Below are 115343 nucleotides of genomic sequence, written 5' to 3' on the forward strand. Positions count from 1 at the left end.
AACTGATCGACCGCTCCAGCTTCCGCCGCGTGCTGATACCTGGCTTCCTGGTGGCGTCCGTGGCGATCGTGCTGATCGGCCGTCCGGAAGCGTCGCTGGCCTTCCTGTTCCTGGCGATCCTGGTGGCGGGCTTCTGCATCGTCGGCGGCCAGCCGGCCGTGAACGCGCTGGCGGCCAACTACTATCCGACCACGCTGCGCTCGACCGGCATCGGCTGGAGCCTGGGCGTGGGCCGCGTCGGCTCCATCATCGGCCCGGTGCTGGGCGGTGAACTGATACGCATGAACTGGCCGAACAGCACCATCTTCGTCATCGCCGCCGTGCCGGCGCTGCTGTCGGCGGTCATGCTGTGGATGATGGACCGTCCGCAGCCGGCCCAAATTTTTGAACGAGAACTTGCATGAAGCTTTATACCTACTTCCGCAGCACCGCCGCCTACCGCGTGCGCATTGCGCTGAACCTGAAAGGCCTGGCCTACGAGGCCTTGCCGGTGCACCTGCTGCGCAACGGCGGCGAACAGCTGGCCGACGCCTACCGCGCCGTCAATCCATCGGCGCTGCTGCCGACGCTGGACGATGACGGCAGCGTGATCGGCCAGTCGCTGGCCATCATCGAATACCTGGAAGAGACGCGCCCGCAAGTGCCGCTGCTGCCAAGCGCCGCCGCCGACCGCGCCCGCGTGCGCGCGCTGGCGCTGACGGTGGCCGCCGACACGCACCCGCTGGGCAACCTGCGCGTGTTGAAGTATCTGAAGGGGGAGTTGAACGTCAGCGAAGAGGTCAAGCTGCAATGGCAGCGGCATTGGCTGGGCGCCGGCATGGCGACGCTGGAGCGCTTGCTGGCGGACGACCCGCGCACGGGCCGCTACTGCCATGGCGATACACCGACGCTGGCCGATTGCTGCCTGGTGCCGCAGGTGTTCGGCGCCCAGCGCTTCGGCGTGGACCTGGCGCCGTATCCGACAGTGATGCGCATCTTCGACGCCTGCGCCGAGCTGCCTGCCTTCCAGCAGGCGCACCCGTCGCAGCAGCCGGACGCCGAATAGGCGCCTGCAGGATCAGAACCGGCTGGTCAGCGTCACGCTTGCATTGCGCGACGCGCCCGGCTGGATCTGCACGTTGTTGATGGCCGATTCGTAGAAGCGCGCGTTGCCGACGTTGTTCAACTTGAAGCGCACCTCATACTGCTTGCCGCGATAGCCTATCGCCGCATCCACGCGGCCGTAGCCGGGCAGCTGCACGGCGTTGTCCGACAGCGCGAACTGGCTGCCGCTGAGCAGCACGCCCAGGCCCGCGCTCCACGCGCCGCCCAACTCCTGGTCCACCCACAGCGATGCGCGTTGGCGCGGCGTCATCTCCGCCCGATTGCCGCTCGGGATATCGTTGGATGCGACGATGCGCGCATCGTTGTAGGTGTAGGATGCGTTCAGGCGACCGCCTTGCCACAGCGTGCCTTGCAGCTCCAGCTCAACGCCCTGGTTGCGCTGTTTGCCGACCTGTAGCTGGCGCAGGCCTGCCGGATCGGACGGGTCCAGCGTCAGCTGATTGCGCTGCTCGATGCGGAACAGCGCGGCGGTGGTGGAGAAGCGGCCGCCCAGCCATTCCTGCTTGTAGCCCACTTCCTGCAAATCCGTCTGCAACGGCTTGACCTGCGACAGCGGCGTGCTGCCGGTGTACAGCAGGTCGCCGCCGCCTGGCTGCGACGAGCGGCTCAGGTTCAGATACCACGACTGTCCGTCCAGCGGCTGGTACACCAGGCCCGCGCGCGGCGAGACAACGTTATCAGTGCGTTCGCTGAACACCTTGGCCAGGCGATTGTCCTGCTCCTGCTGGAAGCGGTCGAAGCGCACGCCAGCCAGTGCCTTCCACTGCGGCGCGATGCTGATCTGGTCCTGCAGGTACAGCGCCCGGGTCTTGGCCGTGAACGCGTTGTTCAGCGATACCGGCAGGGTGCTCAGGGCAGGCGCAGGCAGCACATGCTGCGGCGCGTACAGGTTCACGGGAAAGGCGATGCCGGTCTGCGCGGTGACGACATCGCGCTTCTGGTCCGACAGCTCCAAGCCGACCAGCAGCGCATGCTGGTCCAGCGTGTACGCCAACTCGGTTTGGTTGATCAGGTTGCGCTGCGTCTGCGGGAAGTAGGTGATCTGGCGCGACACGGTCTTGTCGGCGTTGACGCGGCGGTTGCGTGTGTTCACGCCTTCAAGTTCCGTGCGGCTGTACTGGAAGGTGTTTTCCAGCTTCAGCCGGTCGTTGAAGCGGTGTTCCAGCTTGGCCTTCGCCATGTCGCTGTCGGTGCGGGTGTAGTCGTAGCTTTCGCCGTAGTAGGTCGAAGGCGGTACATCGACCGGCCGGCCCGCCAGCGACGGCACGCCGCGATCCGGCGTGCGGTCTTCGCGTTGTACCTCGGCTTGCAGCAGCAGCGAGGTTGCCGGCGACAGTGCAAACTTCAGCGAAGGCGCCAGCAGCTTGCGCGTGTGTTCGACCACATCGCGATAGCTGTCGCCGCTATCGTACACGGCGATCAGGCGGCCATCGATGCCGCCGCCCAGGGCGCCGCCGGCATCGACGCTCGCGCGCCGTTCGTTATCCGACGCCACCGTGGCGGAGACTTCGGTTTCCTGCCTGGCGCGCGGCTGCTTGCTGACGCGGTTGATCAGGCCACCGGCCGAACCGCGCCCATACAGCGCCGCAGCGGCGCCCTTGATCACTTCGATCTTCTCCACCGTCGCCAGGTCGCGCGAGTACAGCGTGTCGTCGCGCACGCCATCGAGGCTGGCGTCGCGCAGCGAGTAAAAGCCGCGGATGTAGAACTCATCGCGCCGGCCTTCGCCTTGGCCGGCCACCACGCTGCTGACATAGTCCAGCGCGTCCTTGCTGGTCAACGCGGCGCGGTTGCGCAGATTTTCCTGGCTCACGATGCTGACCGATTGCGGCGCGTCGAGCAGGCTGCCCTGGGTCTTGGCGCCGGCGGCGGCGCCGGCCAGGCCATCGCTGGCGCCGGTCACGACGACCTGCTGCATGGTCTGGATGTCTTCCGCATGGGCGTTGAAAAAGAGGCCTGCCAGCAGCAGGGGGACTGGTTTGAGAACGGTTTTCATTGAGCGGGGAAGTGGTTGTGTAAAAAGCGGCACAACCTTATCTTGCAAAAACGCAAATGTCAATGCAAATGATAATGATTCGCGTTAAGTTGTTGTGGCGATGCCGTCAGGCGCGGCCGCCGCGTCAGGCGCTGACCACCCGGTCGCGCCCTTCGTGCTTGGCCTGGTACAGCGCCTTGTCGGCCCGCGATATCAGCGAGGAGGCGCTGTCCGGCGGCCCCTCCGGCAGCGATGCCGCCACGCCGATGCTGACGGTGAGCGCGATCTGCTCGCCGTTGTCGCCCTCGATGCGCAGCGCCGCCACATCGCAGCGCAGCCGTTCGGCGGCGCCGCTGGCGACATCGACATCGGTCTCCGGCATCAGCAACACGAACTCCTCGCCGCCGAAGCGCGACGCCATGTCGATATTGCGCATGCCGCCCGCCAGCGCCCGCGCGACCGCCACGATGGCGCGGTCGCCCGCCTCGTGGCCGTAGATGTCGTTGACGTTCTTGAAGTGGTCGATGTCGACCATCAGCAGCGACAGCGGATGCTTGAAGCGGCGGCTGCGTTCCAGCTCCTTGTTGATCTGCTCCGTCATGCGGCGGCGGTTGCCGATGCCGGTCAGCGGGTCGGTGGTGGCCAGCTGTTCGAGCTTGGTGTTGGCCACCATCAGTTCCAAAGTGCGCTGAAGTACGCGTGCTTCCAGCTGGTTGCGTTCATCGTGCAGCGCGCACAGCGTCTGGCGGCGGCTGCGCAGCGCCACGATCAGCGCCGAGATCAATATCCCCTCCAGCACGATCAGCGTGGCGCCGGCCAGGATCTGCCACAGGTATTGTTCGAACACGCTCTGCGGCCGGTTGACCCACTGCGCCGTCGGCGGAATATTTTGCAGGTGGAAGCGCTGCACCGCGCCGTAGTCGAACAGGTAGCCGGGGATGCCGGCGATGTCGGGCGGCTGCTGCATCAGGATCTTGGCGATGGCGCGGCCGATGCGCTCGGCGCTGACCACATAGCCGCCGACCACGCCGGGCACCACGATGGCTTCCCAGTTGGTGAAGATCGGCACCTGCGTGGTGGCCGCCAGCTGGCGCGCGATGTCCACCGGCCGGCGCCGCGCGCCGGTGCTGTCGTGATAGGTCGGCAGCAGGAAGATGGCGCTGCCCGGCCGCAGCAGCGCCGCCTGGCGGAAGATCTCGGCGTAGCTCAGCTGGTCCCAGTATTCAAAGCTCATCTGTCTGGCGTAGTTGCCGGCCACCTGGCGCACGCCGTTCACCGATTCCTGGATGCGCTCCGTGCTGTCGCCGATCACCACCACGTGCCGCACATCCGGCGCCACCTGCGGGATGATGCCGATGGTGCGGCCGAAGTCTGCCTGCACCTGGTAGGCGATGCCGTCGGGCGGCTGCCAGTTCAGGCGTCCATGGTTCAGGTAGTGGCGCGGCACGCCGCGGAACAGGCCGGGGCGCTCGCTGAGGAAGCGGGCCGCCACATAGTTTTCGGTGATGATGGCGTCGAACTGGATGTGCGCGTACTTGGTGCGCAGGTACTGCTCCATGCCGGCCTGCGCCTGCTCGTCGCCGACGCGCACGGCGTCGAAGCGCTCCTCGAAGATGCCCAGCGCCGACGTCAGGTTCTTGTCGGCCAGTTCTGCGGACAGGCCCTTGTGGATCAGGCGCTGCCAGGCCGACGCCGAATCGGCGCCCAGCGAATACAGCACCAGCACCTTGCGCTCCCTGGCCGCCCAGGACGGCGCCGGCAGCGCCAGGATCAGCAGCGCGCAGCACAGCAGCAGCCGGTGCCAGAGTTGGCGCGGCATCGCGGCTAACGGGGCAGGTGGGCGGTCCGGGGGCGGCATGATCGGCGGTGTATCCGAAGGCAAAAAAGCATGGGCAGCGAAATTTGCATTCAAGCAAGTCTAACATGCTTTCTTTTCACTACTGTTGCTTGGCCGGTACATATCGCCCCGCCTTTTTTTCATGCGGCCCGCAGTGCGTCGACGATTTTCATGCGGGCCGCGCGCAGCGCCGGCAGGAAGCCGCCGACCACGCCCATCGCCAGCGAAAACATGAGCGTTTTGACCACGATGGCGGGCGTCAGCCGGAAGCCGAAGGCCAGCTCGGAGAAGGACTGGAAATTGGTGGTCGAGAAGGACAGGAACTGCATCAGCGAGGCGCAGGCCAGGCCCAGCGCGCCGCCCACCACCGCCAGCAGCATGGACTCGGCCAGGAAGGCGGCCAGGATGCTGCGGCGCTGGAAGCCCAATGCGCGCAAGGTGCCGATCTCGCCGACGCGGTTGGCGACCGAGGCGTACATGGTGATGGTGGCGCCTATCATCGCGCCGATCGAGAAGATCACCGACAGGATCAGCCCCAGCACGCTGATGAAGGTGGACAGCGCCTTCGACTGGTCCGAGTAGAAGGTCTGTTCGCGCTTGGCGTCCAGCGTCAGGCGCTGATCGCTTTCGATGTCCTTCTTGAAACCGTCGAACAGCGAAGTGTCGGCCAGCCGCAGCACCATGGCCGAATAGGCGTTGCGGCGGAAGGCCGGCATCAACTGGTCGGCGTCGCCCCAGATCTCGGAATCGAAGCCGCTGTTGCCGGCGTCGAACAGGCCGACCACGGTCCATTCGCGCTGGCCGAAGCGCAGCTTCTCGCCGATGCCTGCGCCCTCGAAGCGGCGCGCGATGCTGGCGCCGGCGATGATCTCGGAAGCGCCGGTACGGAACATGCGGCCTGCCGTCAGCCTGACCTGCGGCCGCAACATCATGCCGCGCTGCGAGATGCCGCGGATGATGACGTTGGACGGCTTGGCCGAGCCGCGCTTGTTGAGCGAGATGAGCACCACGGTTTCTTTCGACAGCATCGGCTGGCCGTCGGCGCCGCGCGCGATGGCCGGATGGCTGGAGGCCACGCTGGCCTGGGTGCGGTCGATGCCGCTCTGTACTTCGGTGTCGGCCGAGCGGCGTATCAGGATCACGTTGTCGTATTCGCCGGTCGTCACCATGGTGTTGCGCAGGCCTTCGTCCAGCATCAGCACCGTGGCGAACACGAACACCACCAGCGCCAGGCCGGCGCCGGTCAGCGCGGTGGTCAGGCGGCGGGCCCACAGGTTGCGCGCCACGTAGGAAATAGGAATCTTCAACCTATGCTCCTCAAGCCGTCGACGATGTTGATGCGCACCGCGCGCACGGTCGGCGCGATGGCGGCCACGGCGCCGATGGCCAGCGCCGCCAGCACCTGCTGGATAACCGTCAGCTGCGACACTTCGAACACCGGGAACATGGTGCCCATCACCTTGCCGAGGAAGGCGGCGAACGGGAACAGGATGACGATGCCGATGGCCGCGCCGAAGGCCGACAGCAGCAGCGATTCGCCGAAGATCATCAGCGCCAGGAAGCCGGGGCCGAAGCCCAGCGCCTTCAGCGTGGCGTACTCGCCGAGCCGCTCGCGCGCGCTCATGGCCATGGTGTTGGCCATCACCGCTGCGATAATGATGATGACCACGAACGACACCACGCGGATCGCCACCACGATGGCCTCCGACATCGACACAAAGCCCAGCTGGAAGGCTTTCTCGGTTTCGGTCAGCGTCTCGGCCAGCGAGTTGGCGAACTCCTTGTCCACTGCGGCCGAGATGGCGGCGGCGTTTTCCGGCTGGTCGATCTGCACCACGTACACGCCGATCTGGTTGGCGCGGCGCGGCGCCACCTTCTTCATCGTCTCGTTGACGTAGTCCCAGTGGAAGAACAGGGTGGCGGTGTTGGTGGTGCTCTGCTTGCCGTCGTAGATGCCGCGCACCACCAGCTCCCAGTTGCCGGGATAGATGGTGCCCTTGAGCGGAATGATGTCGCCCACCTTGAAGCCGTATTGGTCGGCCAGCTTGCGGCCGACGATGCAGCCCTTGCGGTCGCGCAGGAAGGCGGCGCGGTCGTCGGGAGGCAGCAGGTAGTCGGGGTAGATGTTCAGGTAGGTGTCGCCGGAGATGGCGAACTGCGCGAAGAAGTTCTTCGGATCCTTGTACGTGCCCTGGAACCAGTTGGCGAAGCCGACGCCGGATACGCCGGGCACCGCGCGGATGCGCGCCTGGTAGGACAGCGGCAGCGGGAACACCAGCGAGGTCTTGTTGCGCGTGACGAGCGTGGTGTTGGACGCGCCCTCGGCGCCGGCGTACCACGCGTCCACCACCGTTTGCAGCAGGCCGAAGGAAAAGATCGCCACCACCAGGCCGAGGATGGTCAGCGAGGTGCGCAGCTTGTGGCGCATGGTGTTCTTGAAGATCAGCCGCAGCGTGTACATGGCGTTACGCGTGCACGGCCGGCAGGCCGTCGAGCAGTTCGCCCTTTTCGAGATGGATCATGGTGCGCGCCTGCGCCGCCGCGTGGGCGTCGTGCGTCACCATGATGATGGTCTTGCCCAGCTGCTGGTTCAGCTGCTGCAGCAGGGCCAGGATCTCGGTGGCCGAGTTCCGATCCAGGTCGCCGGTCGGTTCGTCTGCCACGATGATCGCCGGGTCGGTGACGATGGCGCGGGCGATGGCCACGCGCTGCTGCTGGCCGCCGGACAGTTCGTTCGGCGTGTGGTCCATGCGGTCGGCCAGGTTGACCATCTCCAGCGTCAGCTCGACGCGCTCGCGCCGTTCGCGCCGCGACAGGGGCGTGAGCAGCAGCGGCAGCTCGACGTTCTCGAACGCCGACAGCACCGGCATCAGGTTATAGAACTGGAAGATGAAGCCGACGTTGGCCGCGCGCCAGTGCGCCAGGTCGGTCTCGCCCATGCCGGCGATATCGAGGCCGGCGATGCGCAGTATGCCGCGATCCGGCTTGTCGATGCCGGCGATCAGGTTGAGCAGCGTGCTCTTGCCGGAGCCGGAAGGCCCCATCAGCGCGGTGAAGTCGCCGGCCGGTATCGCCAGGCTGATATCGCGCAGCACCTCCACCACCTGGTCGCCGCGGCGGTAGGACTTGACCAGGTGTTCTATCAGTACCAGTGGTTCGCTCACGCTTTTTTCCCCGCTTATTTTTTCGCCAGGCTGACAAGGGCGCCGTCGTGCAGCTTGGCGTCCGGCGCCAGCACCACCTTGTCGCCGGGCCTGATGCCTTTGACTTCGGTGAGCTCGCCGATCTTGCGGCCCTGCGTGACGGCGACCTGCCTGACCTTGTCGCCTTCGAGCAGGAACACCACCGGCTTGCCGTCGCGCGTGACGATGGCGGCCGGCTGCACGGCTGTCACGGCCTTCCTGTCCTCCGGCGGCACGGCCTTGGACAGGAAGGCCACCTTGGCGCTCATGTCAGGCAGCACGCGTGGATCGTGGTCGACGAAGCGCACCTTGACCAGCAAGGTCGCCTTGCTGCGGTCCATGGTCGGCACCATGCGCGAGACGGTACCGGCCAGGTGCAGCTCGGGGAAGGCGTCGAGCAGGATTTCGGTCGGCTGGTCCGCGCGGATCTTGCTCAGGTTGGACTCGGAGACATCGGCTTCCACTTCAAGCGTATCCATGTCGGCGATGGTGACGACAGCGCCCTTGCTGTCGGCGGCGGAAGAGAAGGGCGTGATGTTGTCGCCGACGTTGGCGTTCTTGGTCAGGATCACGCCGTCGAACGGGGCGCGGATCACGGTCTGGTCCAGCGCCACCTGGGCGACCTGCGCGTTGGCCCTGGCGGCGGCGATGGCGGCGTTGTAGCCGGAGATATTGGCCTTGGCCTTGGTCAGCCGCGCCTGCGCGGTGTCGTAGGCGGAGGCGGTGATGAATTTCTGGTTGAGCAGTTCGGCAGTGCGCTTGAAGTTGGCCTGGGCGTCGAGCAGCTCGGCCTGTCCCTGTTCCAGATTGGCTTGCGCCACCTTGACGTTGGCCTGGGCCTGGCCCAGCGTGGCGCTGACGTCGCGGTTCTCCAGCCGCGCGATCACCTCGTCCTTTTTGACCTTGCTGCCTTCGAGCACGCCCAGCCACTCCAGCCGGCCGGTGGCCTTGGACGACAGCGCCGCCTTGCGCTGCGCCACCACGTAGCCGGTGGCGTTGAGCAGGGTGTAGCTCTGCGACGGCCAGGTCTGCGCGACGGTGACGGTGTCCACGCTGGCCTTGCTGCCGAACTGGCCCATGGCGACCTTGCCGCCGATGCCGGCGACGATCACCGCCAGCGCGATCTTGATCCAGCGGCGGCGTTTGGAGCGCTGGCCCGGTACCTGGGTGGTGGCGCCGCGCTCGATTTTCAGACGGGAGATGTCGGGAGTCGCCACAAAAGCCTCGCAGGGTTCGGAGTGCATATAAGTTGACAGGAAGGTTAGCAAATAGTGCTAGAAAATTTCAATCGCCGCAAGTTGAATTGCAGTAACATATCGTGCATGACTTGGAATACTTTGACTCTGCCGCGGTCCCTGCTGTTGTCCCTGCTTTTGCTTCTGGTGTTGTCGCTGCACGGCGCGGCGCAGGCCAACGATATCGTCGACGCCAGCGCGCTCCCGCGCGGCACGCTGGTGCTGACCTCGCACCTGGATGTGCTCGAAGATCCGGCGCAACAGCTCACCATCGATGACGTGCTGGCCGCCGGCGCGCGCTTCCAGGCAAGCGGCCAGGCCGACGAGGCGCTCAGTTTCGGCTACACGCGTTCGGCCTACTGGCTGCGGCTGGACTTGCGCAATCCCGGCGCCGCGCCGCTGCAGCGCATGCTGGAGATCAGCAATGCCCGCCTGAGTTCGATCACCCTGTACACCCTCGGCGCCGACGGCCGCTACCGGGCGCTGCACACGGGCAGCGCGCAGCCGTATGCGACGCGCCCATATCACAACCGCTATTTCGTTTTTCCGCTGGAGCTGGCGGCGCATTCGCAGCAGGTGGTCTACCTGCGCATCGCCTCCAACGGCGCCAAGCTGATCCCCGCGCGGCTGTGGTCGCCCGAGGCTTACCTGGCCTACGAGGGCCAGGACTATCTGCTGCAAGGCGTCTACTTCGGCATGGCGCTGGCGATGATGCTGTTCAACCTGGTGCTGTTCGCCACGCTGGGCGACCGGCTCTACTTGATGTATGTGGCTTTTGTCGGCTGCGTCGCGCTGGGCCTGGCGGGGCAGAACGGCCTCGCGCATGAGTGGCTGTGGCCGGGCGCGCAGGGGGCGTGGCCGAACCTGGCGGCGTCCATCCTGTTCTCGCTGTCGGCCGCGCTGCTGCTGGTGTTCATGCGCAGCATGCTGGGCACGCGCACGCTGGTGCCGCGGCTGGACAAGGTGCTGCTGGCCTTGCTGGCTTTCTTCGTGCTGTCGCCGGTGGCCATGGTGGTGTTCTACACGTACGTCGCCCGGCCGATCACCACCATCTGGAGCGTGGCTTCGCCGCTGATCATGATCGTCAGCCTGGTTTGCGCTTACAAGCGTTCGCGCAGCGCCTACTATTTCAGCGGCGCGTTCTTCGTGCTCCTGATCGGCAATATGAGCAGCTCGCTGGCGGCGATGGCGCTGCTGCCGCACAATCTGCTGACCAATCACGGCAGCCAGATCGGCTCGGCCTGCGAGATGATGCTGCTGGCCTTCGCGCTGGCCGACCGCGTCCACGTCATGCGGCGCGAGAAGGCCGAGGCCCGGCGCGCCGCCTACGAAGCCCAGTCCAGCCTGATCGCCAGCCTGCAATCGTCGGAGCGGCTGCTGGAAGAACGGGTAGCGCAGCGCACCTCGGAACTGAACGAAGCCAATGCGCGCCTGGCGGAGTTGAGTATGACGGATAGCCTGACCGGCATCGCCAATCGCCGCCGCTTCGATCTTGTGCTGGCGACGGAATGGTCGCGCGCGGCGCGGCTGGAGCGGCCGCTGGCGGTGGGCTTGCTGGATATCGATTTCTTCAAGCGCTACAACGACCACTATGGCCATCAGGACGGCGACGCATGCCTGCGCCGCGTGGCCGCCGAATTCGCGGCCCAGTTGCAACGCACCGGCGACATGGTGGCGCGCTACGGTGGCGAAGAGTTCGCGTTCATCGCCCCGGCCACCGACGCCGACAGCGCACTGACCATCGCCCGCCGCGTGTGCGAGGCGCTGGAGGCGCTGGCCCTGCCGCACGCGCAGGCGCCGGGCGGCATGCTGACGGTCAGCATCGGCGTGGCCGCATGGACACCCAAGGCCGGCGAATCGGCCGAACAGCTGCTGCGCGCCGCCGACGCCGCGCTCTACCGCGCCAAGCAGCTGGGCCGTAATCGCGCCGAGCTGGATGCCTGATGCCGCCATTCGTGCGCTGATGCACATACGCAGGCGGAGCCTTGTGACAGCATGAGGTTTTCGTATTGCCGTGCACGCCATGACCACAATGCCGCCTGTTGAGCGCTCTCCCAGCATGATCGATGCAGCCGCGCTGCAGCTGTTGACCGAGATGCAGAAGGATTCGTTTGAATACTTCATCCACGAAATCAATCCGGCCAACGGCCTGATACGCGACAAGACCGAACCCGGCTGGCCGGCCAGCATCGCCGCCGTCGGCATGGCGTTGACCGCTTACACGATAGGCGTCGAGCGCGGCTGCATGCCGCGCAGCGAGGCCGTGCTGCGCACGCTGACCACCTTGCGCTTCTTCGCCAACAGCGAGCAAAGCGACGCGCCCGGCGCCACCGGCTACAAAGGCTTTTACTATCACTTCCTCGACATGGAGAGCGGGGCGCGGGCCGGGAAGTGCGAGCTGTCCAGCATCGACACCGCGCTGCTGATCGCCGGCATGCTGACGGCGGCCGAATACTTCAGCGGCGAGTCGGCCGGCGAGCAGGAGATCCGCGAACTGGCGCACATGCTGTACCGGCGTGTGGACTGGCAGTGGATGCGCCGGCGCAAGGCGCTGCTGTGCCACGGCTGGAAACCGGAGACGGGTTTCCTGCGCTGGCACTGGGAAGGGTACGACGAGGCGTTGATACTCTACGTGCTGGCGCTGGGATCGCCCACCTTTCCCATCGGGCGCGAAAGCTACGACGCCTGGGCCAGCACCTACGAATGGAAATCGGTATACGGCATCGATTATCTGTACGCGGGGCCGTTGTTCATCCACCAGATGTCGCACATCTGGCTGGACCTGCGCGGCATCCGCGACGACTTCATGCGCCAACACGACCTCGATTATTTCGAAAACAGCCGCCGCGCGGTCTACGTCCAACAGCGCTATGCGATCGAGAACCCGCTCGGCTTTCCGGATTACGGCGCGCTATGCTGGGGCATCACGGCCAGCGACGGCCCCGGCCCGACCACCCGCAAGATCGGCGGCGTGCAGCGCAAGTTCTACGACTACGTCGGGCGCGGCGCTCCCTACGGCCCCGACGACGGCACGGTGGCGCCATGGGCGGTGGCGGCCTCGCTGCCGTTCGCGCCGGAGCTGGTGCTGCCCAGCATCGCGTATTTTCAGGACCTGCAACTGTGCGAGGCTAATCCCTACGGCTTCAAGGCGTCGTTCTCGACGATTTTCCATCTGTGCGAGAGCGGCTGCCGGCGCTGGGTGTCGCCCTACCATTTCGGCATCAACGAAGGGCCGACCGTCATCATGGTGGAAAACCATCTAAACGATTTCCCCTGGAGCCTGCTGCGGCGTAACACCTACCTGCGCAATGGATTGCAAAACGCCGGCTTCAGCGGCGGCTGGCTCGACGGCCAGTAATTCGGCCTGTGGGCAAAAAGGGGGATAGACGATACAATCTCGCCTTTCCCCGAAAGCTTTCCCTCATGACGATCCCGACTTCGATCCTCGATGCGCTGGCGCGCGCAGATGCTTCCTGGCGTCCATTGCTGGTGCAGGGCCTGGAGGCGATGATGGCCGCCACGCCCGATTACCTGCCGCAACTGGCCAACGACCAATACCTGCCGACCGAACAACGCCTGTTCGCCGCCTTCGCGCTGCCGCTGCAGCAGGTGCGCTACGTGCTGGTCGGTGAAGGCCCTTATCCGCGCGCGGAAAGCGCCACCGGCGTCTGCTTCATGGATGGCGCCGTTGGCAGCCTGTGGTCGAACGAGGAGGGCGGCGGCCTGTCCAAACCGGTCAACAAGGCCACCTCGCTGCGCAACTTCATGAAGATGCTGCTGGTGGCCGACGGCCAGCTGTCGCTGGAAAACACGGCGGGCGAGGCCATGGCCGCCGTCTCCGCCCGCGCCCGCAGCGGCGCCGGCAGCCACATCCAGACCCTGGCCGACATGCAGCAGAAACTGACCGAACAGGGATTTTTGCTGCTGAACGCCTCGCTGGTGTTCCGCAGCCACGTGGCCCCGGCCAAGGACGCCAAGGCCTGGCTGCCGTTCTTCGAAACCGTGATGGCCGGCCTGGCCGCGCAGGCGTCGAAGACGCCGACGATGATTCTGTGGGGGAAGATCGCTGAGTTGCTGAGCAAGTTGCCAGTAATGAAAGAATTCCCGCAGATCGCTGCGGAACATCCTTACAACCTAAGCTTCATCGGCAATCGGGACATGCACCAGTTGTTTAAACCGATGGAGTTGTTGAAACGCTAAGCAACCCTTTGGGCGCAAGGGGCTCCGGGCAAACTTTGTTAAAGTTTGGTATACTTGACTAAATCGATCAACTAATCAGCCTTTGCGATTAGCGACAAGGTCGATATTTTAACCCAGTTGAACCGAGGTAGTGATGCGTCTGACCACCAAAGGCCGTTTTGCTGTGACTGCGATGATCGATCTGGCTTTGCGCCAAGGCAAAGGCCCGGTCACGCTCTCCGGCATCAGCCAGCGCCAGGCCATTTCGCTGTCCTACCTGGAACAGTTGTTCGGCAAGCTGCGCCGCCATGAGATCGTCGAGTCGATCCGCGGCCCGGGCGGCGGCTACAGCCTGGCCCGCCGCGCCGACAAGGTCACGGTGGCCGACATCATCATCGCCGTCGATGAACCGCTCGATGCGACCCAGTGCGGCGGCAAGGAAAATTGCCACGGCGCGGACGCCGCCAGCGGCGCGCGCTGCATGACCCACGAGCTGTGGGCCACGCTGAACGAAAAAATGGTGGATTACCTGGATTCCGTCTCGTTGCAGGATCTGGTCGATCAACAGAAGCAAAAGAATGCTGAACAAAACGTGGTCGTGATGCACCGTAACCACGCCGCGCTTGGTTAAGAGATTACACAGAAAACCCGGAGTTACCAGATGAATGCCCCAGAAAAAAACATCGCGCCAGTGAAGTTCCAGACCGCCCCGCATTTCCCGATCTACATGGACTACTCGGCCACCACGCCGATCGATCCGCGCGTTGCCGACATGATGATTCCTTACCTGCGCGAGCAGTTCGGCAATCCGGCGTCGCGCAGCCACATGTACGGCTGGACTGCGGAAAAGGCCGTGGAAGAGGCGCGCGGCCACGTCGCGGCCCTGGTCAATGCCGACCCGCGCGAAATCATCTGGACCTCCGGCGCCACCGAATCGAACAATCTGGCGATCAAGGGCGCGGCGCAGTTCTACAAAACCAAGGGCAAGCACATCATCACCGTCAAGACCGAGCACAAGGCTGTGCTGGACACGGTGCGTGAACTGGAGCGCGTCGGCTTCGAGGCGACCTACCTGGAACCGCAGGACAACGGCCTGATCACCATCGAGCAACTGACCGCCGCCATCCGTCCGGACACCATCCTGGTCTCCGTCATGCTGGTCAACAACGAGATCGGCGTGATCCAGCCTATCGACGAAATCGGCGCGCTGTGCCGCTCGAAAGGCATCATCTTCCACTGCGACGCCGCGCAAGCGACCGGCAAGGTGGTGATCGATCTGCAAAAAACCAAGGTCGACCTGATGACCTTCACCGCGCACAAGACCTACGGTCCTAAAGGCATCGGCGCGCTGTACGTCTGCCGCAAGCCGCGCGTGCGCATCGAAGCGCAAATGCACGGCGGCGGCCACGAGCGCGGCCTGCGCTCCGGCACCCTGCCTACCCACCAGATCGTCGGCATGGGCGAAGCCTTCCGCCTGGCGAAAGTGGAAATGGACAGCGAGATCGCCCGCATCAAGGGCCTGCGCGACCGCCTGGCCAAGGGCCTGCAGGAAATCGAAGAAACCTACATCAACGGCGACATGGAACACCGCGTGCCGCACAACCTGAACGTCAGCTTCAACTACGTCGAAGGCGAGTCGCTGATCATGGCCGTGAAAGACCTGGCCGTGTCGTCCGGTTCGGCCTGCACCTCGGCTTCGCTGGAGCCATCGTATGTGCTGCGCGCGCTGGGCCGCAGCGACGAGCTGGCGCACAGCTCGATCCGTTTCACCATCGGCCGCTTCACCACCGAAGAGGACATCGACTTCGCCATCAACCTGATGAAGTCCAAGGTACACAAACTGCGTGAGCTGTCGCCACTGTGGGACATGTTCAAAGAGGGCATCGACATCAGCTCGATCCAATGGGCAGCCCACTAATTTTTAAGATACAGGAGCATCAAAATGGCTTACTCGGAAAAAGTGTTGGACCACTACGAAAATCCACGCAACGTGGGCGCGTTCGAAAAGGGCGATGAAACCGTCGGCACCGGCATGGTCGGCGCACCGGCTTGCGGCGACGTGATGAAGTTGCAGATCAAAGTCGGCGCCGATGGCCTGATCGAAGATGCGAAGTTCAAGACCTACGGCTGCGGTTCGGCCATCGCTTCCAGCTCGCTCGTGACCGAATGGGTCAAGGGCAAGACGCTGGATCAGGCGCTGGCCATCAAGAACACCCAGATCGCTGAAGAACTGGCGCTGCCGCCAGTGAAAATCCACTGCTCGATCCTGGCGGAAGACGCCATCAAGGCAGCGGTACTGGACTACCAGACCAAGCACCCAGTCGCGGCCTAAGTCTGTTTTACACCGGCGGCGCATGTCGCCGCCGGTACGGAGAATCAAATGGCAATCACCCTGACCGAAAAAGCAGCCAAGCATATCAACCGCTACATCGAACGCCGTGGTAAAGGCGTCGGTTTGCGTTTTGGCGTGCGTACCACCGGCTGCTCGGGCCTGGCCTACAAGCTGGAATACGTGGACGAAATCGCGGAAGAGGACAGCGTCTTCGAATCGCATGGCGTGAAGGTATTCGTCGACCCGAAAAGCCTGCCGTACATCGACGGCACCGAGCTCGATTTCGCCCGCGAAGGCTTGAACGAAGGCTTCAAGTTCCATAACCCGAACGAGAAAGACGCTTGCGGTTGCGGCGAAAGCTTCCGCATCTGATAAGCCATGCAAAATCACTTTGAGCTGTTCAATCTGCCGCAGCAGTTTGCCGTAGACGCGGGGGCGCTGGACAGCGCCTACCGCGACGTGCAGAGCCGCGTCCATCCCGACAAATTCGTCAATGCCACCGACGCCGAAAAGCGCGTCGCGATGCAGTGGGCCACCCGCGCCAACGAAGCCTACCAGACCCTGAAAAATCCGCAGAAGCGCGCGCAGTACCTGTGCGAGCTCAATGGCGTCGATTTGCAGACCGAGTCGAATACGGCGATGCCAATGGCCTTCCTGATGCAGCAGATGGAGTGGCGCGAAGAACTGGGCGACGCCCGCGCCGCCAAGGACAGCGACGCGCTGGAAGCACTGGACAAGCAGCTGCGCAACGAACGCAAGGCGCGCCTGGCGGAGATCGAGACGCAGATCGGCGCCGGCGATTTCCACGCGGCGGCGCAAGGCGTGCGCGCGCTGATGTTCCTTGAAAAATTCGGCGAAGAAGTCCGCTTCGCCTTCGAAGCAATCGAAGCCTGAGCGCGGCGCCTCGTGCGCGCACCCTCAGCAGACAAGATAAGAATACAGGTCCATCCATGGCACTTCTGCAAATTTCCGAACCCGGCATGTCCACCGCACCGCACCAGCATCGGCTGGCGGTCGGTATCGACCTGGGCACCACCAATTCGCTGGTCGCCACGGTGCGCAACAGCATTCCAGAAGTGCTGAACGATGAGGATGGCCGCCCGCTGCTGCCGTCCGTGGTGCGCTACCTGCCGAACGGCCACGCCAACATCGGCTACAAGGCGCAGGCCGCGCAGACCACCGATCCGAAGAACACCATTGTCTCCGTCAAGCGCTTCATGGGCCGCGGCCTGGCCGATATCGCCTACGCGGAAAACATGCCCTACGATTTCCAGGACACCCCTGGCATGGTGCAGCTGAAGACCATCGCCGGCATCAAGAGCCCGGTCGAGATATCGGCGCAGATCCTGGCCACGCTGCGCCAGCGCGCCGAAGATTCGCTGGGCGACGACCTGGTGGGCGCGGTCATCACCGTGCCGGCTTACTTCGACGACGCGCAGCGCCAGGCCACCAAGGATGCGGCGCAACTGGCTGGCATCAACGTGCTGCGCCTGCTGAGCGAGCCGACCGCCGCCGCCATCGCCTACGGCCTGGATAACGGTTCGGAAGGCCTGTACGCCGTCTACGATCTGGGCGGCGGCACCTTCGACATCTCCATCCTCAAATTGAGCAAGGGCGTGTTTGAAGTACTGTCCACCGGCGGCGATTCCGCGCTGGGCGGCGACGACTTCGACCACCGCCTTTTCTGCTACATCCACCAGCAGGAAAAACTGGCGCCGTTGTCGGACGAAGACACCGCCGTGCTGATGGTCAAGGCACGCGAAGCCAAAGAACAGCTGTCGACCAAGAATGATGTGACCGTCGACGCCATCCTCGGCTCCGGCGAGGAAGTGCATCTGAAGATCACCGCCGAGACCTTCCAGGAGATCACCAAGCACCTGATCGAAAAGACCATGAAGGCCATCAAGAAAGCGCTGCGCGACGCCAACGTCGACGCGGACGATGTCGATGGCGTGGTCATGGTCGGCGGCGCGACGCGCATGCCGCACGTGCAGCGCGCTGTCAGCGAGTACTTCCACACCATCCCGCATGCGAACATCGATCCGGACAAGGTGGTGGCGCTGGGCGCTGCGGTGCAGGCCAATCTGCTGGCCGGCAACCGCGCGCCGGGCGACGACTGGCTGCTGCTGGACGTGATCCCGCTGTCGCTGGGTATCGAAACCATGGGCGGCCTGGTCGAGAAGATCATCCCGCGCAACTCGACCATCCCTTGCGCCCGCGCGCAGGAGTTCACCACGTTTAAAGACGGCCAGACCGCGCTGGCGGTGCATGTGCTGCAGGGCGAGCGTGAGCTGGTGTCCGATTGCCGTTCGCTGGCGCGCTTCGAGCTGCGCGGCATTCCACCGATGGTGGCCGGCGCGGCGCGCATCCGCATCACCTACCAGGTGGATGCGGACGGCTTGCTGTCGGTGTCCGCACGCGAGCTGCGCTCCGGCGTGGAGGCATCGATCACCGTCAAGCCGGCCTACGGCCTGGGCGACGACGACGTGGCGCGCATGCTGCAGGATTCGTACAAATCGGCCGATACCGACATGGTTGCCCGCGCACTGCGCGAAGAGCAGGTCGAGGCCGAGCGCATCATCCTGGCCACGCAGTCGGCGCTGGATGAAGACGCGGGCTTGCTGTCGGACGAAGAGCGCGTTGCGGTCGACGCCCTGATGGACACGGTGCGCGACGTGGTCGCGCAATCGCAGACCGGCGCCGCCGATCACGCGGCGGTGAAGTCGGCCGTCGAGGCGCTGGCGCACGGCACCGAAGAATTCGCATCGCGCCGCATGGATCGCAGCGTGCGCAGCGCACTGGCCGGCAAGACGCTGGACCAGGTAGTTTAAACAAACCTAGAGGTATCAAGTGCCACAAATCGTATTCCTGCCCCACGCAAAACTGTGCCCGGACGGCGCCGTCGTTGAAGCCGAAGTCGGCAAGACCCTGTGCGACATCATGCTCGAAAATGACATCCACATCGAGCACGCCTGCGAGAAGTCCTGCGCCTGCACCACCTGCCACGTGCTGGTGCGCGAAGGCTTCAACTCGCTGAGCGAAGCCAGCGAGACCGAAGAAGACCTGCTGGATAAAGCCTGGGGCCTGGAAGCCGTGTCGCGCCTGTCGTGCCAGGCCGTGGTCGCGAACGAAGACCTGGTCGTCGAGATCCCGAAATACACCATCAATCACGCAAGCGAAGGCGGGCACTGATATGAAATGGACCGACATCACCGCGATTGCGGAAGCGCTCTACGATAAGCACCCGGACATCGATCCGCTGACTATCCGCTTCACCGATCTGCACAACTGGATCGTTGACCTCGAAGAGTTCGACGACGACCATACGCGCGGCGGTGAAAAGGTTCTTGAAGCGGTACAGCAGGCGTGGATCGATGAAGCCAAGTAAGCAAGCCACCAAGATCGGCGCCACCGTCACCGGCGCGGACAACATGCCGGAAATCCGCGAAGGCCAGACCGTCGCGCTGCTGCAAGAGCTGCACATCCTGACCCGCGACGGCAAGATGAACCAGGACAGCCGCCGCAAGCTGAAGCAGGTCTACCACCTGTACCAGTTCATCGAGCCGCTGCTGAAGGAAGTGCTGGCCGGGAAGGACAGCGTGTCGCTGGTCGACCACGGCGCCGGCAAGTCCTACCTGGGCTTCATCATCTACGACCTGTTCTTCAAGGCGTTGGGCGATAACTCGCACATCTACGGCATCGAGACGCGCGAAGAGCTGGTGGCCCGTTCGCAGGAACTGGCCAAGCAGTTTAACTTCCCCGGCATGTCCTTCCTGCCGCTGTCGGTGGCCGAGTCCACCGAATCGAAGCTGCTGCCGGAGCAGATCGATGTCGTCACCGCGCTCCACGCCTGCAACACGGCGACCGACGACGCCATCCACTTCGCGCTGAAGAAGAAGGCCAAGTACATGGTGCTGGTGCCTTGCTGCCAGGCGGAAGTCGCGTCGGTGCTGAAGAAGAACAAGGGCAAGTCGCTGGCCAAGTCCGCGCTGACCGAGATCTGGCGCCATCCCATCCACACGCGCGAATTCGGCAGCCAGATCACCAACGTGCTGCGCTGCCTGCAACTGGAGGCGCACGGCTACCACGTCAACGTGACCGAGCTGGTAGGCTGGGAGCACTCGATGAAGAATGAGCTGATCATCGCCACGTACAAGAACCTGCCGCGCCAGCGTCCATCGGAGCGGCTGCAGGAAGTGCTGGAGACATTGGGGCTGGAGGAGATGGGCAACCGCTTCTTCACCGAGCAGGTAGCTAAACAGTAAATCAGAAAGGGCTGGGATCGATGAGTGAGCTGAACGAAAAATGGTTGGACCTCCGCAGCGACACCATCACCCGCCCCAGTGCGGCGATGCGCGCCGCGATGAATGCAGCGGACGTCGGCGACGACGTCTACGGCGATGACCCAACCGTCAACCGCTTGCAGGAATACGCGGCCGATTTGTTCGGCTACGAGGATGCGCTGTTCGCGCCGTCCGGTACCCAGAGCAATCTGCTGGCGTTGCTGGCCCACTGCGGCCGCGGCGACGAATACCTGGTCGGGCAGGAAGCCCATACCTATCGCTACGAAGGCGGTGGCGCGGCGGTGCTGGGCAGTATCCAGCCGCAGCCCATCATCAACCAGCCCGACGGCAGCATCGCGCTGGCCGACATCGAAGCCTATATCAAGCCTGATGATTTCCACTTCGCCCGTACCAAGTTGCTGGCGTTGGAGAACACCATCGGCGGCCGCGTGCTGGGTCTCGACTACCTGAAGCAGGCGACCACGCTGGCGCATGAGCGCGGCCTGGCCACGCACCTCGACGGCGCCCGTATCTGCAATGCCGCCGTCAAGTTGGGTGTGACCCCGCGTGCCGCTGTCGCCGGATTTGACTCCGTTTCCGTGTGCCTGTCCAAGGGCTTGGGCGCGCCGATCGGCTCCGTCCTGTGTGGCAGCAAGCCTTTGATCGCCGAGGCGCGGCGCTGGCGCAAGATGTTGGGCGGCGGCATGCGCCAGGCGGGCATGATCGCGGCGGGCGGCATGTACGCCTTGCAGCACAACTTCGAGCGGCTGGCGGAAGACCACGACAACGCCGCCTATTTCGCGGGCGAGCTGGCCAAGCTGAAAGGCATCAAGGTCAGCACGCCGCAAACCAATATTTTCTACGTCGATATCCCGGCCGATACCTGCCGTGCTTTGAACGACGTGCTGCAACTGACCCGCATCCGCGTATCGATGTCGCCGCACCTGCGCATCGTCACGCACATGGATGCATCGCGCGCGGACATCGACCGCGCCATTACCGTTTTTGGAGATTTCTTCGGATGACCGATACCACCGCTGACAACAGCACCGACAACACCGTCCGCCTGGCCAAGCGCCTGTCGGAGATGCGCCCTTGCTCGCGCCGCGAAGCCGAACTCTATATCGAGGGCGGATTCGTCAGCGTCGATGGCGTTGTGGTGGAAGAGGCGGGCGCCCGCGTGACGATGGAACAGCAGATCGTGGTCGCGCCGGATGCGACCTTGTTCGAAATCCTGCCGGTGACGATACTGCTGCACAAACCTGTGGGCGCCAACGGCGGCATCGGCAAGGACGGCTCGCCGGCCGTGCACCTGCTGAACCCAGCCTCGCTGACGCGCTCCGCGCCGGGCCAGCGCTTCCTCAAGCGCCACCTGGTCAACCTGACCCTGACCACGCCGCTGGAAACGCATGCGAGCGGCCTGTTGGTGTTCACGCAGGACTTCCGCGTCAGCCGCAAGCTGGTCGACGAAGCGGCCAAGATCGAGCACGAGATCATCGCCGAGGTGACGGGCAACATCATGGAAAACGGCCTGGCGCTGCTGAACCACGGCCTGCCGTTCAACGGCAAGCCGCTGCCGCCGATGAAGGTCAGCTGGCAGAACGAGAACCGCCTGCGCTTCGCGCCGAAGAACCCCAAGCCCGGCCAGATCGAACATATGTGCAAGCTGGTCGGCCTGACGGTGGTGTCGTTGAAGCGCATCCGCGTCGGCCGCATCGCGATGTCCAGCCTGCCGGTAGGCGAGTGGCGCTACCTGCAGGCCCACGAACGCTTCTGATTACTTCCCTGTCGTCTGCGACAGGATGAAGGCGTAGGTATCGGCCGCTTCGACATCCTGCTGCGCGCGGGTCGAGCCCATGCCGTGGCCGGCGTCGAAGTCCACCCGCAGTATCACAGGCTTGCCGCTGGCCGTTGCGGTTTGCAAGCGGGCCGCCATCTTCGCCGGATGGAACGGCGCCACGCGCGGGTCGGTCACGCCGGTGGTCAGCATGATGGCCGGGTACCTGGCGCCATCCTCCACCAACTGGTAGCTGTCGATGCTCTTCAGCGCCTTGAAGCCGGCCGGATCGGCGATCGCACCCCATTCAGGTTCTTCGCCGTAGCCGTTCTGCTCCGCCACGTAGCGCAGCGGATTGTGCCAACCCACTCCCGACACCACCGCCGCGAACAGGTCCGGACGCTCTTCCAGCGCGCGGCCCATGGTGATGCCGCCGGCCGAACGGCCGCCGATCGCCAGATGCTGCGGCGAGGTGTAGCCCTTGGCGTTGATGTCCTCGCACACGGCGATCAGGTCGCGCCAGGTGTTCGGTTTGTTTTCCAGCTGGCCCGCGCGGTGCCACTGTCGTCCGAACTCGCCGCCGCCGCGCACATTGGCGTAGCCGACGATGGCGCCCTGGTCGGCCAGTGCCAGCGTGCGGCCGGCGAACGACGGCGTGTACGCGGCCGAGCCGTAGCTGCCGTAGGCCGAGATGAAGGCCGGATTCTTGCCATCCATCTTCAGGCCTTTTTTGTAGATCAGGCTATATGGAATCTGCGTGCCATCCTTGGCGGTGGCGTAGCGGCGCTCGGTGGTGTAAGCGCTGGTGTCGATGGCCGGCTTCGGCGTGATGCCGGTGTCGACTACCTTGCCGTCGGCGCCCACGCTCCAGATGCCGGCCGGTTCCAGCCACCCGGTCAGCACGGTCAGCACGCCCGCCGCAGCCGGATCGGCTTCGACGGCGCGCAGCGTGCCTTCGAACGGCAGGGCGATGGTGGTCAGCTTGCCGTCGTTGCCCAGGCGTTGCAGCGTGCTCGGGCCGCCGTCCATCGCCCTCAGGTACAGGCCGTCCTTGGCGCGCGTTATGCCTTGCAGGACCAGTTTCGATTCCGGCACCACTTCGGTGGCCTGGGCCAGCGACGGTGCGCTGGCCGAGGTTTTCAGCAGGCGTCCGCGTGGATGGTCCTTGGTCGACAGCAGGTACAGATTGTCGCCGTCCAGGTCCAGGTTGGTGATTTCGTCGGCGAAGTCTGCCACTTGCTGCCACTTGGCTTTGCCCTTGATGACGTCGCGCAGCGGTGCGGCATAGATGCGCTTCTCGGGACGCACGTCGCTCAGGATCAGCAGCGCGGTGTTGGAGTGCAGCGCGGTGGCGATGTAAGGCGCCTGGATTTTTTCATACTTCACCGCAGGGTCGAGGCCGCGCTTCATCAGCAGCGGATCCTTGGCGTGATCGGTGCCCAGCTTGTGGAAGCGGGCCACCGCATCGAGGTAGCGCTCCGGCGTGTTGTTCTTGCCGGTCAGCTGGTTGTAGAAGAAACCGGAGCTGTCGTCCAGCCAGTTCGGGTCGGCCCCCTGCGTGTCGGCGATGCGCTCCTTGAGGATGACGCCGGTGCGCACGTCCATGATGTGCAGCACCGAGTCTTCGCTGCCGTCCTTGGACAGGCCGTAGGCCAGCTTGCTGCCGTCCGGTGAGGCTTGCCACCAGTCCAGCGAGACGTGGCTGGTCTTGGTGTCGAGCTTGGTCGGGTCGACCAGCACGCGGTCCTTGCCGCTGTTTTTGCCAAGCTCGCGGACGAACAGCTTGAAGTTGTTGGCGCCGGCCGGGCGCTGCTGGTAGAACAGGCGCGCGCCGGCTTTTTGTATGCGCGCCGGCGTGGCGACGTCGCCGGACAGTTGCTGGATGCGGGTCAGCAGCACATCGCGTTTCGGCAGCGCGTCCAGCAGGCCGCGCGCGTGGGCGTTCTGTTGCTTGAGGTAGGGCAGCCAGTCGGGGTCTTTGTCGTTTTCCATCCAGCGATAGCGGTCGATCACGGCTTCGCCGAAGTAGGTATCGGTGACGGGTTCAACCCGCGCAACGGGCGCGGCGGGAATGTCGGCCGCGAACGCGGCGGAGACTGACAGGGCAAGGACTGCCCCGTACATCAAGCGAACAGCTTTGGTCATGTGCTACCCCCTGTGGCAAAAGTCCTATTCTGCCACAGAAGATTGCAAGAATTACACTGCGGGTACTGCCTTCTTTTTCTTTTCCGGCGGCGGCAGCTGGACCAGGCGGGTGCCGGTCAGTTTGTCGTGCAGGAACTGGCGGTCCTTGTCGAGGAAGGCCGTCAGCGACCACAGCAGGATGCCGGCGCCGACCGCGCCCAGCGCCTGCCAGCGGTGCAGGTCCAGCGCGAGCGACAGCAGCAGCGCCGGCAGCACCCACATCCAGCTCAGCAGGTAGCGCACGGCCGCAGCCTGCAACGACAGGTGGGCATGGCCGGGGCGGACCAGTTGCAGGCGCCAGGTCTTCATCGCCAGCGTCTGGCCGTCGCGGCTCCACTGGTGGATGAAGTAGGCGCCCAGCACCAGGAAGGCCAGTGCCTGGCGCATGTGCTCGGCGGTGGGTGTGTGGCTGGCCTGGGTGGCGAATTCAAAAAGCAGGAAGGGCAGGAACAGCACGGCGAAACCCAGCAGGGTTTCGTAGACCATCGAAATCAGACGGCGTTTGATGGTCGGTACGATCACAGGCGGCTTATTTGACATTGCTGCTGGCAGGCTGGGCGGGCGGAGCGGAGGCGGGCGTGGCTGCGGCTGGCGCGATCACCGGCGTCACGTTCGATGCGTTGGGGATCGCTGCGCCGGTGGCGGGATCGATGCCGGGCGCGACGGCAGGCGCGGCGCCTGCGGTGGCCGTCGTCGCGGCCGGCGCCGTGGCAGGGCCGCCGCCGGTGGTCGGCACGGCGGGCTTGATCGGCGCCACGGTTTTCAGCTTGCTTTGCGCGGGCGTGGGCAGGTTGGCGACCTGTTTCTTCATCGCCGCCTTGGCTGCCAGCTCCTGCTTCTGTTCTTCCGGCAGCTGCTGGTAGGATTCCCATTGCGTGGATTTCTGCGACGGGTCGATCTTCTGCGCGCGGGTGAAGTTCTGGCGCACCTGGCGACGCTCGTCCGGCGTCATCTTGACCCATTCGCGCATGCGCTCCTGCACGCGGGCCTGCTCGTCCGGCTTCATCGAGTTGTAGCGCTTGACGATGCCCAGCCATTTTTGCTTGCGGATCGGCTCCATCTGGTCCCATTCGGGCGCCAGCGGCTCCAGCGCCTGCTGCTGCGCGGGCGTCAAATCCTTCCACATGGTTTTTTCCGGCGACTTGGCCGACGCGCGCTTGCCCGCCGCTGCGCCGGGCAGGGCGCCGGCTGCGGAAGCTTGTTGCGCGGCAGGCTGTGCCGGCGTGTCGGAGTTGCCGCAGCCGATCAGGGCACTTGCCGCTGCTACCGCTAACACCACCGTTCCTGCGCCCCGTTTTGCGCGACCGCTCAATGCCATGCTGGTTACTCGCTTTGGGTCAGGTAGGCGTTAAAACCGTGGTCCAGGTAGGCGGACAGCGGCAATTCGTCGGACAGCACGGCGGCGTCGAGCTCGGCCAGGTCGGCCACGCGCTGTTCCTGCTCGTACTGGTAGATGCCGGCCAGGCCGCCGACCAACACCAGCAATGGCAGCGCCACGCTCATGCGGGTCATCCAGGTGAACGAGAAGAAGCCGCCGCCGGCGCCAGCCAGTTCCGTCTTGGCTACGCGCACGGTCTGCGGTGCGTCGGCTTTCTTACGGGCGAGCGCCAGCTTGCGCGCCTGAGCCAGGCGGTCTGTGGTCGATGCAGGCAGATCGTCCAGCTTTTCATTGAGCGCGTGGCGCACTTTGTAAGCGAAATTCAGATCGTCGGTATTCATAGTGTTATTCCCAAGGCTTTTAGCGACTCCGCGAGTGTATGTGTTGCACGTGAGCAATGTGTCTTCACGCTCCCTTCGGAACATCCCATCGCTTCGGCTGTTTCAGCCACGTCCATGTCCTGCCAATAACGCATAAGGAAGGCTTCTCGTTGACGTGCCGGAAGCTTTTGTACTTCGGCATCGATCAAAGACAGCATTTGCTGGCGCTCGACCTTGTCCGCGCTCGATTCGGAAGCCTCGGTGCCGTCTTCGGCGGCGTAGGATTCGAGTATATCAAAGTCGTCGTTCTCGCCGCCCGAGGGCGCCATGCCCGAGAACAGGCTGACCCAGGTGTTGCGGACCTTTTCCCTACGGAAATAATCGAGGATGGTGGTTTGCAGAATGCGCTGGAACAGCATCGGCAGCTCGGCGGCCGGCTTGTCGCCGTATTTTTCGGCGAGCTTGATCATCGCGTCCTGCACGATGTCCAATGCGGATTCGTCCTTGCGCACTGCGTAGACGGCTTGTTTGAAGGCACGCCGCTCGACGTTTTCGAGAAAGTCGGATAATTCTTTGTCTGTGGCCATGCGTCGGGTGTGGATACTGCCGGAAAAGCCGGCGCTGGGCCGCTAGGGGGCGGCTCGTGAACTGAGCGCATGCTAGCAAAAATTAGCCATTTCTGCATGGTTTTTGCGGCTTTGACGATGCAAAATGCACCGCATCGGGGATATTTTCGATATTTCACTTGCCCAAACGGGGGGCGCCGGTGTACCGTATGGGACGCTTTGAACACCCCGAAGCTCTATGGTCTGGTCGCAGCAGGCACACAACGCCGCAATCGACGAGACGCGCTTTCATATGTCAGCAGTTTGCTCTAACCCGTGCCACAAGCGCGAGAGGTACGCAGAACCGCTACAGACAGATCCAGCCAAACGAGAGTTTGCAGCTAGCACTGCTTTGCACGTCACTACGGTTGACGGAAGAGGCAGGTGTGACTGCAGAAAAAAAGGGAAGCAGGGCAAAGCTGTAGAGGTGGGCCTACTTCGTTAGGAAAGAGCATCCGATCAATCTCCTATGGACCTTGAAAGGAATGTTTCATGAATACCGAAGCAACCGCATCATCCGCAACATCGGGAGCGAACACGCTCACAGGCGCTGAAATACTGGTGCGCTGCCTGGCCGAGGAAGGCGTAGAACACGTCTTTGGCTATCCGGGCGGAGCCGTACTGTATATCTACGACGCCATCTTCAAGCAAGACAAATTCCAACACGTCCTCGTGCGTCACGAACAGGCCGCAGTGCATGCCGCCGATGCGTACTCGCGCAGCTCGAACAAGGTTGGTGTCGCGCTGGTCACGTCCGGTCCGGGCGTCACCAATGCCGTGACAGGTCTTTCCACCGCTTACATGGATTCCATCCCCATGGTCGTGATCTCCGGCCAGGTGCCGAGCTACGCCATCGGCCAGGATGCCTTCCAGGAATGCGACACGGTCGGCATCACCCGTCCCGTGGTCAAGCACAATTTCCTCGTCAAAGACGTCAAGGATTTGGCGGAAACCGTCAAGAAAGCCTTCTTCATCGCCCGCACCGGCCGTCCAGGCCCTGTGCTGGTCGACATCCCGAAGGATATCTCGATGCACAAGACGACGTACTCGTACCCGAAAGAGGTCGAGATGCGTTCGTACAAACCGGTCGACAAGGGCCACTCCGGCCAGATCCGCAAGGCGGTCCAGCTGCTGCTGCAAGCCGAACGTCCGATGATCTACACCGGCGGCGGCGTGATCCTGGCCAACGCCTCGCCCGAGCTGAACAAGTTGGTCGACAAGCTGGGCTTCCCGGTGACGAACACGCTGATGGGCCTGGGCGCCTACCGCGCCAGCGACGAGAAGTTCGTCGGCATGCCCGGCATGCACGGCACCTACGAAGCGAACATGGCGATGCAGCACTGCGACGTCCTGATCGCCATCGGCGCCCGCTTCGACGACCGCGTGATCGGCAACCCGAAACACTTCGCCTCCAATCCGCGCAAGATCATCCACGTGGACATCGATCCATCGTCGATCTCCAAGCGCGTGAAAGTGGACATCCCCATCGTCGGCAACGTCAAGGACGTGCTGATCGAATTCCTGGCCCAGCTCGACGCTGCGGACGCCAAGCCGAACGCGCCCGCGCTCAAGGACTGGTGGAAGCAGATCGCCGAATGGCGCGGCAAGGATTGCCTGAAGTATCCGACCTCGGACCTGGTGATCAAGCCGCAAGCCGTGGTGCAGAAGCTGTGGGAAGTGACCAAGGGCGACGCCTTCATCACCTCCGACGTCGGCCAGCACCAGATGTGGGCCGCGCAGTACTACCCGTTCGACAAGCCTAAGCGCTGGGTCAACTCGGGCGGCCTGGGCACGATGGGCGTGGGCCTGCCGTACGCCATGGGCGTGCAGATGGCCAACCCGGACGCCACCGTCGCCTGCATCACCGGCGAAGGTTCGATCCAGATGTGCATCCAGGAACTCGCGACCTGCAAGCAATACCATCTGACGCCGAAGATCATCATGTTGAACAACCGCTTCCTGGGCATGGTGCGCCAGTGGCAGCAGATCGACTACGGTTCGCGCTATTCCGAGTCCTACATGGATTCGCTGCCGAACTTCGAGAAGCTGGCGGAAGCCTACGGCCACGTCGGCATGCGCATCGAGAAGCCGGGCGACGTCGACGGCGCGCTGCGCGACGCCTTCGGCATGAAGGACAAGCTGGTGTTCATGAACTTCATTACCGATCAATCGGAAAACGTCTGGCCGATGGTGAAAGCGGGCAAAGGGCTCTCTGAAATGCTGTTGGGTTCGGAGGACTTATAACATGCGACATATTATTTCTGTCTTGCTGGAAAACGAAGCCGGCGCGCTGTCCCGCGTGGTGGGCCTGTTCTCGGCCCGCGGCTACAACATCGAAACGCTGACCGTGGCGCCGACCGAAGATGCGACCCTGTCGCGGATGACCATCGTCACCACCGGTTCGGACGACATCATCGAACAGATCACCAAGCACCTCAACCGTTTGATTGAGGTGGTGAAGGTGGTCGATCTGACCGAGGGCCAGCACATCGAACGCGAGCTGATGCTCATTAAAGTGCGCGCGGTGGGCAAGGAGCGTGAAGAGATGAAGCGCACGGCGGACATCTTCCGCGGCCGCATCATCGACGTCACCGAAAAGACCTACACGATCGAACTGACCGGCGCCAAGAGCAAGCTCGACGCGTTCATCGACTCGATCGACCGCGCCTCCATTCTGGAGACGGTACGTACCGGCGGTTCCGGCATCGGACGCGGCGAACGCATCCTCAAAGTTTAAACAAATTCAAAAATACTACTAAGGAAATACCATGAAAGTTTTCTACGACAAAGACGCTGACCTCTCCCTCATCAAGGGCAAAAACGTTGCCATCATCGGCTACGGTTCGCAGGGCCACGCCCACGCGCAAAACCTGAGCGACTCCGGCGTCAACGTGACCGTCGGCCTGCGCAAGGGCGGTTCTTCGTGGAACAAGGTTGAGAAGGCCGGCCTGAAAGTGGCGGAAGTGAACGACGCGGTCAAGGCCGCCGACGTCATCATGATCCTGCTCCCGGACGAGAACATCGCCCAGGTCTACAACGAGAACGTCGCCCCGCACGCCAAGCAGGGCGCGGTGCTGGCCTTCGCCCACGGCTTCAACGTGCACTACGGCCAAGTCGTGCCACGCGCCGACCTGGACGTGATCATGGTCGCACCGAAGGCCCCTGGCCACACCGTGCGCGCCACCTACACCCAGGGTGGCGGCGTGCCGCACCTGATCGCCGTGTACCAGGACAAGTCCGGCATCGCCCGCGACATCGCCCTGTCGTACGCATCGGCCAACGGCGGCGGCCGTGCCGGCATCATCGAAACCAACTTCCGCGAAGAGACCGAAACCGACCTGTTCGGCGAGCAGGCTGTCCTGTGCGGTGGCGCGGTCGAGCTGATCAAGGCCGGCTTCGAAACCCTGACCGAAGCGGGCTACGCTCCGGAGATGGCTTACTTCGAGTGCCTGCACGAACTGAAACTGATCGTCGACCTGATCTACGAAGGCGGCATCGCCAACATGAACTACTCGATCTCGAACAACGCCGAATACGGCGAGTACGTGACCGGTCCTAAGGTTGTGACGTCGGCCACCAAGGACGCGATGCGCCAGTGCCTGAAGGACATCCAGACCGGCGAGTACGCCAAGTCCTTCATCCTGGAAAACAAGGCAGGCGCTCCGACCCTGATCTCGCGCCGTCGCCTGACGTCCGAGCACCAGATCGAAGAAGTCGGCGCCAAGCTGCGCGCCATGATGCCTTGGATCGCCAAGAACAAGATGGTTGACCAATCGAAGAATTAAGCTTCATCTTCGATGCGGAAAAGCCGGCGCGAGCCGGCTTTTTTTTGTTTCAGCGGCAGTTGATCTGAATCTGCTGCTGTGAGGTTTTCGTGGTTTTGCCGTAGGTGATTACGCAAACGGAAATGTGATCGGCGATGCGTTTCGATAGTGTCATTTCATCGTGCCCACCGTAGCCGCATTGCATCCATTTTCCATCAGGGTAGGGGCCGTCGAGGTTGTAGGTGTACGTCCATATGCCGTGGCGCTGGCATGCGAAATCGTTGAAGAAGCTTCAGATTTTGCTTAGTAGATCGATCATCCGCTTTTGCCAGTCGGGGCCGGTGGCTTGCCAACGTTCGATTACGGCGGCGGGAAGCTTCAGTGAGCTCAGTCTATGTGCGATAAAGGTGAATTTCAAGATGAACGGCCGTCGCGGCGGCGTATTCTGGTTTCCTTCTATTCTCACCAGTTCATTTGCTCTGGCGCTGATATTTGTCTAGATCGATGGGGGCCACTTTCGCATGTGTTCGCTGACCGAGGTGCAGCGAACCTATGGTGGCCTGCGCGAGCCGGCTTTTTTTATTCGTCCCAGCGCTGCTCGTTCATCAGCGCATCAAAGCGTTTCAGCGCTGGTAGCGCCTCGCCTTTGCCTTCGAACGTGAAATAAAACATCGCGTCCTCGGAGGCCAGCAGATACTGGATGAAATAATATTTTCCGAACAGGCGGGAAGACTCCGAAGCCGACGAATAAGCGGTTTTTCCTGCCGGTACAGGGAATGCTTCGACTGCACGTACGACGAGTTTGCCATTGCGGCTGGCCACGTCTTTCAGGACGCCCTGTGCAAACGCGTGCGCATCTTCCCTGGCCGTGGTGGTCTTGTTCGGCAGGGCGCGGGCTATCGTCACCATCATCTTTTCGCCATCCGGTCCCTTGCCCTCCATCGGCCGCCTGGCCGAGTCGAGCGTCCAGGTCGACGGCAGCTGGAGGTGCAGTGGAGGCGCATCCACCGCTTGAGCGTGCGCCATTTGGGCGCTGAAAGACAGTAGCAATGACGCAAGCGATATGCGGATTGTTTTCATGGGTTTAGTTTGTACGGTATAAACAATTTAAAGTGTTTTGCCCTTGCTGAAGTCCTGTGGCGACAGGAACAATTTCTTCACGGCCGGTCCGCTCAGGATGTAGTAGCCCTCACCGCAGTCATTGCCGGAGGAGTAAGGGAACTCGATGGTAATCTCGGTACTGCTTTGGATCGATACCGTTTCCCATTCGAATGACCGTTGATGTTGGCAACGCTCAGTGTCCGGACGATCCGCTTTCTTCATTTTCTTGATGCTGCGTGCTATTTCATCCATTAGCAGGCCGCCCAGTTCAGAATCCGCGTTGCTCTTGAATAGAGAGGCTATCGGAACTTCCCGTCCGTTCTTGTAGTCGAATACCCGATGCGTCACGCCGTGTGTGGTGCGCGCGTTTCCGGGCATCTCGGTGTGATGATCGAACGTGATGTGGCGAACGAAGCGCAGGGTAGGCATGAGCTTGGACTGCGTCATCGCGGATTCGCGCGCAGCCTTGTCTTTCCCCAGCAGGGCCAGCACGCCGGAGTCCTTGATGAGGATGGTCTTTTTCAGCAAGGCATCGTCAGAAGAGAACAGGCCAGCCAGCGAAACTGTCCGTGTCCACGCGTTCAGCCGCTCCAATGCGGCCTTGTCGCCACCTTTGAATACCGGATAGCGCCACTCGATGGTGTTTCCGCCGAGGGCGGGATCTTCCAGCGGCTCCCCCGTCCATTGCGCGACTTCGCCACCGCCCATTGACTGCAAGGCCGGCTGGCTGGCGTTGTCCTGCGCGTAACCAGGTGAACAGGTCAGCAGCGACCAAACCAGCGCCGTGAAGATGCCGCGTTTGTTCATGAGAGGCTGTCCTTCACCCGCCCGCCGCCAGTCTGCTGTCGCTGGCTCAGCATCAGGGCGCCGATAGCGCCCAGTGCGATCAACGATACCGCGATGATCTCCGCCTGCGTAGCACGCAGGCCGGCCACATTGAACATAGGATTGACGCGGATCTGCTCGATCAGCAAACGCTCCACGCCGGCCAGCACCAGATACACCGAGAACAGCCAGCCGATCCGGAACGCATGCTTGCGCAGCGCCCACAGCACGGCAAAGCACAGCAACGCCATCGCCGTTTCATACATCGGCGTCGGATACACGCCGGGCAGGGCGATCAGCTCGCCGTAGATGTTGTTGTCGTAGGTTTGCGCCCACAGCCAGGTCGGCAGCCAGTCCGGCTTGAGCGCCATGTTGGCGGCGATGCCCCAGTCGCCGTCGCCCGAAACCTGGCAGCCGATGCGGCCGATCGCATAGCCGATCATCATCGCCGGCGCCGCCGCGTCCAGCAGCGGACGCACCGGCAAACGCCAGCGCCGCACGCATACCATACCAGCCAGCGTACCCAGGATCAGGCCACCGAAAATGCTCAGGCCCGAGCGCGTGAGGATCATGCCCATCGGATCGGCGGCAAACTGGTCGGTATGCTCCAGGATATGGAACAGGCGGGCGCCGAACACGCCGGCCACCATCACCACCACCATGAAATCGCTGACCACATCCTGCGGCGGCACATCGGCGCCGCGCACGCGCGCCGGTCCGATCTTGCCTGCCACGTACAGGCGATGCAGCTCCGCGCGGAACAGCGCGCCGGCCAGCAGCGCGCCCAACGCCACGAACAGGCCGAAGGTCGCCAGCGGCAGCGGCAGGTCGATGCCGGTCCAGGCCTTGATAACGTCACTCAAATACGGATACGACATGGCAGCTTTCGAAAGTGATTGAATCCGGTGGCAACTTTAGCACAAGGGACTGCTGCGAACAGCCGGCCGGATGCTATGCTGGCGGACGTTTGCATGCTCTGGAAAGGTTGATACGCGATGGCCGCAAAACATGTGCTGTGTTACGGGGACTCGATGTCGTGGGGGATCATCCCAGGAAGCAGGCTGCGCCATCCGTATGACAAACGGTGGACCGGCATCCTTCAGCAACTGCTGGGCGACGGCATCCGCGTGATCGAAGAATGCCTGAACGGGCGGACCACCGTCTGGAACGATCCATTCCGCCCCGGCCGGAATGGCAAGGACCTTTTGCTGCCTATTTTGCACTCGCATGCGCCTATCGATCTGGTCATTATTTTCCTGGGAACGAACGATCTGCAATCCATCTATGGCGTGGGCGCCTATGAATCCTCGCTTGGCGCCGGCGTGCTGGTCGACATGGTCCAGGGATGCCGCGCGGAGCCGATGCTGCTTGCTCCCCAAGTGCTGCTGGTCGCGCCGCCACGCATCATCGGGCTTGCCGGCACCATGGTGGAAAAATTTCATGGCGCAGAGGAAAAGTCGACCCAGTTCACGCGCTGCTACGCGCGCATAGCCGAAGAACGCGGCTGTTCCTTCCTTGATGCCGCGGAGTTTATTCAACCTAGCGAAGTCGATGGCGTTCATCTCGATGAACTACAGCACCAACAGCTGGCCGTGGCCTTGCATCACCGGGTGCTGGACATACTGGAATACTGACGATTGTTACAAACACTCACCATGTCTTACATGTCTTGGCGGTAATTTCAGGTAAAGTTCGCCTTGTTGTAATTTTAATTTTTGGAGCCCGCAATGACCGTCATGAAATCTATCGCCGCAGCCGCTGCCGCCTCCTTCGCGCTCGCCGCGCACGCCGCCCCGCTCGAATCGCTGCCGACCACCGGCACGCTGGTCGTGGTGCCGGCCTTCGGCGAAGTCAAACACGCCAATGATCAAGCGGTCGCCACCCTGGCGATCGAAGAGCAGGACAAGGACAAGGCCGCCGCCGCTTCGCGCGTCAACCTGAAAATGAAGCAGGGCCTGGAAATCGTCAAGAAAGAAGACCCGAGCGCCAGCCTGAAAACCCAGGGCTACTACACCTATCCCGTGTATCCGGAAGACCGTCCGACGCCGAACGGCCAGTCGTCCAAGCCGCGTGTGCCGACCGCCTGGCGCGTGGGCCAGTATCTGGAAGTGACCACCACCAACCTGGAAAAGCTGCCTAAAACCGTGGCCGCCGCCCAGAAGATCCTGACCCTGAACGGCCTGCAATTCGGCCTGACGCCTGCAACCACCCGTCAGCTGGACGACCAGCGCATCGCCGCCACCTACAAGAACCTGAACGAGCGCATCAACTCGATCGCCGGCGCCATGGGCCGCAAGGTCAGCGACGCCGTGCTCGACACGATCGACTTCGAAGGCTCGGGCAACTACGCCCAGGAGCGCATGGGCGGCGCACCGGCGCCGATGATGATGCGCTCGGCCAAAATGATGGATAGCGCCGAAGTGTCGGAACCGAGCTTCGAGCCGGGCGAAACCACGCTGCAAATGAACGTGGTGGGCAAGGTACGATTCAAGTAAGTCTATGCGCGGCGGCGCGCGCTGAGTTACAGTTGTCATTGCTTTTATACTAATCACGGAGCATGCAATGACTGTAATGAAACAACTGGCCATCGCCGCCATCGCCGCCTGCGCCCTGTCCGCGCAGGCGGCTCCGCAGGAGTCCCTGCCGACCGCTGGTGCCCTTGTGGTTGTCCCCGCATTCGGCGAAGTTCGCCACGTCAATGACCAGGCCGTTATCACGCTGTCTGTCGAGGAAGTCGACAAGGACAAAGCCGCCGCCGCCTCCCGCGTCAACCTGAAGATGAAGCAGGGGCTGGAGATCGTCAAGCAGGAAGATCCCCAGGCCAGCCTGAAGACCCAGGGCTACTACACCTATCCCGTGTATCCGGAAGAACAGCCGCAGCCGCTGAACGGCCAGCCGCGCAAACCGCGCGTGCCGACCGCTTGGCGCGTGGGGCAGTCGTTGCAAGTGACCACCGTCAACTTGGCCGGCCTGCCGAAGACCGTGGCCGCCGCCCAGCGCACGCTGTCGCTGAACAATCTGCACTTCGGCCTGGCGCCGGAAACCACCCGCAAGCTGGACGACCAGCGCATCGCCGCCACCTACGCCAATCTGACCGAGCGCGTCAATTCGATCGCGCGCGCCATGGGCCGCAAGGTCGGCGACGCCGTGATCGACACCATCGACTTCGAAGGCTCGGGCAACTACCAGGACCGCGTCAACGTGACGGGCTCGTCGCGCGTGGCGATGGCGATGGCCGGCAGCCCGCCGCCGCCTCCGGTGGAAGAACCCAGCTTCGAACCGGGCGAAACCACGCTGCAGATGCGGCTTGTGGGCAAAGTGCGCTTCAAATAAGCGAACTTGGGCACAATAGGGGGATGGTTTGCCATCCCCTTTTTTGTGGGCGGCTCCACTATAATGATGGCGCAACATGACCAGTTAATCAGAAACGGAACCCTATGGCCAAATTCCCCCGCCGCCGAGCCAAGAACGGCGTAGCCCAAGGCAAAACGCCCCAGATGTCGCGCTTCAGCCGTTTTGCCCGCCGCGCCCGGGGCGAAGACCTCGACCGGCCGCGCCATCGCGGGATTTATCTGCTGCCGAACGCCTTCACCACGGCGGCGCTGTTCTGCGGCTTCTACGCCATCGTCATGGCGATGAACCAGAAGTTCGAACACTCGGCCTGGGCGATCTTCATCGCCATGGTGCTGGACGGCCTGGACGGCCGCGTCGCCCGCCTGACCAACACCCAGAGCGAATTCGGCGCCCAGTACGACTCGCTGTCGGACATGGTGTCCTTCGGCGCCGCACCGGCGCTGGTGATCTATGAATGGTCGCTGCGCGGCCTGGGCAAGCTGGGCTGGATCGCCGCCTTCGTCTACTGCGCCGGCGCCGCGCTGCGCCTGGCCCGCTTCAACACCAATATCGAAGTGGTCGACAAGCGCTTCTTCCAGGGCCTGCCATCGCCGTCGGCCGCCGCGCTGGTGGCCGGCTTCGTGCTGCTGATGGTGGACCAGGAAGTGTCCGGCCTCGAACTGCGCTGGGTCTCGTGGAGCATCGCCGTATTCGCCGGCCTGACCATGGTGACGAACGTGCCGTTCTACAGTTTCAAGGATGTGAACTTCCGCAAGTCGGTGCCGTTCATCGCGGTGTTCCTGATTGCGCTGGTGTTCGCGCTGGTGTCGATCGATCCGCCCAAGGTGCTGTTCCCGATCTTCATCGCCTACGGCTTGTCGGGCTACGCGGTATCGGCCTGGCGGCTGGCCAAGGGCAAGAAGGTCAGCCTGATCCAGACCGACGAAGACAGCAGCGACCCCAGCGAGCGGCGCTGACCGTCAAGGGCGGTAGGCCCTGAGAATTCAAGCAACGAAGCATCAGCCACGGAGCTATCATGAGCAACTCATCCAACCGCCTCATCATCTTCGACACCACCTTGCGCGACGGCGAGCAATCGCCGGGCGCGTCGATGACGAAGGACGAAAAAGTCCGCATCGCCAAGCAGCTGGAGCGCTTGCGCGTGGACGTCATCGAAGCCGGCTTCGCGGCCGCCTCGCAGGGGGACTTCGAGTCCATCAAGGCGATCGCCTCGGTGGTGCGCGAATCGACCATCTGTTCGCTGTCGCGCGCCAACGACCGCGACATCGCGCGCGCCGCCGAAGCGCTGGCGCCGGCCGAGCGCAAACGCATCCACACCTTCATCGCCACCTCCAAGCTGCACATGGAGATGAAGCTGCGCATGCTGCCCGACCAGGTGCTGCTGCAGGCGCGCAACGCCGTGCGCTACGCCCGCCAGTTCACCGACGATATCGAATTTAGCCCGGAAGACGGCAGCCGCTCGGACGAGGACTTCCTGTGCCGCGTGCTCGAAGGCGTGATCGAGGAGGGCGCGACCACCATCAATTTCCCGGACACGGTGGGCTACGCGGTGCCGGAGATATTCGGCGAAACCATACGACGCCTGCGCGAACGCATACCCAATTCCGACAAGGCCATCTGGTCGGTGCACTGTCATAACGACCTGGGCCTGGCCGTGGCCAACTCGCTGGCCGGCGTGATGATAGGCGGCGCGCGCCAGATCGAATGCACCATCAACGGCCTGGGCGAACGCGCCGGCAACACCGCGCTGGAAGAGGTGGTGATGGCGCTGCGCACGCGCGGCGGCTACTACAACCTCGACGTCGGCATCGACACCACGCAGATCGTTGCAGCGTCCAAGATGGTGTCGCAGATCACCGGCTTCGCCGTGCAGCCGAACAAGGCTGTGGTGGGCGCCAACGCGTTCGCGCACGCGTCCGGCATCCATCAGGACGGCATGCTGAAATCGCGCGAGACCTACGAGATCATGCGCGCCGAGGACGTGGGCTGGACCGCCACCAAGATCGTGCTGGGCAAGCTGTCCGGCCGCAACGCCTTCAAGCAGCGCCTGCAGGAGCTGGGCATCGACCTGGAATCGGAGGCGGAAGTCAACGCCGCCTTCGTGCGCTTCAAGGAGCTGGCCGACCGCAAGTCCGACATCTTCGATGAAGACATCCTGGCGCTGCTGTCGGACGAGCAGCAATCGCATGAGAGCGAGTACTACCGCTTCATCTCGCTGTCGCAACAGTCGAACACCGGCCACACGCCGAGCGCGAAAGTGGTGTTCACCATCGACGGCGAGGAGCATGCCTCCGAAGGCCGGGGCGACGGCCCGGTCGATGCCACCGTCAACGCCATCGAATCCGAAGTGGGCAGCGGCGCGGAGCTGGTGCTGTTCTCGGTGAACGCCATCAGCACCGGCACCCAGTCGCAGGGCGAGGTGACGATGCGCTTGTCGAAGGAAGGGCGCATCGTCAACGGCGTCGGCGCCGATCCGGACATCATCGTGGCCTCGGCCAAGGCTTACCTGTCGGCGCTGAACAAGCTGCACTCGAAGATCGAGCGCGTCAATCCGCAGCCCTGATGCAGAGATTCATACGCCATAGCATGAGGCTGGTCGCCCTGCTTGGACTGCTTGCCGGCATGATGGCAAGCGTTCAAGCAGGCACCGACCACCGGCTCGATGAAATTACCGCGCGCGGCGTGCTGCGGGTGGGCACCACCGGCGACTACAAACCCTTCAGCTCCCGGGCGGGCAATGACTTTGTCGGCCTCGACATCGATCTGGCCGCCGATCTTGCGCGTACGCTGGGCGTGCCTGTGCAGATCGTACCCACCAGCTGGCCCTCGCTGATGAAGGACTTCGGCGATGATAAATTCGACATCGCGCTGGGCGGGGTGTCGATCACGCCGGAGCGGCAGAAGCAGGGGCTGTTCTCCGTAGGGTATCTGCGCGACGGCAAGACACCCATCACGCGTTGCGAGAATTCGGCGCGATTCCAGACGCTGGCGCAAATTGACCAGCCCGGCGTGCGCCTGATCGTCAATCCGGGCGGGACCAACGAGCGCTTCGCGCGATCGCGTGCGCCGCAGGCGCAACTGACCGTGCACCCGGATAACGTGACGATCTTCGACCAGATCGTCGCGGGTGCTGCCGATCTGATGATCACCGACGCGATCGAGACGCGCCTTCAACAACGGCTGCGCCCGCAGCTCTGCGCGGTGCATCCGGATACGCCCTTCGACCTTGCGGAGAAAGCCATCCTGCTGCCGCGCGACGTGGCGTTCAAGGCCGTTGTCGACAAGTGGCTGCAGCAACTCGTAGCCAGCGGCGCTTTGCAGCGCAGTGTCGACCGCTGGCTGGACTTCCCGTGGGGATTGGAGCCGTTGCGGCTGGCGATCGACCAGCGCCTGCTGCTGGCGCAAGCCGTGGCGCGCGCCAAATGGAATGTGCAGGCGCCGATTGAAGACCTGGGGCGCGAAGCGCAGGTCATCCAGGCTGCGGTGAAGGAGGGGGCTGCACTCGGCCTTTCCAAGTCGTGGATCGAGGCTGTGTTTCGCGCGCAGATCGAGGCGTCCAAAACCGTACAGCGGGAATTGTTCGCTCAATGGAGCGCGCAACACGCCGGCAAGTTTGATGACGCTCCCGATCTCGCCAAGACCATACGCCCCGAGCTCGACCGGCTCACCACGCAACTGCTGCGGTCCATGGCCAGCAATCAGACGGTGCTGAACGACGAGTCGCGAAAAGCCGATGTGACTCGTGCCATGCACGCGCTGGAAGCGCGGGCGCTCAGTCCACAGGCTGCTACGCAGGCGTTGACGCCATTCTTGTAAGATTTGCTGACTAAAAGATGTGCTTTAATCGCAATCTCCAGAGGCCGGTATGAATAAGCTAGTCCCGTTGATTGCAGCTTTGACTGTTACCGCCGCGTTCCGCGCGTCCGCCTGGCCAGCCGCCAAGAGCGCCGACGTGGTTTTATCTGAGATGATCGCGGGGCTGGACTCCGCCGTGTTCGACGCATTCAACAATTGCCGCACCAGTCTCGCACCTAGGCGACGTTCCGCCCGCGTTGCTTGCTTGGAGTTTCAGCAAGCAATCGCGGGCGGCCCTAATTACGACATCTGCGCGCGCTTATTGCGGCGGAGCGTCCCTACCAACATGCCCAGGCCCAGCACGAGCATCGACGCCATGCCCGGTTCCGGTATCGGGCTGGTAATCTCCCGCGCGATGAAGGACAGGTTATCCGCGTAGCCATCGTTGTCGTTCGAAGCGAGACGCTCCATCGACAGCCAGAACGACAGCTTGCTGGTGCCGGCAGGGATGATGCCCACTGACTCGCGGTAGAACAGGCCGGTCTGGTTGCCGCGATCCTGCGGCGTGACGGGACCGATCGAGGCGTTTCCTATCGCGTTGTTCGCCGCATCGAGAAACTGCACGTAGAACAGTGCGTTATCGCCCTGGGCGGCCCAGCCGCCGAGCCATCCGCTCAGGGAATAGGAACTGTTCTGGGCCGTCGGCACGCCGAAGTCCAGGGTCTGAGAGGCCACGGCATACTGCCCGAGGCCGGCGAACATCTTGGTTCCGCGATCGACCGGGCCAGGCTGGGTGGGAAGCACCCAGTTGTTGCCGTAGTCCACCGATTGGACCATGTTGTAACCCGGGTAGCCGGCCCAGCCGCTCACGCCAGCTTCGGCATCGCCGTTGACAATGAGGTTCTGGCCGTAGATGACGTCAGCCTTGCCACTACACGCCACGGCGAACAAGGCCGCGGCGAGGAAAAATTTGCACTTCATGAAAAGCTCCTTATAAAAATCAAACGACGCGGTACTGGTCAAGTTGCGCTGCCCCGCGCATCGCAGGGTCACTGATAGACGGCAAGCCGTTTTCCAGATGGCCGGCGAAGCGGCGCATCCAGCCCGGCAAGCCAGCCACACGCAGGCTGTAGTCGTACCAGTTGGAACTCGATGCCAGCGGAAGCCGGACGGCGCTCCTCGAGCGTGCGACGACGCGCACTTCCAGCGGCTTGTTCGCGTAATACTTGTTGGCGGTGAGTACGAAGGTGCATGGCTGTGCGCCGTTGTTGACCAGGTCAATGACCAGCTCGCCGGCGCTGCGTTCGGCGCGCAGGCTCATTTCCGGCCAGGCAGCGTTGCCGTCGCCGCGCACGTCCCCAACGATGTGGCGATGAAAGCCGTTCGGTCCCAGCACCCAGAGATCGTAGGCGGATGCGGTGTTCCAGCGGCCTTTGAGCTGCTTGCCAGGTTCGACCGTATAGCGGCGCGGCACCTGCTCCAGCGCCAGGCGGTCGTACACATGAAACACCGCCCCGGCTTCGCCCAGGTTGTCGAAACTGAGCTCCACCTGGCCGCCTCCGACCGGCACTTGCGCCTGCACCTGGAGTTCGTAGGGCAGGGCGCGTGCCGGACGCACGCCGGCAGCCTGGACGGGCGCCGTCAGGGTGGTCGGCGTTGCGGGGACTTTGGTGTTTGGCAGGCCCAGCGCCATCGAACGGCGCGCGGCCGTTTCCGGCAGCAGTTGCGTGAAGCCGTTGTCGTTCGGGTTGGCGAAGTCGAAGCAGGACAACAGGTTGCCGCTCACCGCGCGGCGCCATGGGCTGATCAGCGGCTCGCGCACGCCGAAGCGCGCCTCGATGAAACGCACCACCGATGTGTGGTCGAAGACCTGCGAATTCACCCAGCCCCCCTTGGTCCACGGCGAGATGACATACATCGGAACGCGCGGCCCGAGACCGTAGGGGCGATGGTGGGTCCGTGCATCGGCGCCGTTGAGCACGTGATGGTACTCGCCGGTCGTGTCGACGGTCGACGCGCCGGCGAGTTGCGCCTGCGCCGGATTGCTGCTGTAACTCGTGTACGCAGGGACCGCCGGTGGTGGCATGTGGTCGAAGAAGCCGTCGTTCTCGTCGAAGTTGATAAGCAGGACCGTCTTGCTCCAGCTCTCGGGATTGGCGGTCAGCGCATCCAGCACGCGCGCGATGTAGTCGGCGCCCGACGCGGGACTTGAAGGCCCCGGGTGTTCGGAGCCTTCGGCGGTCGCGACCACCCAGCTGACCTGCGGCAGGCGGTTGGCAAGCACGTCGGCCTTGAGCAGGTCGATGTCACGCGTCGTGGTGCCGCGATCGCGCAGCGATTGCGAGTAGCCCGGCCGGCGATACCACGCGTTGCGGAAAGAGCGGAATCCCGCCAGCGAGTTATCGGTGAAGTTGTCCGCCATGTTCTGGTAAACCTGCCAGCGGATGCCCGCCGCTTCGAGCCGCTCCGGATAGGTGGTCCACAAGTAGTCGGTGGACATGTCCGGATTGAAGTCGTCGCGGCTGTTGTCGGTCGATGGACCGCCTGCGGCTGCCAGGGGATCGTTATGACCGCTGAACAGAAACAGCCGGTTGGTGTTGGTGCCGGTCTGGGTTGCGCAGTGATAGTGGTCGCAGATGGTAAAGGCACGCGCGAGCGCGAACTGGAAGGGAATGTCGGCGTCGGCGTAATAGCCCATCGCGTGGTTCTGCTTGACCGTGCACCAGTCATTCATCCGTCCGTGGTCCCACGCCAGCTGGGCGTCGAGCCAGGCGTGCGGCGTGCCGGCCACGCGCATGACTGGAAAGTCCTGCACCGTGTTGAGCCGGAACGGCGCGATGGCGCTGCCCTGGGGCCAGTTGGGCCGGCCAGGCACCGGCGCCCCGCCGACAGAGCGCTGCACGAAGACCGATTTGCGGTTGAAGAGATTTTGCCGGTCCATCACCGGAATCGGAAAGGGATCGCCGAATCCCCTTACCCCTTCCATGGTGCCAAAGTAATGGTCGAAGCTGCGGTTCTCCTGCGTCAGCACGACGATATGCTCGACATCCTGCAGGCTGCGAGTGCGCTGGTTGGCGGGGAGGGCCAGCGCCTTCTGGATGGACGGCGGGAAGGTCGCCAGCACGGCACTTGCGCCGGCCGACTTGCCCATTTTGCGGAGGAAGTCACGGCGGCTCATGTACGCACCTGCGTGCGGGCGCGCGCGAATTTGAAAATATGCATTTGATTGATCCAGGTCGATTGTCAGGGAAACATGAAAACTGAAGTCGTGCGAGGCAATAGCCTACGTAACAATCATGAAATGTTGATGACATGGCATGCAATGAATAGCATGTTCCAGCATTCTTTTGAATCGACGCATGCTTCGCTCCACGCCGAAGCATGCGTCGATGCAAACAGCTATCTTGTCGATTCGATGACAGGAGGCTTCAATGATCAAACTGATGGAAACGCCGATGTTGGCGCTGCGGCTGCGCCGCTCCGCCGGCGACCGGGGCGATGTGATCTACGTCCACGGCTCCACGTTCGGCGCCGATCTCTCGGTGTTCTTCGCGTTCGACGGCCGCAGCTGGGCCGATGAATTGAACGACGCCGGCTTCAACGTATGGGGCTTCGACTTTGCCGGCTACGGCGCTTCGGAGCGCTATCCGCAAGACGACGCCATTCCCGCAGGCCGTCTGCATGACGTGCAGGCGCAGCTGCACCGCGTGGTCCGCGCCGTCCGCGAGCGCAACGGCGGCCGCCGGGTCATGCTGCTGGCGCATTCGTGGGGTGGATCGGTGGCGGCGTGCTATGCAGGCGATCACCCGCAGGAGCTCAGCGCGCTGGTGCTGTTCGCGCCCATCGTCACGCGCAGCGCCGCCACGGTGGCCGGCGCCTGCGTGCCTGCCGCTGCCGGCATGGCGTCGCACTATCCGCTGACCGCATGGGCGCAGTACCGGCGCTTTGTCGAAGACGTCCCGCGTGGCCAGCCGCAACTGCTGTCGGAGGCGCATTTCCAGCAGTGGAGCGCCGTATTTCTGGCCTCCGACGCCGACGCCGCCAGCCGCACGCCGCCAGCCGTGCTGACGCCGGCAGGGCCGCAAATCGATGTGCGCGCGCTGTGGTCCGGCCATGCGCTGTACGACCCGGCGCGCATCGACACGCCGACGCTGCTGGTCCGCGGCGAATGGGACAGCGTCTGCGCCGATGCCGATGCCGTCCGCTTGCTGGCGACACTGGGCGCCAGCGTCAAGGTCTGCAAGACCATCCCGCGCGCCACGCACCTGATGCATCTGGAGTCGTCGCGTGGGCTGCTCTACAATGCCGTCAATGACTTTTTGCTCAGGAGCTCGACATGATCGCCGTGATATTCGAAGTCATCCCCAGTACCGGAGGCCGTGCCGAATATCTCGACCGCGCAGCCCAGCTGGCGCCGCTGCTGGAAAAGATAGACGGTTTCATTTCCATCGAAAGGTTTGAAAGCCTGAAGTCGCCCGGCAAGCTGTTGTCGCTGTCGTTCTGGCGTGACGAGGATGCGGTGCGCGCCTGGCGCGAGCAGGCGCTGCATCGCGAGGCGCAAAGCGCCGGCCGCAGCGGCGTGTTCGACGACTACCGCCTGCGCGTAGCCAGTGTCATCCGCGATTATGGCCTGATGGAGCGCGACGAAGCGCCGCCCCATCATCCATCCGTGGCCGCGCGATGAGCACGCCGCAACCCCGCTTCGCCCGCGTGGCCGCCGCGATCGGCGACCCGACCCGCGCACTGATGCTGTCGCGCCTGCTCGATGGCCGCTTCTATACCGCCACCGATCTGGCGCAGCACGCCGGCGTATCCGCCCCGACCGCTTCGCAGCACCTGAAGCTGCTGGTCGACGAAAACCTGGCACGGGTGCGTGCGCAAGGCCGCCACCGCTACTACATGCTCGCCGACGGCAATGTCGCCCATGCGCTGGAAGCCTTGCTGCGCGTCGCCGATGGCGCGTTGCCCGAGACCACACGCTGGCAGGCGCCGGCCATGCGCGGCCTGCGTCACGCGCGCAGCTGCTATGGCCACCTGGCCGGCGTGCTGGGTGTGGACCTGTGCCGCTGCTTCGTCGATAACGGCTGGGTCAAACCGGGCGAGGGCGATGGGCACGAGTACCCGCTCACACCGGCAGGCGAAGCGCAGCTGCGTGAACTGGGCATCGTGCTGTCGGAAGGCGCGACGATGCAGCGCCAGCTGTATGGCTGCGTCGACTGGTCCGAACGAAGGGATCATTTCGCCGGCCCGCTGGCCGTGGCGCTGCTCGACAACTTCGTCGAGCGCGGCTGGCTGGGCCGCAGCGAAGACAGCCGCGCGCTGTCGGTGTCGGCGCGCGGCAAGACCGAACTGCCTGCCTGGCTTAGAAACGCAACTTGACGTAGGCCGCCGGCCCGTTCAGGCGGACGTTGACATCCATGGCGTCGCGTTGGCGGTGCAGACTGATCTTGGAGGCGCTGTATTCCGCCACCAGGCCGACGGCTGGCGTCGGATACCATTCCACGCCGATGGCGCCGCCGTAGATGTGGCCCTGGATGCTGCCGCCGTTTTTCTTGATGCCGTTGGCGTCCACATACATGCGCACATTCTGCGAGAACGCATGGCGCCAGCCCAGTTCCAGCAGGGGCGCGTAGGCGTTTTCGCTTTCCGAGTAGCGGGCGTTGCCGGCCACGCCGTTCAGCACGCCACTGGCGGTGCCATCGATGCGCGCGCGGTAGTAGGCTGCGCCGACGCCGATGCCGAACACATCATTGCCGCTGCCCAGCCACCATTTGTAGGCCAGGTTGGCCAGGTCCAGTTTCAGCTTGGCATCCAGCTTGCCGTTGCCGGTCAACGGAACGCCGTTGCGGTTGGTGCTGCCGCTCAGGGTGGGATTGTAGGTCTTGCTGTAGTTGTAGTAATCGAAATCCAGGCCCTGCGTGTCGCCCAGCAGCAGCTGCGCCTTGACGCGCGGCAGCGTCGCGTGATCGGCCTTGTAGCTGCCGCTGTCGATGTGGCCGTAGTTGGTGTCGCCTTCGTAGTTGATGCGCGGATCGGCGTAGAACGCGCCGACCGATACACTGGCGCGGTCCAGCGCGGGCGAGGGATCGGCCCAGGCCAGTGCGGTGACGGTGCTCAATGCGAGCAGGGTGGCGGCGTAGATGGCGTGGCGTGCAGGGGGCGTGCGTAAGGACATGTAGTGCTCCGATTGGTTGGCGATTGAATGCCGGAATCTTAGCAATCGGTCATGGCGATTTACGTCGGCGCACTCCCACACTTCGCGTGGGATTGTTCCTACTACTCTTCCTCGACGCGCAAGGCCAGCGCGGCGGCGATCAGCATCGACAGCCCGCCCAGCACCATCATCATCACGGCGCTGCCGTTGAACACATGCGTCAGGAAGTAGCCCAGGCAGACGCCGGACACCACCTGCGGGATCACGATCGACATGTTGAACATGCCCATGTACATGCCCATTTTCTTCGCCGGTATTTTGCCGGCGAGGATGGCGTAGGGCATAGACAGCGTGCTGGCCCACGCCAGCCCGACGCCGGCAAACGACAACAGCAACATCATCGGCGAGGTGATGAAGTAGATCGAGACGAAGCTCAGCCCGCCGACGGCCAGCGCCAGTGCGTGCGCGGTCTTGCGGCTGGTGCGCGCGGCGATCAGCGGCAGCACGAAGGCGAAGGCGATCGAGGCCGCGTTGTAGACGGCGCCGCACACGCCCCACCAGTTGGCGCCTTCGTTGTACAGCGCGGAGGTGGTGTCGGTGGCGTGGTAGATGTGCTGGGTCAGCGTGGCCGTGCCGTAGGTCCACATCGAGAACCAGGTGAACCAGGTGAAGAACTGCACCAGCGACAGCTGCACCATGATCTTCGGCATGTTGAGGTAGTCGTTGATGAAGCCGCGCACGCCGGTCGATGTCGGCGCCGTTTGTTCCTGCTCGGGATGGAATTGGCTGAGCTGCTCAGGCGAGTATTCGCGTGTGCGCAGCACGGTCCACAGCACGGCCGCCAGGTAGATCGCGCCGCCGATGTAGAAGGCGTAGACCACCGAGTCCGGCGTCTTGCCGGCGGCGGCGGTGTTGGCCACGTCGAACCAGTGCGTCAGCACCCACGGCAGGGCCGAGGCGCCCACCGCGCCGACGCCGATGAAGAAGGTCTGCACGGCATAGCCCGTGGTCAGCTGTTCCTTCGGCAGCAGGTCGCCGACGAAGGCGCGGAACGGCTCCATCGAAATATTGATCGCCACGTCGAGCACCAGCAGCATGGCGGCGGCGGTCCACAACACGGTGGCGTTCGGCAAACCCAGCATCGCCAGCGTGGCCAGCACGGCGCCGATGAAGAAGTAGGGGCGGCGACGGCCCCAGCGGCCCCAGGTGCGGTCGCTCAGGTAGCCGATAATGGGTTGCACCAGCAGGCCGGCCAGCGGCGCGGCGGTCATCAGGAAGCCGATCTTGTCGAGTTCGGCGCCCATGGTCTGGAAGATGCGCGGGACGTTGCTTTGCTGGAGGGCGAAGCCGGCCTGGATGCCGAGGAAACCGAAGCTCATGTTCCAGATGGCCCAGAACGACAGCTTCGGCTTTTGCGCCGGCGTGGCCGGTTTCACTTTTGCGTGCATGGGGGATCTCCATTTTTGTTGGCGTATTATCTACTTGAAAAAGTAGTTTGGCTACAAAAATGGGGAAATCCCTCACGATAAGGGATTGTTTCTGTGTATCTTTGCTACATTTTTAACGACCGCGGCGCGATTCCCGTTCCGGGTCCGGGCCGTTGACCATGGCCTGGACGATGCCGTTGCGGTCGAATTCCACGTGCATCACGGAATCCCAGACGTTTTGCTCCTTGTAGCGGTATACCCACACATCGCCGTCGACGCTGGCATAGTGCACCTGCTGCGCCGGCCTGCCAAAGGTGCTGAGGATGGTTTGCTTGCTGTCCTTGCGCGGCTTGACGGTGGCGAACTTCTCGCTGCTGAGCACCTGTTCGAAGGAAATCAGCTTGCCGTCCGGTCCGATGCGGGCCATGTGGGTGTACTGGCCGAACGGGCCGCCGGCGTATTCGAGCATGGTGTCGGCGCCGCTGGCGTAGGTGCCGGTGGGCTGGCCCAGCTTGGCCTTGACCGCGTCGGCGGGTTCGCCGGCCGCCAGGGGAGGGGTGCTCATGCTGGCGCAGGCGCTCAACACGACCGGCAACATTGCCACAAACATCAGTTTTTTCATGACGAACCCCTCTGTAGAACTGGAAAGATACAAGAATTGTAGCCAACACAGGATACATGCGGGGGATTTTCCGCTATACTTCCGGGTCTGGTCTTCGGATCAGTTTTTTTTGAAGTTCACGGTGTGCAGGGTTCAGACTCCGCGCACCGCATGTTAAAGGTAAATATCATGACCGTAGAAAACATCAACAAAGCCGCGATCATCGCGGACAACGCCCGTGGTCAAAAAGACACCGGCTCCCCGGAAGTTCAAGTTGCGCTGCTGACCGCACGCATCAACGAATTGAACGGCCACTTCAAGGCACACAGCAAGGATCACCACTCGCGTCGTGGTCTGATCATGATGGTTAACCGTCGTAAGAGCCTGCTGTCCTACCTGAAGGGCAAAGATGCTACCCGTTATCGCGATCTGATCGCTAAACTGGGTCTGCGTAAGTAATTTTTGCGTCATCCGGCTTAATCGAAATGCCTGCGCCAGTTTGCTGACGCGGGCATTTTGTCATTTTCGCCGGGAAAACTTGCCAAGCGGAATAGCGTCTTGGCAGTGCGACATGGAATTCCTGGGTTTTAGCAGTTGCAGTAAAGACGGCGGTTAGCCGCCGTCTGTGGTGAGGTGAACGACAGCCCCTGAAAATCTGTCGGCAAATAGAAAGGGATTACCCATGTTTAATAAAGTTACGAAAACCTTCCAGTACGGCCAACACACCGTGACGCTGGAAACCGGCGAGATCGCTCGCCAGGCCTCCGGTGCAGTCATGGTATCGATTGAAGATACCGTGGTGCTGGCTACTGTCGTCGCACGCAAGGACGCCAAGCCAGGCCAGGACTTCTTCCCGCTGACCGTCGACTACGTTGAGAAAACCTATGCTGCCGGTAAAATCCCGGGCGGTTTCTTCAAACGTGAAGGTCGTCCTTCGGAAAAAGAAACGCTGACATCCCGCCTGATCGACCGTCCTATCCGTCCGCTGTTCCCGGAAGGCTACCTGAATGAAGTGCAAGTCATCATTCACGTGCTGTCGGTCAACCCGGAAATCGATCCAGACATCGCCGCCATGATCGGCGCATCGGCCGCCCTGTGCGTGTCGGGCGTACCGTTCAACGGCCCGGTCGGCGCAGCGCGCGTCGGCTACGCCAACGGCCAGTACATCCTGAACCCTACCGTTGAACAACTGAAGACCTCGCAGATGGATCTGGTTGTCGCCGGTACCGAAACCGCCGTGCTGATGGTGGAATCGGAAGCGCAGCAGCTGTCCGAAGAAATCATGCTGGGCGCCGTGGTGTTCGGCCACACCGAAATGAAAGCAGTCATCGACGCGATCCACGATCTGGTACGCGACGGCGGCAAGCCTGAAGTTGAATGGGTGCCACCAGCGAAGAACGAAGCGCTGATCGGCCGCGTTGCGCATTTCGCATCGAGCAAAATCAACGAAGCCTACCAGACCAAAGACAAGCAAGAGCGCACCGCCAAGCTGAAGGCCGCCACCAGCGAAGTGCTGGCCGACCTGTCCGCTGAAGCCGCAGCCGCCGGCGCCGCGCCGGTCGATGCAGCCGAAGTGAACAACATCCTGTTTGACATGGAAGCCAAGATCGTCCGTACCCAGATCCTGGACGGCGAGCCACGCATCGACGGCCGCGACACCCGCACCGTACGTCCGATCTCGATCCGCACCTCGGTGCTGCCACGCACCCACGGATCGGCGCTGTTCACCCGCGGCGAAACGCAGGCGCTGGTGGTTGCCACCCTGGGCACCGCACGCGACAGCCAGAAGATCGACGCGCTGATGGGCGAGTTCACCGACTCCTTCATGCTGCACTACAACATGCCACCGTTCGCCACCGGCGAAACCGGCCGCGTCGGCACGCCTAAGCGCCGCGAAATCGGCCACGGCCGTCTGGCCAAGCGCGCGCTGATCGCCGCACTGCCATCGCCGGAAGAGTTCAGCTACTCCGTGCGCCTGGTGTCGGAAATCACCGAATCGAACGGTTCGTCGTCGATGGCTTCGGTCTGCGGCGGCTGCCTGGCGCTGATGGACGCCGGCGTTCCAATGAAAGAGCACGTCGCCGGTATCGCGATGGGCCTGATCAAGGAAGGCGGCAAGTTCGCCGTGCTGTCGGACATCCTGGGCGATGAAGACCACCTGGGCGACATGGACTTCAAGGTAGCCGGTACCCGCAACGGTATCACCGCGCTGCAGATGGACATCAAGATCATGGGCATCACCAAGGAAATCATGCAAGTGGCGCTGGCGCAAGCCAAAGAAGGCCGCGAGCACATCCTGGGCGAAATGCAAAAAGCCATGCCGCACGTGAAGACCGAACTGTCGGACTTCGCACCGCGCCTGATCACCATCAAGATCAACCCGGAGAAGATCCGTGACGTCATCGGCAAAGGCGGCGCAGTCATCCGCGCCCTGACCGAAGAGACCGGCACCCAGATCGACATCAGCGACGAAGGCGTGGTCACTATCGCTTCCGTCGACGCTGCTGCCGGCCAGGAAGCCAAGCGCCGCATCGAAGAACTGACCGCATCGGTTGAAGTAGGCAAGACCTACGACGGCGTTGTGCTCAAGCTGCTGGACTTCGGCGCGATCGTTCAAGTCATGCCAGGTAAAGATGGTCTGCTGCACATCTCGCAAATCGCCAACGAGCGTGTGAACGCCGTTGCCGACTACCTGAAAGAAGGCCAGGCAGTGCGCGTCAAGGTTCTGGAAACCGACGACCGCGGCCGTCTGAAACTGTCGATGAAAGCCGCTGCTGAAGAAGCCGCTGCTGCCGTTGCACAGTAAGCTGTAGCTTGTTCGACAAAAAACCGCCGGAGAGATCCGGCGGTTTTTTTTCGTCCCGAACTTTTAGAGTCGCGCCCGGTCGAACCAGATCATGGGCACCTTATACGAAGACGACGTCATCGCCTGGTCCGAACTACAGGCGGCCTTGTTGCGTCGTGGCCAGTGGTGGCAGCTGGACATCGACAACATCGCCGAGGAGATCGAGGATGTGGGCAAGAGCGAAAAGAGAGAGCTTCAAAGCCGTCAAACCGTGCTTCTTACACATCTCCTGAAATGGAAGTATCAGCCGGGCAGGCGAGGTAGCAGTTGGGTGAAGACAATCAGGGCACAGCGCACTGCTGTTGCCGAAGATCTTGTCCAATATCCTCATTTGAAACCATTGCTGAACGACCCTCAGTGGCTCAGGCAAGTCTACCGGCGCGCCAAGATGGATGCGGAGGCGCAAACACACTTGCAGGATTTGCCGGAAATGTTGCCTTGGACCGTCGAGCAAATATTGGAACCTGATTTTTTCCCGGAGTGATCATGGCTGCTTCTTACGAAAGCGACTTTGCCGAATGGACCCGCGAGCAGGCGTTCTGGTTGCGCTCCGGCGATCTTGCCTTGCTGGATAAGCAGAACCTTGCGGAGGAGGTCGAACATATCGCATGGCGCTGGAGGGATGAGTTGGCATGGCGCTGCGCCGGATTGCTGGCCCATCTGGCGCGATGGCAGCGCCAATCCGGACATCGGTGCGGTCTATGGCGGAGGTTGATCGATTTGCAGCGGACACAGATTCTACGCATGCTCAACCGGGCGCCCAGTCTGCATAGAACTGTCGGCGACGCGGATTTTGTTCAAGATGCCTGGCTGGACGCGTTAATGAGAGTGGTCGGAGAGGACCATTGCTTCGACTTGCCCTTAGCCTGCCCCTGGTCCCTGGAGCAGGCGCTGGCGCCGGACTTCTTTCCCGACTAGCGGTCCGCCGTCAATCACCGAGCGCACAGGGCGGCCGCACGCGGTGCAGCATGTGAATGTGGACCAGGCGAGGCGCATGGTGCCGGTGTCCGGGACGATGGCGCGTAGCGATCCACATGCGCATCGCCGGTTTTTGTCGGACGTGGTCTATGCCAGTTTTGTCGAGAGGGTCTGTATTATCGGTGGCGAGTCGAGCGGCAAGACCACCTTGGCTGCCGCCCTGGCCGAGCGGCTCGGCACGACCTGGGTGCCCGAATATGGCCGTGAGCTATGGGTGGCGCAGGACGGCGTGCTCAATTACGAGGACATGGCCCGCATCGGCCGCACGCAGCTGCAACGCGAAGCGCAAGCGCGCTTGCAGGCGAAGCGCTTTCTGTTCTGCGACACGTCGCCGCTGACCACCTTGTTTTATTCCCGCGAGATGTTCGGCCGCGCCGATCCTGCATTGGAGGCGATGGCCGATGCGCCATACGAGCATTTCTTCCTGTGCGCGCCGGATTTCGATTTCATCCAGGACGGCACCCGGCGCGATGTCGACTTCCGCCAGCAGCAGCATCGCTGGTACCTGGATGAGCTGTCCCGCCGCAAGCTGCCCTATGTCTTGCTGACCGGTACGCTGGAGCAGCGCGTCGCTGACGCCATCGCCCAACTGGGCTGAACTTTTTCCCCGGCCCACGGTCTCATCATGAGGGAGGTATCGATCATGACTGCGACTTACGAAGACGACGTGGCCGAGTGGGCGTTGGAGCAGGTGGCCTTGCTGCGCACCGGCCAATGGGCGTTGCTCGACATCGAGCACATCGCCGAAGAAATCGAGGACATGAATATCAGCCACCGCCATCAACTGGCGCACCGGATTGCGATATTGATGGCGCATTTACTGAAGTGGAAGTACCAGCCGGATCGGCGCGGCCGCAGCTGGAAAAACACCATACGCCACCAGCGCGACAAGATCGACAGGCTGTTGAAACGCATGCCAAGCTTGCGGCGGCTGCTGGAAGATCCCGAGTGGGATCAGGACGTATGGGACGATGCGGTCGACCTGGCAGGCAGTGAGGCCAATTTATCCGGCCTGCCCGAAGCCCGAATATGGGACTTCGGGCAGGTTTTGTCGGCGGATTACTTGCCGTCGTAAGTCACGCGGTACACGCGGCCGCCGTAGTCGTCGGACACGATCATCGAACCATCCGGCAGCGTCGCCACATCCACCGGGCGGCCGACCACTTCCTCGCCGCGCAGGAAGCCGTCGATGAAGGCGGTGTCGGTGACGACCTTGCTGTTGTACAGCGTGATCAGGCGCACGCTGTAGCCGCTCTTGGTCGAGCGGTTCCACGAGCCGTGTTCGGCGATGTAGACGTTGTTGCGGTAAGCCTCGGGGAACTGCTTGCCCGTGTAAAAGGCCAATCCCAGCGGCGCCACGTGCGGCCCCAGCTTGGCCACCGGCGCTTCGAACTCCTCGCAGCTGCGGCCCTTGGCGAAGTCCGGGTCCGGCACCACGCCGCCGTGGCAATAGGGGAAGCCGAAATGCATGCCGGCCTTGGGCGCCACGTTCAGCTCGCACGACGGCGTGTTGTCGCCCATCTCGTCGCGGCCGTTGTCCGTGAACCACAGCACTTTGCTAGTCGGATGGAAAGCGAATCCCACCGTGTTGCGCACGCCGCGTGCATATTCTTCCAGCTGGCTGCCGTCGGCATTCATGCGGTAGATTTTCGCGCTCTTGGTGTCTTCAACATCGCACACATTGCAGGGCGCGCCGACGGGAATGTACAGCTTGCCATCCGGCCCGGCCTTCATGACCTTCTCGCCATGCCACTTGTCGTTGGGCAGGCTGACCTTGACCACCTCGTAGGATGGCTTCTGCGCATAGCGCTGGTCGATCTTGTCGAAGCGGATCACGCGGCTGATCTCGCCCACGTACAGCGCACCATTGAGCAGCGTGACGCCGATCGGATTTTCCAGACCCTCGGCGACGGTGACGACATCGGCCGTCTGCTTGTCGGCGCGCGGCACCAGCGCGTACACCTTGCCGGCCTTGCGCGAGCCGACGTAGACGATGCCGCTGTCCGACACCACCATGCTGCGCGCGGTGCTGACGTCGTTGGCGTAGACGCTGATGTGGAAGCCCTTGGGCAGCTTGAAGCCGCTCAGGTCCGGCACATTCTGCTGGGCCTTGGCTGCGGCCGCCGCGGCAGCTGTGGCCGCAGTGGCTGGCGATGGCGCGGCGGCTGGCTTGCCGGCGTTGGCGGCGATCAGGTCGGCCAGCAGCGCGATCTGGCCGGCGTTCAGGGCCGGCGACCAGGCCGGCATGTCCTTCTCCGGCACGCCCTTGCTGATGATCTTGATGAGGTTGGCCTTGGTCGGCGCCCCGTGCAGCCAGTTGTGCGCGCGCAGCGTTGGGGAGGTCATGGGTGGTCCTTTGGATGGCAACAAGGTATTGTGCCAGCCTCCGCCCGAGATGACCATGGCGCCAGCGCCATCGGTCACAATTTCATCGCTGCGTCCCCAGGCGCAGGCGCGGAACGGCCGCCGTATTCCGGCCGGCTGCGGCCGGGCGCGGCCGGCTCGAGGAAATCGGCCGTACCGTGGCGGTCTGGCCCGAGCCGTCCAGCGTGAACACGCTGACCAGTTCGGCCAGATGGCCAGACTGGCCTTGCAGCGACTCCGCCGCTGCCGCCGCCTGCTCGACCAGCGCCGCGTTCTGCTGCGTCACGCCGTCCATCTCGATGATGGCCTGGTTGATTTGCTCGATGCCGGCTTCCTGTTCCAGTCCGGCGTCCATGATCTGCGCCATGATGTCGCTGACCCGCTTGACGCTGGAGACCAGGTCGTTCATCGTCAGTCCGGCCTCGTCGACCAGGGAGGCGCCGCTGGCGATGTTCTCGACCGAAACGCCGATCAGTTGCTTGATGTCCTTGGCGGCGCTCGCCGAGCGCTGGGCCAGGTTGCGCACCTCCGACGCCACCACGGCGAAACCGCGCCCCTGCTCGCCGGCGCGGGCAGCCTCGACCGCCGCGTTCAGCGCCAGGATGTTGGTCTGGAAGGCAATGCCGTCGATCACGCCGATGATGTCGACAATCTGCTTGGAGGACGCGGTGATCGATTCCATCGTGGTCACTACCTGCGCCACCACATTGCCGCCGCGCTCGGCGACGCCTGATGCGGCCGACGCCAGCTGATTGGCCTGGCGCGCGAACTCGGCGTTCTGTTTGACGGTCGCCGTCAGCTCTTCCATCGAGGACGCGGTCTCCTCCAGCGAGCCGGCCTGCTGCTCGGTGCGCGACGATAAATCCATGTTGCCACTGGCGATCTCGCTGGACGCGGTGGCTACGGCGTCGGTGCTGGTGCGCACCTGGCCGACGATGGCGGCCAGCCGGTCGCGCATCGAGGCGATGCTGTACAGCAGGCTGGACGTATCGTTGGCGGCCAGCGCCACGTGCACCGTCAGGTCGCCGCCGGCTATGCGGTCGGTGATGCCGGCCGCATAGCCGGGCTCGCCTCCGAGTTGCCTGAGCAGCGAACGGGTGATCAGCCAGCCCAGCGCCAATGCTATCGCCACCGACGCCAGGCAAAGGATCAGGATGGCGAACGCGGATTGCCTGCTGCGATCAAGAATGCCGGCGCCGAGCTCGTCGATGACGGCCTTCTGGCGGGCGATCAGCGCCTGTATGCTGGCGAGGTAGACTTCGCTGGCCGGAATGAACTCCTGGTCGACGATCTGGCGGACCTTGTCCTGGTCGCCGCCGGCCTTCTCCGCAAACGCGTGCTTGCGCGCGCTTTGGTAGGCGGCGCGCTTGTCGAGGGCGGCGGCAAACAACTCTTTGGCCAGCGGGTCGCGCACGGATTCGCCGATCAGGCGCTGGTCTTCCTCCGCCAGCTTCGAGGTGCTGGCGATGCCGTTCTCGAAGTATTTTTGCACCAGCGGATCGCTGGTCTTGGCGGCCGCCAGCGAGCGCTGGACATTGGTTTCGACGATGGCCTTCCAATGGGTAATCAGGCGCTCGATCTTCAGCCGCTGCGACAGCAGGTTGTCGGTGTCTGCGGCGGTACTGCGGATGCTCAGCCAACTGGTGACGGCGATCGCCAGCATCAATGCCAGCGAGGCGCCTTGGGCGACGATCAGCCGGTTGCTGACTTTCATGTCGGAAAATTGCATAGCGCTTCCTTTAAAAGGAGGTGAAAGGACATGGGGGGAGAGTGAAGCCAGGCCGGATCGGGGATTGGGATGCGGTAACTAATATTTCTTCAATGCATTTTAACGCCGGACTGAAATGCTTGGACCGCATTTCATTTTGATCTTTACCTGTTTTGACAATTCTTGTGACGATCACGCAACGAAAACAGGCGATCCGCGCGTCCACTACGCAGTGCTACGTAAGCTGTTTTGGCAAGGCTGCGCGTTGTACAATATTGGACTTTTCCTAACTGCTTTCCACTGTTCACTTCATGATCAAATCTTTGGTGGCTGCCGCGCTCTGCGGCCTGAGCGCGGTGGCCGGCGCCCATGTTTTCGACGATTGGAACAAGCCGGTCGAGCCGTTTCAGATCTATGGCAACAGCTACTACGTCGGCGTGGCCGGCCTCAGTTCGGTGCTGGTAACGTCGCCGCAAGGGCACATTCTGATCGACGGGGCGTTTCCCGATTCGCCCGAACTGATCGCCGCCAGCATCCGCAAGCTGGGTTTCAGGCTGCGCGACGTCAAACTGATTTTGAGCTCGCACGACCACTGGGACCACGCCGGCGGCATCGCCGCGCTGCAGCGCATGACGGGAGCACAGGTGGTCGCCAGCCCGGCGACGGCGGATGCGCTGAAGCGCGGCAGCATGGGCAAGGATGATCCCCAGTTCGAAGGCAACACGCCGTATCCCAAGGTGGTCAAGGTGCGCACGGTGCGAGACGGCGAGGTGGTCAAGCTGGGGCCGCTGGCCGTGACCGCGCTGTACACGCCGGGCCACACGACGGGCGGCACCAGCTGGACGTGGAGCGCCTGCGAGCAGGGCCGCTGCGCCAGCATCGTGTTCGCCGACAGCATCAATCCGGTATCCAGCGAGGGCTACAAGTTCAGCGTCCATCCCACCGTATTGAAGCAGTATGAACAAAGCTATGCCGCGCTGGAAAAGGCGTCGTGCGATATCGTCGTTTCCGGACATCCGGACTTCACCGGCATGTGGGACAAGGTCAAGAGCGGCAAGCCGCACGCCTTGCTCGATGGCGGCGAAGGCTGCAAGGCTTACGTTCAGCAGTCGCGCGAGAAGCTCAACAAGCGCTTGGCCGGGGAGGCGGGCAAATGATCGTCGATTTCGATGTGGCCTACGAAGGCATCGTGCTGAAGGGCGACCAGTTCGTCGGCGCCGCCAGCAACCGCCTGGTGTACCTGCACGGCGCGGGCACCGGCAGCCGCCATGGACATCATCTGTTGCGCAGCGCCTTGCAGCAGCGGGGCATAGGCAGCACCAGCTTCGATTGCATAGGCCATGGCGACACCGGCGGCGCGCTGGCGCAATCGTCGGTGGCCAGCCGCACGCGCCAGGCGCAGGCCGTGGTCGAGGCGCGCGGCGTGCCGCAGCCGTTGGCGATCGTGGGCGCCAGCATGGGCGCCTACAACGCCGTGCGCATGACGCAAAGCCATCGCGTCGACGCGCTGGTGCTGATCGTGCCTGGCGTGTACACGCCATCGGCATACGAGGTGCCCTTCGGCCCCGACTTCTCGGCGGTGATACGGCGCGAGCGCAGCTGGGCCGACAGCGACGCGTGGGACATCCTGTCGCGCTTCGAAGGCAGGCTGCTGGTGATCGCCGCCGAGCACGACGCCACCATCCCGCTGGAGATTCCGCAGCGCCTGGTCGCCGCCGCGACGCGCGCGCAATCGAGCCGCCTGCATGTGGTGCAGGGCGCGGAACACAACCGCCTATGGTCGTTGCTGGCCGAAGATCCGCCGAGCTTTGAAGCGGCCGCCGATATGGTGGCCGATACGGTGAATGGCGGAAGGCAGTAGGAGTCGAACTTACAGGGGAGCGTCCGACGCCCCCCACCGGGTTTGAAGCCCGGCCCCATCACCGGATGAGTATGCCTTCCGTGGTACTACTCGCCGCTGTACAGCCAGACCGCGTTTGGCCGTATCAAGTGGATGTTGCCCACGCGCCGAGTATAGCCGACGCGATCGAAGAACTCCAATATCTGTATGGCCCGCTTGCGACCCAGGCCGGCGGCGTCGCGGAACGATGACGCTTGCACTTCGGGCAGCGCCATCACCAGCTCCGCCAGTTCGGCCAGGCGCTGCGGATGGTAGAACAGGTCCGGCACCACCTGGCTGATCTCTCCCGTCCGGGAGAGCTTGCGCAGCAGGCGGCGCAGCTCCGCCTCCGGCAGGTCGTGCTCGCGCGACAGGTCGCGCACCCACGGCGGATCGAAGCCGCCCTCCAGCAGGGACGCCAGCAATGGCGCGGCCTGCGCTTTTTCCTTGTCGCTCAATTCCGCGCTGTGGCCGGGCAGGTGCAGGCTGCGTCCGCGCTGCCGTATCTGCTCGCCGCCGATCAGCGTGTCGATCAGGCGGCTCCACAAGCGGTCCTCCATCTCGGGCGCCACCATGCGCTTGAGGCGCCATCGTTCGGGACCGGCGTCGTCGGGCACGCGCTCATGGAACACGGCCAGGCCGTTCAGGATGCGTGCTTCCAGCGCTTGTACTTCTGCGGCCGCCAACAGCAGCTGGTCGCCGCCTTGCAGGGCGATGTCGATGGTGTCCGGCGGCAGCGCGATCCGGGTGGCCGGCAACTGCGACAGGCGCACCAGATCCGACAGGCGCAAGCCGAGCGGACTGCGGGCCAACAGCCCGCCAATATCGCCGCTGCCGACATAGTCGGACAGCGCCTGCAACCACGCCAGCCGCGCCACGCTGCGCCGCTTGCGCGACGGGCCGAAGGGATCGAGCACCACGCCACCGCCGATGGTGACGGTGGCCTGCGCGTTGCGGACCACGAAGCGGTCGCCGGGAACGGCATGCACCGGCGCGTCCAGCACCAACTGCACGCGGGCGGTTTGCCCCGGCGCCAGCACGTCGCCCTCCAGCAGCACCACGTTGGCCGCTCGATGCGCGGCGCCCAGATGGACGTGCAGCGGCGACCATGGCTTCAACGCCTGGCCGCAGTCCGGCATCAGCGTCAGTTCGGCGTCGATGCGTTCGGAGCAGGCCGCGAGCGCGGGCGCCACGAGCCAGGCGCCGCGGTCGATATCTTCCTTTGCCACGCCGCCCAGGTTCAGCGCCAGGCGCTGGCCTGCGCGTCCGGTGTCGGCGCTGCTGTTCTGCGCGTGGATGCTGCGCACGCGCGCCTGCTGGCCGCCTGGCGCAAGCTGCAGCATGTCGCCGGTGCGGACGCTGCCAGCCAGCGCGGTGCCGGTGACGATGGTGCCCTGGCCCTGCAAGGTGAATACCCGGTCCACGCCAAGCCTGAACAGGCGGCGTTCGTCGGCGGCAGGCAGCGTCGCCGCCATGTCCGCAAGGTGCAGCAGCAGCGCATCGACGCCCGCGTCGCCGGCTGCGGCGGCGTTGGTGCGGAAGATCCGGGCGCCGGCAAAATCGGTGGATGCCAGCAGGGCCTCGATATCGCGCTCCACCTGTTCTACGCGCTGCGCATCGACCCGGTCTATCTTGGTCAGCGCCACTGCGCCGCGCCGCACGCCCAGCAGGCGCAGGATGGCGAGGTGTTCCAGCGTCTGCGGCATGATGCCGTCGTCGGCGGCGATCACCAGCAGTGCGGCGTCGATGCCGGTGACGCCGGCGGCCATGGTGCGGATGAATTTCTCGTGGCCCGGCACGTCGATCACGCCGAGGATCTCGCCGTTTGCCAGCGGCGCGTAGGCGTAACCGAGTTCGATTGAAATACCGCGCGCCTTCTCTTCCTTCAACCGGTCGGTATCGACGCCGGTGAGCGCGCGCGTCAGCGTGGTCTTGCCGTGGTCGATGTGGCCTGCGGTGCCGACGATCATACGGCCAGCAGCGCCAGTTGATCGGCAAAGCGCTGCCGCTGGTGGTCGTCCAGGCAGCGCAGGTCCAGCCACAGCGTGTCCTGCGCGACGCGGCCGATCACGGGCAGCGGCAAGGCGCGCAGGCGCTGCTCCAGCACGCCCAGCGCGTTGCTGACGCGGCCCGCCGCAGCGGCGCGTATCGCCAGACCGTGGCTGGGCAACTGATCGACGGGCAGGGCGCCGCTGCCGATCTGGCTCATCATCGGTTCTGCGCTGACTTCATAGCCAGCGCCCAGCGCCGCCTGCAACGGCGGCAGCAGCGCCTGCGCCAGCTCGCGCATGGCGGCGGCGGGGCGGGTCAGCAGCTTCAGTGTGGTCAGGCGTTCCGGCAGCAGGTCCGGCGCGCGGTACAGCGCAAGCACCGGTTCCAGCGCCGCCAGCGTCAGTTTGCCGACGCGCAGCGCGCGCTTGAGCGGATTCTTCTTGATCTGCGCAATCAGGTCGGCGCGGCCGACGATGATGCCGCATTGCGGGCCGCCCAGCAGCTTGTCGCCGCTGAAGGTGACGAGGTCGGCGCCGCCTTCTATGGTCTCGCGCACCGTGGTCTCGTGCGGCAGGCCGTATTGTTCGAGGTCGACCAGCGTGCCGCTGCCGAGGTCCACTGCCAGCGGAATGCCATGCTGCTTCGCGAGCGGCGCCAGCTCCGGCAGCTCCACGCTTTTGGTGAAGCCGGTGATGGCGTAGTTGCTGCAATGGACCTTCATCATCAGCGCGGTCTGCGGGCCGGCGGCTTCGGCGTAGTCCTTCAGGTGGGTGCGGTTGGTGCTGCCCACTTCGCGCAGCGTAGCGCCGGCGCGGGTCATGATGTCCGGTATGCGGAAGGCGCCGCCGATTTCCACCAGCTCGCCGCGCGAGACTATCACCTCCTTGCCTTGGGCGAGGGTGTTCAGCATCAGCAGCACGGCGGCGGCGTTGTTGTTGACGATGGTGGCCGCTTCGGCGCCGGTCAGCTCCAGCAGCAGGTCTTCGATCAGGTTGTCGCGGTCGCCGCGCTTGCCCGTGTCGATATCCCATTCCAGGTTCATCGGCCAGCGTAGCGCCTCTGCCACGGCTTGCACCGCGCTGTCGGGCAGCAGGGCGCGGCCAAGATTGGTGTGCAGGACGGTGCCGGTCAGGTTGAAGACGGGCCGCAACGGCGAACGGTTGGTATCGCGCAGGCGTTCGGCCAGCATCGCCAGCAGGGCGGGGATGCCGGTGTCGCCGGCGGTGGCCACAGGCACGCCGTCGCGGCGGCTGGCGAGCATGACGCTGCGCAGTTCGGCCAGCAGCACGCGGGCCGCTTCCAGCGTCTGGACGCGGCCATATTCGGCGATCAGCGGCGTGCATGCGGCGTCGGACAGGATCAGGTGGACAGCCGGGAGGCGGATGGCGCCCGCCTCCGGCGAGCATGCCTCGGTGTCTGGCTTGCCGCTCATGCGGCGTTGAACCATAGCAGAGGGTTGCCGCTGGCGCGGGCGTAACCCGCTTCGCCGACCAGCAGATCCAGCGCCAGGCTGGCCAGGTCGTCCGCCAGCGGCTCCACGTTGTAGTCGTGTTCCTGGTTGAAGATCTTGCGGTAGGTGCGGCAGTCTTCGCAGGTTTCGGCGCGCGCGACCTTGCTTGGATCGTTGGCCTTGCTGGTGCTCTCCGGCGCCGCATCCGCATCCACCGGTTCGAGGCTCTGGTAGGCGATGCGCGAGGTATGCTCGCAGCAGGAGCACTTGACCCGCACCATATGCCACTCGCTCGCGCAGCAGCTGCACTGCAGGTAGCGATAGCCCTGCGACTGGCCTCCGATGCGAATCACGCTGGCCACCGGATGCGCGCCGCACACCGGGCACAGGGTATTCGTCACCAGCGGCTGCACGCGCTGCGCATCGAGCTGGCCGGCGCGCATGGTCCACATCACCTGCAGGGCGGCGGCGACGAACGGCGCGTGCAGCGGATGCACGCCGTCGGTCAGTTCGGCCAGCACGGCGTCGGCGCAGCCTTCCAGCTCCGCGCTTTCGAGCCCACGTAGTTCGGCCAGCACGGAGGCGATCTGCGGCTGGCCGTCCGCCAGCGTATCCAGCTGATCGAGCAGGGCGTCGAATACCGCGCGCCAAGACGGCGGCCGGGCCCCGCTGACCGGCAGCGGCGGCATATTGTGTTCAAGCGAGACGTCGATATCCGCCGCATCGGGCAGCGCGAAGGTTTCCGCTGGAAGGGCGTGCGCCACGGCTGCCTGCGCGTCCACCAGCGCCGCCATCAGCAGCAGATAGCCGCGCAGCGTTTCGCCGACGGGGATACCTTTGATTTCATTCTTGGCAAGCTGGCGAAGGCGGGCGGCGCGCGCCGCGAAGAGGCTGCGCGGTTGCGGCAGCAGCAGGCGTGGTATGGCGTTGTGATCGAGCGCTTCGATCTCGCCGGGGGCAAGCAGACGTTGTACCAAGATGTCTCCCAGATTGCCGGCGGCGACAGCGCCGCCGGCCCGGAGACTATTCTAATCCTAAATTGCTGAGCTAATCACGCGATTTGCGGGCGACCTCCTCAAACCAGCGAGGATGATGTTTTCGCGCCCATCCATAGGTGACGGTGCCGCGCACCATGGCGCCGATCGAGCCCTTGACCCACAGGCCGGCGTAGATGTGCACGACGATGGAGCAGATGATGACGAAGGCGCAGAACGCGTGCAGCAGCGCGGCGAAGCGCACGATCTCGATGGGGAAGTAGAACGCAAAATATGCGCGCCAGATCACCACGCCCGACAGCAGCAGCCCGCACATGCAGAAGATCAGCACATAGAACAGCAGCTTTTGTCCCGCGTTGTAGCGGCCTACCTTGGGCAGCTTGTCCTCGCGGTTGTTGACGACGTCGCCGATCTGCTCCAGCCACTGCTTGTCGCCCGGCTCGAACCGGTTGTGATGCCAGAAACGCAGCACCAGCAGCGCGAACGACACGAACATCACCAGTCCGATAAACGGATGCAGGATGCGGGTCCATTGGCCGCCGCCCAGGAACACCGCCATCCACGCCGTCGCCGGATGGAACATCGCCAGCCCGGACACCGCCAGCAGGATGAAGCAGATGGCGGTGATCCAGTGGTTGCTGCGCTCATTCGGCGTGTAGCGTTCGATCAGGGGATTGCCGTCCTTGTCGCGATTTGGCGTGTTCATTTTTCGCTCTCCCGGATACGGTTGGCCTCATGCAGCGCCTCGGCTTCCTCGTCCTTGCTGACCTCATTCGGCCCCACGCGCGAGTAATGGAACCAGCCTGCCAGCGCGGTGACGGCGATGCCGGCCAGCGCCAGTGGCTTGGTCAAACCCTTCCACAGGCCGACCATGGGGCTGATGCTCGGATTGGCCTTCAGGCCGTGGTAGAGGCCCGGCTGGTCCGCATGGTGCAGCACATACATCACGTGGGTGCCGCCGACGCCGGCCGGATCATACAGGCCGGCGTTGGCGTAGCCGCGCGACTTCAGGTCTTCGATGCGTTCGGCGGCATGGTCCTTCATGTCCTCCTTGGTGCCGAAGACGATGGCGCCGGTGGGGCAGGTCTTGACGCAGGCCGGCTCCTGGCCCACGGCCACGCGGTCCGAACAGAGCGTGCACTTGTAGGCGCGGTCGTCCTTCTTGGAGATGCGCGGCACGTCGAACGGACAGCCGGCCACGCAGTAGCCGCAGCCGATGCAGTTCTCCTGGTGGAAGTCGACGATGCCGTTGGTGTACTGGACGATGGCGCCCGGCGCGGGGCATGCCTTGAGGCAGCCCGGATCCTCGCAGTGCATGCAGCCGTCTTTGCGTATCAGCCATTCAAGGTTGCCGTCGTTGGTTTCGTGTTCCGAGAAGCGCATCACGGTCCACGACTGCGGCGACAGGTCGATGGGGTTGTCGTACACGCCGGTGGTCTCGCCGATGTCGTCGCGCAGGTCGTTCCATTCCATGCAGGCGGTCTGGCAGGCCTTGCAGCCTATGCACTTCGACACGTCGATCAGTTTGGCGACGGTGCCGGTGACAGGCGTGCGCGCCACCGGCTCCTGCACCGTCGTCGCCGACATGCGCTTGATATCAAGGGATTGTAGTGCCATGGCTATTCTCCTCGGGCCGTCATGCTTTTTCCACTTTCACCAGGAAGGACTTGAATTCCGGTGTCTGTGAATTGCCGTCACCAACCGTCGGCGTGAGGGTGTTGATCAAGTAGCCCGGTTTGGTGACTCCCTTGAACCCGAAGTGTATCGGCAGCCCGACCTGGTGGGTCTTCTTGCCGTCGATGATGAGCGCCTTGATGCGTTTGGTGACAACCGCCTTCGCCACGATATGGCCACGCTTGGAGCTGACCTTGACGCGGTCGCCGTGCGCCACGCCGAGCTCCTTGCCCAGCTCCTCGCCGATCTCGACGAACTGCTCCGGCTGGATGATGGCGTTCAGGCGCGCATGCTTGGTCCAGTAGTGGAAGTGCTCCGTCAGGCGGTAGCTGGTGGCCACGTGCGGGAACTCCGCGACCTTGCCCAGCTTGGCCCTGTCGTTCGGGAACATGCGGCCGGCCGGGTTGCTGGTGGCGCGCGGGTTCGTCGGGTGCAGCGGGTTGTGGCCGATCGGCGTTTCGAACGGCTCGTAGTGCTCGGGGAACGGACCCTCGGCCATGGCGTCGCGCGAGAAAAAGCGCGCCACGCCCTCGGCCAGCATGATGAAGGGGCCCATGCCGTTCTCCGGCGGCTCGTCGGCCTTGAAGTCGGGGATGTCCGGCCCGGCCCAGTTGGTGCCGTTCCAGCCTATCAGCTTGCGGGTGGGATCCCACGGCTTGCCTTTCGGGTCGCAGGAGGCGCGGTTGTACAGGATGCGGCGGTTGGCCGGCCAAGCCCAGGCCCAGTTCAGCGTCTGGCCGATGCCGCTCGGGTCGGAGTTGTCGCGCCGTCCCATCTGGTTGCCGGCCGCAGTCCAGCAACCGGCGAAGATCCAGCAACCGCAGGCCGTGCTGCCGTCGTCGCGCAACTGCGCGAAGCCGGCGACCTGCTCGTTCTTCTTCAGGATCACCTTGGTGGGATCCTTCGGATCGGTGAGCTCCTTGAGCGCCTTGCCGTTGTACTCCATCGCCAGTTCTTCAGGCGTCGGGCTGTATGGCTTGGCGTAAGGCCAGGTCAGGTTGACGATAGGATCGGGGAACTTGCCGCCGTCGGCCTGGTAGGCTTTTTTGATGCGCAGGAAGATGCCGGACATGATCTCCAGGTCGCTCTTCGTTTGCCCCGGGCCGTCCGCGCCTTGCCAGTGCCATTGCAGCACGCGCGAAGAGCTGACCAGCGAACCGCGTTCCTCGGCGAAGCAGGTGGTCGGCAGGCGGAACACCTCGGTCTGGATCTTGGTTGGATCGACTTTATGGAACTCGCCGAACGGACGCCAGAACTCCGCCGTCTCCACGGCCAGCGGGTCCATCACCACCAGGAACTTCAGCTTGGACAAGGCTTCCGTGATCTTCTGCTTGTCCGGCGCCGAGGCCAGGATGTTGAAGCCCTGGCAGATGTAGCCGTTCATCTTCCCTTGATGCATCAGCTCAAACGCCTGCATCATGTCGTAGGGCTTGTCCAGCTTGGGCAGGTAGTCGAAGGCGTAGTTGTTTTCCTCCGTGGCCGCATCGCCCCACCAGCACTTCATGAAGCTGACCAGGAATTTCTTCGCATTGCTGTAGTAGCTGAGCTGATTCGGACGCAAAGGCTTGAGCGCGCGCTTGGCGGCGTAGGCCTCGAAGTCCTGCTCCGCCTCGCCGGGCAGCGTCAGGTAGCCGGGCAGCATATTGGTCAGCAGCCCCAGGTCGGTCAGGCCCTGGATGTTGGAGTGGCCGCGCAGCGCGTTCATGCCGCCGCCGGCTATGCCGATGTTCCCCAGCAGGAGCTGCACCATGGCGCCGGTGCGCAGCGTTTCCGCGCCGGTGGAGTGCTGCGTCCAGCCCAGCGCATACAGGATGGTGGCGGCGCGGCCCGGAACGGCGGTCGACGCCAGCATCTCGGCGACCTTGTGGAATTTTTCCGGCGGCACGCCGCAGGCTTTCTCCACCATGTCCGGCGTGTAGCGCGAGTAGTGCTTCTTCATCAGCTGGTACACGCAGCGCGGATGTTCGAGCGTGGGATCGATCTTGGCAAAACCGTCGTCGCCCATCTCGTAGTTCCAGCTGCTCTTGTCCGTGTACTTGCCGGCCTTTTCGTCGTAGCCCGAATACAGGCCGTCGTTAAAGGCGAAGTCCTCGCGCACGATGAAGGGCATGTCCGTGTAATTGCGGACGTACTCGTGCTGGATCTTGTCGTTCGTGAGCAGGTAGTTGATGATCCCGCCGAGGAAGACGATGTCCGCGCCCGTGCGGGTAGGGACGTAGTAGTCCGCCACCGAAGCGGTGCGGGTAAAGCGCGGATCGACCACGATCAACTTGGCGCCGCGATGCGCCTTCGCTTCCGTGACCCACTTGAAGCCGCAAGGGTGTGCTTCAGCTGCGTTGCCGCCCATGACCAGGATGACATCGGCGTTCTTGATGTCCACCCAGTGATTCGTCATCGCACCACGTCCAAATGTCGAGGCAAGACCTGCCACCGTCGGACCGTGTCATACGCGTGCTTGATTGTCGAATGCGAGCATGCCCAGACTGCGCATGGTTTTGTGGGTCAGGTAGCCTACCTCGTTGGTGCTGGCCGACGCGCACAGCATGCCGGTGGTGGTCCAGCGGTTGACGGTCTTGCCGTCCGCCGTCTTGTCGATGAAGTTGGCGTCGCGATCGGCCTTCATCAACTTGGCGATGCGGGTCAGCGCGTCATCCCACGACATCTTGCTCCATTCGGTCGCGCCGGGTGCGCGGTACTCGGGCACCAGCAGGCGGTTTTCGGAGTGGATGAAATCGATGAGGCTCGCGCCCTTGGGGCACAGCGTGCCGCGGTTGACCGGATGGTCGGCATCGCCCTCGATGTGGATGATGCTGGCCTTGGCGTTCTTGGCGCCGTCGCCCAGACCGTACATGAGTATCCCGCAGCCCACGGAGCAGTAGGGGCAGGTGTTGCGGGTTTCGGTGCTGCGCGCCAGCTTGTACTGCCGGACTTCGGCCAGGGCCGTTGCCGGCGCAAAGCCGAGGAGCGCGATGCTCGAACCCGCGATGGTTGCGCCAGTCACCCGAAGGAACTGACGCCTGGTCATCTGGTTCATGGGGGAAGCCTCTCATAATATGAAAAGACCTACCAAGTCTATCACTATAAAAAAGAGACCCTCGTAACGAATTGAATCAGATGTTGCGTTTACGACAGTAATTAGTTTCTTTGTGGCCACACCGTTTCGCCGCAATCCCTGCACGGCCCGGCGCATTCCGCTCGACCGGAGGGCCCCCGGATGCTTATTGTGATGTTTTTACTCACATTGGAGCTTACATGCGCCTACTGCCTTCCCTCGTTTTTGCCGCCATCATGGCCGCATTGTCTGCCACGCCCGTGCGCGCCGCCGACACCGGGCATGACGCCGACGTGGCCGCGATACGCCAGGTCGTGCAGCAATTCCAGTCCGCCATCGTCGCCCACGACGGCAAAACCCTGGGCGGCCTGTTCCTGGCGGAGCATGATAGTTGGTTGTCGGTATTCGACACCCCGACCTGGAAGGTGGTCAAGGCGGAGAAGCCGGCGGCACGCAAGGTGATGCGGTCGAGCTGGCAGAAGTTCGCGGAATTCATCCAGACTTCCAAGGGGGCGGTCGAGGAGCGCTTCTACGACGTGCGCATCGATACGAATGGCGCCGTGGGCTCGGTGTACTTCAACTTTGATTTCCTCTCCGATGGAAAGGTCAGCAACCGTGGCAGCGAGAGCTGGCAGATGGTGCAGACCGAAGATGGATGGAAGATCAGCTCAATGCTGTACTCGATCGGCGACTGACGCGCTAGAATCGCTGGTTTCCCCTTTTTTTGGACGCCCCGCGTGAAAGAACCCAGCCCACAACTCATCGCCTTCCTTGCAGCGCTGCCGGTCGCCGTCTGCATGGCGATTCTCGGTCTGCCGGCGCTCGGCCATGGCAACGCCGTCGCCTTCCGCAGCCTGTACTTCGTTGCGTGCATGGCGTGGATCGCGCCGTTGGCCCAGTTGCAGCGGATCCTGTGGCGTCGCGAGAGTTCGTTGATGTTCACGGCCGTGGTCTTGCTGGCGGCGAGTTATGCGATGTCGATCGCGAACGCGCTGGCGGGGCAGCGCCTGGAGATTGGGCTTGGGCTGGCAACTGGGTATAGCTGGCCCGACCTGGTACGTGGCCTGGACGGTTGCTGGCTCGCGCTGATCGCTTTCTGCGCCGTGCATGCGGTGGCGGTTTACTACCTGTCGCTGCAACGCACCCGGCTACACCTCGCGCAGGCCCTGGCGCACGCGCGGGACGCGGAGCTGCGCGCCTTGCGCTTGCAGGTGAATCCGCACTTCCTTTTCAATACGCTGAACGCGATTTCGGCGCTGGTCTCCGCCGGGGCCGACCGCGAGGCCACGCGCATGATCAGCCGCGTGGCCGACTTTCTGCGCGCTACCCTTGTGCATGACGGTCGCCATGAACACGCGCTGGCAGAGGAGTTGGCGCTGATCGAAGCCTACCTCGACATCGAACAGGCGCGACTCGGCGATCGCCTGCGGGTGACGATGACGGCCGGCCCCGACGTGCTGGATGCGGCGGTTCCCTACCTGCTGCTGCAGCCGCTGGTGGAGAATGCGATCCGCCACGGCATCGCGCCGCTGGCCACGGCGGGCCGGCTCGACATCCGCGTAGAACATAGCGGCGCCCACCTCGCGATTGAATTGCTCAACGACGGACGCCGGCCCGCGTCGGATGGGGCCAGCGGAGCAGGTATCGGCCTGGCCAACGTGGCCGAGCGCCTGCGCCACCTGTACGGCGGAGAGCACCGGTTCGACGCCGGCTGGCGCGATGAACGCAGTTTTCATGTGCGCCTGACGCTCCCGTTGCGACCGATGGCCGCATCCGCGCCCGCCGCCTTGCGGGCCGCGGCATGAAGCCCGTTCCGATCAGCGTCGCGATCGTCGACGACGAACCGCTGGCGCGGCTCGCGCTCAAGACCCGGCTGGCGCGCCGGCCTGGCTTCGAGCTGGTTGCGGAATATGGCGATGGCGACTCTGCCGTTCAGGGGCTGGCAGAGCTGCGTCCGGACCTGGTGTTCGTCGATGTCGAAATGCCGGGCCGTAGCGGCCTGGAGGTACTGCGCGCGCTGCCCGGCGACCGCAGGCCGATGGCGATTCTGGTGACGGCCTACGACAGCTTCGCGCTGCATGCCTTCGATCTGGCGGCGCTCGACTATTTGCTCAAGCCAGTCGACGACGACCGCTTCGACGAGGCGTTGGACCGCGCACGCCGGGCCTTCCCCTGGCGCCGGCAGAACGACGCCCCTGTATTGGTGTCGGTTCCCTGGACGCGCACATTTACGGTAAAAGCCGGAACGCGCACGGTACTGGTGAGGGCCGGCGACGTCGAGCGCATCGAAGCGGATGGCGACTACGCGACGCTGTACGCGGACGGCAAGACGCATATGGTGCGCGAGCCGTTGCATCAGTTGGCGATGCAGCTCGACCCCTTGCAGTTTCAACGCGTACACCGCTCGGCGATCGTGCGCATCGACATGGTCGTCGAACTGCGAGCGCTGACGAACCGGGACGCCTTGCTGCGCCTGCGCGACGGCAGCCTGCTACGTGCAAGCCGCACTTACATGCCGGCGCTGCTGGAGGCACTTGAGCGCCACGACACCCATGCCGTCAACTCCTGATTAATTCGGCAGATAGCAGGCGCGCAGGCTGGCGTAGTCGTAGTAATGGCTGGCCGGAGCGATCCTTGCATGGTCGCAGCTGCGCTTGAAGTCCGTTTCCTTCTCGTTGTACAGCATGCGCACCAGCGTGCGGCCCTGGTCGTTGGCGTAGACATCCCACTGGATGTTGGCCGCCATTGGCGCGACCAAGTCGCCGCGCCAGTTGCTGTTGCTGTAGCTGTAGGTCGTGGCGCGCGGCAGCGGCTCGGACATGCCGGGCAGGCCGAGTATGGCCGCCATCGGGATGACGATTTCGGCGTGGGCGAAGCGCAGCTTGGCGGCGTGCGACAGATTACCCTTGGCGACGGCGTCCACCTCGCTGAAAAAATCGTCCAGCAGCGTTTGCGCCATGCGGTAATTGACGCCGCCGTTTTCGGCGATGCCGGGGCCCTTGGCGTAGAAGGCGATGGCGTCCTCCGTCGCGGCGAACACTGCGGCCTGCTGCGCGGGCATGTAGCGTGTGAAGTCGGCTTTCAGTTCGGCCTTCATATCGGCGGCGGCCGCGTACAGGTCGTACAGCGCTTGCGCGGCGTCGACGGCTGATTTGATTTCGGTGTCGCCGTCGCCGGTCAGCTTGTTGGTGAACTTGCCGTCGGCGCTGGTGTAGCTGTAGGTGCCGGTATTGGCTGCGCTGTAGCGGCCTTGGTCCAGGCCCGCGACGAAGGCTGGCGTGAACAGGCGTTCCAGCACCGCCCTGGCGGCGGCGGACACCTGTGGTTGCGCCAGCAAGGCGGCTTCGCGCGCACGCAGTTCATCGCTCTTCGCCCATGCCTGGTATTGCTGGCTGGCCTGGTAGGTCGCATACAGCGGATCGCTGCTGTCCGCCACCAGGTCCTGCTTTGCGCTCAGCTTGTGGAAGTAGAGCAGGAAGCGATCGGTGCCGGCAGGGCGGCTGTCGTGATTTGCTTCCGCGCGCGGCGCCAGCGATGGCGGGCGCACGATCATCGCTTGCAGATTCGGTTGTTGCGCCACCAGCGAGCCGGCGAAGTAATCGCCGCTGTCGACGGCGCGGTCCTTGCCGGAAGTGACGAGCAGGATCTGGCGCGGCGGCCCGCTCGCATTGCCGCTTGCGGCGCCGGCGGCGTCGCGGAACAGCTGCGGCAGGCGTCGCACCATGCGCTCGGCCAGCTGCTTGTGCTCCGTCACGCCCTGCATGGTCTCGTTGCCATAGCCAGGCCGGGTGATGCCGGCCACGCCGTAGCCCAGCAACGCGTTGGCCTTCATCATCTGCTGCAGGTCGTCGCCGAGTTGCGCGCCCAGCGGCGTCAGGGCCTTTCCCTTGGAGGCCAACTGCCAAAGGTTGTACAGCGCCAGGTCGGTCTTCATGTTGCTCAAGCCGCGCGACCCATGCCGCGCCAGCAGCTGGGTGTAGATGGCGCGGTAGCCTTGCGGTGCGGCTTCATAGCTGGCGCTGGCCTGCTGCGGTTGATACGGCGTCTTGGTTTGATAATACTGCTCGCTGGACGCGTTCGACAGCAACAGGGATAGCGCGGCGCCGGCCGCAAGGCGTGGTGGTTTCATACCTTAGAAGTCTACCCGAACATTCACGCTGGCGGTGCGCGGCGAGCCGACGTTCAGGTAGTTCTCCTGGTAGTAGGTCCAGTACTTGCGGTTGGCGATGTTCGAGATGTTGGCGCGCACGCTGACCATCTTGCCGAAGTAGCGGTGACGGTAGTTGAAGCCCGCGTCGAACAGGGTGTAGGCCGGCAGCGTGTTGGCGTTGGCCGCGTCCATAGGCAGCTCGCCCAGATACTGGGTGCCTGCGTGCAGGGCCAGGCCTGGCAGCACTTCACGCCAGGTCGCCTGCACCGACACCTGGCGGCGCGGGGCGCCGACGGCGCGCTTGCCGGTGTAGGCCGGGGCGGCGTTTTCCAGTTTTGCGTCCAGCAGCATCAAGCCGCCTTCGATCGACAGGTTTTTCGCAGCCTGCACCACGGTGTTGAATTCCACGCCCTGGTACTTGGATTCGCCGTCCGCCACGTAGATGTTGGCCGCGTTGGTGTACTGCGCGCCGCGCTTGATGTGGAACAGCGCCGCGCTGGCGTTCCAGAAGCTGCGCTCCGTCTTGATGCCGACTTCCGCCTGCTTGCTCTTCAGCGGCGCGAAGGTCTGGTTGGCGTTGACGGTGGAAGTCGGCGCGCTGGAGGCCTGCTCCATCGCCTCGACGTAGCTGCCATAGACGGTGGTGTCGGCGGCCGGCTTGTACATCAGCGCCACGGTCGGCGTAGTGCGCTGCGCCGGGTAGTTGGCGATGACCACGCCCTTGGTGGAATAGGCGTTGTCGTTATAGCGGGTGTAGCGCGCACCGGCCAGCACCGACCAGTTGTCGGTCAGTTTCACGGTGTCGCTGGCGAAGGCCGCTTCCTGGCGGGTGGCTTCGTCGCGGTAGGTGCCGCCGCTCCAGTTGATGCTGTCGACGTTGATGATGGTCGGCGCGTACAGGTTGCCGGTGCCCAGGTAGGTCTTGGGCGTGACGGCCGAGGAGGTCGACGACAGGTTTTGCGACGTGACGCCGGCGACGATTTCATGCGCCAGGCCGAAGGCGTTGACCTTGCCCTCGAAGCTGGCCTGCGCCTGGTCGAAGTGGTAGCCGTGCAGCTCGGAGGTGACGCGGTCCTTGTAGTCGCCCTTGTTGCTGGTGATGTAGTACTGGTCCTTCTTGTAGACGCGGGTCGAGTTCGAGGTGCGGTACGACAGGTTCGCCATCCATTCAGGGCTCAGGCGGTATTCCATGCCGACGGTGGAGAGCGCGAATTCGACATCGCTGCCCGCGCCCACGCTATTGAGTTTGCTGTCGCCGGCGATAGGCGAAGGCACTACGAACGATGGCGAGATCACGACGTCGGTGCCGCCCACGCTACGGCGGCGCTGATAGATCGCATCGTAGGTGATCGCCACGTCGCGGTTGACGCGCCACTCCAGGTTCAGGCCCGCCGCGTTGCGTTTGATGGAGCCGCTTTCTTCCTGAACGCCGCCGTCTTCATGCAGCAGGTTCAGGCGATATCCGAAGTCGCCTTCCTGACCCATGCGGCCGCCCATGTCGATATGTTCCTTGATCGCGCCGCCTTCCTGGTAGCCCAGCGCTGCGCTGAAGCTCTTGTCGGTGGTAGGGCGCTTGCTGACGTAGTTGACGATGCCGCCCGGCGAACCGAAGCCGTACATAAAGCCGGTCAGGCCTTTCAACACTTCCACGCTCTCGAACATCTCCAGCGGCATTTCGGTGCCGCGGTTGACGTTGGCCAGGCCGTTGACCTTGTAGCCGTTCAGGTCATCGAGGCGCAGGCCGCGCATCTGGATGGTGGCCGGGTGGGTGCTGATCGGCGGGCTGATGGCCGTCACCGAGGCGTCGTACTTCAGCACTTCGGAGATGCTGGTGGCCAGGCGGTCTTCGATCTCGTCGCTGCTGACGGCCTTGGTGGAGAAGGGTGTATCCAGTTCCGACTTGCGGCCCAGTGCACCGCCGCTGACGCTGTCGCCCAGTTTTTTCTTTTCCACCGTCGCCTTGATGACGACCTTGGACAGCGCGCCTTCGGCGCTATCTTCGGCGGCGAAAGCTGCGCCGTGCAATGCGCACAGGCCGGCGGCCGCGAGGGCCAGTTGCAAACGGGATCGGACGAACGGAGTAGTCGGGAACATGAGAACCTAAGGAAGATGGACAATGGATGGCATATAAAGAGCCCGCAATCTTATCGGGCTCGTATGACAACCGTATGACGGCGTCCCTGTCTCTTCCCCGGGTTTTACTTGATCAGCGCTTCGATCTGCGCCAGCGACGGTGGCGATGCGCCGGGCGCCATGCAGGCGGCGGCGCCCGCCGCCACCGTGAACTGCAAATGCTGTGCAGGCTGATGCTGCGGTCGATGCATCATGCTCCACGCCAGCGCGGCGATGCTGGCGTCGCCCGCGCCGACGGTGTCGGCCACGGTGATGGACGGCGCCGGCAGATGCCAGGCGACGTCGCCGATGTGCAGCGATGCGCCGTCGCCGCCCTTGGTGTACAGGCAGGTGGCGGCCGGGTTCCAGCTGCGCAGCGTGGCGAAGGCCTGGTCGATGTCGTAGGTGCGGAACAAGCCTTCGAGATCCTCTTCCGACACCTTGATCACGTCCGCCAGTTCGGTCATACGGCGTAGCGTGGCGTCGTAGCGCTGGTCCATCAGCAGGCGGTAATTGGGATCGTAGCTGATGCGCACGCCGTCCCGCTTGAGCTGCTCGGCCAGCGCCACCAGCTTGTCCGCCAGCGGCTGGCGGGCCAGGCTGATGCCGCCGAAGTGCGCCCACTTGCAGTGCGCGCGCCAGCCTTGCGGCAGCGCCGCCGCGTCGAACTGCAGGTCGGCGCTGTCGTCGCCGACGAAGAAGTAGGCCGGTGGATCGGTGCGGTGCACGATCGCCAGCAGCGGCGATTTGTCGTAGCGCTGCAGGAAGCGCAGGTCCAGCCGGGCGGCCTCGCTGGCCTGCCACAACGCGTCGCCGAAGACGTCGCGGCTGATGGCGCCGGCGAAGGCGGTCTGCGTGTCCAGTTTGGCCATGGCGCGCGCCACGTTCCAGGTCGAACCGCCGGTTTGGCTCAGCCACTGGCGCTGCGCCGGGTCTTGCACGATCATGTCGGTCAGCGCTTCGCCCGCCGCCACGAAGATGGGAAATGCTGTCATCTCAATCCTTCAATACGTTCAGTACTTCGTAGCACGCGCCCATGGTGTGGTAGTCCACCTTGCCGGCCGGGCTTTTCTCGTCGGTCAGCTTGCTGTTGTCTGTGCCCAGGATGCGGTACCACGCGCCGTAGCGGTGGTCGACGAAATGCTCCCAGCTGTACGCCCAGATCTTGTCGTACCAGGTCCAGTAGCGGGTCTGGCCGGTGCGCGCGGCCAGCAGCGCGGCGGCGGCCAGGCTTTCGGCCTGCACCCAGAAGTATTTGAGATCGTCGCAGATGCTGCCGTCCGGCGCGAAGCCGTAGTAGACGCCGCCATGCTCATGGTCCCAGGCCTTGGCCAGCGCCGTGTCGAACAATTCGGCGGCGCGCGGCAGCAGCCAGTTGGTGCCGCCTGCGAGGTGTTCGCCGTGGCGCTCCAGCAGCAGCAACAGCTTGGCCCATTCGGTCAGGTGGCCCGGCTGATAACCCCATGGACGGAAGATGTTGCTCTTGTCGTGGCGGTTGTATTCGGTATCGACCGACCAGTCGGCGTGGTAGTGCTCCCAAACCAGGTTGCCGGACAGCGCGGCCTGGCGTTGCGTGATGTTGCGGGCCAGCGTTTCCGCCCGCAGCAGGTAGGCGCGTTCGCCGGTCGCTTCGAAGGCGGCGATCAGCGCTTCGCAGGCGTGCATATTGGCGTTCTGGCCGCGGTAGGGCGACAGGTAGGACCAATCGGAACTGGCTTCGTCCGCATACAGGCCGTGGGCGGACTGCCAGAAGCGCAGCTCCATCAGCGCGTAGGTCTCGGCGATCCACTCGCGGGCCTGGGATTCGCCCGCCATCAGCGCGTGGCTGTAGGCCAGCAGCACGAAGGCCAGGCCGTAGCAGTGGTTGGTGCCGTCGGTGACGGTGCCGCTGCCGTTGTTCCAGTCCAGCTGCCAGGCGTAGCCGCCGGTGGCCGGGTTGCGGTGGGCGTCGCGCAGGAAGGCCAGCGCATGGCGCAGGCGCTGCTGGTCCGCCGCCTCGCCGAACTGGCGCCACGCCATCGCGTAGGTGAACACGAAGCGCGTGCTGCTCACCACGTGGCGGGTGTGCTTGTCGTAGACGGTGCCGTCGTCTTTGTAGAAGTGATAGAAGCCGCCGCTGGGGTCCACGCAACGCGGATCGTAGAACTGCTTGGTGTGGCGGATGTGGTCCAGCAGGGTGCCGCGGGACTGGAAATCTGGGGCCATCGTCAGGTCCATTTAGGGGTTGCGGGAGTCTTCGGGCGCCAGCCTTCGACCACGGTGCTGGCGCGTACGATCAGCTCCACCGGCGCGATCTTTTCCACCGGGCCCGCCAACTGGCCTTGCAGCAGCAGCTCCACGCCCAGTGCGCCCAGCGCCTTCTTGTCGATGCGCAGCGTCGTCAACGGACGGTGTCCCAGCACGGCGGTGGCGATATCGTCGAAGCCCACGATGGCCATGTCGTGCGGGACCTTCAGGCCCTTGGCCAGGCAGCAGCGCATCGCCACCAGGGCGGCGCTGTCGTTGTAGCAGAACACGGCGTCGGGCGGATGGGGCAGGGACAGCAGCTGCTCCATCGCTTCCCATGCGCCGGTTTCGAGATCGACGCCATCGGGCAGGCCGGCTTCCAGGCGCGGGTCGGCCAGTATGCCTTCCTCGAACAGCGCCTGGCGGTAGCCGCGTGCGCGCTCGCGGATGCTGTAGTGCGACAGCGGGCCGGAGATCAGGCCCACGCGGGTGCGGCCTGCGTCGATCAGGTGTTTGGTGGCCAGGTAGCCGCCCATCATATTGTCCGGGTTGACGGAGCTGTAGCCGCGCAGCTTCATGTCGATCAGCACCAGCTGCTTGCCGGTGGAGCGCAACGCTTCCAGCGTCTCCGGTTCGAAGAAGCCGGCGCAGACGATGCCGTCCGGCGCGTGCATGCGTATCTGGTCGATCAGGCCGTCCGCCGGGCCGACCGCCATGAACGACAGCACGATGCCCTGTTTGCGGCAGGCTTCCTCGGCGCCGTGCAACACCGGCGAGTAGAACGGGCTGCTGGATGCGGTGTTGTGCTGGCGGTGCAGCAGGAAGGTCAGGCGGCGCAGTCGTTTCGGGCGCAGTTTGCAGAAGTCGTAGCCGAGTTCCCGCGCTGCCTCCAGCACCATCTGGCGCGTGGCTTCGGTCAATCCCGGTTCGTTCTTCAACGCGCGCGAAATCGTCCCGGCGGACACCCCGGCGACGCGGGCGATATCCCTGATCGTCACTGCGACGTCTTTGGTGGCTTGGTCCATCTTGTCTCCATTATTTTTCGAGAAGTCTGCATCAGCGTCCTGCCAGGGTCAAACGACTTGGCGGCTTAGGTGAAAAGTTTAGCGCAGGTTTACTAAACACGGCTTTATCTGCTGATCGCGGCCGCTTTGCCTCCTTCCTGCAACAGGCGCCACAACAGTTTTGTTAAGTTTTGTAAGCATTTCTTGCGAAGCCTTGCACAGTGCTGCGCCAACCCGGGGCGTGGACCCCGTTGCGGCCCCTTCAGCGGTAAGGAAATGTAATCCGGCGCCTGTAAGGTAAAAAATAATTCCAATAAAATCAACGGCTTGCGATATTAATTCCAAGGTGCAACTAACTCTCTTGTCACAGAAAAGCCAATGCTAGAATAAATTCATCGTTGTAAATAAAGCTACGCAAAAAGGACTTAACCATGCAAGTACGCCGGATTGTTCGTAACGCTCTGTTGACCGCCATGTTTTCCGCGCCGGCCGCGCAGGCAGGCACCCTGGTGATCGAAAGCTGGCGCGTCGACGACAAGACGCTATGGGAAAAGGTATTGCTGCCGGCCTTCGAGAAAAGTAATCCCGGCATCGAAGTGAAGTTCGCACCGACCGCGCCGACCGAATACGATTCCAGCCTGGCCGCGCGCCTGGCCGGCGGCACGGCCGGCGACTTGATCGCCTGCCGCCCGTTCGACGTATCGCTGTCGCTGTACAAGAAGGGGCACCTGGAAAAACTGGACGGCAAAGCGGGCATGCAGAACTTCGCGCCCACGTCGACGGTCGCCTGGCAGACCGACGACGCCAAGGACACCTTCTGCATGCCGGTGGCCTCCGTGATCCACGGTTTTTTGTTCAACAAGAAGATCTTCAAGAAACTGAACCTGCAGCCGCCGAAAACGGTGGATGAATTTTTCGCGGTGCTGGAAGCGCTGAAGAAGGGCGGCGTAGCGCCGCTGGCGCTGGGCACGGCCGACCAGTGGGAATCGAGCCAAATGGTTTATACCAATATCGGCCCGAACTTCTGGCGCGGCGAGGAAGGCCGCAAAGCGCTGATCGCCGGCAAAGCCAGGCTGACCGACGCTCCCTTCGTCGAGGCCTTGCAGTTCGAGCAGCGCATGGGCACTTATCTGAGCAAGGGCGCCAGCGCCCAGACCTACGGCGACAGTCAGAACCAGTTCGCGCTGGGCCGCGCGGCGATCTACCCGACCGGCTCGTGGGACATCTCGTACTTCGGCCAGACGCCGGGGCTGGAGCTGGGCGCGTTTCCGCCGCCGGTGCGCAAGGCGGGCGATCCGTGCTTCATCTCCGACCACATGGACATCGGCATCGGCATCAACAAGAAATCGCGCAACAAGGACGACGCCTTCAAATTCCTGGCCTGGGTGGGCTCGCAGGAGTTCGCGGACATCTACACCAACCGCGTGACCGGCTTCTTCTCGCTGTCGAACCACCTGATCGCGGTGCGCGACCCGGTGGCCAAGCAGATGGCGGAATGGCGCAGCACCTGCGCCTCGACCATCCGTTTCAACGCCCAGGTGCTGAATCGCGGTCAACCGAGCATGGAGAGCGAACTGTGGAACGTCAACGCACAGGTATTGAACGGCAAGCTGGCGCCCAAGGACGCCGCGGCCAAGCTGCAAAACGGATTTGCGAAGTGGTACAAGCCACAGCAAAAGTAGTATCACACCAATCCCTCCCCCTGATTGTGTGATTCCTTTGGCCGGCGCCGGGCGCGGCGCCGGCTCTTTTTTTGCCCGAATTCTGAATTCCGGAGGTTTATTTGAAACATGCGGTTAATACGGTGCGGCCCTGGCAGCTGCTGCTGTTCCTGGCGCCGGCGGTGCTGATCTATTCCCTGTTCAGCGCACTGCCGCTGGTGCAGACGCTGGGACAGGGCTTCTTCAGCGCGGACGACAGCGGCAAGACCGTCTTCGTCGGCCTGGAGAACTTCCGCACCATCCTGCTCGATCCCGACTGGTCGGCCGGCTTCTGGAACGCGATGGCCAACAACGCCAAGTTCTTCTGCATCCATATGCTGCTGCAAAACCCCGTCGGCCTGCTGCTGGCGACGTTGTTTAGCTTGAAAGGGCTGCGCGGCGCCCGTACCTACCGCACGCTGATCTTTTTGCCGACGCTGCTGTCGGTGGTGATCATCGGCTTTATCTGGCAGCTGATCCTGTCGCCGCTGTGGGGCGTGGGTGAAAAGCTGATGGGCTTTGCCGGCCTGGCCGACTGGTTCGCGCCGTGGATGGGCCAGGAGGAAACCGCGCTGGCGACGCTGTCGATGATCTCGGTGTGGCAGTACATCGGCATGCCGATGATGCTGATCTACGCCGCACTGCTGGCGGTGCCGGAGGAAATCGTCGAAGCGGCGCACGTGGAGGGCGCCGGCGCGCTGCGCATCTTCTGGCAGATCAAGCTGCCGTTGATCTATCCGACTTTGGGCCTGGTGACGATACTGACCTTTGTCGCCAACTTCAACGCTTTTGACCTGATCTACTCGATCAAGGGCGCGCTGGCCGGGCCGAATTATTCGACCGATATCCTGGGCACGCTGTTCTACCGGACCTTCTTCGGCTACCAGGCGCAGGTCGGCAATGCCTACCTGGGTTCCGCTGTCGCCACGCTGATGTTCCTGGTGATCCTGGCCGGCGTGGGGGTTTATTTCGTCGGTGTCCAGCGCAGGCTGACCCGCTTCGCACTGTGAGGGCCGCGCCATGACCGCTATCGCCATGAATCCACCCGTACCGCTGGCCGCCCGCTTCGACCTGGGCCGCCTGATGGTGCACGCCGCGCTGATCGCCTACACCGTGCTGGCGCTGTTCCCGATCGCGCTGATCCTGATTAACTCGGTCAAGAGCCGCGCCGCCATCTTCGACGATCCGCTGGCGCTGCCGACGATGGAGTCGCTGACCTTCATCGGCTTCCAGAAAGTCCTGGCCAGCACCAACTTCCTGCTCTACTTCGGCAACAGCCTGTATGTGACCCTGCTGGCGCTGCTGTGCATCGTGCTGTTCGGCGCGATGGCGGCATGGGCGCTGTCGGAATACAGCTTCATGGGCAACCGCGTGCTGACGCTGTTCCTGGCCCTCGGCATCATGATCCCGATCCGCCTCGGCACCGTGGCGATCCTGGAGCTGATGGTCAAGCTGGAGCTGGTCAACACGCTGGCCGCGCTGATCCTGGTTTACACGGCGCAGGGCCTGCCGCTGGCGGTCATGATCCTGTCTGAATTCATGCGCCAGGTGCCGTCGGAACTGAAGGATGCGGCGCGCTGCGACGGCGTCGGCGAGGTGCGCATCTTCTTCCAGGTGGTGCTGCCGCTGATACGGCCGGCGATTGCGACGGTGGCGGTGTTCACCATGATCCCGGCCTGGAACGATCTGTGGTTCCCGCTGATCCTGGCGCCGTCCGACCGCACCAAGACCGTCACGCTGGGCGTGCAGCAGTTCATCGGCCAGTACGTCACCGACTGGAATTCCGTGCTGGCGGCGCTGTCGCTGGCGGTGATACCGATGCTGATTTTGTACGCGCTGTTTTCGCGCCAGTTGATCCGCGGCCTGACGGCCGGCGCGGTCAAGTAACCCAATAACTGAAAGAGGAATGTAATGGCAAGTGTCAGCCTGAAGCAGCTGCGTAAATCCTACGATGGCAAGACCGATGTCCTGGCCGGAATCGACCTGGATATCGCGCACGGCGAGTTCGTGGTGCTGGTCGGCCCTTCCGGCTGCGGCAAATCGACGCTGCTGCGGATGCTGTGCGGCCTGGAGAGCATCACCGCCGGCAGCATGTCCATCGGCGACGAGGTGGTCAACCACCTGCCGCCGGCCGAACGCGGCATCGCCATGGTGTTCCAGAGCTACGCGCTGTATCCGCACATGACGGTGTTCCAGAACATGGCCTTCGGCCTGAAGGTGGCCGGGCAGGGCAAGGCGGCGATCAAGGAGCGCATCGCCCGCGCCGCCGCTACGCTGAAGATCGAGCATCTGCTGGAGCGCCTGCCGCGCGAGCTGTCCGGCGGCCAGCGGCAGCGGGTGGCCATCGGCCGCGCCATCGTGCGCGAACCGCGCCTGTTCCTGTTCGACGAACCGCTGTCCAACCTGGACGCCGCGCTGCGCGTGCAGACCCGCCTGGAGATCGCCAAGCTGCACCGCCAGCTGGACGCCACCATCGTCTACGTCACGCACGACCAGGTCGAGGCGATGACGCTGGGCGACAAGATCGTCGTCATGCACGAAGGGCAGATCCAGCAGGCCGGCACGCCGCTGGACCTGTACCAGCAGCCGCGCAACCTGTTCGTGGCGAGCTTTATCGGCTCGCCGAAGATGAACCTGATGGCGGGCACCATCGCCGAGGCGGGCCCCGGCGGCGTGCTGGTGCTGCTGCCCAGCGGCGAGTCGGTGCGCGCCTATGTCGATGGCAGCGGCCTGCGCATCGGCACAAAGGTAACGCTGGGCCTGCGCGCCGAACATATCAGCGAATCGCGCGCCGGTTCGGAAGTTTTCAAAGGCGAGGTCAGTGTGGTCGAACACCTGGGCGAAGCCAATTACATCTACGTCAGTCGTGAGGGTGGAGAAGACGTGGTGATACGCGGAGACGGCGAACGTCATGTCGAGATCGGACAGTCCATCGTCTTTTCGGCCGACAGCACCGCCTTCCACGTGTTTGACGAAGGGGGACAGGCGCTACGACGCCTGCGTCCGGGGAATATGGTTTCGGCCGCGCGCGGCATGATGCGCAGCGTCTGAGATCTATGCGGTTCACATTTTCAAACAAGGAGAATTGAATGACTAAGCCGGTATTTAAGAAAAAACTACTACCTAACTTGATCGCGCTGGCGCTGAGCGGCGGCTTTGCGCACCATGCCTATGCGGCCGATCCAGTGGCGGCCGAAGCGGCGCAGGCCAGCGATGCGGTACCCGCTGGCGATACCGCAACCGTTGAGGTGCGCGGCATCCGCGAGCGTCTGAAGCGCAACCTGGCCGAGAAGCGCGATTCCGGCAACGTCATCGACACCGTGACTGCCGAGGAAGTCGGCAAGTTCCCCGACAAGAACGTGGCCGACTCGCTGCAGCGCGTGCCGGGCATCTCCGTGGACCGCACCTGGGGCGAGGGCCGCGACATCTTCGTGCGCGGCACCGACAAGAACCTGAACCTGACGCAGTTGAACGGCCAGGCCGTCGCTTCGGGCTACTGGTGGAAGAACGATTCGCAGAGCCGTGGCTTCAACTACGACATCCTGGCCTCGGAACTGGTTGGAAGCATCGACGTGTACAAAAGCCCGTCGGCCGACCTGGACGAGGGCAGCATCGGTGGCCTGGTCATCGTCAAGACCCGCAAGCCGTTCCAACTGAAGCCGCTGGTGGCGCAGGTGTCGGCGGAAGCGACCTACAGCAAGCTGCCGAAGAAGACCGATCCGCAGCTTTCCGGTTTGCTGAGCTGGACCAACGAGCAGAAGACCTTCGGCGCACTGGTCGCGCTGAGCCGCCAGCAGCGCACCATGCGCCGCGACGGCCTGGAAAACTTCACCGATTCGACCAAGTACAACATCGTCGACCAGAACGGCGTCGTCACGCCGGGCGCTTATGCGTCGTGGGGCGGCGGCTCGGCCATCTTCCGCCAGGACCGCAAGCGCACCACAGGCGACATCACGCTGCAGGCCCGCCCGAACGCCAACACGGACCTCTCGCTGAACTACATGAACTCGGACATGAGCATGGACAACAGCAACCAGAACTACCTGTGGGAAGCGGGCGGCCTGGCGGACAAGAAGGGCAATATCGCCGTCACCAATCCGAAGTTCATCACCACCTCCGACGGCACCAAGGCGCTGGTTGGCGGCACCGTCGGCCCGACGGGCGGCGTGTCGTTCGAGCCTATCTTCCGCCAGTCCTACGTGAAGTCGGAAGTGCTGGACCTGGAAGGCACCTACGACGCGGACAATTGGAAATTCCACGGCCAGGCCGGCACCACCAAGGGCTCCGGCGGCAGCGACCATGACCGCAACTTCTGGTTCGTCGGGAATACCCGCACCACCTTCAACATCGCGCCGGACACCTATGAGGTCAAGTACCATGACATCAATCCGCTCGACCCGACCAAGCTGGTCCTGCAAAATTCGCGCGACTGGATACGTCGCATGGAGACCAAGGAGAACTACGCGCAGGGCGACCTGACGCTGGACCTGAACAACGGTTTCCTCAAGTCGGTCAAGGTGGGCGCCAAGTTCCGCGACACCACGGTGCAGAACCATCGCACCATCGGCACCGACGGTCCTGGCAACGCGGGCTGGCAGTCGTTCACGCTGGCCGACTTGTCGACCGGTGCATCGCCGCTGTTGAGCCAGAAGGCCGCCAATCCTGGATCACTGACCCAGTATGCGTGGGTGGATGATGGCCTGGCTTATTCCAAGGGCTTCCCGATGTACGACAAGGGCATGGTCTACGCGGAAGCGATCGGCGAGTACTACAAGATCAAGGAGAAAATCTACGCGACCTATGCGCGCGCGGACTTCGCCTTCGGCCAATGGCGCGGCGACTTCGGCGCCCGCATCGTCAAGACCGACCAGAACTCCGAGGCGTTTCAGCCTGTGGCGGGAAGCAGCGGCTACACGCTGGCGAACGTCAGCCGCAGCTACACCGATGTGCTGCCCAACCTGAACGCGGTCTACACCGTCAACAAGGACTTGCTGGTGCGCGGCGCCGTGGCGCGTGTGATGGCGCGTAACACCTACAGCGATTTGAGCGCCAGTACGGAAATCAGCGGCACCACCAACGCCGCCACCTCCGGCAATCCGTTGCTCAAGCCCTACCACGCCAACCAGGCGGAGATCGGCGCCGAGTGGTACTACGCCGATGCGTCGCTGCTGTCGGCGACCCTGTTTGCGAAGAAGCTGGACACCTTCATCTACACGCAAACGACGCAGGAAAACGTGGCCGGTGTGATGCGTCCGGTGACTCGGCCGTACAACGCCAACAACGGCGAAACGGTCAACGGCCTGGAACTGCAATGGCAGCAAGCCTTCAGCAGCGGCTTCGGCGCCATCGTCAACTACACCTACACCGACGCCAAGACCGGCGCCAATGCAGGTGGCGTGAAGCTGAACGTGGTGGGCAACTCGCGCAACCAGGCCAATATCACCGGCTTCTTCGAGAAGAACGGCTACAGCGCGCGGCTGTCGTACAACTACCGCTCCAAGGCTTACGGTGCGCTCGATGAGGGCGGACAGGACGTGACCAGCGCCTACGGCCAGTGGGATGCGTCGGCAAGCTGGGATATCACGCCGAAGGTCAGCCTGTACTTCACGGCGGTGAACATCACCAATGAAGTCATCCGCACCAATACAACGGATGGTTTGCCGGTGGGTGTGTATGAAAACGGTGCGCGCTACAGCGTTGGCTTGAAAGCCAAGTTCTAAAAAAGCTGAGCGGAATGCTGGGTAGATGGCGGGATAAATAACGTTTTAATCGGGAGAGCAATGATGTCGCATCAAAGTACCAATAAAAAGTTAATGAGTCTCGCCATCGCCAGCGCCTGCGCTTGCATGGCCGGCGGCGCGGCGGCGCAGCAGCAAGAAGGTGGCGATACGTCGGCCATCGCCACCAAGGACCAGGTGGCGGAGGTCAAGGTGACGGCGACGCGCCATTCCACGTCGCTGCTCAAGACGCCGGTGGCGGTAACGGCGGTGACGCAGGAGGCATTGAGCCGCGACGGCATCACCGACGTGCGCGGCTTGAGCGGCCAGATCCCCAACCTGCAACTGGGGACGTCGAACGACGGCAGCGGCGGGGTGCAGATCGCGATCCGGGGCGTGAGCAGCTCCGACTTCACGGAGATCGGCAACCCGGCCGTGGGCCTGCACGTGGCGGGCCTGTACCAGCCGCGCCCCCAGGCTGCGCTGGCGCTGATGTTCGACCTGGATCAGGTCGAGGTGCTGCGCGGTCCGCAGGGCACGCTGTTCGGTCGTAACTCGACCGGCGGAAGCATCAACATCATCCCGGCCAAGCCGGAATTCGGCAGCAGCTACGGCACCGTCGAGGCGGATGTCGGCAACTACCGCGGACGCCAGATATCGGCGGTGCAGAACATCCCGGTCAATGACAGTTTCGCGATGCGCGTCACGGCGATGAAGATCAAGCGCGACGGCTACATCAACCAGCAGCAGGATTTCTACGCGGCGGATTTCCCGGCGCTGGGCATCGTGCCTGCGCGCGACGCCGCCGGCAAGATCATTCCGGACGTCGACCAGCGCTTCAACCAGAAGGTCGGCGCCGACAAGTTCTACACCAACAAGGATGAATACGCGGCGCGCTTGCAGGCGCGCTGGAAAATCCGGCCGGACCTGGACTGGCGGCTGACCTACGAGAAGTACCAGAACAACGGCGCGGGCGACCTGCCGATCAAGGATTGCGAACAGGCGGCCGGCACGCCCTACGCCTGCACCGGCGGGCAGTGGGACGTGAAGGTCAACGTGCCGGGTGTGATGGATATGACCATCGATACCGTGCGCAGCGGCCTGGTATGGGACTTGAACCCGTCCACCACCATCGAATACAACGCCTCGTGGTCGAGCCAGAAGCGGCGCGAGATCCAGGACAGCGACAGCGGCTACCAGCCCATCGAGAGCGAGCTGGCCACGCGGCCTGGCACATCTCCGTTTAACGACTTCGCCACCTACACCACTGCTTCGAAGTACGTCTCCACCGTCCATGAGCTGCAACTGCGCGGCAAGTACGACCGCCTGCGCTACGTGGCCGGCCTGTTCTGGATGCACGAGAAGAACATGATCGACTACGCGCAGGATTACCTCGGCGCTTCGTGGGGCACTTACGGCTTCCCGGCCGAGTCGTATTTCTATCACCAGGCCGACCGCCAGTCCGATTCCAAGGCCATCTTCGCGCAGGCCGACTGGGAGTTCGCGCCGACCTGGAACCTGACCGTGGGCGGCCGCATGACCCGCGACACCCGCAAGGATGTCGGCGGCCAGTACTGGGACACGGCGTTCTCGGACGATCCTGCGATCTACTTCAAGGGACTGCACAATCCCGGCACGCCGGGAACGCCCGGCTTCGTTCCGTTCAACAGCTCGGACCTGAAGCCCGGCATGGGCGGCTACTACGGCGCGGCCGGTTTCGATTCGTCCATCCATCCGGTGATCAGCGACGATTCGGCGTCGTGGAAGAAGTTTACGTGGCGCCTGGGCCTGAGCCGCCAGCTGACGCCGCGCGACCTGGTGTACACCTCGCTGTCGACCGGCTACAAGGCCGGTGGCTTCAGCGACAAGGAGGACATCTGTCGCACCGGCTTGAACGGCAATTGCGCCGGCATGACGCCGGGGCCGCACTACACCAACATGCCGTGGAACCCGGAGACGCTGACGAACTTCGAGCTTGGATACAAGGGCCGGCTGCTGAACAACAAGCTGACTTTCTCGGCCACGGCGTTCTACAGCCGCTACAAGGACATGCAGCTGACCGGCGGCGTCACCGTCGGCAAGATCATTCCCAAGGTGCCGTGCACCGTCACCAATCCTTACTGCGACAGCGTGGTCATTTACGGCACGCAGAATGCGGCGCAGGCGAATATCTCCGGCCTGGAGATCGAGGGCGAGTACAAGCCCTGGCCTGGTTCGCACATCGGCTATTCGTACTCGCACCTGAAGGCGGTCATCAAGTCCTATCCGACCTATAGCGAGGATGGCTCGATCAGCTGTAATATCCGCGAGAAGTACGGCGCTCCGCCTTGCGTCGCGTACGAGGGCACAGATCCGCTGTTCGCCGGTAAATTCCCCTTGAATATCGCGGGCAACCGCCTGCCGTATGCACCGGCCAATACGCTGAACCTGAATGTGTCGCAGGATTTTGAGATTGGCGAATACACGCTGACGCCATGGATTTCGGCGCGCTGGCAGGACAAGATGTACTTCTCGCTGCGGAATCTGGATAATCCCCACATCTCCGATGCGCAGAAAGCCTACACCACGGTCGATGCGGCGCTCAAGCTGGTTTCGCCGAACGGAAAATGGCATGTGGAGGCTTATGTGAAAAACTGGGGGCAGACGCTGGCGAAGAACTATGCAAGCGTGGTGGATCCCGGCTATGTAACGGCATCCTATAATGACCCGCGCATCTACGGCATCCGTTTTGGCGCGACCTGGTAAATGAAAAGGAATCGAATGCGTAAGCAGAGCAAGGGCGGTGGTTTCGTTTTGGCCTCGTGGCTGATGGTGGCGATGGCGGGCGGTTCGTTGATGCAGGTGGCGCCGGCGGCATATGCGGCGGCGGAAGCGAAGGCGCCGGTGGGGAAGGGCGCGTTGGAGGGATTTGCCAACGGCGCGCAGCTTCGCCTGCGCTGGGAGCTGGTGCGCACTGTGTTCACGCCCGAGTTGCCGGGTGGTGGAACGCAGGCGCGCTTTGTCCTGTCCAACCTCGGCCAGCAGCCTTTGCCTGCGCAGGGCTGGTCGTTGTACTTCAATGTCATGGACGGCGTGTCGACCGGACCGCTGGAGGGCAAGCTGGTGCTGGAGCAGGTTGCGGGCAATTTGTTCCGCATTCGTCCCGCGCCGGGCTTTGCCGGCGTGCCGGCCGGGCAGACACTGAATATCGCCTACAACCATCCGGACCTGGTGATCAAGCTTGCCAAGGCGCCGGCCGGGCCTTACCTGGTCTACGATGACGCGCCGGATGTCGGCCAGGCCATCGCCGATTACCAGCTGCTGCCGGTCACGCGTCCGGAGCAGCTGGACAAGGGCGGCAGCGGCGCCAAGCCTGTCGTCACCGTGCAGGATATCTATCGTCGAAACGCCAATGCCGACTGGCTGCCGGCCGCCGCGCTGCCGCCGGTGTTCCCGACGCCGCAGCATCTGGAGGCTGGCGGCGGAAAGTTGAAACTGGCGGCGCTGCCGAATATCTCCGCACCGGCCGTGCTGAAGACCGAAGCCGCATTCGCACGCTCGCTGCTCGCGGCCAGCCTGCCGGCCAGCAGCGCCGGCACCGGCGACACCGGCAGCGCAGGCGCCGCCGCTCTGCGCCTGAGCGTGGGCACGGTGCCCGGCTCCACCTCGCCGGAAGCCTACACGCTGACGATCAAGGCCGGCAGCGGCATCGACATCGTCGGCAACAGCGCCGCCGGCGTGGCCTACGGCCTGCAATCGCTGCGCGACCTGCTGCCGTTGCCTGGGGCGGCAGCGGGCGGCATCGAACTGCCGGAGCTGGCCATCACCGACGCGCCGCGCTTCGAGTATCGCGGCTTCCAGCTGGATGTCGGCCGCAACTTCCACACCAAGCAGACCGTGTTCAAGCTGCTGGACCTGATGGCGCGTTACAAGCTCAATAAATTCCACTTTCACCTGACCGAAGACGAAGGCTGGCGGCTGGAGATCGCCGGCCTGCCCGAGCTGACCAGCATCGGCGCGGTGCGCGGCCATAGCGCCGTGCCGGGTGTGCGTTTGCAGCCAGCGTATGGCTCCGGTCCGAATCCTGCAGATGCCAGCGGCACCGGCTACTACACCCGCGCCGAATATATCGAAATCCTGCGCTACGCGGCCGCCCGCCATATCGAGGTGATCCCGGAAATCGAAATGCCGGGCCACGCCCGCGCCGCCGTCAAGGCGATGGAAGCCCGCTACCACCGCCTGAAAGCCGCAGGCAAGGGCGACGCCGCCAAATACCTGCTCAACGATTTCGCCGACAAGTCGGTCTACAAATCGCCGCAGCTGTACAACGACCACGTGATCAATCCCGGCCTGGAATCGAGCTTCACCTTCATCGACCATGTCATCGCGCAGGTCGCGGCGATGCACAAGGAGGCCGGCGCGCCGCTGCACACCATCCACGTCGGCGGCGACGAGCTGCCGAGCGGCGCATGGGAGCAGTCGCCCGCCAGCCGCGCGGTCATGCAGAAGAAAAAACTGGAGAGCACCGCCGAACTGTGGGACTACTTCTACGACCGCGTCGACGCCATCCTGCGCAAGCACGGCCTGTACGCCTCCGGCTGGGAAGAGATGGCGGCCCGCGCCACCAAGGTGCACGGCGAGCATAAGCTGATTCCGAACCCACGCTTCACGCAGCGCGGCTTCAGCGCCTACGTCTGGAACAACACCGAGGGCGCCGAGGACTTCGCCTATCGTCTCGCCAACGCAGGCTACGACATCGTGCTGGCGCCGGTGACGAAGATGTACATGGACATGGCCTACAACGCCAATCCCGAAGAGCCGGGCGTGAACTGGGGCGACTACGTCGAACTGGATACGGTCTACGATTTCATCCCGCTGGACTACCTGAAGAACGCCAATCCGCCGCTGGTCGGCAAGGACGCCCTGACCGACTACGGCAAGCGCCGCATACGCGGGCTGGAGGCGACGCTGTTCACGGAAACCGTGCGCACGCCGGAACGCATGGACTACCTCGTCATGCCACGCCTGCTGGCGGTGGCCGAGCGTGCATGGGCGCCCGATCCTGCCTGGGCCACGGAGACCGACGCCGCCAAAGCCACCGCGCTGCACCGCGCCGCATGGTCCGGCTTCGTCAACACGCTGAGCCAGCGCGTGCTGCCGCGCCTGGACCTGGAACGCACCGGTGTCGACTACCGTATTGCGCCTCCAGGACTGGTGGTCGATGGCGGCAAGGTGCTGGTCAACCACGTCCTGCCGGGCATCGCGATGCGCTACACCAGCGATGGCAGCGAACCGAATACCACTAGCAAACCAGTTAGCGGCCCCATATTGGACAAGGGCCAGATCAAGGTCGCCGCGTTCGGCCGCAACGGCAGGCCGGGCGTGGTGTCGCGCATCGACAACCCCTGAGCGGGGAGGGCGCGCGCAAAGCATACCAATTCATCCCGGAGGCTACCTTCTCCGTTATAATCGTGGCACTGTTTTATTCGGGATAACGAGTGATTGCGTCGACAGAAAAAGTAGCCTTGCCGTGGTTAGACTGGTTACGCTTTCGTTCGACCACCCGCCGCGCGCCGCCCGCCAAGGCCTGGTCCTTCGGCTTGCTGGCCGCCGCCTGCGCCTTCAATTGCGGCGCGCTGACCATGGCCCAGGCCACGCAGCTGCCGCAGCAGGCCACTGCGACCGGCACGGCATCGCCGGCCGCCTCCCTCAATACGCTGCAAGTGCTGCACTGGTGGACCTCCAGCAGCGAACGCAAGGCCGCCAATGCGCTGGCCGCCCGCATGGCCGACGAAGGCCTCGAATGGAAGGACGCCGCGATTCCCGGCGGCGCGGGGCTGGGCGCCGGCAAGGTGCTGAAGAGCCGCGTGCTGGCGGGCGATGCGCCCGAAGTCACGCAGATCATCGGCGTATCTGTCGCCGAATGGGCGGAACTGGGCCTGCTGCTGGAAATCGACAACGTTGCCAGCGCGGGCAACTGGAACGGCTTCCTGTTCCCCACCATCCAGGCGCTGATCCAGCACCGCAAGCACGTGGTGGCGGCGCCGCTTGGCATCCACCGCGTCAATACGCTGTACTACAACCGCGCGCTGTTCGCCCAGCTCAAACTGGCGCCGCCGCAGACGTGGGCGGAATTCCAGAACGTCGCGCTCAAGTTCAAGGCCGCCGGCATCGTGCCGCTGGCGCAGAGCAGCGAAGCCTGGCAGGTCGCCGCGCTGTTCGAGAATCTGGTGCTGGCCGAAAGCGGCCCTGAGTTCTACCGCGATCTGTTCGTGCGCCGCAATCCCGCCGCCGCCATCGACCGCCGCACCACCGAGGCGCTGGAGCGGCTGCGCGTGGTCAAGGGCTGGATCAGCGGCCAGCTCGACGAACGCCCATGGCCGGAAGTAGTGCGCCAGTTTTCGCGCCGCGAGGCCGCGATGATGATCATGGGCGACTGGGCCAAGCCGGAGCTGGCCGAACGCGGCATGGCGCTGGACGACGACTATGCCTGCGGCACCGCGCCGGACACGGGCAAGTACCACCTGTACAGTGTCGATACGCTGACCATGTTCGCCGGCGACTACCGCCATATGGCGTCGCAGGAAAAGATGGCGCGGCTGCTGGTGTCCTCGCCGGTGCAGGCGGAGTACAACGCGCTGAAAGGCGCGGTGCCGGTGCGGCGCGACGCCGACCTGTCGAAGATGGACAGCTGCGCGCGCGCCTCCTGGACCACCTTCGCTCAGGGCGCGGCGGTGCAGGCCCCAAGCCTGGTGCACCGCATGGCCACCGATGAAGCCAGCCGCGACGCCATCATCGCCGAAATCCACCGATATTTTCTAGACGACCGGTCCACGCCGGCCGAGGCGCAACGCCGCCTGGGCGCGCTGTTCCGCTTGTTTAACCTCAGAAGCCAAGGAGCACCCGGTGCGCAAGATACTGATCGTAGACGATGACCAAAAGACCCGCGTCCTGCTCAAGACCTACCTGGAGAAAAACCAGTACGAGGTGATCTTGTCGCACAACGGCGAGAGCTTCCTGGCCGAGCTGCACGCCCACACCGACCAGCTGTCGCTGGTGATCCTGGACGTGATGCTGCCCGATACCGACGGCTTCGCGCTGTGCAAGCAGGTACGCCAGCGTTCCAATGTCCCCATCATCATGCTGACCGCCAGCTCCGACGAGACCGACCGCATCGTCGGCCTGGAGCTGGGCGCGGACGACTACATCGCCAAGCCATACAGCCCGCGCGAACTGCTGGCCCGCATCAAGGCCATCCTGCGCCGCACCGCGCTGGAGACGCCGTCGGCGCGCTACTACCGCTTCGTCGGTTTCACGCTGGACCTGATGGAGCGCAAGGTGCTCGACAACGCCGGCGCCGTGGTCGCCTTGACGGGGCTGGACTTCCAGCTGCTGAAGTATTTCGTCGAACATCCGGGCGTGATCCTGGACCGCAGCGTGCTGTGCGAAGAGACACGCGGCCGCGACGCCGGTCCGCTGGATCGCTCGCTGGACGTGCAGATCAGCCGCCTGCGCCTGCGCCTGAACGACGACGGCAAGCAGCCGGCCCTGATCAAGACGGTGCGCGGCGCCGGCTACGTGTTCTCGGCCGATGTCAGCGTCTCGCATGCTTAGGCGAGTGTCGGAACGGCTGGGCAGGATCTGGCCGCAGTCGCTGCTGGGCCGCCTGATGCTGGTGATGGCGGCCGGCCTGCTGGTGACGCAGCTGGCGGCCAGCGTGATCTGGGCCAGCCAGCTGCGCGCCAAGGCGCAGGTGGAAGCGCAGTCGGCGTCGCAGTACATGGCGCACGGCGCTTCCGGCGCGATCCGTTTCTTCCGCAGCCTGCCGCCGAACTACCGCCTGCTGCTGATCCAGCAGCTGCGCGAGATGGGCGGCACGCGCTTCTTCGTCAACCTCAATCACGCCTACGTGCCGGTGCAGCAGATCGCTCCACATCCGCTGGCGAGCAGCGTGCTGGCGACGGTGGGCGCCACGCTGAAAAGCGACCTGCCGCATTCGCCCAGCTTCCACCTGGCCTTCGCCTGGCCGGAGCAGCTGGTGGTGTCCGAAGACGGCGTGCACCTGAGCGACCTGCCGGACGCCTGGGTCCAGCATATCCTGCTGCTGCAACCGGACCCCGCGCCCATCCTGGTGATCCAGACCGAGATCGAGCCGGGCAACTGGCTGTACATGGCGGCGTTGATGCCCAATCCGTACTTCTTGAGCAGTAACGATCCGCTGGCGTGGGACCGCCTGTCGCTGCAAGGCTTGTCGCTGGCCGTGGTGCTGCTGCTTTGCCTGCTGGTGGTGCGCTGGATCACGCGTCCGCTGGCCGCCTTGTCGGATGCCGCCGCCGCTTTCGGCCAGGGCCAGGACGACCGCGCCCCGCCGCTGCCGGAGACGGGCAGCCGGGAATTCATCAACACCGCGCGCGCCTTCAGCGCCATGCGCGAGCGCATCCAGCGCTACATCGAGGATCGCGAGCGGCTGTTCATCTCGATTTCGCATGACCTGCGTACGCCGATCACGCGCCTCAAGCTGCGTTCCGAACTGCTGGACGACGAGGCGTTGCGCAACGAGTTCGAAGAAGACCTCGATGAACTGGACATGATGGTCAAAGGCGCGCTGCAATGCGTGAAGGACAGCGACATCCACGAGAACCCGGCGGAGGTCAAGCTGGATGCGCTGCTGGGCCGCCTGGTGCGCAGCGCGCGGCTGGCCGGGCATGAGGTGGGCTATCGCGACAGCGGCATCACGGTGCGCGCCAAGCCGCTGGCCTTGAAGCGCGCCATCGGCAACCTGCTGGACAACGCCTTGTACTACGGCGACCGCGCCGAGATCAGCGTCAGCAGCGGCCCGGATGTGGTGGCGATCGCCGTGCGCGATCATGGCCCCGGCGTGCCGGAAGACGCGTTCGCCAGCCTGTTCGATCCCTATGTGCGGCTGGCGCACGGCCGCGAGCAGAACGACGCCGGCATGGGCCTGGGCCTGGGCATCGCCCGCAGCGTGATCGAGGCCCACGGCGGCCAACTGGTGCTGGAGAACCATCCCGAAGGAGGCTTGAACGCCACCATCCGCCTGCCGGCCTGAGCAGAAACGCAACAGCGCGCAACGGCGTGCAATACATTTTGTAAGGCTCTGTGAAGTTTTGTTGCAGCCGCCGTCGCGCCACCCCGCCAGGCTCGTCCTTAAGCGTAAGGAACTGTAAGCCAGGCAGGGAATTAAATAATGAAATCAAAGGTTTATGATCATTCGCCGCGCCTTGGCGAAGATGATAACGTTTGCAGCAACCCAACACACTCACTGAAAGTCGACGCTCAATGAAAACACAGCATCAACGCTCGCAAGCCATCGACGTGCTGCGGGGCCTGACGGTCGCGCTGATGATCATGGTGAACATGCCGGGCACGCCGGCCACCACCTATGCTCCCTTCCTGCACGCCGAATGGCACGGCCTGACGTTGACCGACCTGGTGTTCCCGACCTTTATGTTCGTGGTCGGCACGGCGCTCAGCTTCACGCTGGAGAAGTACGAGGGCATGGGCGAGGCGGCGGTGCTGAAGAAGATCTTCACGCGCACCGCGCTGATCTTCCTGTGCGGTTTCCTGATGTACTGGTATCCGTTCTTCAGTACCGAGGGTGGTTCGCTGACTGTACTGCCGCTGTCCGGCACCCGTATCTTCGGTGTACTGCAACGCATCGCGCTGGGTTACTGCGCCGGCTCGCTGATCCTGCATTACTGGAAGGAGAAGGGCGCTGTGGTGTTCGCGGTGCTGGCGCTGCTGGGCTACTGGGCCGTCATGTACGGCTTCGGCGACTACACGCTGGCCGGCAATGCGCAGCGCAAGCTGGACCTGCTGGTGCTGGGCGAGGCGCATATGTATCACGGCGAGGGCATCGCCTTCGATCCGGAGGGCATATTGAGCACGCTGCCCTCGATCGTCAATGTGTTGGCCGGCTATTTCGCCGGCCGCCTGGTACGCCGGCTGGGCGCCAGCTACGAGACGGTCGCCAAGCTGGCCATGTCCGGCGCTGTACTGGCTGTACTGGCGCTGTGCTGGAGCAGTGTATTCCCGCTCAATAAAAAACTGTGGACCAGCTCCTACACGCTGATCACCATCGCCATCGACCTGTTCACGCTGTCCTTGCTGCTGTACGTGATCGACATGCTGGGCAAGCGCGGCTGGACCTACTTCTTCGAAGTCTTCGGCCGCAACACGCTGTTCATCTACCTGTTCAGCGAAGTGGTGGCGACCACCTTCTTCCTGTTCAAGATCGGCGACCTGAACGTCTTCGACTGGGTCTACCTGAATCTGTTCCGGCCGTGGGCTGGCGCCTACAACGGGACGTTGCTGTGGGCGGTGGTGTACATGCTGGGCTGCTGGTCGGTCGGGTATGTGCTGGACCGTCAGAAAATCTACATCAAACTTTGATCGGAGGAATACGCGATGAATAAACTGTTGATGGCTGCCTGTATCGCAGCCGTTCTGGCAGGCTGCGGGGGCTCCGACCCCGCCGGCCAGCAATCGCCGAAAGCCATGGCGCGGATGGGCAACCTGGCGGCGGGCCGCGTCGCGCCGCTGCCGGACACGCCGGCCGACGCCGGCGGCGAGCGCGTGGTACAGGGCGGTGCGCCCGCCAGCAAGGCGCTGGCCAACGGCAAGATGGTGCTGGCCTACTACTCGGGCTACAGCAACAATTACAACTCGCTGACCAAGTACTACGCCAACGTCAACGCGGTGGCCATCGATTTCTGGAACATCACCAGCGCCGGCGCCGTGGTCGGCAACGGCGATCCGACGCCGACCAATGCCATCGCCTTCCTCAAGTCCAAGGGCATACCGATTTACGGCTGCATCTCCAATGTCTCCAACGACGGCTGGGATCCGCTCATCTCGCACGCGGTCACGGGCGCCAGCCGCGCCACGGCGGTGGCCAACCTGGTGGCCTTCGCCAAGGCCAACGGCTTCGCCGGCATCAACGTCGATTTCGAGGCGGTGGACCAGGCCGACCGCGCCAACCTCAGCGCGTTCTCCGCTGCGCTGTCGACGGCGCTGCACGCGCAGGGCCTGAAGCTGATCATGACGGTGCCTGCCTTCTCGGCCACCGACGAAAATCATCCGGACAACCTGCCGTTCGACCTGGCCGCGCTGGGCCAGTCGGCCGACTATATCCAGGTGATGACCTACGACGAGGCGATCCCTGCCTGGGCGCCGGGCGCCGTCGCCGGTTCGGACTGGATGGAGAACGCGCTCGACTACGCCACCAGCAAGGCGCCGGCGGCCAAGGTGTTGAACGGCATTCCGGCCTACGGCTATGACTGGGTCAAGGAGGGCGAGGGCAGCCAGCTGTTCTGGCGTAACGTGCCGGGGCTGTTGACCAAGTACGGTGCGACGCCGAAGTACGACAACAACGTCAACGCCATCACCTTCAACTACACCACCGGCGGCAAGAAGCACACGGTGTGGAACGAGAACGCCAGGAGCGTGGCCATGAAAACCGGCCTGGTGAGCGCCTACGGCCTGGCCGGCACCTCGATCTATGCCTTCGGCATGGAGGACGCCAGCTTCTGGAACGCCGTCAACGCCGGCCTTAACCAGTAACTCCCCTCGCGCAGCGGCGCCCGCCGCTGCGCCGCATTCCCGGTTTTCTGTCGCCCAGTCCCCCATTTGTGCAGTTCGTCGCAATCCGCATGATCGTCAGGCAGGTGATGGCTATAGTGATCACATACCGAAACGCATTCAAGGAGAGCAAAAATGAACATCGCCAAAAACATGGAAGCCATCTTCGTCGCCGCCGCCGTTCTGCTGGGCGTATCCGCCTACGCCAGCGCCGCCGCCGAAGCCACCGTCGCCCTGCAACCCGCCATCCAGGTTGCCGCCGCCCACGCTCCGATGCAAGTTGTCGTCATCAAGGCCAAACGCCTGACCGCAGTGGAAAAAGCCAGCCTGTCGTAATTTGACAATTGGTCGTACTGCAAAGATTGCTAGAAAGCTTAGTGCGCTGCTACATTAGCCCTTCGCCCTACCAAGAACAACATCAGAGGAACCGATAATGAACAAGCTTTTCCAATTTGGCCTGCTGTTTGCCGCTTTCTGTGCGCTGTTCGGCCGCGCACAGGCAGCCGACGAAGCCACCGAGAAGCGCGTCATCTCGCTGGATGCCCGCGTGGTGCGCGTCAAGCTCGATGGCGTACTCGACTTGAAGCTGCGGCAGGGCGCCACGCCCTCGTTGACGCTCTACGCGGACAAGCGCACCATGGAAAAGATTACGACATCGACCGCCGGCGATACGCTGCACCTGGAGACCGAAGGGCGGGGGCTGAAGATAGGCCGCTCCTCCACGCGTGCCGAGCTGGTGCTGCCGATGTTGCGGGAAGTGGTGTCCGAGGGCGTGGGCTCGACCGAGATCAACGGCTTCAGCGGAGACGAACTGGAGTTGACGATGGATGGCGCCGGCACGATGAAAGTGGTCTGTGACTACAAGGTCCTGAAGGCCAACCTGGGCGGCGTCGGCAGCATGCACCTGTGGGTCAGCGAAAACGACAGCGTCGAACTGGATCTGCGCGGCGCCGGCTACATCACGCTGGGCGGCAACAGCAAGTCGCTGAAGGCGACGCTGGGCGGACTGGGCGGACTGAATGCGCAGAAATTCCAGGCCGACTCCGTCAACATCGACCTGAGCGGCCTGGGCAACGCCACCGTCAACGCCAAGACCAATGCCACATTGAACTTGAGCGGCCTGGGATCGGTCACTGTCTATGGCAAGCCCCTGAACCGCAACGTAAGCGTTGACGGTCTGGGCAAGGTAAGTTGGAAGTAAAACACACACACCTACGCGACATGAAAAAATTCATACTAGCGATCGGTCTCGCACTGGGCCTGCAACAGGCTGCGATGGCCGGATTCGCCGAAGGCGCTACCGCCTATAACAACAAAAACTACTCGGCGGCCTTGAAGGAGATATCGCCGCTCGCCAAAGCCGGCAATGCCGATGCCCAGCACCTGCTGGGCTTGATGTATTACATGGGCCGTGGCGTCACCCAGGACTACAAGCAGGCGCTGGAATGGCACCGCAAGGCCGCGCTGCAGGGCAAGGCCGACGCGCAGTATGTGGTCGGCGCCATGTACTACACCGGCAATGCCGTGATCCAGGACCACAAGCAGGCCGTCACCTGGTTCCGCAAGGCGGCCGAGCAGGGCCACCCGGACGCCCAGCAGGCGCTGGGGCTGATGTATCGCTATCACATGGCCGGCATGCCGCAGGATAACGTGATTGCCTATATGCTGTGGAACCTGGCGGCGGCCAACGGCTCGACGAACGCGGCCGAGCAGCGATCGGCCGTGGTCAAGAGCATGACGCCGGAGCAGATCGAGGAAGGGCAGGCGCTGTCGGCCGCCTGGAAACCGAACACGCCGCTACCCAAGCAATCGCGCACCGGCGGCAGCTAATTTTCAGCTGTCGTACAATCGCCCTTTCTTCACGAGAGGGCGAGCCATGCGCGCGATTGAAATCACCCATCCCGGCCCGGCCGATGTCCTGAAACTGTGCGAACGGCCGATGCCGGTCGTGCGCGGCGGCGAGGTGCTGATCAAGGTCCATGCGGCCGGCGTCAACCGCCCCGACGTCTTCCAGCGCATGGGCAACTACGCGCCGCCTGCCGGCGCCTCCGACCTGCCGGGCCTGGAAGTGGCCGGCGAGATCGTCGACGGCGATCTCGATTACACCACCTTCGATATCGGCGACAAGGTTTGCGCGCTGGTGCAGGGCGGCGGCTACGCCGAGTACGTGGTCGCGCCGCTGGAGCAGGTGCTGCCCATCCCCAAGGGCTGGAGCATGCTGGAAGCCGCGACCATTTCCGAAAACTATTACACCGTGTGGAGCAATGTGTTCGACCGCGCCCACCTGGGCGAGGGCGAGACGCTGCTGGTGCAGGGTGGCAGTTCGGGCATCGGCGTGACGGCGATCCAGCTGGCCAGCGCGCTGGGCCACCGGGTGTTCGCCACCGCCGGCAGCGACGACAAGGTCGCCGCCTGCATGCAACTGGGCGCCGAGCGCGGCATCAACTACAAGACCGAGGATTTCGCCACCATCGTCAAGTCGCTGACCAACGACCGTGGCGCCGACGTTATCCTCGACATGGTGGGCGGCGACTACCTGCCGCGCGAGATTTCCTGCCTGGCCGACGACGGCCGCATCGCGCTGATCGCCACGCTGGGCGGCAGCAAGGCCACGCTGGACCTGGGCCAGGTGCTGCGCCGCCGGCTGACCATCACCGGTTCGACCTTGCGGCCGCGCTCGGCCGCCTTCAAGGGCGCGATCGCCAAGCAGTTGCTGGACAAGGTTTGGCCGCTGATGGCGGCGCGCAAGCTCAAGCCGGTGATCTACGAGGTGTTCCCGCTGGAGCAGGCCGCCGCCGCGCACGCGCTAATGGAGAGCAGCAATCATGTCGGCAAGATCATGTTGCAAGTCATCTAGGTCAATTCCGGGTCAAGAATAGGGCAGGGAACTGGGCTCGACCGTAGTATTTTTGCGATTTCCGGGGCGACGCGCTCGGCCGCTGGTTTGACCGGGCTTCCAGCCTCGCGTTAAAATAGCGGGTTATTGAATTTTAGGCTACTATGCGTCGCAAACTCGTCATCGGCAACTGGAAAATGAACGGCAATCGGGCCGGCAACACTGCTTTATTGTCGGGCATTATGGCCGGCTTGAACGACTTTGGCGCCGATTGCGCAGTCTGCGTACCGGCGCCTTACCTGGCCCAGTGCCAGGCTGAACTGCAGGGCAGCCCGGTCGCCTGGGGCGCGCAGGACCTGTCGGTCCATGCCGCCGGCGCCTACACGGGCGAAGTCTCGGCCGCGATGCTGGTCGATTTCGGCGCCCGCTATGTGTTGTGCGGTCACTCCGAACGCCGCGCCTATCACAAGGAAAGCAGCGAACTGGTGGCGCAGAAAGCCGTCGCCGCGCTGGCTGCCGGCCTGACGCCGGTGGTGTGCGTGGGCGAAACGCTGGAGCAGCGCGAAGCAGGGGAGACCGAAGCGGTCATCTGCGGCCAGCTGCAGGCGGTGCTGGATGCGGTTGCAACCGACGACCTGGCCAGGATTGTTGTTGCTTACGAGCCTGTCTGGGCTATCGGCACCGGCAAGACCGCCACGCCGCAGATCGCCCAGGAAGCGCACGCCTTGCTGCGCGCGCGCGTGGCGCAGAAGCATGCGCCGGTCGCGGCCGGCATGCAGATTTTGTACGGCGGCAGCATGAAGCCGGACAACGCGAAAGAATTGATGGCCCAGCCTGATATCGACGGCGGCCTGATAGGCGGTGCCGCATTAAAAGCGGCGGATTTCCTCGGGATTATCCAGGCCGTGTAAGTTGTAGAAACAAAACGATACAAATCTTTTATTTTTGAATGGAATAACATGAACTCCTTGTTCAATCTGGTTATCGTAGTGCAGGTGGTCTCCGCAATCGCCATTATCGGCCTGGTATTGCTGCAGCATGGCAAGGGCGCCGACATGGGCGCGGCCTTCGGTTCGGGCGCCTCGGGCAGCCTGTTCGGCGCCACCGGCTCGTCGAACTTCATGTCCAAGTCGACCGGCGTGGCCGCCGCGATCTTCTTCAGCGCCACGCTGGCCCTGTCGTACATCTCGACCCAGCACAGCAGCGGCGTAGTCAGCGGCGGCGTGATGGACAAGGCTGCGCCGGCGGCGCCAGCCCCGGTTCCGGCGACCGGCGCAGCGGCGATTCCGACCGCGCCTGCAGCGGCACCGGCCGCTCCGGCAGCCGCGCCAGCCGCTCCGGCAGCAACGGGTCCTGCAGCTTCGATCCCAAAGTAATACAATGCTGAACTAAGCACTGAACTCAGTTGTAAAATAAGTTGAAGTCCCTTAGCAACTTTTTAAGTTGTTTGCTCATTGTTTTGGCAGTACATTAGCGTTGCAAGCTAGAAAAACAATTCAGAGTAAAAAGAAGTAAAGATTTATCGTTTTTCTTCTTGTTTTGGCGCAATACGGATTAACAACCGCGTGAAAACACAGTAGAATAGCGGCCTTACGCCGACGTGGTGAAATTGGTAGACACGCTATCTTGAGGGGGTAGTGGCGCAAGCTGTACGAGTTCGAGTCTCGTCGTCGGCACCAGAAATATAAGGCCAGCAAGGGAGCACCGAAGTGTACCTGAGCTGGCTTTTTTACGAGGATGTGTCGTTCGATCCTGGTCTAAGCGGTTTTACGATTGGGTCGAACGTTAAGAGCACCGCAGAACATCGCAGTGTGTCCTTTTAACCGACCGTTCAATATAAGCTCATCAATCGTGAACCTCGAAAATTATCTCCCCGTCCTGTTGTTCATCCTCGTCGGTCTCGGCGTAGGCATCGCTCCCCAAGTCCTTGGCCACTTACTCGGGCCGAACAAGCCTGACTCCGCCAAGCTCTCCCCATATGAATGCGGCTTCGAAGCTTTCGAAGACGCGCGCATGAAATTCGACGTCCGGTACTACCTGGTCGCGATCCTCTTTATTTTGTTCGATCTGGAAACGGCATTCTTCTTCCCGTGGGGCGTATCCATGCGCGAACTGGGCTGGGGCGGCTTCGTCACGATGATGGTGTTCATCGCCGAATTCGTCGTCGGTTTTTGGTATATCTGGAAGAAAGGTGCCCTTGATTGGGAATAAGCCATGGCTATTGAAGGCGTATTAAACGAAGGTTTCATCACCACCTCGGCCGACAAGCTGATCAACTGGGCGCGCACGGGTTCGATGTTCCCGATGACGTTCGGTCTGGCATGCTGTGCGGTTGAAATGATGCACGTGGGCGCAGCCCGTTACGATATGGACCGCTTCGGCGTGGTGTTCCGTCCATCGCCGCGTCAATCCGACGTGATGATCGTGGCCGGCACGCTGTGCAACAAGATGGCGCCCGCGCTGCGCAAGGTCTACGACCAGATGCCGGAACCGCGCTGGGTCATCTCGATGGGCTCCTGCGCCAACGGCGGCGGCTACTATCACTACTCCTATTCCGTGGTGCGCGGTTGCGACCGCATCGTCCCGGTGGATGTCTACGTGCCGGGCTGTCCGCCGACGGCCGAGGCTCTGCTGTACGGCATCATGCAGCTGCAAAACAAGATCAAGCGCACCAATACGATCGCACGCTAACGGGGCTGCTTCAAGAATATGACTACACATCTGGAACAACTGCAAACCGCCCTCGGCACTGCCCTGGGCGATCGCGTTACTACGACCGTGGCGTTGGGCGAAATCACGCTGGTCGTGAAAGCCGCCGACTACTACGGCGTGATGCAAACGCTGCGCGACGACAAGTCGCTGGGCTTCGATCAGCTGATCGACCTGGCCGGCGTCGACTACCTGAACTACGGCGATGGCGCCTGGGACGGCCTGCGATTCGCAGTAGTCGTCCATTTGCTGTCGGTGAAGCACAACTGGCGCGTGCGCGTGCGCGCATTCTGCGCCGACGACGAAATGCCGCTGCTGCCGTCGCTGGTGCCGCTGTGGCGTGCCGTCAACTGGTACGAGCGCGAAGCGTTCGATATGTTCGGCATCCTGTTCGAAGGCCACAACGACCTGCGCCGCATCCTGACCGACTACGGTTTCATCGGCCATCCGTTCCGCAAGGACTTCCCGGTATCGGGCTATGTCGAAATGCGCTACGACCCCGAGCAGAAGCGCGTGATCTACCAGCCGGTCACTATCGAGCCGCGTGAAAACGTGCCTCGCGTGATCCGCGAAGAAAACTACGGGAAGTAAAACATGGCTGAAATTAAGAACTACACCCTGAACTTCGGTCCGCAACACCCGGCCGCGCACGGCGTGCTGCGCCTGGTGCTGGAGCTGGACGGCGAAGTGATCCAGCGTGCCGACCCGCACATCGGCCTGCTGCACCGCGGCACCGAGAAGCTGGCTGAACAGAAGACCTACCTGCAGTCCGTGCCCTATATGGACCGCCTCGACTACGTCTCGATGATGTGCAACGAGCACGCCTACGTGATGGCCATCGAGAAGCTGCTGGGCCTGGAAGTGCCGCTGCGCGCGCAATACATCCGCGTGATGTTCGACGAGATCACCCGCATCCTGAACCACCTGATGTGGCTGGGCGCGCACGCGCTGGACGTCGGCGCCATGGGCCCGTTCCTGTACTGCTTCCGCGACCGCGAAGACCTGTTCGACTGCTACGAAGCGGTGTCGGGCGCGCGCATGCACGCGGCCTACTACCGTCCGGGCGGCGTGTACCGCGACCTGCCGGACGCGATGCCGCAGCACAAGCCATCGATCATCCGCTCGGCCAAGGCCGTCGCCGGCCTGAACGAACACCGCCAGGGTTCGCTGCTGGACTTCATCGAAGCGTTCACCGGCCGTTTCCCGACCTATGTCGACGAATACGAAACCCTGCTGACCGACAACCGTATCTGGAAACAGCGTACCGTCGGCATCGGCGTGGTGGCGCCGGAAGATGCGCTGGCCATGGGCTTCACCGGCGCCATGCTGCGCGGTTCGGGCATCCAGTGGGACTTGCGCAAGCACCAGCCGTACGAAGTGTACGACCTGATGGACTTCGACGTGCCGATCGGCACCAACGGCGACTGCTACGACCGCTACCTGGTGCGCGTGGAAGAACTGCGCCAGTCGAACAAGATCATCAAGCAATGCGTGGAATGGCTGCGCAACAATCCGGGTCCGGTCATGACCGACAACCGCAAGGTGGCGCCTCCGGGCCGCGTCGACATGAAGACCAATATGGAATCGCTGATTCACCACTTCAAGCTGTTCACCGAGGGCTTCCACGTGCCGCCGGGCGAAGCGTACGCGGCGGTGGAGCATCCGAAGGGCGAGTTCGGCATCTATCTGATCTCCGATGGCGCCAACAAGCCATACCGCATGAAGCTGCGCGCTCCCGATTACGCGCACTTGCAGTCGCTGGATGAAATGGCGCGCGGCCACATGATTGCCGACGCCGTGACCATCATCGGTACGCAAGATATCGTGTTCGGCAGTATCGACCGCTAAGGAAAAAGTATGTTGTTATCAGAGCAGTGCTACAAAAAAATCGACCGCGAGTTAGCCAAGTATCCGGCCGACCAGCGCCAGTCGGCCGTGATGGCCTCGCTGGCCCACGCCCAGGTTGAACTGGGTTGGATCTCGCCGGAAGTGATGGCCGAGTTGGCCGACTACATCCGCATGCCGGCCATCGCCGTGCAGGAAGTCGCGACCTTCTACAATATGTACAACCTGAAGCCGGTCGGCAAGCACAAGATTTCCGTGTGCACCAACCTGCCATGCGCCCTGTCGGGCGGCGTGCGCGCGGCCAGCCACCTGAAGGAAAAGCTGGGCATCGACTTCCGTGGCACCACGGACGACGGCGCTTTCACGCTGGTGGAAGGCGAGTGCATGGGCGCCTGCGGCGACGCGCCGGTGATGCTGGTGAACGACCAGCGCATGTGCAGCTTCATGTCCAACGACAAGATCGACACCCTGGTGGAGGAATTGAAGAAATGACGTCACTCCACAATCGTCACATCGACCCAGTCATTCTCGCCGGCCTCGACGGCAAGAACTGGCACCTGGAAGATTACGTCAAGCGCGGCGGCTACAGCGCCCTGCGCAAGATCCTCGAAGAGAAGATCACCCCGGAACAAATCATCGCCGACCTGAAGGCGTCGTCGTTGCGCGGCCGTGGCGGCGCGGGTTTCCCTACCGGCCTGAAGTGGAGCTTCATGCCACGCCAGTTCCCGGGCCAGAAGTACCTGGTATGCAACTCAGATGAGGGCGAGCCGGGCACTTTCAAGGACCGCGACATCATGCGCTACAACCCGCATGCGCTGATCGAGGGCATGGCCATTGGCGCCTACGCCATGGGCATCACCGTGGGCTACAACTACATCCACGGCGAGATCTTCGAGGTCTACACCCAGTTTGAAGATGCGCTGGAAGAGGCGCGCGCCGCCGGCTTCCTGGGCGACAAGATCATGGGCAGCGAGTTCAGCTTCCAGCTGCACGCGCACCATGGCTATGGCGCCTACATCTGCGGCGAGGAAACCGCGCTGCTGGAATCGCTGGAAGGCAAAAAAGGCCAACCGCGCTTCAAGCCGCCTTTCCCTGCGTCGTTCGGCCTGTACGGCAAGCCGACCACCATCAACAACACCGAGACGTTCGCGGCTGTTCCGTTCATCCTGAACATGGGTCCTGAAAAGTACCTGGGCATGGGACGTCCGAACAACGGCGGCTCGAAGATCTTCTCGATCTCGGGCGACGTTGAACTGCCGGGCAACTACGAGGTGCCGCTGGGCACGCCGTTCGCCAAACTGCTGGAACTGGCAGGCGGCATGCGCGGCGGTAAAAAGATCAAGGCTGTGATCCCTGGCGGCTCGTCCGCTCCGGTGATCCGCGGCGAACTGATGATGAACACCGACCTGGACTACGACTCGATCGCCAAAGCTGGCTCGATGCTCGGTTCGGGCGCCGTCATCGTCATGGATGAAACGCGTTGCATGGTCAAGGCAATGGAGCGTCTGGCGTACTTCTACTTTGAAGAGTCGTGCGGCCAGTGCACCCCATGCCGTGAAGGTACGGGTTGGATGTACCGCATGATTCACCGCATCGAAAACGGCCAGGGACGTCCTTCGGACCTGGACGTGCTGAACTCGATCTGCGACAACATCCAGGGCCGCACCATTTGCGCGCTGGGCGATGCCGCGGCGATGCCGATGCGCGCGTTCATCAAGCAATTCCGCGAAGAATTTGAATATCACGTCGAGCACAAGCATTGCTTAGTGCCCGCTTACATCTAAGCTGCGTCAGGTAACGATCACCATGGTTGAAATCGAAATAGACGGCAAAAAAGTCGAAGTCCCTGCTGGTAGCATGGTGATGGACGCCGCCAACAAATTGGGAACCTACATTCCGCACTTCTGCTATCACAAGAAATTGTCGATCGCTGCGAACTGCCGTATGTGCCTCGTCGAAGTGGAAAAGGCGCCTAAGCCTTTGCCAGCATGCGCAACGCCGGTCTCGGCAGGCATGATTGTGCGCTCCGCTTCGGACAAGGCCGTACAGGCACAGAAGTCCGTGATGGAATTCCTGTTGATTAACCACCCGCTGGACTGCCCGATCTGCGATCAGGGCGGCGAGTGCCAGTTGCAAGACTTGGCAGTCGGCTACGGCAAGGGCGAATCGCGCTACGAAGAAGACAAGCGCGTCGTCGTGCCGAAAGATGCCGGCCCGCTGGTCTCCATGCAGGAGATGGCGCGCTGCATCCAGTGCACCCGTTGCGTACGCTTTGGCCAGGAAGTGGCCGGCGTGATGGAGCTGGGCATGATCGGCCGCGGCGAACACTCGGAAATCACCGCCTTCGTCGGCCAGACCGTGAACTCGGAAATGTCGGGCAACATGATCGACCTGTGCCCGGTCGGCGCACTGACGTCGAAGCCGTTCCGCTACAGCGCCCGTTCGTGGGAACTGTCGCGCCGTAAATCGGTCTCGCCGCACGACGGCCTGGGCGCCAACCTGATCGTTCAGGTCAAGGCCGGCAAGGTCAAGCGCGTACTGCCGCTGGAAAACGACGCCGTCAACGAGTGCTGGATTTCCGACAAGGACCGCTTCTCGTACGAAGGCCTGGAAGCCGCCGACCGTCTGACTCAGCCTATGCTGAAGCAGGGCGGCGAGTGGAAGGAAGTCGACTGGCAAACCGCGCTGGAATACGTGGCGCACGGCCTGAAGAACATCAAGCACGAACACGGCGCCAACGCGCTGGCCGCACTGGCCACGCCGCACTCGACGCTGGAAGAACTGCACCTGCTGCAAAAGCTGACCCGCGCCATGGGCTCGGACAGCGTGGATACGCGCCTGCGTCACAGCGACTTCTCGCTGGGCGATGTAAACCCTTGGCTGGGCATGTCGATCACCGAGTTCGGCCAGCTGAACCGCGCCTTCGTCATCGGCTCCTTCCTGCGCAAGGATCACCCGCTGCTGGCTACCCGTCTGCGCACGGCAGTGAAGGGCGGCGCCAAGCTGTCCATCCTGCACGCGACCGACGACGACCAGCTGATGAACATCGCAAACAAGATGATCGTCGCTCCGTCGGAGTGGCTGTCGGCGCTGTCGCAAGTGGTAGTCGCTGTTGCTAAAGCCAAGGAAGTTGCCGCACCTGCGGGCTTCGAAGGCGTACAAGCTTCCGACGCCGCCAACGCGATCGCCGCTTCGCTGATCTCCGGTGAAAACAAGGCCGTCTTCCTGGGCAACGCGGCAACGCAGCACCCACAGGCCGCCGCGCTGCACGCCGCCGCACAATGGATCGCCGAACAAACCGGCGCCAAGCTGGGCTACCTGACCGAAGCCGCCAACACCGTCGGCGCTTACCTGGTCAACGCCAACGGCGCCAAGGCTCCTGCGTTCACCGAACAGAAGCAGGCTTACCTGCTGCTGAACGCCGAGCCAGAGCTGGACGCACACGACCCGCAAGCCGCCGCCGCCGCACTGAAGCACGCGGAGATGGTTGTCGTCATGTCGGCCTACAAGCACGGCATGGACTACGCCGACGTGCTGCTGCCGGTGTCGCCATTCAGCGAAACCTCGGGCACCTTCGTCAACTGCGAAGGCCGCGCGCAAAGCTTCAACGGCACCGTCAAGCCGCTGCTGGAAACCCGCCCTGCGTGGAAAGTCCTGCGCGTGCTGGGTAACATCCTCGGCCTGTCCGGTTTCGACTACGACACTTCCGAAGCAATCCGCGACGAAGTGCTGGGCGCCGGCGTGACCGACCTGTCGGCCAAGCTGAACAACACCACCAAGCAAGCTGTCGTCGCCGCCACTTCGGTTTCGACGGGTACGGAACGTATTGCGGACGTGCCTATCTACTTCGCCGACGCCGTCGTGCGTCGCGCCGAGTCGCTGCAGAAGATGGCCGATGCGGCTGCGCCTAAAGCGCACCTGTCGTCCGCGCTGGCGCAGCAACTGGGTGTCGCCGCCGGCGACAAGGTCAAGGTCACGCAAGGTTCCGGCAGCGCGATCCTGGTCGCCGCTGTTGATGCCAAACTGCCAGCCAACGCAGTCCGCGTCGCCGCCGCTCACGCGTCGACCGCTGTACTGGGCGGCATGTTCGGCTCCATCACCGTTGAAAAAGCAGGGGAGGGTAAATAATGGCTCTGCCTGAATTCGTCACTACTATTAATGCCATGGGCGCCAACAGCGTCCTGGCGCCGGCCTGGCCGCTGATCTGGGCGCTGATCCGTGTGATCGTCGTGCTGCTGCCGCTGATGGGCCTGGTTGCCTACCTGACGCTGTGGGAACGTAAGTTCATCGGCTGGATCCAGATCCGCGTCGGCCCTAACCGCGTTGGTCCTATGGGCCTGCTGCAGCCTATCGCCGATGCGCTCAAGCTGCTGTTCAAAGAGATCATCACCCCGGCCAAGGCCAACCCTGGCCTGTTCGTGATCGGTCCTATCATGACCATCATGCCGGCGCTGGCCGCCTGGGCGGTCGTGCCGTTCGGCGCCGAAGCCGTGCTGGCCAACGTCAACGCCGGCCTGCTGCTGCTGATGGCGATCACCTCGATGGAAGTCTACGGCATCATCATCGCCGGCTGGGCTTCGAACTCGAAGTACTCGTTCATGGGCGCGATGCGCGCCTCGGCACAGATGATCTCCTACGAAATCCCGATGGGCTTCGTGCTGGTGGTCGTGCTGATGGTGTCCGGCTCGCTGAACTTCGGCGACATCGTCGCCGGCCAGCAGAAGGGCATGATGGCCGACTACGGCCTGAACATCCTGTCGTGGAACTGGCTGCCGCTGCTGCCGCTGTTCGTGGTCTACCTGACCTCGGGCCTGGCGGAGTGCAACCGTCACCCGTTCGACGTGGTCGAGGGCGAGTCCGAGATCGTTGCCGGCCACATGGTCGAGTACTCGGGCATGGCCTACGCCATGTTCATGCTGGCCGAATACGCCAACATGATTTTGATCGCGACCCTGGGTTCGATCATGTTCCTGGGCGGCTGGTCCGCACCGTTTGCCTTCCTCGAATTCTGGGGCGGTTTCGGCGGCTTCTTCTGGTTGTTCGCCAAGGCGTTCTTCCTGGTGTCCGTCTTCATCTGGGTGCGCGGTACTTTCCCACGCTACCGTTATGACCAGATCATGCGTCTGGGCTGGAAAGTGTTTATCCCTCTGACGCTGGTGTACCTGGTGTTCGTGGCCGGCTGGATGCAGACATCCTGGAATATCTGGAAGTAAGGACTGGAAAAAATGGAACGTTTAAAAGACTTCATCGGCAGCTTCATGCTGACCGAATTGATCAAAGGGATGGCGCTGACGGGCAAGTATATGTTCTCGCGCAAGATCACCGTGCAGTACCCGGAAGAGAAGACGCCGATGTCGCCGCGCTTCCGTGGCCTGCACGCGCTGCGCCGCTATCCTAACGGTGAAGAACGCTGCATCGCCTGCAAACTGTGCGAAGCAGTGTGCCCGGCGATGGCGATCACCATCGAATCCGAGCAGCGCGACGATGGTTCGCGCCGCACCACGCGTTACGACATCGATCTGACCAAGTGCATCTTCTGCGGTTTCTGCGAAGAGTCGTGCCCGGTCGATTCGATCGTCGAGACGCACGTGCTGGAATACCACGGCGAGAAACGCGGCGATCTGTACTACACGAAAGAGATGCTGCTGGCCGTTGGCGATCGCTACGAAAACGAGATCGCCGAAGCCCGCGCAGCGGACGCTCCTTACCGCTGATGAAATGCGGCTGGTCCTTAACCTCGCCAAGGCGAGGCCAAGGCACGCCGCATATCAATAGTGTGTCGATCAATAATGTACGTCTCTTGGGTTAGTTATGGAATTTAAAACTGCTTTGTTCTACGCCTTCTCAGCCATCATGATATTGGCTGCGACGCGCGTTATCACGGCCCGCAATCCGGTGCATGCGGCACTGTTCCTGGTGCTGGCGTTCTTCTCCGCTGCCGGCATCTGGATGCTGCTCGAGGCTGAGTTCCTCGCCATCGTGCTGGTGCTGGTCTATGTCGGCGCCGTCATGGTGCTGTTCCTGTTCGTGGTCATGATGCTCGACATCGATACGGACAAGATGCGCGAAGGCTTCTGGGGCTACCTGCCGCTGGCGTCCTTCGTCGGCGTCATCATCGTGCTGGAAATGGCGGCCGTGCTGTGGCGCTCCTTCCTGTCGTTCGACCAGCAGCCTGTCAACGCCGGCAATATCGGCGGCACCAAGGAACTGGGCCTGCTGATCTACACCAAATACGTCTACGGCTTTGAAGTCGCCGGCATCATCCTGCTGGTTGCGATTATCGCCGCCGTAGCGCTGACCCTGCGCAAGCGCAAGGACACCAAACATTTCGACCCAGCCGACGCCGTACGCGTCAAGCGCAATGACCGCCTGAAGATCGTCAAGATCGCCCCGGTGAGCACGCGCGGCCAGGAATCTGCTGGTTCGGCAGAAGTTAAGGAGGCACCATGACTTTATCGCTCGCTCACTACCTCGTTCTTGGCGCGATACTGTTCGCGATCTCGATCGTCGGTATTTTCCTGAACCGCAAGAACATCATCGTTCTGCTGATGGCCATCGAACTGATGCTGCTGGCAGTGAACATGAACTTCATCGCGTTCTCGCACTACCTGGGCGATGCGGCCGGGCAGATCTTTGTGTTCTTCATCCTGACCGTGGCGGCTGCTGAATCGGCAATCGGCCTCGCGATCCTGGTGGTGATGTTCCGTAACCTGGACACCATCAACGTTGAAGACCTGGATAGCCTGAAGGGTTGATCCCGTGGCTAAAGTTCAAACCTCGAAAAATAACGATTAAGGTTCATCATGGCGGTTACTCTTAACCCTAATCTCCTGCTAGCCGTACCCTTGGCGCCGCTGGCCGGCGCCGCGATTGCGGGCTTGTTAGGAACTAAATTCTTCGGCAATGTCGTAGGTCGCAAGACCTCGCACACCGCGACCATCCTGGGCGTGCTGGTTGCCTTCATCCTGTCGGCGATGACGTTGAACGACGTCGTCAACGGTGCGAGCTACAACGGCACCGTCTACAACTGGATGACCGTGGCCGGCCTGAAAATGGAAATCGGCTTCCAGATCGACGCGCTGTCGGCGATGATGATGTGCGTCGTCACCTTCGTGTCGCTGATGGTGCACGTGTACACCATCGGCTACATGGCGGAAGACGAAGGCTACAACCGCTTCTTCTCGTACATCTCGCTGTTCACGTTCTCGATGCTGATGCTGGTCATGGCGAACAACTTCCTGCAGTTGTTCTTCGGCTGGGAAGCGGTGGGCCTGGTGTCCTACCTGCTGATCGGCTTCTGGTACACCCGCCCAACGGCGATCGTGGCCAACATGAAGGCTTTCCTGGTCAACCGCGTCGGCGACTTCGGCTTCATCCTGGGTATCGGCCTGCTGCTGGCCTACGCCGGTTCGATGGACTACCAGGAAGTCTTCGCCAAGAAGGAACAGCTGATGACGCTGACCCTGCCGGGCACCGACTGGGCGCTGCTGACCGTCGCCTGCATCTGCCTGTTCATCGGCGCGATGGGCAAGTCGGCGCAGTTCCCGCTGCACGTCTGGCTGCCTGACTCGATGGAAGGCCCGACCCCGATCTCCGCACTGATCCACGCCGCGACCATGGTTACGGCAGGTATCTTCATGGTGACGCGCATGTCGCCGCTGTTCGAACTGTCGGACACCGCGCTGTCGTTCATCCTGGTCATCGGTTCGATCACCGCGCTGTTCATGGGCTTCCTGGGCATCATCCAGAACGACATCAAGCGCGTGGTCGCTTACTCGACCTTGTCGCAGCTGGGCTACATGACCGTGGCGCTGGGTTCGTCCGCCTACTCGGTGGCTGTGTTCCACCTGATGACCCACGCATTCTTCAAGGCGCTGCTGTTCCTTGGCGCCGGTTCGGTCATCATCGGCATGCACCACGACCAGGACATCCGCAACATGGGCGGCCTGCGCAAGTACATGCCTATCACCTGGATCACTTCCTTGCTGGGTTCCCTGGCGCTGATCGGCACCCCGTTCTTCTCGGGCTTCTACTCGAAGGATTCGATCATCGAAGCCGTCGCCGCGACCCATATCTGGGGTGCAGGCTTCGCTAACTTCGCCGTGCTGGCTGGCGTGTTCGTGACCGCGTTCTACTCGTTCCGCATGTACTTCCTGGTGTTCCACGGCGAAGAGCGTTTCGGCAAGGCCCACGCGCATGACGACCATCACCATGCTCCAGCCAAGGCGCATGACGACGGCCATGGTCACGACGACCACGGCCACGACGAGGAAGACGACCACGCACACCATGGCCTGGCCCCAGGCCAGAAGCCGCATGAATCGCCATTCGTGGTCTGGTTCCCGCTGGCGATGCTGGCCATCCCTTCGGTCATCATCGGCTACCTGACCATCGGTCCTATGCTGTTCGGCGACTTCTTCAAAGGCGTGATCACCTTCGGTGAAAACCATCCTGCGATGGAAGAGCTGGCGCACGAGTTCCACGGCCCGATGGCGATGGCGATGCACTCGCTGACGTCGCTGCCGCTGTGGCTGGCCATCTCCGGTGTCGCCACCGCGTACTACTGCTACATGATCAACCCACGCGTACCGGCCTGGTTCTACGCCAAGTTCAAGTTCCTGCACACGCTGCTGGAGAACAAGTACTACATGGACAAGTTCAACGAGGTCGTATTCGCCGGCGGCGCGCGCGTCCTGGGCAACGGCCTGTGGAACATCGGCGACAAGACCCTGATCGACGGCCTGCTGGTCAACGGCAGCGCCAAAGTGGTGGGCTGGTTCTCGACGCTGACCCGTTTGGCGCAGACTGGTTATATCTACCACTACGCGTTCGTCATGATCCTCGGCATTCTGGGGTTCCTGGTCTACTTCCTGCCGTTTTGGCACGCTTAATTAGCTGATACGCAAAGAGATAACGATAACCATGATGCAGTCAACCATATCTACACTACCTCCTTACCTGAGCCTCGCGATCTGGCTCCCGATTATCTTCGGCCTGATCGTGCTGGCTGTAGGCCGTGATACCAATGCGGCGCTGGTCCGCGTTGGATCGCTGATCGGCGCGATCGTCAGCTTCGCGGCGACCATCCCGCTGATCACCAATTTCAGCAACACCGCCCACGGCATGCAGTTCGTCGAGAAGTCGCCGTGGATCGAGCGCTTCAACATCTACTACTCGCTGGGCATCGACGGCCTGTCGCTGTGGTTCGTACCGCTGACCGCCTTCATCACCGTGATCGTCGTGATCTCGGCCTGGCAGGTGATCCAGAAACGCGTCGCTCAATACATGGGCGCCTTCCTGATCCTGTCCGGCCTGATGATCGGCGTGTTCTGCGCGATGGACGGACTGCTGTTCTACTTCTTCTTCGAAGCGACCCTGATCCCGATGTACATCATCATCGGTATCTGGGGCGGCGAGAACCGCGTGTACGCATCGTTCAAGTTCTTCCTGTACACCTTCTTCGGCTCGCTGCTGACGCTGGTCGCCATCATCTACCTGTACAAGGTATCGGGCGGCAGCTTCGACATCCTGATGTGGCACAAGATCGCCCTGACGATGAAAGAACAGATCTTCATCTTCATCGCCTTCTTCATGGCCTTCGCCGTCAAGGTGCCGATGTTCCCGGTCCACACCTGGCTGCCGGACGTCCACGTGGAAGCGCCGACCGGCGGTTCCGCCGTGCTGGCCGCGATCATGCTGAAGCTGGGCGCATATGGTTTCATCCGTTTTTCGCTGCCTATCGTCCCTGACGCATCGCACTACATGGCGCCGTTCGTCATCACCCTGTCGCTGATCGCCGTGATCTACATCGGCCTGGTCGCGCTGGTACAGAAGGACATGAAAAAGCTGGTCGCCTACTCGTCGATCGCGCACATGGGCTTCGTCACCCTGGGCTTCTTCGTCTTCAACGCCATGGCAGTGCAGGGCGCCATCGTACAAATGATCTCGCACGGCTTCATCTCCGGCGCGATGTTCCTGTGCATCGGCGTCCTGTACGACCAGGCGCACTCGCGCCAGATCGCCGACTACGGTGGTGTGGTCAACAAGATGCCGAAGTTCGCCGCGCTGTTCATCTTCTTCTCGATGGCCAACTGCGGTCTGCCTGCGACTTCCGGCTTCGTCGGCGAGTTCATGGTGATCCTGGGCGCCACCCAGTTCAACTTCTGGATTGGCCTGCTGGCCGCGACCGCGCTGATCTTCGGCGCAGCGTACTCGCTGTGGATGGCCAAGCGCGTCATCTTCGGCAAGGTCGCCAACCACCATGTGGCTGAACTGGTCGATGTCAACGGCCGCGAATTCCTGATGCTGGGTATTCTGGCTGTCTGCGTCCTGGCCATGGGTCTGTACCCGGCGCCGTTCACCGACACGATGCAAACCTCGGTTGCAGACCTGCTGGCTCACGTTGCACACAGCAAGCTGCCTTACTGAAAACGGAAACACATAAATGACTACTCCAATTCCACAAGCAGTTATCGACCTGGTGCCGCTGTACGCAGAGGTAGCTCTGCTGATCGGCGCCTGCGCGATCCTGTTGATCGATATGTTCCTGTCGCAGGGTAAGCGCTCGGTGACTTACGTGCTGTCGCTGATCACGCTGCTGGTCTGCGCCGCATTGAGCTACCATGACTTCGCGGCCGGCACCACGGTCTACACCTTCAATGGCATGTTTGTGTCCGACCCGATGTCGAACCTGCTCAAGTTGTTCACCTACCTGGCTGTCGGCCTGACGCTGGTCTACTCGCGCCAATACGCGGACGACCGCGGCATGTTGAGCGGCAACCTGGGCGGCGAGTTCTATGTGCTGGCGCTGTTCGCCATGCTGGGCCAGATGGTGATGATCTCGGGCTCCAGCTTCCTGTCCGTGTATCTGGGCGTGGAACTGATGTCGCTGTCGCTGTACGCGCTGGTGGCCATCCGCCGTGACAACCACAAAGCCACCGAAGCCGCGATGAAGTATTTCATCCTGGGCGCGCTGGCATCCGGCTTCCTGTTGTACGGTATCTCGATGCTGTACGGCGCGACCGGCACGCTGGACATCGCCAAAGTGGCAACCGCTGTCGCCGCCGGCACCATCAAGCCGACCATCCTGGTCTTCGGCCTGGTGTTCCTGGTCGCCGGCCTGGCGTTCAAGCTGGGTGCAGTACCGTTCCACATGTGGGTGCCCGACGTCTACGAAGGTTCGCCTACCGCTGTCACCCTGCTGCTGGGCGGCGCTCCGAAGATCGCCACCTTCGCCATCTGCATCCGCCTGCTGGTGGAAGGCCTGCTGCCGATGGCAGTCGATTGGCAGCAGATGCTGATGGTGCTGGCGGTTCTGTCGCTGGCCATCGGTAACATCACCGCGATCGCGCAGACCAACTTGAAGCGTATGCTGGCTTACTCCACCATCGCGCAAATGGGCTTCGTGCTGCTTGGCCTGCTGGCAGGCGTCGCTGGCACCACCGACCGCACCGGCGCCGCTTCGGCCTACAGCGCTGCGATGTACTACACCATCACCTACGTGCTGACCACCATTGGCAGCTTCGGCATGCTGATGCTGTTGTCGCGCGCCGGCTTCGAAGCCGAGACCCTGAACGACTTCAAGGGCCTGAGCAAGCGTAACGGCTGGTTCGCCGTGGTCATGTCCATCCTGCTGTTCTCGCTGGCCGGCGTGCCGCCGATGATGGGCTTCGCCGCCAAGTTCTCGGTGCTGACCGCCGTGCTGGGCACCGGCCAGATCTGGCTGACCGTGCTGGCTGTGATGTTCTCGCTGATCGGCGCGTTCTACTACCTGCGCGTCGTCAAAGTGATGTGGTTCGATGAGCCGGTCGACAACGCACCTATCGTGGTGAAGGGCGACATGAGCTTCGCACTGAGCCTGAACGGCCTGGCCATCGTGGCACTGGGCGTTCTGCCAGGTCCGCTGCTGGCGGCCTGCCTGAAAGCCATGACCCTGACGCTGAACACCTGATGGATGTTTCCGTCGCAAGCTGGTTGGTGATCGCCGCTGCACTGGTGGCCGCCAACCTGCCGTTCTTCAATGACAAAGTATTCGCACTGGTGGCCACTCGCTGGCCCCGCAAGCCGCTGTTCGTGCGGCTGGCGGAAATGACGGTGCTGTACTTTGTCGTTGGCGCGATCGGCTTCGCCCTCGAAGCGCAGATTGGCAATCGCTTCCAGCAGACCTGGGAGTTCTACGCCATCTCCGCCTGCATCTTCATCGTCCTGGGCTTACCGGGATTCATCGTCCGCTACCTGCGCAAGCGCCACGGCTGATACACTATCGTTCTTCAACGACAGTGGAGCAGGTATGGACGACAAGCATCTGACAGAAACCCGTATAGACGGTGAATTGGTCTACAACGGCCGCTTCCTCAAAGTCCAAAGCGACACCATCGAACTCCCAGACGGCAAGCGCACCACGCGCGAATACGTGCTGCATCCGGGCGCCGTGGTGATCCTGCCGCTGCTGGACGATGGCACGGTGCTGATGGAGCGCCAGTACCGCTATCCGCTGCACCAGGTGTTCATCGAATTCCCGGCCGGGAAAATCGATCGCGACGAAGACCCGCTGGTCGCCGCCCGCCGCGAGCTGGAAGAAGAAACCGGTTACACCGCCAGCGAATGGCAGTTCGTCAGCACCATCCACAACGCCATCGCCTACTCGGATGAGCATCTGGACCTGTACCTGGCGCGCGGCCTAAAGGCCGGCCCGCAGAAGCTGGATGACGGCGAGTTCCTCGAAACCTTCACCGCCACCATCGACGAGCTGCTGCAATGGGTGCGCGAAGGGAAGATCACCGACGTGAAAACCGTCATCGGCATCTTCTGGCTGGACAAGCTGCGCGCGGGGGACTGGAAGCTGTGAAACCGCTGTGCGCCGCCATCGTTTTCGGCCTGTCGGCCGTCGGCGGCGCGGTGCATGCCGCCACGCCTACGGCGGCTACGCCCGCAGCGGCGCGCACGCCATTCCAGATCCGCTGCGAAGACAGCATCGCCAAGACCGTCTCCGTGTTGTCCGCAAAACAGAACGGCTACACCATCAACAACCAGTTGCCGTATCGCGCGTTGACCGCGAAGTCCGGCAATGTGGACAACCGGATGGTGACGCTGGGGTTGACCGTCACCAAGGGCCA

At 63.3% G+C, this 115343-nt stretch carries 107 protein-coding genes, 2 tRNA genes and 1 pseudogene (2 of these 110 only partly in view); 76 read left to right on the forward strand and 34 right to left on the reverse strand.

Annotated elements, in window-relative coordinates:
* A protein-coding gene (locus DUGA2_RS08535) for an MFS transporter (RefSeq protein ID WP_070268717.1) crosses the window boundary here: on the forward strand, positions 1-404 show its end. Its footprint begins 934 nt before the window's first position; 404 of the gene's 1338 nt are visible here — the last part of the coding sequence; its start codon lies beyond the left edge, outside the window; it ends in the stop codon at positions 402-404.
* Positions 401-1045, forward strand: coding sequence for a maleylacetoacetate isomerase (maiA, locus tag DUGA2_RS08540; protein WP_070268720.1), 645 nt, complete (start codon positions 401-403; stop codon positions 1043-1045). Before DUGA2_RS08535 ends, maiA begins: the two co-directional genes overlap by 4 nt.
* A 12-nt stretch (positions 1046-1057) precedes the next feature.
* On the opposite strand, the gene DUGA2_RS08545 is transcribed toward maiA, so the two are convergent.
* The 6 genes from DUGA2_RS08545 to DUGA2_RS08570 form a co-directional block, all read right to left on the reverse strand.
* Positions 1058-3100: a TonB-dependent siderophore receptor gene (locus DUGA2_RS08545; RefSeq protein ID WP_070268723.1), complete on the reverse strand. Its 2043-nt coding sequence runs from the start codon at positions 3098-3100 to the stop codon at positions 1058-1060.
* Positions 3101-3224: 124 nt separating this feature from the next.
* Positions 3225-4898 (reverse strand): sensor domain-containing diguanylate cyclase, encoded by a 1674-nt coding sequence (locus tag DUGA2_RS08550; protein WP_229214634.1) that lies wholly within the window; start codon positions 4896-4898, stop codon positions 3225-3227.
* A 158-nt stretch (positions 4899-5056) separates the two neighbouring features.
* Positions 5057-6223, reverse strand: coding sequence for an ABC transporter permease (locus tag DUGA2_RS08555; protein WP_070268727.1), 1167 nt, complete (start codon positions 6221-6223; stop codon positions 5057-5059).
* A complete protein-coding gene (locus DUGA2_RS08560; protein WP_008450525.1) occupies positions 6220-7377 on the reverse strand; it encodes an ABC transporter permease in 1158 nt (385 codons plus the stop codon). The genes DUGA2_RS08555 and DUGA2_RS08560 overlap by 4 nt, the downstream gene beginning before the upstream one ends.
* A gap of 4 nt (positions 7378-7381) precedes the next feature.
* Positions 7382-8080 carry an ABC transporter ATP-binding protein gene (locus tag DUGA2_RS08565; protein ID WP_070268729.1) on the reverse strand — a complete coding sequence of 233 codons (699 nt, stop codon included), beginning with the start codon at positions 8078-8080 and terminating at the stop codon, positions 7382-7384.
* Positions 8081-8094: 14 nt separating this feature from the next.
* Positions 8095-9315: an efflux RND transporter periplasmic adaptor subunit gene (locus DUGA2_RS08570; protein ID WP_070269087.1), complete on the reverse strand. Its 1221-nt coding sequence runs from the start codon at positions 9313-9315 to the stop codon at positions 8095-8097.
* 144 nt (positions 9316-9459) lie between these two features.
* Between DUGA2_RS08570 and DUGA2_RS08575 the strand changes: the two genes are divergently transcribed.
* From DUGA2_RS08575 to DUGA2_RS08640, 14 genes are all read left to right on the forward strand, one after another.
* Positions 9460-11277 carry a diguanylate cyclase gene (locus DUGA2_RS08575; RefSeq protein WP_229214635.1) on the forward strand — a complete coding sequence of 606 codons (1818 nt, stop codon included), beginning with the start codon at positions 9460-9462 and terminating at the stop codon, positions 11275-11277.
* A 115-nt stretch (positions 11278-11392) separates the two neighbouring features.
* Positions 11393-12691: a glucoamylase family protein gene (locus tag DUGA2_RS08580; protein WP_070268735.1), complete on the forward strand. Its 1299-nt coding sequence runs from the start codon at positions 11393-11395 to the stop codon at positions 12689-12691.
* A 65-nt stretch (positions 12692-12756) separates the two neighbouring features.
* Positions 12757-13533 (forward strand): uracil-DNA glycosylase, encoded by a 777-nt coding sequence (locus DUGA2_RS08585; protein WP_070268739.1) that lies wholly within the window; start codon positions 12757-12759, stop codon positions 13531-13533.
* A gap of 133 nt (positions 13534-13666) precedes the next feature.
* A complete protein-coding gene (gene iscR, locus DUGA2_RS08590; protein ID WP_008450513.1) occupies positions 13667-14143 on the forward strand; it encodes a Fe-S cluster assembly transcriptional regulator IscR in 477 nt (158 codons plus the stop codon).
* Between the two features lie 30 nt (positions 14144-14173).
* On the forward strand, positions 14174-15430 hold the full coding sequence (locus tag DUGA2_RS08595; RefSeq protein ID WP_070268742.1) for an IscS subfamily cysteine desulfurase: 1257 nt from the start codon (positions 14174-14176) through the stop codon (positions 15428-15430).
* A 24-nt stretch (positions 15431-15454) separates the two neighbouring features.
* Positions 15455-15844: a Fe-S cluster assembly scaffold IscU gene (gene iscU / locus DUGA2_RS08600; protein ID WP_008450509.1), complete on the forward strand. Its 390-nt coding sequence runs from the start codon at positions 15455-15457 to the stop codon at positions 15842-15844.
* A 48-nt stretch (positions 15845-15892) separates the two neighbouring features.
* The gene (gene iscA / locus DUGA2_RS08605; protein WP_008450508.1) at positions 15893-16216 is read left to right on the forward strand and encodes an iron-sulfur cluster assembly protein IscA; all 324 of its coding nucleotides are present in this window, start codon (positions 15893-15895) and stop codon (positions 16214-16216) included.
* A gap of 6 nt (positions 16217-16222) precedes the next feature.
* Complete coding sequence (hscB, locus tag DUGA2_RS08610) at positions 16223-16738, forward strand: Fe-S protein assembly co-chaperone HscB (protein WP_070268745.1); 516 nt, start codon at positions 16223-16225, stop codon at positions 16736-16738.
* A 56-nt stretch (positions 16739-16794) separates the two neighbouring features.
* Positions 16795-18675 (forward strand): Fe-S protein assembly chaperone HscA, encoded by a 1881-nt coding sequence (hscA, locus tag DUGA2_RS08615; protein WP_070268747.1) that lies wholly within the window; start codon positions 16795-16797, stop codon positions 18673-18675.
* Between the two features lie 19 nt (positions 18676-18694).
* Positions 18695-19036: an ISC system 2Fe-2S type ferredoxin gene (fdx, locus tag DUGA2_RS08620; RefSeq protein WP_008450501.1), complete on the forward strand. Its 342-nt coding sequence runs from the start codon at positions 18695-18697 to the stop codon at positions 19034-19036.
* Between the two features lies 1 nt (position 19037).
* The gene (iscX, locus tag DUGA2_RS08625) at positions 19038-19232 is read left to right on the forward strand and encodes a Fe-S cluster assembly protein IscX (protein WP_008450499.1); all 195 of its coding nucleotides are present in this window, start codon (positions 19038-19040) and stop codon (positions 19230-19232) included.
* Positions 19219-20109 (forward strand): SAM-dependent methyltransferase, encoded by an 891-nt coding sequence (locus tag DUGA2_RS08630; RefSeq protein ID WP_070268751.1) that lies wholly within the window; start codon positions 19219-19221, stop codon positions 20107-20109. Before iscX ends, DUGA2_RS08630 begins: the two co-directional genes overlap by 14 nt.
* A gap of 20 nt (positions 20110-20129) precedes the next feature.
* Positions 20130-21152 carry a low-specificity L-threonine aldolase gene (gene ltaE / locus DUGA2_RS08635; RefSeq protein WP_070268753.1) on the forward strand — a complete coding sequence of 341 codons (1023 nt, stop codon included), beginning with the start codon at positions 20130-20132 and terminating at the stop codon, positions 21150-21152.
* Positions 21149-21904 carry an rRNA pseudouridine synthase gene (locus DUGA2_RS08640; protein WP_070268757.1) on the forward strand — a complete coding sequence of 252 codons (756 nt, stop codon included), beginning with the start codon at positions 21149-21151 and terminating at the stop codon, positions 21902-21904. The genes ltaE and DUGA2_RS08640 overlap by 4 nt, the downstream gene beginning before the upstream one ends.
* Here the strand turns inward: DUGA2_RS08640 and DUGA2_RS08645 are convergent, their stop codons facing one another.
* Genes DUGA2_RS08645 through DUGA2_RS08665 form a run of 5 tightly spaced genes read right to left on the reverse strand, consistent with a single transcriptional unit; the run spans position 21905 to position 26373 of the window.
* A complete protein-coding gene (locus DUGA2_RS08645; RefSeq protein WP_070268760.1) occupies positions 21905-24049 on the reverse strand; it encodes a prolyl oligopeptidase family serine peptidase in 2145 nt (714 codons plus the stop codon).
* Positions 24050-24100: 51 nt separating this feature from the next.
* Positions 24101-24610: an RDD family protein gene (locus DUGA2_RS08650; RefSeq protein ID WP_307169861.1), complete on the reverse strand. Its 510-nt coding sequence runs from the start codon at positions 24608-24610 to the stop codon at positions 24101-24103.
* A 7-nt stretch (positions 24611-24617) separates the two neighbouring features.
* Positions 24618-25364 carry a DUF3106 domain-containing protein gene (locus tag DUGA2_RS08655; RefSeq protein ID WP_229214636.1) on the reverse strand — a complete coding sequence of 249 codons (747 nt, stop codon included), beginning with the start codon at positions 25362-25364 and terminating at the stop codon, positions 24618-24620.
* A 47-nt stretch (positions 25365-25411) separates the two neighbouring features.
* The gene (locus DUGA2_RS08660; RefSeq protein WP_070268769.1) at positions 25412-25807 is read right to left on the reverse strand and encodes a DUF3619 family protein; all 396 of its coding nucleotides are present in this window, start codon (positions 25805-25807) and stop codon (positions 25412-25414) included.
* Positions 25804-26373 carry an RNA polymerase sigma factor gene (locus tag DUGA2_RS08665; RefSeq protein WP_070268772.1) on the reverse strand — a complete coding sequence of 190 codons (570 nt, stop codon included), beginning with the start codon at positions 26371-26373 and terminating at the stop codon, positions 25804-25806. Before DUGA2_RS08665 ends, DUGA2_RS08660 begins: the two co-directional genes overlap by 4 nt.
* A gap of 510 nt (positions 26374-26883) precedes the next feature.
* On the opposite strand from DUGA2_RS08665, the gene DUGA2_RS08670 reads away from it, so the two are divergent.
* Genes DUGA2_RS08670 through ilvC form a run of 3 tightly spaced genes read left to right on the forward strand, consistent with a single transcriptional unit; the run spans position 26884 to position 30176 of the window.
* Positions 26884-28635 carry an acetolactate synthase 3 catalytic subunit gene (locus DUGA2_RS08670; protein WP_071658887.1) on the forward strand — a complete coding sequence of 584 codons (1752 nt, stop codon included), beginning with the start codon at positions 26884-26886 and terminating at the stop codon, positions 28633-28635.
* 1 nt (position 28636) lies between these two features.
* On the forward strand, positions 28637-29128 hold the full coding sequence (gene ilvN / locus DUGA2_RS08675; protein WP_008450481.1) for an acetolactate synthase small subunit: 492 nt from the start codon (positions 28637-28639) through the stop codon (positions 29126-29128).
* 31 nt (positions 29129-29159) lie between these two features.
* Positions 29160-30176 carry a ketol-acid reductoisomerase gene (ilvC, locus tag DUGA2_RS08680; protein WP_008450480.1) on the forward strand — a complete coding sequence of 339 codons (1017 nt, stop codon included), beginning with the start codon at positions 29160-29162 and terminating at the stop codon, positions 30174-30176.
* A gap of 49 nt (positions 30177-30225) precedes the next feature.
* On the opposite strand, the gene DUGA2_RS34970 is transcribed toward ilvC, so the two are convergent.
* From DUGA2_RS34970 to DUGA2_RS08695, 4 genes are all read right to left on the reverse strand, one after another.
* Entirely contained in the window at positions 30226-30411 is a 186-nt protein-coding gene (locus DUGA2_RS34970) for an STY0301 family protein (RefSeq protein ID WP_373994826.1), read from the reverse strand.
* A gap of 323 nt (positions 30412-30734) precedes the next feature.
* Entirely contained in the window at positions 30735-31235 is a 501-nt protein-coding gene (locus tag DUGA2_RS08685) for a hypothetical protein (RefSeq protein ID WP_141753218.1), read from the reverse strand.
* Between the two features lie 27 nt (positions 31236-31262).
* Entirely contained in the window at positions 31263-32063 is an 801-nt protein-coding gene (locus tag DUGA2_RS08690) for a hypothetical protein (protein WP_070268781.1), read from the reverse strand.
* The gene (locus DUGA2_RS08695) at positions 32060-32944 is read right to left on the reverse strand and encodes a prolipoprotein diacylglyceryl transferase (RefSeq protein ID WP_229214637.1); all 885 of its coding nucleotides are present in this window, start codon (positions 32942-32944) and stop codon (positions 32060-32062) included. The genes DUGA2_RS08690 and DUGA2_RS08695 overlap by 4 nt, the downstream gene beginning before the upstream one ends.
* Positions 32945-33076: 132 nt before the next feature.
* Between DUGA2_RS08695 and DUGA2_RS08700 the strand changes: the two genes are divergently transcribed.
* The 7 genes and pseudogenes from DUGA2_RS08700 to aroQ all read left to right on the forward strand — a co-directional run bounded on the left by DUGA2_RS08700 (position 33077) and on the right by aroQ (position 39251).
* A complete protein-coding gene (locus tag DUGA2_RS08700; RefSeq protein ID WP_070268785.1) occupies positions 33077-33715 on the forward strand; it encodes an SGNH/GDSL hydrolase family protein in 639 nt (212 codons plus the stop codon).
* A 93-nt stretch (positions 33716-33808) separates the two neighbouring features.
* Positions 33809-34576 carry an SIMPL domain-containing protein gene (locus DUGA2_RS08705; protein WP_070268788.1) on the forward strand — a complete coding sequence of 256 codons (768 nt, stop codon included), beginning with the start codon at positions 33809-33811 and terminating at the stop codon, positions 34574-34576.
* 67 nt (positions 34577-34643) lie between these two features.
* Positions 34644-35414: an SIMPL domain-containing protein gene (locus DUGA2_RS08710; protein ID WP_070268792.1), complete on the forward strand. Its 771-nt coding sequence runs from the start codon at positions 34644-34646 to the stop codon at positions 35412-35414.
* 104 nt (positions 35415-35518) lie between these two features.
* A complete protein-coding gene (gene pssA, locus DUGA2_RS08715; RefSeq protein WP_070268795.1) occupies positions 35519-36391 on the forward strand; it encodes a CDP-diacylglycerol--serine O-phosphatidyltransferase in 873 nt (290 codons plus the stop codon).
* Between the two features lie 59 nt (positions 36392-36450).
* Complete coding sequence (locus DUGA2_RS08720) at positions 36451-37998, forward strand: 2-isopropylmalate synthase (protein ID WP_070268798.1); 1548 nt, start codon at positions 36451-36453, stop codon at positions 37996-37998.
* Positions 37998-38789: pseudogene (locus tag DUGA2_RS34975) on the forward strand (transporter substrate-binding domain-containing protein); the annotation flags it as partial. The gene DUGA2_RS08720 and the pseudogene DUGA2_RS34975, both read left to right, overlap by 1 nt.
* A gap of 12 nt (positions 38790-38801) precedes the next feature.
* Complete coding sequence (gene aroQ / locus DUGA2_RS34980; protein ID WP_373994827.1) at positions 38802-39251, forward strand: gamma subclass chorismate mutase AroQ; 450 nt, start codon at positions 38802-38804, stop codon at positions 39249-39251.
* A gap of 279 nt (positions 39252-39530) precedes the next feature.
* Here aroQ and DUGA2_RS08730 read toward each other — a convergent pair whose 3' ends face one another.
* Entirely contained in the window at positions 39531-40253 is a 723-nt protein-coding gene (locus DUGA2_RS08730) for a PEP-CTERM sorting domain-containing protein (protein WP_229214638.1), read from the reverse strand.
* Complete coding sequence (locus tag DUGA2_RS08735; RefSeq protein WP_070268807.1) at positions 40231-42408, reverse strand: phosphocholine-specific phospholipase C; 2178 nt, start codon at positions 42406-42408, stop codon at positions 40231-40233. Before DUGA2_RS08735 ends, DUGA2_RS08730 begins: the two co-directional genes overlap by 23 nt.
* A gap of 253 nt (positions 42409-42661) precedes the next feature.
* Here DUGA2_RS08735 and DUGA2_RS08740 point away from each other — a divergent pair, with 253 nt between their 5' ends.
* The 3 genes from DUGA2_RS08740 to DUGA2_RS08750 are packed head-to-tail and all read left to right on the forward strand — an operon-like array spanning position 42662 to position 44609.
* Entirely contained in the window at positions 42662-43570 is a 909-nt protein-coding gene (locus DUGA2_RS08740; protein WP_070268810.1) for an alpha/beta hydrolase, read from the forward strand.
* Entirely contained in the window at positions 43567-43914 is a 348-nt protein-coding gene (locus DUGA2_RS08745) for an antibiotic biosynthesis monooxygenase (RefSeq protein WP_070268813.1), read from the forward strand. Before DUGA2_RS08740 ends, DUGA2_RS08745 begins: the two co-directional genes overlap by 4 nt.
* The gene (locus tag DUGA2_RS08750; protein WP_070268816.1) at positions 43911-44609 is read left to right on the forward strand and encodes a helix-turn-helix transcriptional regulator; all 699 of its coding nucleotides are present in this window, start codon (positions 43911-43913) and stop codon (positions 44607-44609) included. The genes DUGA2_RS08745 and DUGA2_RS08750 overlap by 4 nt, the downstream gene beginning before the upstream one ends.
* Here the strand turns inward: DUGA2_RS08750 and DUGA2_RS08755 are convergent.
* The 3 genes from DUGA2_RS08755 to DUGA2_RS08765 form a co-directional block, all read right to left on the reverse strand.
* Positions 44593-45405: a hypothetical protein gene (locus DUGA2_RS08755; RefSeq protein WP_070268819.1), complete on the reverse strand. Its 813-nt coding sequence runs from the start codon at positions 45403-45405 to the stop codon at positions 44593-44595. The genes DUGA2_RS08750 and DUGA2_RS08755 overlap by 17 nt on opposite strands.
* Positions 45406-45506: 101 nt before the next feature.
* Positions 45507-46832, reverse strand: a complete 1326-nt coding sequence (locus DUGA2_RS08760; RefSeq protein WP_070268821.1) for an MFS transporter — start codon at positions 46830-46832, stop codon at positions 45507-45509.
* A gap of 112 nt (positions 46833-46944) precedes the next feature.
* Complete coding sequence (locus DUGA2_RS08765; protein ID WP_070268823.1) at positions 46945-47433, reverse strand: hypothetical protein; 489 nt, start codon at positions 47431-47433, stop codon at positions 46945-46947.
* A 168-nt stretch (positions 47434-47601) separates the two neighbouring features.
* On the opposite strand from DUGA2_RS08765, the gene rpsO reads away from it, so the two are divergent.
* The 6 genes from rpsO to DUGA2_RS08795 all read left to right on the forward strand — a co-directional run bounded on the left by rpsO (position 47602) and on the right by DUGA2_RS08795 (position 52310).
* A complete protein-coding gene (gene rpsO / locus DUGA2_RS08770) occupies positions 47602-47871 on the forward strand; it encodes a 30S ribosomal protein S15 (protein WP_008450438.1) in 270 nt (89 codons plus the stop codon).
* Positions 47872-48094: 223 nt separating this feature from the next.
* A complete protein-coding gene (gene pnp, locus DUGA2_RS08775; RefSeq protein ID WP_070268825.1) occupies positions 48095-50218 on the forward strand; it encodes a polyribonucleotide nucleotidyltransferase in 2124 nt (707 codons plus the stop codon).
* 91 nt (positions 50219-50309) lie between these two features.
* On the forward strand, positions 50310-50741 hold the full coding sequence (locus tag DUGA2_RS08780; RefSeq protein WP_070268827.1) for a DUF29 domain-containing protein: 432 nt from the start codon (positions 50310-50312) through the stop codon (positions 50739-50741).
* 2 nt (positions 50742-50743) lie between these two features.
* The gene (locus DUGA2_RS08785) at positions 50744-51175 is read left to right on the forward strand and encodes a DUF29 domain-containing protein (protein ID WP_070268829.1); all 432 of its coding nucleotides are present in this window, start codon (positions 50744-50746) and stop codon (positions 51173-51175) included.
* A gap of 58 nt (positions 51176-51233) precedes the next feature.
* Positions 51234-51833, forward strand: coding sequence for an AAA family ATPase (locus tag DUGA2_RS08790; RefSeq protein WP_229214639.1), 600 nt, complete (start codon positions 51234-51236; stop codon positions 51831-51833).
* A gap of 45 nt (positions 51834-51878) precedes the next feature.
* Positions 51879-52310, forward strand: a complete 432-nt coding sequence (locus DUGA2_RS08795) for a DUF29 domain-containing protein (protein WP_070269088.1) — start codon at positions 51879-51881, stop codon at positions 52308-52310.
* Here DUGA2_RS08795 and DUGA2_RS08800 read toward each other — a convergent pair.
* Positions 52295-53581 carry a PQQ-dependent sugar dehydrogenase gene (locus tag DUGA2_RS08800; RefSeq protein ID WP_229214640.1) on the reverse strand — a complete coding sequence of 429 codons (1287 nt, stop codon included), beginning with the start codon at positions 53579-53581 and terminating at the stop codon, positions 52295-52297. The two genes, DUGA2_RS08795 and DUGA2_RS08800, sit on opposite strands and share 16 nt — an antisense overlap.
* 82 nt (positions 53582-53663) lie before the next feature.
* On the reverse strand, positions 53664-55328 hold the full coding sequence (locus DUGA2_RS08805; RefSeq protein WP_070268830.1) for a methyl-accepting chemotaxis protein: 1665 nt from the start codon (positions 55326-55328) through the stop codon (positions 53664-53666).
* A gap of 290 nt (positions 55329-55618) precedes the next feature.
* Between DUGA2_RS08805 and bla the strand changes: the two genes are divergently transcribed.
* Positions 55619-56464, forward strand: coding sequence for a subclass B3 metallo-beta-lactamase (gene bla / locus DUGA2_RS08810; RefSeq protein WP_070268831.1), 846 nt, complete (start codon positions 55619-55621; stop codon positions 56462-56464).
* A complete protein-coding gene (locus DUGA2_RS08815) occupies positions 56461-57168 on the forward strand; it encodes an alpha/beta fold hydrolase (protein WP_071658888.1) in 708 nt (235 codons plus the stop codon). The genes bla and DUGA2_RS08815 overlap by 4 nt, the downstream gene beginning before the upstream one ends.
* Here the strand turns inward: DUGA2_RS08815 and DUGA2_RS08820 are convergent.
* The 7 genes from DUGA2_RS08820 to fdnG all read right to left on the reverse strand — a co-directional run bounded on the left by DUGA2_RS08820 (position 57153) and on the right by fdnG (position 66331).
* Positions 57153-57248: transfer RNA gene (locus DUGA2_RS08820), tRNA-Sec, on the reverse strand. The two genes, DUGA2_RS08815 and DUGA2_RS08820, sit on opposite strands and share 16 nt — an antisense overlap.
* A 6-nt stretch (positions 57249-57254) precedes the next feature.
* Positions 57255-59156, reverse strand: coding sequence for a selenocysteine-specific translation elongation factor (gene selB, locus DUGA2_RS08825; protein WP_070268833.1), 1902 nt, complete (start codon positions 59154-59156; stop codon positions 57255-57257).
* Positions 59153-60610: an L-seryl-tRNA(Sec) selenium transferase gene (selA, locus tag DUGA2_RS08830; RefSeq protein WP_070268835.1), complete on the reverse strand. Its 1458-nt coding sequence runs from the start codon at positions 60608-60610 to the stop codon at positions 59153-59155. The genes selB and selA overlap by 4 nt, the downstream gene beginning before the upstream one ends.
* Positions 60607-61605, reverse strand: coding sequence for a formate dehydrogenase accessory protein FdhE (gene fdhE / locus DUGA2_RS08835; protein WP_070268837.1), 999 nt, complete (start codon positions 61603-61605; stop codon positions 60607-60609). The genes selA and fdhE overlap by 4 nt, the downstream gene beginning before the upstream one ends.
* 70 nt (positions 61606-61675) lie before the next feature.
* The gene (locus DUGA2_RS08840) at positions 61676-62329 is read right to left on the reverse strand and encodes a formate dehydrogenase subunit gamma (protein WP_070268840.1); all 654 of its coding nucleotides are present in this window, start codon (positions 62327-62329) and stop codon (positions 61676-61678) included.
* Positions 62326-63240, reverse strand: coding sequence for a formate dehydrogenase subunit beta (gene fdxH, locus DUGA2_RS08845; RefSeq protein ID WP_070268843.1), 915 nt, complete (start codon positions 63238-63240; stop codon positions 62326-62328). The genes DUGA2_RS08840 and fdxH overlap by 4 nt, the downstream gene beginning before the upstream one ends.
* A 19-nt stretch (positions 63241-63259) precedes the next feature.
* Positions 63260-66331: a formate dehydrogenase-N subunit alpha gene (gene fdnG, locus DUGA2_RS08850; RefSeq protein ID WP_083296259.1), complete on the reverse strand. Its 3072-nt coding sequence runs from the start codon at positions 66329-66331 to the stop codon at positions 63260-63262.
* 218 nt (positions 66332-66549) lie between these two features.
* Between fdnG and DUGA2_RS08860 the strand changes: the two genes are divergently transcribed.
* Genes DUGA2_RS08860 through DUGA2_RS08870 form a run of 3 tightly spaced genes read left to right on the forward strand, consistent with a single transcriptional unit; the run spans position 66550 to position 68918 of the window.
* The gene (locus DUGA2_RS08860) at positions 66550-67044 is read left to right on the forward strand and encodes a nuclear transport factor 2 family protein (protein WP_070268848.1); all 495 of its coding nucleotides are present in this window, start codon (positions 66550-66552) and stop codon (positions 67042-67044) included.
* Between the two features lie 42 nt (positions 67045-67086).
* Complete coding sequence (locus tag DUGA2_RS08865) at positions 67087-68154, forward strand: sensor histidine kinase (RefSeq protein WP_229214641.1); 1068 nt, start codon at positions 67087-67089, stop codon at positions 68152-68154.
* On the forward strand, positions 68151-68918 hold the full coding sequence (locus tag DUGA2_RS08870; protein ID WP_070268852.1) for a LytTR family DNA-binding domain-containing protein: 768 nt from the start codon (positions 68151-68153) through the stop codon (positions 68916-68918). Before DUGA2_RS08865 ends, DUGA2_RS08870 begins: the two co-directional genes overlap by 4 nt.
* Here DUGA2_RS08870 and DUGA2_RS08875 read toward each other — a convergent pair whose 3' ends face one another.
* The 5 genes from DUGA2_RS08875 to DUGA2_RS08895 all read right to left on the reverse strand — a co-directional run bounded on the left by DUGA2_RS08875 (position 68919) and on the right by DUGA2_RS08895 (position 75862).
* A complete protein-coding gene (locus DUGA2_RS08875; RefSeq protein ID WP_070268854.1) occupies positions 68919-70478 on the reverse strand; it encodes a histidine-type phosphatase in 1560 nt (519 codons plus the stop codon).
* A 3-nt stretch (positions 70479-70481) separates the two neighbouring features.
* Positions 70482-72560 (reverse strand): TonB-dependent siderophore receptor, encoded by a 2079-nt coding sequence (locus DUGA2_RS08880; RefSeq protein ID WP_229214642.1) that lies wholly within the window; start codon positions 72558-72560, stop codon positions 70482-70484.
* A gap of 137 nt (positions 72561-72697) precedes the next feature.
* Positions 72698-73606: a carbohydrate kinase gene (locus DUGA2_RS08885; protein WP_070268858.1), complete on the reverse strand. Its 909-nt coding sequence runs from the start codon at positions 73604-73606 to the stop codon at positions 72698-72700.
* Position 73607: 1 nt separating this feature from the next.
* The gene (locus DUGA2_RS08890; RefSeq protein ID WP_210402541.1) at positions 73608-74816 is read right to left on the reverse strand and encodes an AGE family epimerase/isomerase; all 1209 of its coding nucleotides are present in this window, start codon (positions 74814-74816) and stop codon (positions 73608-73610) included.
* Positions 74817-74818: 2 nt separating this feature from the next.
* Positions 74819-75862: a LacI family DNA-binding transcriptional regulator gene (locus DUGA2_RS08895; protein WP_070268862.1), complete on the reverse strand. Its 1044-nt coding sequence runs from the start codon at positions 75860-75862 to the stop codon at positions 74819-74821.
* Between the two features lie 410 nt (positions 75863-76272).
* Between DUGA2_RS08895 and DUGA2_RS08900 the strand changes: the two genes are divergently transcribed.
* The 36 genes from DUGA2_RS08900 to DUGA2_RS09075 all read left to right on the forward strand — a co-directional run.
* Complete coding sequence (locus tag DUGA2_RS08900; protein ID WP_070268863.1) at positions 76273-77523, forward strand: ABC transporter substrate-binding protein; 1251 nt, start codon at positions 76273-76275, stop codon at positions 77521-77523.
* Between the two features lie 101 nt (positions 77524-77624).
* Positions 77625-78551: a carbohydrate ABC transporter permease gene (locus tag DUGA2_RS08905; protein WP_070268865.1), complete on the forward strand. Its 927-nt coding sequence runs from the start codon at positions 77625-77627 to the stop codon at positions 78549-78551.
* A 10-nt stretch (positions 78552-78561) separates the two neighbouring features.
* A complete protein-coding gene (locus DUGA2_RS08910) occupies positions 78562-79428 on the forward strand; it encodes a carbohydrate ABC transporter permease (RefSeq protein ID WP_070268867.1) in 867 nt (288 codons plus the stop codon).
* Between the two features lie 24 nt (positions 79429-79452).
* The gene (locus tag DUGA2_RS08915; protein WP_070268868.1) at positions 79453-80592 is read left to right on the forward strand and encodes an ABC transporter ATP-binding protein; all 1140 of its coding nucleotides are present in this window, start codon (positions 79453-79455) and stop codon (positions 80590-80592) included.
* Positions 80593-80630: 38 nt separating this feature from the next.
* Complete coding sequence (locus DUGA2_RS08920) at positions 80631-83261, forward strand: TonB-dependent receptor (RefSeq protein ID WP_070268871.1); 2631 nt, start codon at positions 80631-80633, stop codon at positions 83259-83261.
* Between the two features lie 93 nt (positions 83262-83354).
* Positions 83355-86003: a TonB-dependent receptor gene (locus tag DUGA2_RS08925; protein ID WP_229214643.1), complete on the forward strand. Its 2649-nt coding sequence runs from the start codon at positions 83355-83357 to the stop codon at positions 86001-86003.
* Positions 86004-86018: 15 nt separating this feature from the next.
* A complete protein-coding gene (locus tag DUGA2_RS08930) occupies positions 86019-88646 on the forward strand; it encodes a family 20 glycosylhydrolase (RefSeq protein ID WP_070268872.1) in 2628 nt (875 codons plus the stop codon).
* 89 nt (positions 88647-88735) lie between these two features.
* A complete protein-coding gene (locus DUGA2_RS08935) occupies positions 88736-90172 on the forward strand; it encodes an ABC transporter substrate-binding protein (RefSeq protein WP_083296260.1) in 1437 nt (478 codons plus the stop codon).
* On the forward strand, positions 90144-90851 hold the full coding sequence (locus DUGA2_RS08940) for a response regulator (RefSeq protein WP_008450376.1): 708 nt from the start codon (positions 90144-90146) through the stop codon (positions 90849-90851). The genes DUGA2_RS08935 and DUGA2_RS08940 overlap by 29 nt, the downstream gene beginning before the upstream one ends.
* A complete protein-coding gene (locus DUGA2_RS08945; protein ID WP_141753219.1) occupies positions 90844-92307 on the forward strand; it encodes an ATP-binding protein in 1464 nt (487 codons plus the stop codon). The genes DUGA2_RS08940 and DUGA2_RS08945 overlap by 8 nt, the downstream gene beginning before the upstream one ends.
* A gap of 230 nt (positions 92308-92537) precedes the next feature.
* Positions 92538-93650: an acyltransferase family protein gene (locus tag DUGA2_RS08950; protein ID WP_070268876.1), complete on the forward strand. Its 1113-nt coding sequence runs from the start codon at positions 92538-92540 to the stop codon at positions 93648-93650.
* Positions 93651-93665: 15 nt separating this feature from the next.
* The gene (locus DUGA2_RS08955) at positions 93666-94820 is read left to right on the forward strand and encodes a glycosyl hydrolase family 18 protein (RefSeq protein ID WP_070268878.1); all 1155 of its coding nucleotides are present in this window, start codon (positions 93666-93668) and stop codon (positions 94818-94820) included.
* A 153-nt stretch (positions 94821-94973) separates the two neighbouring features.
* On the forward strand, positions 94974-95174 hold the full coding sequence (locus tag DUGA2_RS08960; RefSeq protein WP_070268879.1) for a hypothetical protein: 201 nt from the start codon (positions 94974-94976) through the stop codon (positions 95172-95174).
* A gap of 97 nt (positions 95175-95271) precedes the next feature.
* On the forward strand, positions 95272-96039 hold the full coding sequence (locus DUGA2_RS08965) for a GIN domain-containing protein (protein WP_070268881.1): 768 nt from the start codon (positions 95272-95274) through the stop codon (positions 96037-96039).
* 20 nt (positions 96040-96059) lie between these two features.
* Positions 96060-96668 (forward strand): tetratricopeptide repeat protein, encoded by a 609-nt coding sequence (locus DUGA2_RS08970; RefSeq protein WP_070268882.1) that lies wholly within the window; start codon positions 96060-96062, stop codon positions 96666-96668.
* 46 nt (positions 96669-96714) lie between these two features.
* Positions 96715-97695 carry an NAD(P)H-quinone oxidoreductase gene (locus DUGA2_RS08975; protein WP_070268884.1) on the forward strand — a complete coding sequence of 327 codons (981 nt, stop codon included), beginning with the start codon at positions 96715-96717 and terminating at the stop codon, positions 97693-97695.
* Between the two features lie 143 nt (positions 97696-97838).
* Entirely contained in the window at positions 97839-98585 is a 747-nt protein-coding gene (gene tpiA / locus DUGA2_RS08980) for a triose-phosphate isomerase (RefSeq protein ID WP_070268886.1), read from the forward strand.
* A 48-nt stretch (positions 98586-98633) separates the two neighbouring features.
* Positions 98634-99050, forward strand: coding sequence for a preprotein translocase subunit SecG (gene secG, locus DUGA2_RS08985; RefSeq protein WP_008450356.1), 417 nt, complete (start codon positions 98634-98636; stop codon positions 99048-99050).
* 218 nt (positions 99051-99268) lie between these two features.
* Positions 99269-99353, forward strand: a tRNA-Leu gene (locus tag DUGA2_RS08990).
* 172 nt (positions 99354-99525) lie between these two features.
* On the forward strand, positions 99526-99885 hold the full coding sequence (locus tag DUGA2_RS08995; RefSeq protein ID WP_008450355.1) for an NADH-quinone oxidoreductase subunit A: 360 nt from the start codon (positions 99526-99528) through the stop codon (positions 99883-99885).
* 3 nt (positions 99886-99888) lie between these two features.
* A complete protein-coding gene (locus DUGA2_RS09000) occupies positions 99889-100365 on the forward strand; it encodes an NADH-quinone oxidoreductase subunit B family protein (protein WP_008450353.1) in 477 nt (158 codons plus the stop codon).
* A gap of 18 nt (positions 100366-100383) precedes the next feature.
* Positions 100384-100974, forward strand: a complete 591-nt coding sequence (locus tag DUGA2_RS09005) for an NADH-quinone oxidoreductase subunit C (protein WP_070268888.1) — start codon at positions 100384-100386, stop codon at positions 100972-100974.
* A gap of 3 nt (positions 100975-100977) precedes the next feature.
* Complete coding sequence (locus DUGA2_RS09010) at positions 100978-102231, forward strand: NADH-quinone oxidoreductase subunit D (RefSeq protein WP_070268890.1); 1254 nt, start codon at positions 100978-100980, stop codon at positions 102229-102231.
* A 9-nt stretch (positions 102232-102240) separates the two neighbouring features.
* Positions 102241-102720 carry an NADH-quinone oxidoreductase subunit NuoE gene (nuoE, locus tag DUGA2_RS09015; RefSeq protein WP_070268891.1) on the forward strand — a complete coding sequence of 160 codons (480 nt, stop codon included), beginning with the start codon at positions 102241-102243 and terminating at the stop codon, positions 102718-102720.
* Positions 102717-104012, forward strand: coding sequence for an NADH-quinone oxidoreductase subunit NuoF (nuoF, locus tag DUGA2_RS09020; protein WP_008450345.1), 1296 nt, complete (start codon positions 102717-102719; stop codon positions 104010-104012). The genes nuoE and nuoF overlap by 4 nt, the downstream gene beginning before the upstream one ends.
* Before the next feature lie 22 nt (positions 104013-104034).
* On the forward strand, positions 104035-106356 hold the full coding sequence (gene nuoG, locus DUGA2_RS09025; RefSeq protein ID WP_070268893.1) for an NADH-quinone oxidoreductase subunit NuoG: 2322 nt from the start codon (positions 104035-104037) through the stop codon (positions 106354-106356).
* Positions 106356-107441: an NADH-quinone oxidoreductase subunit NuoH gene (gene nuoH / locus DUGA2_RS09030; RefSeq protein ID WP_070268895.1), complete on the forward strand. Its 1086-nt coding sequence runs from the start codon at positions 106356-106358 to the stop codon at positions 107439-107441. Before nuoG ends, nuoH begins: the two co-directional genes overlap by 1 nt.
* Before the next feature lie 12 nt (positions 107442-107453).
* On the forward strand, positions 107454-107942 hold the full coding sequence (gene nuoI / locus DUGA2_RS09035) for an NADH-quinone oxidoreductase subunit NuoI (protein WP_008450339.1): 489 nt from the start codon (positions 107454-107456) through the stop codon (positions 107940-107942).
* Positions 107943-108039: 97 nt separating this feature from the next.
* Positions 108040-108678 (forward strand): NADH-quinone oxidoreductase subunit J, encoded by a 639-nt coding sequence (locus DUGA2_RS09040; RefSeq protein ID WP_070268897.1) that lies wholly within the window; start codon positions 108040-108042, stop codon positions 108676-108678.
* On the forward strand, positions 108675-108983 hold the full coding sequence (nuoK, locus tag DUGA2_RS09045) for an NADH-quinone oxidoreductase subunit NuoK (RefSeq protein ID WP_008450334.1): 309 nt from the start codon (positions 108675-108677) through the stop codon (positions 108981-108983). The genes DUGA2_RS09040 and nuoK overlap by 4 nt, the downstream gene beginning before the upstream one ends.
* Positions 108984-109031: 48 nt before the next feature.
* On the forward strand, positions 109032-111119 hold the full coding sequence (nuoL, locus tag DUGA2_RS09050; protein WP_070268899.1) for an NADH-quinone oxidoreductase subunit L: 2088 nt from the start codon (positions 109032-109034) through the stop codon (positions 111117-111119).
* A 31-nt stretch (positions 111120-111150) separates the two neighbouring features.
* Positions 111151-112656: an NADH-quinone oxidoreductase subunit M gene (locus DUGA2_RS09055; protein ID WP_070268901.1), complete on the forward strand. Its 1506-nt coding sequence runs from the start codon at positions 111151-111153 to the stop codon at positions 112654-112656.
* Positions 112657-112672: 16 nt separating this feature from the next.
* Positions 112673-114178: an NADH-quinone oxidoreductase subunit NuoN gene (nuoN, locus tag DUGA2_RS09060; RefSeq protein ID WP_070268903.1), complete on the forward strand. Its 1506-nt coding sequence runs from the start codon at positions 112673-112675 to the stop codon at positions 114176-114178.
* Positions 114178-114483, forward strand: a complete 306-nt coding sequence (locus DUGA2_RS09065; RefSeq protein ID WP_070268906.1) for a DUF2818 family protein — start codon at positions 114178-114180, stop codon at positions 114481-114483. The genes nuoN and DUGA2_RS09065 overlap by 1 nt, the downstream gene beginning before the upstream one ends.
* A 34-nt stretch (positions 114484-114517) precedes the next feature.
* Complete coding sequence (locus DUGA2_RS09070) at positions 114518-115075, forward strand: NUDIX domain-containing protein (RefSeq protein ID WP_070268908.1); 558 nt, start codon at positions 114518-114520, stop codon at positions 115073-115075.
* A protein-coding gene (locus tag DUGA2_RS09075) for a hypothetical protein (protein WP_083296261.1) crosses the window boundary here: on the forward strand, positions 115072-115343 show its beginning. Its footprint extends 457 nt past the window's final position; the window shows 272 of its 729 coding nt (coding positions 1-272); it begins with the start codon at positions 115072-115074; its stop codon lies beyond the right edge, outside the window. The genes DUGA2_RS09070 and DUGA2_RS09075 overlap by 4 nt, the downstream gene beginning before the upstream one ends.

This window comes from Duganella sp. HH101 (genome assembly GCF_001758795.1).
In the GTDB taxonomy this organism is placed as follows: domain Bacteria; phylum Pseudomonadota; class Gammaproteobacteria; order Burkholderiales; family Burkholderiaceae_D; genus Rugamonas; species Rugamonas rivuli.

Coding starts and splice junctions, on each gene's coding strand:
- DUGA2_RS08780 (WP_070268827.1), top strand. CDS start 50,310: ATGGGCACCTTATACGAAGACGACGTCATCGCCTGGTCCGAACTACAG.
- DUGA2_RS08595 (WP_070268742.1), top strand. CDS start 14,174: ATGAATGCCCCAGAAAAAAACATCGCGCCAGTGAAGTTCCAGACCGCC.
- DUGA2_RS08660 (WP_070268769.1), bottom strand. CDS start 25,807: ATGAATACCGACGATCTGAATTTCGCTTACAAAGTGCGCCACGCGCTC.
- hscA (WP_070268747.1), top strand. CDS start 16,795: ATGGCACTTCTGCAAATTTCCGAACCCGGCATGTCCACCGCACCGCAC.
- nuoH (WP_070268895.1), top strand. CDS start 106,356: ATGGCTCTGCCTGAATTCGTCACTACTATTAATGCCATGGGCGCCAAC.
- selA (WP_070268835.1), bottom strand. CDS start 60,610: ATGAGCGGCAAGCCAGACACCGAGGCATGCTCGCCGGAGGCGGGCGCC.
- tpiA (WP_070268886.1), top strand. CDS start 97,839: ATGCGTCGCAAACTCGTCATCGGCAACTGGAAAATGAACGGCAATCGG.
- ilvN (WP_008450481.1), top strand. CDS start 28,637: ATGCGACATATTATTTCTGTCTTGCTGGAAAACGAAGCCGGCGCGCTG.
- DUGA2_RS08915 (WP_070268868.1), top strand. CDS start 79,453: ATGGCAAGTGTCAGCCTGAAGCAGCTGCGTAAATCCTACGATGGCAAG.
- nuoF (WP_008450345.1), top strand. CDS start 102,717: ATGACGTCACTCCACAATCGTCACATCGACCCAGTCATTCTCGCCGGC.
- nuoN (WP_070268903.1), top strand. CDS start 112,673: ATGACTACTCCAATTCCACAAGCAGTTATCGACCTGGTGCCGCTGTAC.
- DUGA2_RS08795 (WP_070269088.1), top strand. CDS start 51,879: ATGACTGCGACTTACGAAGACGACGTGGCCGAGTGGGCGTTGGAGCAG.
- DUGA2_RS09055 (WP_070268901.1), top strand. CDS start 111,151: ATGATGCAGTCAACCATATCTACACTACCTCCTTACCTGAGCCTCGCG.
- DUGA2_RS08710 (WP_070268792.1), top strand. CDS start 34,644: ATGACTGTAATGAAACAACTGGCCATCGCCGCCATCGCCGCCTGCGCC.
- rpsO (WP_008450438.1), top strand. CDS start 47,602: ATGACCGTAGAAAACATCAACAAAGCCGCGATCATCGCGGACAACGCC.
- DUGA2_RS08750 (WP_070268816.1), top strand. CDS start 43,911: ATGAGCACGCCGCAACCCCGCTTCGCCCGCGTGGCCGCCGCGATCGGC.
- DUGA2_RS08890 (WP_210402541.1), bottom strand. CDS start 74,816: ATGGCCCCAGATTTCCAGTCCCGCGGCACCCTGCTGGACCACATCCGC.
- iscA (WP_008450508.1), top strand. CDS start 15,893: ATGGCAATCACCCTGACCGAAAAAGCAGCCAAGCATATCAACCGCTAC.
- pnp (WP_070268825.1), top strand. CDS start 48,095: ATGTTTAATAAAGTTACGAAAACCTTCCAGTACGGCCAACACACCGTG.
- DUGA2_RS08665 (WP_070268772.1), bottom strand. CDS start 26,373: ATGGCCACAGACAAAGAATTATCCGACTTTCTCGAAAACGTCGAGCGG.
- DUGA2_RS08955 (WP_070268878.1), top strand. CDS start 93,666: ATGAATAAACTGTTGATGGCTGCCTGTATCGCAGCCGTTCTGGCAGGC.
- DUGA2_RS09070 (WP_070268908.1), top strand. CDS start 114,518: ATGGACGACAAGCATCTGACAGAAACCCGTATAGACGGTGAATTGGTC.
- DUGA2_RS08585 (WP_070268739.1), top strand. CDS start 12,757: ATGACGATCCCGACTTCGATCCTCGATGCGCTGGCGCGCGCAGATGCT.
- DUGA2_RS08800 (WP_229214640.1), bottom strand. CDS start 53,581: ATGACCTCCCCAACGCTGCGCGCGCACAACTGGCTGCACGGGGCGCCG.
- DUGA2_RS09010 (WP_070268890.1), top strand. CDS start 100,978: ATGGCTGAAATTAAGAACTACACCCTGAACTTCGGTCCGCAACACCCG.
- DUGA2_RS08760 (WP_070268821.1), bottom strand. CDS start 46,832: ATGCACGCAAAAGTGAAACCGGCCACGCCGGCGCAAAAGCCGAAGCTG.
- DUGA2_RS08950 (WP_070268876.1), top strand. CDS start 92,538: ATGAAAACACAGCATCAACGCTCGCAAGCCATCGACGTGCTGCGGGGC.
- DUGA2_RS08900 (WP_070268863.1), top strand. CDS start 76,273: ATGCAAGTACGCCGGATTGTTCGTAACGCTCTGTTGACCGCCATGTTT.
- nuoI (WP_008450339.1), top strand. CDS start 107,454: ATGGAACGTTTAAAAGACTTCATCGGCAGCTTCATGCTGACCGAATTG.
- DUGA2_RS08745 (WP_070268813.1), top strand. CDS start 43,567: ATGATCGCCGTGATATTCGAAGTCATCCCCAGTACCGGAGGCCGTGCC.
- DUGA2_RS08975 (WP_070268884.1), top strand. CDS start 96,715: ATGCGCGCGATTGAAATCACCCATCCCGGCCCGGCCGATGTCCTGAAA.
- DUGA2_RS08690 (WP_070268781.1), bottom strand. CDS start 32,063: ATGAACAAACGCGGCATCTTCACGGCGCTGGTTTGGTCGCTGCTGACC.
- DUGA2_RS08840 (WP_070268840.1), bottom strand. CDS start 62,329: ATGAACACGCCAAATCGCGACAAGGACGGCAATCCCCTGATCGAACGC.
- DUGA2_RS08945 (WP_141753219.1), top strand. CDS start 90,844: ATGCTTAGGCGAGTGTCGGAACGGCTGGGCAGGATCTGGCCGCAGTCG.
- DUGA2_RS08970 (WP_070268882.1), top strand. CDS start 96,060: ATGAAAAAATTCATACTAGCGATCGGTCTCGCACTGGGCCTGCAACAG.
- DUGA2_RS08670 (WP_071658887.1), top strand. CDS start 26,884: ATGAATACCGAAGCAACCGCATCATCCGCAACATCGGGAGCGAACACG.
- selB (WP_070268833.1), bottom strand. CDS start 59,156: ATGATCGTCGGCACCGCAGGCCACATCGACCACGGCAAGACCACGCTG.
- DUGA2_RS08930 (WP_070268872.1), top strand. CDS start 86,019: ATGCGTAAGCAGAGCAAGGGCGGTGGTTTCGTTTTGGCCTCGTGGCTG.
- DUGA2_RS08630 (WP_070268751.1), top strand. CDS start 19,219: ATGAAGCCAAGTAAGCAAGCCACCAAGATCGGCGCCACCGTCACCGGC.
- DUGA2_RS08895 (WP_070268862.1), bottom strand. CDS start 75,862: ATGGACCAAGCCACCAAAGACGTCGCAGTGACGATCAGGGATATCGCC.
- DUGA2_RS08910 (WP_070268867.1), top strand. CDS start 78,562: ATGACCGCTATCGCCATGAATCCACCCGTACCGCTGGCCGCCCGCTTC.
- DUGA2_RS08965 (WP_070268881.1), top strand. CDS start 95,272: ATGAACAAGCTTTTCCAATTTGGCCTGCTGTTTGCCGCTTTCTGTGCG.
- DUGA2_RS08815 (WP_071658888.1), top strand. CDS start 56,461: ATGATCGTCGATTTCGATGTGGCCTACGAAGGCATCGTGCTGAAGGGC.
- DUGA2_RS08685 (WP_141753218.1), bottom strand. CDS start 31,235: ATGAAAACAATCCGCATATCGCTTGCGTCATTGCTACTGTCTTTCAGC.
- DUGA2_RS08870 (WP_070268852.1), top strand. CDS start 68,151: ATGAAGCCCGTTCCGATCAGCGTCGCGATCGTCGACGACGAACCGCTG.
- secG (WP_008450356.1), top strand. CDS start 98,634: ATGAACTCCTTGTTCAATCTGGTTATCGTAGTGCAGGTGGTCTCCGCA.
- DUGA2_RS08700 (WP_070268785.1), top strand. CDS start 33,077: ATGGCCGCAAAACATGTGCTGTGTTACGGGGACTCGATGTCGTGGGGG.
- DUGA2_RS08960 (WP_070268879.1), top strand. CDS start 94,974: ATGAACATCGCCAAAAACATGGAAGCCATCTTCGTCGCCGCCGCCGTT.
- ilvC (WP_008450480.1), top strand. CDS start 29,160: ATGAAAGTTTTCTACGACAAAGACGCTGACCTCTCCCTCATCAAGGGC.
- DUGA2_RS08920 (WP_070268871.1), top strand. CDS start 80,631: ATGACTAAGCCGGTATTTAAGAAAAAACTACTACCTAACTTGATCGCG.
- DUGA2_RS08735 (WP_070268807.1), bottom strand. CDS start 42,408: ATGAGCCGCCGTGACTTCCTCCGCAAAATGGGCAAGTCGGCCGGCGCA.
- bla (WP_070268831.1), top strand. CDS start 55,619: ATGATCAAATCTTTGGTGGCTGCCGCGCTCTGCGGCCTGAGCGCGGTG.
- DUGA2_RS08805 (WP_070268830.1), bottom strand. CDS start 55,328: ATGCAATTTTCCGACATGAAAGTCAGCAACCGGCTGATCGTCGCCCAA.
- maiA (WP_070268720.1), top strand. CDS start 401: ATGAAGCTTTATACCTACTTCCGCAGCACCGCCGCCTACCGCGTGCGC.
- iscU (WP_008450509.1), top strand. CDS start 15,455: ATGGCTTACTCGGAAAAAGTGTTGGACCACTACGAAAATCCACGCAAC.
- iscR (WP_008450513.1), top strand. CDS start 13,667: ATGCGTCTGACCACCAAAGGCCGTTTTGCTGTGACTGCGATGATCGAT.
- DUGA2_RS08740 (WP_070268810.1), top strand. CDS start 42,662: ATGATCAAACTGATGGAAACGCCGATGTTGGCGCTGCGGCTGCGCCGC.
- DUGA2_RS08640 (WP_070268757.1), top strand. CDS start 21,149: ATGACCGATACCACCGCTGACAACAGCACCGACAACACCGTCCGCCTG.
- DUGA2_RS09005 (WP_070268888.1), top strand. CDS start 100,384: ATGACTACACATCTGGAACAACTGCAAACCGCCCTCGGCACTGCCCTG.
- DUGA2_RS08785 (WP_070268829.1), top strand. CDS start 50,744: ATGGCTGCTTCTTACGAAAGCGACTTTGCCGAATGGACCCGCGAGCAG.
- DUGA2_RS09040 (WP_070268897.1), top strand. CDS start 108,040: ATGGAATTTAAAACTGCTTTGTTCTACGCCTTCTCAGCCATCATGATA.
- DUGA2_RS08550 (WP_229214634.1), bottom strand. CDS start 4,898: ATGCCGCGCCAACTCTGGCACCGGCTGCTGCTGTGCTGCGCGCTGCTG.
- DUGA2_RS08765 (WP_070268823.1), bottom strand. CDS start 47,433: ATGAAAAAACTGATGTTTGTGGCAATGTTGCCGGTCGTGTTGAGCGCC.
- DUGA2_RS08860 (WP_070268848.1), top strand. CDS start 66,550: ATGCGCCTACTGCCTTCCCTCGTTTTTGCCGCCATCATGGCCGCATTG.
- fdxH (WP_070268843.1), bottom strand. CDS start 63,240: ATGGCACTACAATCCCTTGATATCAAGCGCATGTCGGCGACGACGGTG.
- DUGA2_RS09000 (WP_008450353.1), top strand. CDS start 99,889: ATGGCTATTGAAGGCGTATTAAACGAAGGTTTCATCACCACCTCGGCC.
- nuoL (WP_070268899.1), top strand. CDS start 109,032: ATGGCGGTTACTCTTAACCCTAATCTCCTGCTAGCCGTACCCTTGGCG.
- DUGA2_RS09065 (WP_070268906.1), top strand. CDS start 114,178: ATGGATGTTTCCGTCGCAAGCTGGTTGGTGATCGCCGCTGCACTGGTG.
- nuoG (WP_070268893.1), top strand. CDS start 104,035: ATGGTTGAAATCGAAATAGACGGCAAAAAAGTCGAAGTCCCTGCTGGT.
- nuoK (WP_008450334.1), top strand. CDS start 108,675: ATGACTTTATCGCTCGCTCACTACCTCGTTCTTGGCGCGATACTGTTC.
- DUGA2_RS08705 (WP_070268788.1), top strand. CDS start 33,809: ATGACCGTCATGAAATCTATCGCCGCAGCCGCTGCCGCCTCCTTCGCG.
- iscX (WP_008450499.1), top strand. CDS start 19,038: ATGAAATGGACCGACATCACCGCGATTGCGGAAGCGCTCTACGATAAG.
- ltaE (WP_070268753.1), top strand. CDS start 20,130: ATGAGTGAGCTGAACGAAAAATGGTTGGACCTCCGCAGCGACACCATC.
- nuoE (WP_070268891.1), top strand. CDS start 102,241: ATGTTGTTATCAGAGCAGTGCTACAAAAAAATCGACCGCGAGTTAGCC.
- DUGA2_RS08580 (WP_070268735.1), top strand. CDS start 11,393: ATGATCGATGCAGCCGCGCTGCAGCTGTTGACCGAGATGCAGAAGGAT.
- DUGA2_RS08560 (WP_008450525.1), bottom strand. CDS start 7,377: ATGTACACGCTGCGGCTGATCTTCAAGAACACCATGCGCCACAAGCTG.
- hscB (WP_070268745.1), top strand. CDS start 16,223: ATGCAAAATCACTTTGAGCTGTTCAATCTGCCGCAGCAGTTTGCCGTA.
- DUGA2_RS08755 (WP_070268819.1), bottom strand. CDS start 45,405: ATGTCCTTACGCACGCCCCCTGCACGCCACGCCATCTACGCCGCCACC.
- DUGA2_RS08875 (WP_070268854.1), bottom strand. CDS start 70,478: ATGAAACCACCACGCCTTGCGGCCGGCGCCGCGCTATCCCTGTTGCTG.
- DUGA2_RS08720 (WP_070268798.1), top strand. CDS start 36,451: ATGAGCAACTCATCCAACCGCCTCATCATCTTCGACACCACCTTGCGC.
- pssA (WP_070268795.1), top strand. CDS start 35,519: ATGGCCAAATTCCCCCGCCGCCGAGCCAAGAACGGCGTAGCCCAAGGC.
- DUGA2_RS08645 (WP_070268760.1), bottom strand. CDS start 24,049: ATGACCAAAGCTGTTCGCTTGATGTACGGGGCAGTCCTTGCCCTGTCA.
- DUGA2_RS08925 (WP_229214643.1), top strand. CDS start 83,355: ATGAGTCTCGCCATCGCCAGCGCCTGCGCTTGCATGGCCGGCGGCGCG.
- DUGA2_RS08885 (WP_070268858.1), bottom strand. CDS start 73,606: ATGACAGCATTTCCCATCTTCGTGGCGGCGGGCGAAGCGCTGACCGAC.
- DUGA2_RS08545 (WP_070268723.1), bottom strand. CDS start 3,100: ATGAAAACCGTTCTCAAACCAGTCCCCCTGCTGCTGGCAGGCCTCTTT.